This window comes from Algibacter mikhailovii (genome assembly GCF_014651495.1).
GTDB lineage: Bacteria > Bacteroidota > Bacteroidia > Flavobacteriales > Flavobacteriaceae > Algibacter_E > Algibacter_E mikhailovii.
Map to the genome: position 1 here is coordinate 519,044 of NZ_BMWZ01000002.1, position 109,102 is coordinate 628,145.

Below are 109,102 nucleotides of genomic sequence, written 5' to 3' on the forward strand. Positions count from 1 at the left end.
TGGTGTTACACAAATGGGCAAGTATATAAATCACCTGAACTACTTTTAAGAAATATGATTGATGTTTGGAGTAAAAACGGTGTTGTTTTATTAAATGTTTCGCCAATGGCGGATGGGACTATAAACAAAGAGCAACGTGATTTATTAACGAATGTTGGTGGATGGTTAGACACTTATGGTGAAGCTGTATATGGCACCCGTCCTTTTCATATTTATGGTTTTGGACATGCAAAAGCAGCGGAAGGGGCACATGGTGGACAATCGGCTAAAGTGGAATATACTGCAAGTGATATAAGGTTCACAACGTCTAAAGACAAAAAATCACTTTATATATTCCTATTGGGCAAACCAGAGGCTAGCACCGAGATTTCTTTAGGAAAAATGAATAATATAGGTTACGGTCCTGCCTCTCCTGTTAAACGCATTGTGGAGCTGAAATCTGGAAAAGAAGTAACATGGAATAAAACGGAAAGAACATATACGTTTACCATTCCTGAAGGCATTGAACTTAGTGGTTTAGCAAACGTTTTTAAAATGGAATTAGAATAGGGTTGCATATCTATACAACACGAAAATGATAAAGAAGATTATTAAATAAGCTTTGAAGCGTTCATGACAATGGACGCTTTTTTTATGATATCAAGAAAAAAGCCTCCTTTTAAAAAAACAGGTCTTGAGCCAGTCTAAATGTATTTGCATGTGCCTCAATAATTACTTTAATATCTGGCGAATAGCCACCACCCATAGAACACATAACCGGTAAACCATAATCAATGCACGTCTGAAGGACAAATCTATCTCGCTCTTTACATCCTTGTATCGTAAGACCTAGTGTTCCCAATTTATCAGAGGCCACAACATCTACGCCTGAGAGATAAAAAATAAAGTCTGGCTTTTGTTCCTCTATAAGTTTGGGTAATATGTGCTTTAAAGTTGTCAGATACGTTTTATCATCTGTTTTAGGCTCTAGGGCTATATCTAAATCACTTTCCTCTTTCTTAAAAGGGTAATTACTTCTACCGTGCATTGAAAAGGTAAAAACCGTAGAGTCATTTTTAAATATTTCAGCAGTACCATTACCTTGATGCACATCTAGATCAACTATTAGCACATTCTTCAACCCTTTTTCATTGATTAAATACCGTGCTCCAATGGCTTGGTCATTAAGTAGGCAAAAGGCCTCAGCTCTATCTGAATAGGCATGGTGTGTTCCGCCGGCAATGTTCATGGCAATTCCAAATTTTAGGGCATAATCACAAGCCTTTAAAGTGCCATCTGCAATGATAACCTCTCGCTCAACCAAAGCCTTACTCAACGGAAATCCTATTTTCCTAATGGCCCTAGCATCAAGGCTTAATCCTTTCAGGCTTTCAAAATAATGCTTTTTATGCGCTCTTAATATGTGCGTTTCATCTGGACGGTCTGGCTTGAAAAAATTGGATGGGTTGCACGTTCCTTCATAAAGCAACTGCTCTGGTAACAGCTCATATTTTATCATAGGAAACCGATGCCCCTCTGGTAATGGATGTTTATAGATAGGATGATAAGCAATTTTAAGCATACATTTTCTGGCCAATAAGCATCCTAATGGACTAAAGCTATTATTCGTAAAGGGGCTCCGCTACCTTCTTTAATCTTCATGGGTAAAGCAACTACATCAAAGCCTTTACTTGGTAATTCGCTTAGGTTCGTTAGGTTTTCAAAAGCGGGGATGTTTTTGGATAATAAAATAACATGCGATTTAAAATACTGCGACTGGCCATAATCAATACTTGGCGTATCTAACCCAACGGACTTTATATCTCTCTGGTCTACCAACCATTGTGCTGCTTCAGGTGACAAACCCGGAAAATGAAGCAATTTCACAGCCTCAGGACCACGTTGATCGGTACCCAAATACGTCTTCTTATTTGGATAATACTTAGAAAATCCCGTTTCCAATAAAACAATACTTCCGTCAGGTATTTGCATGCCGTTTGTCTTTTCCCAATGCGTAAAATCTTCAATGCTTACCAAATAATCAGGGTTGATTAATGCCTTTTCTGAAACATCAATCTTAATTGCCGATCCCATAAGATTCTCTAAAGGAATTTCATTAACATATTGTTTCCCCTTAGCAAAATGAATTGGAGCATCAATATGTGTTCCACCATGTTCTGCAGTGGTAAAATTATTAGCAGCATAATAAAAGCCCATATCCGTTTCACCATCAGCCACAACTTCCATTTCAAATTCTTTGGCGGTTACCCAATACACGGTTTCATCTGAAAACTCATGGGTTAAGTCAACTATTTTTCGATTATAAAAGGCGGTATCCTCATGAGCAATTGCTTCATTTTTCTTAGCTTCTGAATTAGTACAGGATATCAGAAGTGCCAGAAAGCCCAATAAATAGACGGTTTTAATCTTCATAAAATTTGCTTGTTTTAAGCTAAAGATAAGAATTTAAGGAATGCCTATTTATGCAACTTCAATTGAATCCGTTTTCGCGGAACATCAACCTCCAAAACTTTTACAATAATTTGCTGATGTAAACTAACGTGTTCATTGACATCTTTCACAAAACCATCAGACAAATTAGACACGTGAATAAGTCCGCTTTCTTTAATCCCAACATTAACAAAACATCCAAAATTGGTGATATTGTTAACTATTCCCGGTAGCAGTTGCCCTTCTCGTAAATCATTAATGGTTTTTATATTTTGATTGAATGTAAATACTTTGGCTTGTTCACGAACGTCTAGCCCCGGTTTTTCCAGCTCTTTGACAATATCTTCAAGGGTAAAAAGCCCTACGGTATCTGTGCAATACTGTTTTAAATCTATCCTATTGAGCAAGGCAGAATTTCCTATTAATTCTTGAACCGATTTCCCCAAATCTTTCGCCATTTTAGAGACAACTACATACCGTTCAGGATGCACAGCCGAATCATCTAAGGGGTTTTTAGCGTCCTTAATTCTTAAAAAAGCAGCACCTTGTTCAAAAGCTTTTCCACCTAAACGTGGCACTTTTTTAATATCAGTTCTAGACTGAAATACCCCATGTTCATTTCTATAATTGAAAATATTTTCAGCTAATTTTGGTCCTATTCCCGACACATAACTTAAAAGACTTTTACTCGCGGTATTGATATTCACGCCAACGGCATTCACACAATTTTCAACCACGACATCCAGTTGTTTTTGCAATTTTGATTGGTCTACATCATGTTGATACTGCCCAACCCCTATAGACTTGGCATCAATTTTCACAAGTTCTGCCAATGGATCCTGAAGTCTTCTTCCAATAGATACCGAACCACGTACGGTAACATCATAATTAGGGAATTCTTCTCTGGCTATTTTAGAGGCCGAATAAATACTTGCACCAGCTTCACTGACTACAAAAACTTGCACATCATTTTTAAAATGTACTTTTCTAATTAAGGCTTCCGTCTCGCGCGAGGCGGTTCCGTTTCCAATGGCAATTGCTTCAATCTTATAAGCATCACACAAGGAACTTATTTTTTTTATGGCACCAGTACTGTCGCTTTTCGGTGGATGCGGATAAATGGTTTCGTTATATTTTAATTGCCCTTGAGCATCTAAACAGACCACCTTACAACCTGTTCTAAACCCAGGGTCAATAGCTAAAACACGCTTTTCTCCTAATGGCGAACCTAACAAAAGTTGCCTTAAGTTTTTAGCAAAAACGTTTATGGCAGATTCATCGGCTTTATCTTTTGCTATTTGCAAAGCTTCATTACTTAGTGATGGTAATAACAAACGCTTATAGGCATCTTTAATGGCTATTTCAATCTGTTCTGAGCATTCATTATTACTTTTTAAAATTTTTCTTTCAATATTATCTAAAGCGCGATCATGATCAATTTCAATTTTCAAACGAATGAATCCTTCTTTTTCAGCTCTTAAAATGGCTAATAATCGGTGTGACGGTATTCTACTCAATGCCTCTTCCCAATCAAAATAGTCTCTAAATTTTTGAGCATGCTCTTCCGTAGCTTTAGATTTAACTACCTTAGTAGAAATCATAGCATGGCGCTCTAATTGACGGCGTATATTATGCCTAATATCTGAGCGCTCATTAACCCATTCGGCTATAATGTGTCTTGCCCCCTCTAGAGCGTCTTCAATAGACGCCACATCTCCCTTAACATATTTGTAGGCAATGATATCAATATCTTTGGCGTTTTGAGACATTATAATTTTGGCTAAGGCCTCTAATCCATTTTGCCTTGCTTTTTCTGCTTTGGTTTTTCTGCTTTTCTTGAAAGGTAGATAAACATCCTCTAGAGTTGATAAATCCTGAATTAACCCTATTTTATGTTCTAATTCTGCCGTTAAAACCGCCTGTTCTTCCAAGGCCTTTAAAACGGTCTTTTTTCGTTTTTCTAAGATTTCATATTCATCTCTAAACTTTACAATACGCTCAATTTGAACCTCATCTAAATTACCTGTTCGTTCTTTCCTATAACGAGAAATAAATGGAATGGTACAATCTTCATTAAGTAATGCAATAGTATTTTTAACAGATTGCTCAGGAAGTTGTATTTTAGAAAGTATATATTTTAGCTGTGTCATGATGAACTCTCATATTTTATAATGCTAAAATAAAGTTTATAACTGACTTAAATTTGAAAAACACATATACCATGAATCACGTAATTAAAGTATTCCTTGTAACTATTTTAACCCTAACCAGCTGCGTTAATCAAAAAGAAAAAAACACTGATAATAAAGAAGACTTTGTAGCTGTTGAAACTCTTGTTCAAAACATTTTTGATGATATTTGGGGTGCTAAAAACGAAACGCTTATTACCAAGTACCACACTGATGATTTTGTACTACTAGAACATGGTGAGGTATGGACTAATGATACTATTGCCAATTGGTGTAAACAGGCCAAATTACGTGACAAAGGCATAAAACGAATAAATAGTTTTGATTTCTTCAATGCTAAAAAAGAAGGACATCGAATTTGGATGGCCTATCATAATTATGCTACATTTAAAAAAGACAGCATTATTAGAAAATTAGAATGGCTAGAAAGTATTGTTGCTGTTAAAAAAGATACGGTTTGGAAATTAGAATTAATGCATTCTACACGCGTACCACGCAGGTCAAATTAAGCCACCTTCTTTATCAAATCAAAACAAGGACACTTTTTACAGCGTTTATTCTCTCCTTTTTTAAACTTTTTACAGCAACTAGATTTTACTTTTTCAGGAACATCAAGACCTAATTTACGTAATTTTTTGATTGCTTTTTTTTGCTTTTTTTTACCCACAGAACAATGTAATATTGAAATTTCGGGCAAATGTAAGTTATTTTTATTAAATCTAAATAAGCTTAAATGTTAAAATTATTCTGGTGTATTTGTGGCTGCGGTTGTCACCGTTAAATTCTCAATATCTCTATCAAATAAATATAAGCCCCCTTTATCATCACCAATCATATTAATTTTATCAAGAATGGTTCTCGCTACTGCTTCTTCTTCTATTTGTTCTGCAACATACCACTGTAGAAAATTATGGGTAGCATAATCCTTTTCTTGAAGACTAATATGCACCAGCTCATTGATGCTTTGAGAAACAAACACTTCATGTTCAAACAATTTTTCAAACATTTCTTTAAACGACTTGAAGGTCACATTAGGCGCCTTTAATTGCGAAATCTTGGCATGGCCGCCACGTTCATTTACAAACTTTACAAGTTTTAGCATGTGTTCTCGCTCTTCGTCACTTTGGGCATACATAAAGTTAGCAACACCCTCCAAACCTTTAACTTCTGCCCAACAGGCCATAGCTAAATATATTTGAGAAGATTCAGCTTCTATTTTTATTTGATTATTTAAAGCGTCTTGTATAGATTTTGATAACATAATTTTCTTGTTTTTTGTAAAGTTAAAAATTTCATAAGCAACTTTTGGTCAAGTTGAATAAAAAAAGGCTATTCTCTAATAGAATAACCTTTTCTTGCTATTAATCAATCTAAATACTACTGCACTGTAAGCGTATACAGTGGTGTTGGATTTAAAGGACAGAAATACACATACTCGCCTTTTGCTAATGTTGTTGCATTTGTTTTTTGAGTTTCGCCATCTTTAACAACTGTTGTAACATAAGCCGTTTTAATATGGTTCTCTGGTTTACTAGCATCTTTACCTTTTTGCACTAATACTAAACCTACTTCTTTGGCCGCATGGTTATTTGAAACTTCAAATACATAAGTACCTTCATTTACCGTTAATGCTTTTTGAACGAATTCGCCTTTAGTTTGCTCTAAAGAAATTGTTTTTACCGATGCCATAGCATCTTGTGCATTTGTGTTTAATGAAAATGCTAATGCGATTACTAAAATTGAAATTACTTTTTTCATGATTTTTTTGGTTTTTACCCCTTTTTTTTGGGGAATGATTATGTATTGATTTTAATTTTAAACCTGTAAAACTTTAACAACCTTACAGGCTTTTTTACTATACCGTTGCCACTTCTAAAGGCTGTGCTATTGGAAAATCTACTGGCACTTGTGTTGTGCTGTGTATATAATTAGAAATAGTTTTATCACCTACTAAAGCAATGGTATCAATTAAATTGCCTTTTGAGTATCCTGCATTAAAATAGTTTTCTAATACAGCTTCATCTGTTCTCCCTCTATTTTCAGTGATGTTTCTAGCCAATCTTGCTAAGGCGTCTAATTTATTATCGAAAGATGCTTCTCCAGCTCTTAACTCTAAAATTTGTTCGTCTGTAAAACCATTCATTTTTGCAATGGCTGTATGAGCAGATAAACAGTAAATACAATTGTTGACTTGACTAACAGCTAAGTTTACAACTTCTTTTTCTTTAGATGATAATGACGTTTTTGCATTTGAAAAGCCTAAATAATTTTCTAAAGCCGTATCACTATGTGCGTAAGTAGCATAGAGATTAGGTACAAACCCTAATGCTTTGTTTAAATTATCGAATATCGCTTGGTTGTTTTCGCTTACTTGGTCTCTTGTTGGTACATTAAATGTGCTCATAATTTTAATTTTTAAATGATTTGTTATTTTAAATTTTGTGGTTTGTAATTCTTGGTACAAAGGTGCAACTGTTCTAAAGGTTACACCATGTATGCTTTTCCTTTTGGCTTGTCAATTTTTCCCTTTATGGATTTAACCTATGGTATTAGTAGTTATATAAGGCCTTTCTGCATCACAGTAGAAATCTGAAATATGATTTTGCTCACAATGTGTTTGCGGAGAAATGGTGTTTAACACTTCCTTTCTTTTTCCTCTAAATATTTCAATTAAATTGAAAATAGATATGTGTTTTAAATTCATGACTTTGTTGTTTTAATTATACAGTACAAAGATGCATGAGAAGGAGGTGTAATAAAATAGAAGGAATGCCCTGTGGCTTGTCAATTTTTCCCTAAACTGTTTTTTTAAGTTGCTTTTTGAAGTCTGAAGGCGATAAGTTGGTGTGTTTTTTAAATAATCGACTTAAATGAGAGGCGTCTTCAAAGCCTACGTCATAGGCAATTTCTTTGGCCGTCTTTTCTGTGTAGATTAATAAACGTTTTGCTTCAAGTACAATGCGCTCATGAATGATATGCAACGGACTTGTATTTAATTTAGCAAACGTATTGGATAAAGTTTTAGGCGATTTAAAAAGCTTTTCCGCATAAAACGAGACGCTATGCTCTGTTTTAAAATGTGCTTCAACCAACATGTTGAATTCACGCAGTAAATCAACTTTGATGTTCTTTGAAGGTTCAACAAAGCCCGCTTTCAATTTTAATAACCGTGTGCTTATGATTATGAAACGCGCCATTAACATGCGTAACATTTCAGCTTGAATAGTGTCTTCTGTTTCCAATTCATCTAAAAAGACTTCATGAAGAATATGTAGTTTGCGATTTTCTTTTTCATTTAATTCAATGATAGGGATATGCACATTCCCAAAGAACAACAATCCAGCACAACTCACTTCTTGATCGTGGTCTTTAATACAGTAAAACTCCCTGTTAAATTGGTAAACTACCAAATCTTTACCCGATATAAACTGAAAAAACTGAACTGTAGTTAATGCCAAAACACTATTTGGAGCTATAGTATAAGGAATACTATCTACCAGAAGTTCTGCCTGAACATCTTTGGTTCTTATAAAAGTATATAATTCTGGCTGGGTAGCGGCTTTACTGTAGCGTTCTAAAAGTTCTTCATCTCCTATTTTTAAGATGGCATTGGTAGAAAACTCTGTGAATGTGTTTTGCATGCCAAGTTAGTCTTTAGGTTTTAAAAAACATTACAGAAAACTGTTCGTCTTAAAAAAACAGAAAATAGCCCTGTTTTTTTGTGCCGTTTGTCATGGCGTTATTTGGTAAAGTAACACTATTTACACATCTGTAATTCGAGTATTCTGCTTCAGAATTAATCGTTCAAAATTACTCAGATAATCGTATCAATTACTATACGATTTTGGTTTCATCTTATTTTCTTGGTGGGCAGGGCAGCTTGTGTGGACGGTTTATGAAAAACTAGAATTTTACCAATTTATATCTACCCTCTTGCAAGTTGAAATAGCTGAAATAAAGATTTTTATTATGATAAAACACATCTTCGTTAGAAGCATACTTTAGGCTATCACTATAATTCTTAATTTTTTGGAATATGTTAAGTTCTACTTTGCTCTTTACATAATTAAAATCCAAATCTAATGTTGTATTAAAATAAGTAGACTTTGTAATCGTATATGAACTATACCCAGAATACACAGGATTAATATTTTGCTGAACAATATTTATAGTGTTATTCTGAACAGAATACGAAGGTATTGAGCCCCCCATCATAGGCGCACCTCTTTTAACCTCTTTAAAACCTCCGATGGTCATATAGTAATTACCCCCTTTCTTGTATCCACTTATACCTAACTTTCCAGAAGACACTTTTCGGAGAAATTTTGAAGTTTCATCAAACTCCCTTGTTGTAACGAAAGGAACAGCCGTTTGGCCTTCTTGAACAATTTTGGAGTTTTTAATTTGTATTGGCTCTTCTTTATGAAAATAGAAAGATTTCAAAATGCTATCCTCAAAGGTCTTGGCTACCAGTTTCATTTCTTTTCTTGAGCTTGCTATTTGAAGTAATTTGTCATTTATAACATAAGAATTCATCCTCTGAAAATCATCCAATTTACCACTGGGATAACTAAACTCTTTTCTTTGAATACTAAAATCAGTCAAATCAATAATGTACATTAAGGTTGCCGCCGTTCTGTTATCAAAGGTTAAATACAACTTATCGCCTTGTTTGTATATTTTATTATCTTGAGACACTTGCTCAAGAGCATTAGGAATACTATTGTCAATTTCCAAAACATTAGACTTTTTATTAGAAAATAAGCTGGTTGACATTAAAAGGGATTTTGAATTATTAAGTCTTTGCTTTTTATGTAATTCTAGGCCATGAATTTTTATAAGTTCCAATTCATAATTATCATTTAACTCTCGTATAATTATGTCATTATCAAAACTCGTTGTTAAGACATATACTTTGTTTTCATGACTAATAGTTTTAAGATACCGTTCATCGCTAAGCTTAATATCAAATTCTTTTAGACTGGTTGTCTTTAAATTAAAATTAACCGTGTAAACACAAAAATTGCGATAGTTTTTGTCTGAATAAAATAAGCTATAGTTATTACCTAAAACCGAAGTCCCTAAAGGAATAGCATACTTGCTTTTTTTTAAATACACAAAATCAAACTGTGAAATATTATTAAAATGTTCATCAAATAAATAAGCCTGAACCTTTTTCTTTTCTTTTACAAAAATTCCTAAATAATTATTCAAGCTATTTGAGATAGAAAAAGTTTGTTTTCTAATCTGTCTTGATTCTTGGTCACATTTAAAATCAAGAACAACTTCTTGACTCATAACAAAACTAGTGAAGAACAATAAAGTTAGGGCTATGAAATATTTCATCTAGCTTCAGCCTAACTTATCTGCAGTCCATTAGCAACATCTGCTGTATCAGGATTCACAAACACCAATTTACCATCAGCACTTTCAGTCATTAAAATCATGCCTTCGCTTTCAACACCTCTTAAGGCTCTTGGTGCTAAGTTTACTAGAACAGTAACGCGTTTACCAATAATATCTTCAGCTTTAAAACTTTCAGCAATGCCAGATACAATAGTCCGCACGTCAATTCCCGTATCCACCTTTAGAACTAACAGCTTTTTGGCTTTAGGCATTTTTTCCGCTTCAAGAATGGTTCCAACACGTATATCTAACTTGGTAAAATCCTCAAAAGTAATGGTGTCTTTTTGAGGCTCTACAACCTTATTGGCTGCTTCATTAGCTTTTTTACTAGCTTCCAATTTATCTAATTGTGCTTGAATTGTAGTATCTTCAATTTTAGAAAACAACAACTCTGCTTTTCCTATTTCATGCCCAGCTGGTAACAAAACTTCTTTTTCTGAAACATCATTCCAGCTATTTTTAGTGTATGCTAGTATACCTTTAAGTTTTTCTGATGTAAATGGTAAAAATGGCTCACTTAAGGTGGCTAAAGCAGATGCTATTTGAAGTGCCACATACATAATTGTTTTTGTACGTTCTGCATCTACTTTAATGACCTTCCAAGGTTCTGCATCTGCCAGATACTTATTTCCTAAGCGCGCTAAATTCATAAGCTCTTGGCTTGCCTCCCTAAATCTATAACGTTCTATCGAACTCGCTATAACATCTGGATAGGCCTTCACGGCTGCTAAAGCATCTAAATCCTCTTGAGAAAATGCTCCTGGATTAGGCACAAGGCCTTCATAATATTTATTGGTTAGTACGACAACGCGATTAATGAAGTTTCCGAATATAGCCACCAACTCATTATTATTTCTAGCCTGAAAATCCTTCCAGGTAAAATCATTATCCTTAGTTTCTGGTGCATTTGCTGTTAAGACATAGCGTAAAACATCTTGCTGACCAGGGAAATCTTTTAGATACTCTGGTAACCAAACGGCCCAATTTTTAGACGTTGATAATTTATTTCCTTCTAAATTTAAAAACTCATTGGCTGGCACATTCTCAGGCAAAATATAAGATCCTTCAGCTTTTAACATGGATGGAAAAATAATACAGTGAAATACAATATTATCTTTTCCTATAAAATGCACCAATTTGGTGTCTTTATCTTTCCAATACGGCTCCCAATCTTTTCCTTCTCGTGCAGCCCATTCTTTGGTTGACGATATATATCCAATTGGAGCGTCAAACCACACATAAAGCACTTTGCCTTCCCCGCCTTCTGCCGGCACTGGAATACCCCAATCTAGATCTCGAGTTACGGCTCTTGGACGTAATCCGTCATCAATCCATGATTTTACCTGCCCATATACATTAGGTTTCCAATCTTTTTTATGGCCTTCTAATATCCATTCTTTCAAGAAGGCTTCATGCTTATCTAAAGGCAAAAACCAGTGTTTGGTTTGCTTTAAAGTAGGCACATTCCCCGTTAATGCAGATTTTGGATTTATCAAGTCGGTTGCATTATGACTTGTGCCACAGTTTTCACATTGGTCGCCATAACTTTCTTCGTTGCCACATTTAGGGCAAGTCCCCACAACAAATCGATCAGCTAAAAACTGATTGGCTTCAGCATCATACAATTGCTCCGTGGACTCTTCAATAAACTCGCCTTTATTATATAAGGTTGTGAAAAACTCTGAAGCGGTTTCATGATGAATAGGTGCTGTTGTTCTAGAATAATTATCATAGGTGATGCCAAAATCTACAAATGATTGTTTTATAATAGCATGGTATTTATCTACTATATCTTGAGGAGACACCCCTTCATTTTTAGCTTTTATGGTAATTGGCACACCATGCTCATCACTACCTCCTATGAATGCCACATCATTTCCGGTTAATCTCAAATAACGCACGTAAATATCTGCTGGCACATACACCCCAGCCAAATGCCCAATATGAATAGGTCCGTTAGTGTAGGGTAATGCAGTTGTGATGGTATATCTTTTTGGCTTGCTCATTTTAAAATCTAAATTATGGTCTCTTTATATCATAACGCTTTCAAAAACAAAACCTCAGAAACATATGCTTAAAAGCTATCTGAAATACTCATTTTTTAACGCGCCACAAAAGTAATCAATTCAGCAGGCATTTAGAAAAAAAATGTACATTTACAATATGTGGAAAACCCTACGAAAAACCGGATTGTTTTGCCTGTTATTATGCTTTATAATAAATAAGCATGACGCACAAAACATGACTAAAGTCCAAACTCCTAATATTTTGAAACAACCACCATATTTAAAAGCCGGCGATACTGTTGCTATAGTTGCGCCCTCAGGCATATTAAAAAGTAAGCAAGGTGAGATAAACCAAGCTAAAGCGCTATTAAAAAGCTGGGGATTACACCCTATTGTTGGCAAACATGTGTTTAGTCAAGGTAATCACTTTGCAGGAACAGATGACGAACGCTGTGAAGATTTTCAAAAAACACTCGACGACCCGAGCATTAAGGCTATTTGGTGTGCACGAGGCGGATACGGCGCAGTAAGGATTTTAGATAAATTAAATTGGACGCAATTCAAAACTAATCCAAAATGGGTCATTGGATATTCGGACATCACGGGCATTCATAATCAAATTCATAATGAAGGCGTTGAAAGCCTTCACGCCATGATGTGCGTAAATTTAACTAAAGATCTATCGCAAATTAAAACTACGATTTCTACTTTTAAAAACACTGTTTTTGGCAAGCCTCTTTCTTATACGCTTGCCGGCTCAAAGTATAATAAAGAGGGAACAGCCACAGGGCAATTGGTAGGCGGAAACTTATCTATACTTTATAGTATGCTTGGCTCAAAATCAAGTCTTAACACAGACGGAAAAATACTTTTTATTGAAGATATTGGCGAATACAAATACCATATAGACCGTATGCTTCAAAGCCTGAAACGTGCAGGATACTTTGATGCCTGCCAGGGCGTTATTGTGGGAGATATGACCAATCTTAGAAAAAACACAACCCTTTGGGGAAGTTCTATAGTACAGCTTATTTTGGATGCTTTATCAGATTACGACTTTCCGATTGCTTTCAATATGCCGGCTGGTCATGAAGAAGAAAACAAAGCTTTGATTTTAGGGCGAAAGTTAAACCTAACCGTTACCCAGGGTGAAACCAATATAGTTTTTAGCCATTAGACTAATTCATTCTTTTGGATTAATTCAAAATAGACACTACAACATCACACTTTAATAGTATTTAAGCGCTTTAATTTAGAATCCACGTTCCTTTTGAATTTGCTCATAAGCAGCCTGTACTTGTCTAAACTTTTCCTCTGCTCCTTTTTGGTGTTCTTTTCCCAAATGGATTAACTTATCTGGATGATATTTCTTTACCATTTTTCGGTAGGCCTTTTTTATTTCATCAACAGATGCATTTTTATCTACCTCCAAAACTTTATAAGCCGTTTCACTACTATTATAAAACATGGCTTTTATACTATCATAATCCCTATGATTAATTCCTAAATATCCCGAAATTCTATAAATTTCTTTGACCTCATCCTCTGTAACAACCCCGTCAGATTTGGCAATTCCGAATAAGAAATGAAGCAATTGCAAACGTGAGGCATGATCCATCATCTGACGAATCTGCAGGCATACTGGTCGTACAGAAATTTGTTGTTTGTTAATATTCTTAAAAAGCTTAAACGCATGATTAGCGCGCTCTTTACCATACATGCCTGTAAACTGTTGACGCACATAATCTAATTCCCGTTGGTCTTGCTTGCCATCGGCTTTAATAACTATAGAAGCCAAAATGAGTAAACTCACCTCAAAATCACCAGATTGGGTTTGTGGCTTTTGACGTGTGCGCCCACCCCTGTATGGTTCATCACCTTCAAAAATGGCAGTGCCATTTGACATCGAGTCAATAAGACTCCCTATTGCAACACCTATTATTGCCCCAATAGGACCTCCAAAAGACCATCCTAAAGCGCCACCAATCCATTTTGAAAGACTCATATAAGTATAAATTTTGTTTATCGTCAAATATAATATTTGTTAGTTGATTGCATCATGGTTTTGTTACACAATTGGTATCTTTGCAGTCTTAAAAATTGTTAATTATTAAAATTTAAAAATATGTATCCAGCAGAATTAGTAAAACCAATGCGTGAAGACTTAACAAAAGTTGGTTTTGAAGAATTACATACTGCCGAAGCTGTTGATGCAGCCTTAGCCAAAGCAGGTACTACTTTAGTAGTAGTAAACTCTGTTTGTGGTTGCGCAGCTGCAAATGCACGCCCAGGAGCTAGAATGAGTTTAGATAACGCTAAAAAACCTGATAATATAGTAACCGTTTTTGCCGGTGTTGACAGAGAAGCTGTAGATGCTGCTCGTGGTTATATGGTACCATTTCCTCCTAGCTCACCAAGCATGGCATTATTTAAAGACGGTGAATTAGTTCATATGCTTGAGCGTCATCATATTGAAGGACGCCCTGCAGAATTGATTGCTGAAAACTTAATTGATGCCTATAACGCAAATTGCTAAAAGCTTTTGATATTTCAATATTACGCTAAAGTCACAATTTTTATTGTGGCTTTTTTGATATATTAAATCGTTTTTTTAAGTTGTATTCAATAATGAAAAAAGCATTTTCACCAATAATCATAATCCTTTGCCTAAGTTTAATGGCAACACAATGTGATGAAGACCAAGCGTCTTTTACACAAGTAGACGAGCAAAATGAATTACTCCTATTAAAAAAAGAAATAGAAACTTTAGCCAATAGGTCTGTTTGTAATGAGTCAACAGCATGTAAATATATAGGCTTTGGCAGTAAACCATGTGGAGGACCATGGGAATATTTAGTCTATTCCACATCTACTGACACTCAATACCTAGAGGCATTAGTTGCTGATTACAATGAACAAGAGAAAACCTTCAACACCAAGTGGGGTGTTATTTCAGATTGTGCAATTCCAAATCCTCCGGCAAGTTTAAAATGTGAAAATAACATTTGCATTGCCATATATTAAAACTAAGTTTTTTACTAATTTTGGCATATGTTAAAATTTGCATCCTATATTCTAACGCCCATTTATACTATTGCGTTTTTTTTAACCTTGGTCATATTTCATCCCATTCAATGGGTTTGTTTTAATGTCTTTGGATACAAAGCCCATAAAAAAAGCGCCGATTATATGAATATCTGTTTAATGCGCTGCCTTCATATTTTAGGAACACGTTTTACTTTTGAAAACCCTTATGATATTGAAACAGGAAGGCCGTTAATAATAGTAGCTAATCATCAAAGCATGTATGATATTTCGCCTTTATCGGTGTTCTTTAGAGCTTACCATCCTAAATTTATTAGCAAAATAGAATTAGGAAAAGGCATCCCAAGTGTATCTTATAACTTACGCCATGGCGGGGCTGCTTTGATAGACCGCAAAAACCCAAGACAATCCTTACCTGCGCTTATGACGTTTGGAGAATACATTGAAAAAAATAACCGGGCAGCCGTAATATTTCCAGAAGGCACCAGAAGTAAAGATGGTACACCAAAACGGTTTCAAACCAAAGGTCTTGAAATTTTATTTAAAAAAATCCCTTCTGCTTTAGTCGTTCCGGTGACAATTAATAATTCATGGAAAATGATGCGCTATGGCAAATTCCCTTTAGGATTAGGCAATCACCTAAAATTTACTGTGCATAAACCTTTAGAATTAGCTACCTTTGTTGATACGAAAGCACTTATAAATAGTATTGAAACTACTATTACAGAAGAAATAAAACCTTAATACATATAAAGATGTCATTGAAGAATAAGAGATTTGAAGTCATGAAGTTTTTGGAAAAAGACGTTGATGCATTAATGGAAAAATATTTAATACCTATAGATAGCATCTGGCAACCAAGTGATTTTCTTCCAGATTCTGAAGGTACAACGGCAAGCTTTTTTGAGGATGTTACAGAAATAAGAGAATTGGCCAAAGAGCTTCCTTATGATTTTTGGGTTGTTCTTGTTGGTGATATGATTACAGAAGAAGCCTTACCAACTTATGAGTCATGGTTAATGGATGTAGAAGGCGTAGACCAAGTACATGGCCAAAATGGTTGGGCTAAATGGGTACGTCAATGGACTGCAGAAGAAAACAGACATGGTGATGTACTTAACAAATACCTTTACCTTTCTGGTAGAGTAAACATGAAAGAAATTGAAATTACTACGCAGCACTTAATTGCAGATGGTTTTGATATTGGAACAGACAGAGACCCGTATAAAAACTTTGTATACACCAGTTTTCAGGAGTTAGCTACCTATGTATCTCATAATCGTGTAGCAAAAATCGCCAAAGATGTTGGCAACAAACGTTTGTCTAAAATGTGTAAAATTATTGCAGGAGATGAGATGCGTCACCACCACGCTTATTCTGAGTTTGTGGAACGTATTTTTCAAGTAGATCCTAGTCAAATGATGATGGCTTTTCATTATATGATGAAACAGAAAATCACCATGCCAGCACACTTTTTAAGAGAAACAGGCAATCAAATAGGTACCGCTTTTGAAGAGTTTTCTAACACAGCACAACGTATTGGGGTTTATACCTCAACAGATTATGTTGATATTTTACAAAAATTAATTAACCGTTGGGAAATTGATAAAATCACAGGGCTTAATGATGAAGCTGAAAAGGCCAGAGATTACCTCATGAAACTTCCTGCACGAATGTATCGCTTATCTGAACGGATGAAAATTCCAGAAAACTCATTTCAGTTTAAATGGGTAGAACCGGCTATAAAATAATTTGATTCATTATACTAATAAACGATTTAGGCTATTATCTACTTCAGATAATAGCGAAGTTTCTACAGCTATAATATTTAAGTATCAGCAGGAAGGGAATATATTAACCTGTAATTATAGCGGAGAACAAATCCTTTCTGGGCATCTTATTGGTATTATTGACAGTAATGGTCATATTACCATGAGGTACCATCAAATAAATAAGAACAACGAATTAAGGACTGGCACTTGTTATTCCAAACCTGAAATTATGGCCTCAGGAAAAATACGACTTCATGAACATTGGCAATGGACTTCAGGTGACTTCTCTAAGGGCGAGTCTATTCTAGAAGAAATCTAAGCCTATGACATTTGAGAACATCATCAATAAAACAAAACTATTTGTAAAAGAAACCTTAGCTGATGCTGAAGGTGGCCACGATTGGTTTCACACCTTACGTGTTTATAATAATGCTTTACTTATTGCAAAAGATGAAACTGTAGACCCCTTAATTATAGGGTTAGGTGCGCTATTGCATGATATTGCTGACAGCAAATTTCATGATGGAGATGAAATTATAGGTCCAAAAAAAGCTAGGGAGTTTTTATTTAAACTAAATGTAGATTCTAAAGTCATTGAACATGTTGTTCAGATTATTGAAAACATATCTTTTAAAGGAGGCAATGAAACCCAAAAATTTAAATCGGCAGAACTGGATGTTATTCAAGACGCAGATAGGTTAGATGCTATTGGCGCCATAGGCATAGCACGTTGTTTTAATTATGGTGGGTTCAAAAACAGAGGGCTTTATAATCCTGATATAAAACCCAACCTTAATATGAGTAAAGAAGAATACAAAAATTCTAAGGCACCTACCATAAATCATTTCTACGAAAAATTATTGTTACTAAAAGATCGTATGAATACCTCAACCGCCAAAAAAATAGCCCTAGAACGCCATAACTATATGCTAAACTTTCTAGAACAATTTTATGCTGAGTGGCATGGGAAGCTCTAATCCTAAACTGAAATCCCTTATTCTATAGCAAAACCTGTAAAACAGCCCTTTTATACCAAAAAGACAGCAGGCTCTTTCAATTTTGCAACACCCTATATAATAAGGACTGCATTTATTGAGTCATTACTTATAATAACACATTACTGTATCATCATTTTTATTTCTTTACGATAACCAGATGCTGTTTTGCCCGTTATATCATTAAAAGTCTTATTAAAGTGCGAGAAATTGTTAAACCCGCACTCAAAACAAACATCGGTCACACTCATATCACTTTCAGTTAATAACTTCGTGGCATGTACTACGCGATATTCATTAACCACCTGTGTAAATGTTTTTCCCGTTGATTTTTTAAAATATCTACAAAAAGCAGGAACCGTCATACTTACTTTATCAGCAATTTCATCTAAAGGGATATGATGCTCAAAGTTTTCTCGAACATATTTAAAAATTGTTCCAATTTTTGCACTGTCCTGAGCTTCTGTTTCAAAGGCAAATCCATCAGCATTTAACAATATATAATCATCTGTCTTTGCCAAATGATTTAAAATTTCCAAAAACTTAAGCACACGTTTTAATCCTTTATGTTCAAGTAGTTTTTCAATTTTAAGTCCTATCTTCTTCTTAGTTTCTATTTTAAAGCGTATTCCTTTTTTAGCGCGTTCAAATAGAGCTACTATATTAGCCATCTCAGGTACACTAAGAAAATCTTGTCCCAAAAAATCTGCCTTAAACTGTATAATTGTTTCTGTGCCGTTTGCTGTAAGCCTATCCGAAAAACCATTATGCGGTAAATTAGACCCAATTAATATTAATTGGCTATTATTAAAATAAGATAAGTGATTTCCAATATGTGTCTTTCCTTGACCTTTATTTACATAAACAAGTTCAAGTTCTGGATGAAAATGCCAAAAGGCGTTATTTTTATCCACGCTTTCTCCATGCTGCTTTACAAGTAATGAACTACCAAAACTTGGAGTAAGCTTTTCTAAAGTAGGTTTCTTTTTAATCATGAGCGCACTTTTCTGGCAAATTTAAAACTTATTATGCATACATTATATATTTTTTTACCCCTATTATATGCTATTTTAACATCACGTATACTTAACAATCATTTAACAGTTAAAATAGCATACAAAGTAGCCAAAATTGATGTTTTCCATGACTTAGAAGCCCTATATCTTTGTACCGTTGAACGTTAATAACAACAAATTATGAAAAACGTATTTAAAAAGACAACAAAAGGAATTCTAATGGTAGCTCTACTAGCTACGGTTTCGGGATTCGCAGATGAAGCAAAAATTTTAGTAGATAAAGGATCTAAAAAAACGGCTTTAATCTTAAACGACGTGAAAAAAGGTAATCAGATTTCTATAAAAGACGAAAATGGAATAATTCTATATTCTGAATTAGTAGAAACTACGGGAACTTATAAAAAAGGATTTGATTTAGAAGCATTACCTGATGGCAACTACTTCTTTTTAGTTGAAAAAGACCTAGAGTATAACACTATTCCTTTTTCAGTAGAAGGTAGCAAGGTTGTTTTTAATAAAGAAAAAGAAGCTAAATTCTTTAAGCCTTTTACAAGAAAAGAAAATGATATGGTGTATATCACCAAGTTTTCTCCTAAAAATGAAACAGTAAGCATTAGTATTTATGCAGATCATAATAATGGTTTACAATTAAGACACACTGAAAAAATTGTAGATGAACAAGTTCTGGAACGTGCTTATAAATTAGAAAAAGGAAATTACAAAATCGTCATAAACTCTAATAACAAAGAGTATACAACATTCATTAATAATTAGTTTAATGTCTTATTTAGTTTAGTTTAGTTGGTAAAGTGGGCTGTGGTGGCCCACTTTCATTTTTTACAACATTCTCAAAACCATTTTATTTCAAATATTTCTTTTCTTTTAACAGAACATGCTTAATCTATTAGTAAGGATTACCAATAGATAATATCTTCCCAAAAAGCATCTGTAAAAATAAAGATTTAGTTTACTGCACAACGAACTCCCTTAACCAAAAAATCACAAGGTGATTATTCAGCATCTATTACCAGAGAAAATTAGAATCTTCTGATCAAACCAAAAATTCTCTCGCTTGAAAGCACACAAAAAAATTAGAGAAGCAAGGCGGCCAAACTTTATTCAAATAACGAAGCTATTATATATTGCATTACCATTTTATGTATTACTTTATATTTAGTTGCATACAAATTGAGCGGTCATTGACTCCCTTTTTTTTAAATACCACCCTTACAGCGATACTTTTATAATACGTAAAATATCCTAACTAATGACTTCAAAAAAATCCGGTGTTTCTACAACAATATACTCCGTTAACCACATTATATCCTATATTAACTCAAGACAAAACCAGCTCCATCTTAAGGGGTAAAATTCCATATAAATATATCAATATCAATGTTTTACTAACAAAACATCCATTATATATTTGTAGTGTTGAACGTTATAAAATACCAAATCATGAAAAACGTAATTACAAACACCAAAAAAGGATTCTTAATGGTAACAATGTTTGCTACCTTGTTAAGTTTCGCCAATGAAGCGCCGTTTTATTTTATTAAAAACAACGCTAAAAGAACCTCTATTTCTTTAAACAATGTTAAAGAAGGAAACCTATTATCTATTAAAGATATTAACGGAGTGGTACTATTTAAAGAGTCGATACAGAAATCAGGAATTTATACTAAGGGATTTGATTTAACAACCCTTCCCGATGGTCAATATTTATTTGAACTTGAAAAAGATGTTGAAATCAAAACGATTCCATTTTCTGTGAAGTCAGCAGAGGTTATCTTTAATAAAACCGCTGAAACCACGGTTTTCAAGCCTTATTTAAGAGCCGAAAAGGATATGCTATATGTTAATATGCTAGCCTTAAATCAAGAACCGCTAATTGTAGAAATTTACTTTACTGATAACAGTAATTATAAATTGATGCACACGGAAAAAATTATGGATAAACAAACAATTCATAAAGCTTTTAAATTATCCGGATTACACAAAGGAAGCTACAAGGTCATTTGTTATACACATGGCAAAAAATTTGTTAAAACTTTTAATTAAAACTAGTTCCTTAATTTAGTTTAGTTGTGAAAGGTGAGTCTTAATGGCTCACCTTTTGCATTTACTGATGTTCACAAGCTGGCCTATTAAAAGCAAGACATCAAATCAAACATGATCAATCTTGATACTCTAACCAATAAACTTATCTTTTCATATGCACAAAAATTTAGCGCGTTAATTATGTTCCAATAAAAAAATTTATATTTATGACATAGTATTATTAAAAAGTTGTTTTTTGAACATATGAATGATATCTTAAAATTAATCGTACTCCTTATCTTTTTATTTACTTTACCATTTTCTAGTCTTGCTCAGACAACCGATACCACAAACACTAGAGGCCCTTACAAATACAAACTTCCCATCCTAGGGAAGAAAGCTTATGAAAAGGGATACAACTTCCCACTTCCTCATGGTGTCCTATTAGGAACCCTATATAACAAACAGGGTATAATACTTAAGGATTTTGAAATGGCTATTGCAGATCCGGATACTCCAGATAAAGAATTATCTTATTTTGACCTTGAAGGCATCTTAGATTTTGGACCTTCTGAAGGCCGCATCAACACCCTGAATGTTAGATTTGATACCTGGATTCTACCATTTTTATCTGTCTCTGGAATATTGGGTCGTGTATGGGGTGAACAAACGATTAGTTTTAGTATTGTAGGCAGTGACCTAATAGAGAGCATCACTGACATTGAAGGTCAATATTATGGTGTTAATTTATTAGGGATTGTGCCCTTAGGACCGGTAAATATAGCTGGGGATTACTCTTGGACTTGGACAACAAATAAACGATTAGACAAACCCGTACTTGTTAAAGTTGGCGGTATTCGGGTAATTAAGCAGATCAAAACAAAGACCCCTCATAAATATTTTGCCTTTTGGGCAGGTGCCCAATCGCAGAAACTCACAAGTCAAACCTCTGGAAACATTGCTTTTGATGAAGCCCTAGGTATTACTGAAGAGGATAAAGAAAACTTAGACAATCATTGGGATATGGTCTTAAATGATGAAGTTGTTGTAAAACAATCACCTATTACAGGTAGAGATTTATACTGGAGTGATTTAACCCCATTTGAACAACAGCTTAGACAGGGTGCCTATGATTTGGTTAGAGGAGCTGTTGACAGTAATGTTTTTTATAAATTTAACAAGCAATTACAGTACGATTGGAATATGCTTTTAGGTGCAAATTTCCAATTTAATAAGCGATGGGGCCTAAAAGCAGAATATGGATTCCTTAAAGAAAAGCAATCCTTGATGATTTCTTTAGATTATAGATTTGGTATTTAGTTTAATGGTTTATTTAATGGACTTGAATTTCTCTTTTTAAATCCATAAAAAAAAAACAACTATACAAAGTGTATTTCCTTGATAGTTAAACTTTTCAATTTTAAAAAACAACATGGCTGATTACAGAATACAAACTGTTCTAAACCTTGCCTTAAACTTATATTCTAACTAGTATCAGTCAACCTGACATTCAATGCGGCTGTTGCTTTTAGAACAGCAAGTACTTATGCGTAAGAAAGTTAACTAAAATTAATTCTCAAGTTCTGATAATAATAATTTTATAAATTAGTCCGAAATAAACATGAATAAAACGACGTCCAAGAACAACACAGGTTATCTATTTTTAACCCTTAGTGCAATGGCTTTTATTGCCTTTTTAGGTATGTATAATTCAGATCAAAGTACATTAACTGGGTTATTTCTAATTATTGGTTTTGTTTCTCTTTCCATTGCGGTAAGGTGGTTTCCATTATTTAAAGGCTTTTCATATTCTCTGTTAATTTTTTCTGCTGTTTGCGTATCTATGTATTTTCCAGAATATTTTTTAGGTATTGGTAACTTTAAATTTAGTTTACTAATTGTGCCTTTACTCCAAATAATCATGTTTGGAATGGGATCTCAAATGAGTTTAAATGATTTTGTTGGCGTTATAAAAATGCCCAAAGGAGTGATTGCAGGTGTCATTTGTCAATTTACCATTATGCCCATTATCGGTATTACCGTTGCTAAACTTTTTAATTTTCCACCTGAAATTGGAGCTGGAATTGTTTTAGTAGGATCATGCCCTAGTGGAATGGCTTCAAATGTGATGGCATTTCTTGCTAAAGCCAATTTAGCATTATCCGTTACCCTAACAGCATTTGCAACACTACTTTCCCCTATTATGACACCCCTTTTAATGCAAACCTTTGCTGGAGAATTGATAGAAATTGATTTCTGGGACATGATGCTTGGAATATTTAATATGGTAATCCTACCTATTTGCGCTGGTCTTATTTTTAATCTATTTCTTAATGGGAACAAAAGTCGCAAATCAATTATTATTGAAATAGCGGCTTATGTATCGATAATATTTCTAAAAAACCTATTACAGTCAACTTCTGAAGGCATTTCCCAAACCCAGATAGTATCAACTATTATAAAGGACTTGCTAATCTTTGGCCTACTGCCAGTAATTGCTGCATATGCCTTTAAACTTACTGCGAACGGAAGAAAGGATAAGCTAGAAAAAATTCTTTCTTTTATTTCCATGCTAGCCATCGGAATTATTATAACCGTTATTACTGCTGCCGGCAGAGACAGCCTATTAGAAGTGGGACTATTACTTATAATTGCCTGTCTAATTCAGAACATGTTTGGATATTCGCTTGGGTATTTCATTGCTAAATTATTACGTCTAAAGGAAAAAGACTGCAGAACTATAGCACTAGAAGTAGGGATGCAAAACGGCGGACTGGCATCTGGACTAGCTATACAAATGGGGAAAATTGCTACTGTTGGACTTGCTCCGGCCATTTTTGGTCCAATGATGAATATTACCGGTTCCTCTCTGGCTACCTGGTGGCGCAGTAAATCAACGGAATAAATCATATAAAACCATTGACTGGAACATCCATTTCCTTCTTTAACTTAGGAATGTGACCGTGCACTCAGGCCAAAATCATGAGCATTAATATTTCCAATCCTGACTAGAATTAATAAGGTATTTAAATTAATCAACGGTAAGATTACATGGAAACCAAACCAACTGCGGTAAAACATCAGCTACCTGGAAAATCAGCTTTTCTTTTTGCTAAAAACGCTGTGGTTCCTTCCTTAAAATCATCGGTCCCAAAGCAATTTCCAAACTCCTGAATTTCCACATCAAAACCATTAACTCCATTGTCAAAACTTGAATTAACGGCTTTTATAGCAGCACTGATAGCCACTAATGAATTACCTCCTATTTTCATCGCAATTTTTTCGCAAGTAGGGAGCAGGGCTTCTTGCTCCACCACATGATTTACCAATCCATAATCACATGCTGTTTTAGCATCTATCATACCCGCTGTCATAATCATCTCCATTGCTCGCCCCTTACCTACTAATTGTGGTAAGCGTTGCGTTCCACCATAACCAGGGATAAGACCTAAAGACACTTCTGGAAGTCCTAATTTAGCATTATCACTTGCTAATCTAAAATGGCAAGCCATAGCCAATTCAAGTCCGCCTCCAAGGGCAAAACCATTTACTGCAGCAATAACGGGAGTCGAAAGGTTTGCTACAAAATCAAATAAATCTGCCTGGCCTTTTGCAGCTAGATCTATACCCTCACCAACCTCAAAATCTGCAAATTCACTAATGTCTGCACCTGCTACAAAAGCTTTTTCTCCGCTTCCTGTAATAATTATAACTTTCGTATCGTCATCGGCATTAGCGGCATCAAAGGCTTCATGCAATTCATGAATAGTTTCCTTATTTAAGGCATTTAATTTTTTAGGACGGTCAATGGTAATTATAGTAATCCCATTGTTTTGTTCTAGGTGCAGATTATTGTATGTCATGATTTACTCTTTTGGAAATGTCACTTTAAATATTGTCCCTTTATTTTTTTCTGAAACAAAGGAAATACCGCCTTTATAGGTTTCTAATATGTTTTTAACCATAGCTAAACCAAGCCCCATACCACTTGATTTTGTCGTAAACTTAGGCTCAAATACTTTGTCTTTATTCTCTTCAGACACCCCTGAGCCATTATCTGATACCGTAATAATCACATCACCTTTATCTTGACCAACATGAATCTCTATTTTTGGTGTTTGGTTATCTGGAATGGACTGAATGCCATTTTTAACCAAATTTGTAACTACCCTTATAAGTTGCGTTCTATCAAATTTAGCTATAATTTCCTCAGCATCAGCTGAAAAAATAATGTAATCTTCATTAAAAATATCTAAAGCCAATTTCACTATTTTCACCACATTAAGTGTTTCATTTTGCTGTGCAGGCATTTTTGCAAAATTTGAGAATGCTGAGGCAATAGAACTCATAGTATCTATTTGCTGAATTAAGGTCTTGGTATATTCATCAACTTTCAAATGAATATTTTCATCCTCAGGATTAAACTTACGTTGAAAATTTTGCACCGTCAATCGCATAGGGGTTAACGGGTTTTTAATCTCATGTGCCACTTGTTTTGCCATTTCTCGCCAAGCCTGCTCACGCTCACTTTTCGCCAATTGCACTGCACTTTCTTCAAGCTCATCAATCATACTATTATAGGAGTTCACTAAGGTAGAAATCTCTTCACTTGTATCATTAACCTCAATCTTTTCATTTAAACGCTCTAAACGCGTGGCATTAATTTTATCACTAATCGTTTTTAAAGATTTTGTAATATATTTTGAAAGCAAAAAAGCAATCCCAATAGCCATAAGCAACACCAACATGAACGCATAACCAATTCGGGTTAAGAATTCTTGAAGTTCTTTATCTAGAAAATCATCTTTTTCTAAATACGGTATATTTAGGATGGCTAAAGATTTAGATTTTTGATCTGTAATAAAAGTATACGAAGATTGAAACGTTTCGCCATTCTCTTTGTGCTTATCTACATATCTATGCATTGCGGTATTTGAAATAGCATTTAAAACCGCAGCATCCAAACATGTATCAGCATAATTATTTTGAAACCCAGCTTTAGAGGTAATAAGCAGATTACCTTCTAAATCATACAAATTAATTTGAAGCTTATGAATGTCGGCTATATTATAAATTTCTTCTTTGAAAATATAGGGGATGTTTTCTGTTTTAACTTCCCAAGTATTTTGCCTACCATTTAAAACCCGCATTAAATGGGTTTGAATATTCTCTTCTTTACGCTCTAAACGGCCCCTGTGATAATCTGCACTTTGTTCTTTATATTGATAAATAGCGACTGCCGAAATAAGTACAGATCCGAATATAACCAAAAGAATCATGGCAATAAATATGCGTGTACGTAAGGATAAAGTTTTTAGTTTCAATAGCTATTTTTTTGAAATTTTAATCGACACTAAATATAACAATAATCACACCAAACACATTAGTGCAAAAAGATAAAGTAAAACTTAGTCTTTACTGTCTTGCCATTTACTGCAATGCTGAAATACTTGATTGCCTTTTTAAAAAACTTCTAATTACCGAAAAGCTGGAGTCAAAAAAAACGAACACATTAGGTTTAGGCGTCCGGATGCTTATCTCTGAAATTTTTATACATCTTAAAACCTAACATGATTAATAATCCCAGTACAAAAATGCCAACGATACCCCAAATCCAATTGATGGCACTCTTTAGAATGACTAAAAATATCACGGCAAACAAAATAAAAGTAGCACCTTCATTCCATATACGCATGAAACTGGAGGTTTTCCGAACATCATCTCTTTGTAACTGTTTGTAGTATTTATGGGTTATTAAGTGGTAGATAAATAACAAGAGGATGAAACCAATTTTCACCTGCATCCAATCCATATAAATAAGGGTAGGATTCAAATAGAACAAAACCAAACCAAATAATAATGCTAAAATTGATGATGGCCATGTAATGATAAACCATAAGCGTTTTGCCATTAACTTAAGCTGTTTGCCTAGTATTTCTTTTTCTGGAGACGGCTTATCAAAAGCTTCAATTTGATACACAAACAACCTAGGAATGTAAAACAACCCGGCAAACCATGTGATAACAAAAATTAAATGAAAGGCCTTAAAATAGAAGTAGTAGTCCATAACTTAAATCGTGCTTTTCAAGCGTTTTATTTCTGGGTTCAAGTTCTTAATAATTTCTCTATTTAGAAAATATGCCGTTACTAATGTGGCTAAAATATCTGAAATTGGAAATGCCATCCACACACCAAGCTCACCATAAAAGATGGGCATGATGAAAATAAGAGGGATAAAGAAAAAGCCTTGTCTTAACAAAGTAAGCAATAGGGCCTGCTTGGCTTTTCCAATGGCTTGAAAATAGGCCGCACCTATAAGTTGAACAGCAATAATAGGCGTAACCCCAAAAACCCAGCGCATGGCAGGAGGCGTTTCTAAAATCACCTGACTATCATTAGTAAATAATTTAGTTATAGCTTCAGGAAACACCATGAGCAGGACAAAAACAACCGTCGCGAATATTGAGGCATATTTTATGGCAATAAAAATAGTGTCCTTGACCCGATTATATTTCATAGCACCATAGTTAAATCCGGCTATAGGCAAAAAGCCTTGAGTAATACCGTAAACAGGAAATAATGCGAACATGAGCATGCGCCCCACAATGGCATAGGCAGTGACCGAAGATTCGCCACCCAAATCGAATAAAATATTATTCATGAGCAAATAAGTCACACTAACAATAGCCTGCCGCGCAAGAGTCACAAAACCTAAAGAGCCTATTTCCAAAACAATGGATCTATTTAAACCAAAGTGACACCTTTTTAGTTTTAATTCAGAGTTTTTAGATAAGAAAAACCAAAAAATAAATGCAAAACATAATACATAAGCTATTGTTGTTGCCCAAGCAGCTCCGGCCATTCCCCAATCTAAGAGATTAATAAATAGGTAATCTAAAGCAAGATTACCAACAGATGGAATCATCATGGCATACATAGCAAATTTAGGCTTTCCTTCAGCCCGAATTACGGTATTACCCATCATAGAAAGCGCCAAAAAAGGCACTCCGTATAGTACAATTATATAATAAATTTTAGCAGGCTCGAGAATATTTCCTTTTCCTCCAAAAGCAGGTACAATCTCATCTACAAACCCCAAACCAAAAATCACCATGGTTATGGTTAGTACTAGTGTAAGCGTAATTTGATTCCCAAATGTTTTTAAGGCTTTTGACTTTTCGTTTGCACCTAAGGCCCTAGAAATTATTGAAGAACCTCCAACCCCAATGGCCATACCTAGGGCTGCAATAAAAAAAGAGACTGGCAACACCACATTAATAGCAGCAATAGCTGTAGAACCAATCCATTGCCCTACAAAAATAGTATCAACTAATATATTTAAAGACATCACAAGTATTCCTATGGCTGCAGGAATAGCTTGCTTTATAAGAAGTTTTGTAATAGGAAGTGTGCCTAAATCTTGTGACGATATTTTAGCCATTAAACGGTTAATGGCTTGTTAACTACTGCCCACTCTTCTGCCATGTTAGCAATAACTTGGGCAAAATCTTCACGGTCATTTAAGCATGGAATAACAGTAAATTCTTTTCCACCAACTTCATGGAAAATTTCTTCACCTTCCATAGCGATTTCTTCAAGGGTCTCTAAACAATCACTTACAAATGCTGGTGTAACAATAGCCATTTTTTTGATTCCCTGTTTTCCCATGCGCTCTATAGTACGATCTGTATAAGGCTGTAACCATGGATCAAAACCTAGTCTAGATTGAAATGAAGTAGAATACGTACCGTTTTTTAAGCCTAAGGCCTTAGCGACATTTACCGTGGTAATTTCGCATTGGTGACGATAACAAAACTCATGCTGTTCACTTCCTTTTTTAAAGCAGCATTTGCCATCCATTTTACAGTTGCCTTTGGTGATATCACTTTTACGAATATGCCTTTCAGGAACACCATGGTAACTAAAAAGGATATGCTCGTAATCTAAACCATCCAGTTTTTCTGCTATACTTTTGGAAAGCACATTTATGTAATCCTTTCTTTTATAAAAAGCTGGAGTTCGTGTTATTTTTACTTGCGGAAAGTATTCAGTAACTAATTCGTCTACTTTAACATCAATGGTTTCGGTAGTTGCCATAGCAAACTGTGGATATAACGGAATGGTTTTTATCTCAGTACAACCTTGATCAACCAATTCTTGAAGGCCTTTTTTAAGTGTCATGCTGCCGTATCGCATGGCCAAAGCCACAGGGTATTTAACTTTTTCTTGTACTTTTTCTTGAAGCTTTTCAGATAATACAATTAGGGGCGAACCGTCTTCCCACCATATTTTCTTATAGGCTTTTGCTGAAGCTTTAGGTCTTGTGTTTAAAATAATACCTTTAACTAAAAGGGTTCTGGCCCATAAAGGCACATCAATAACACGTTCATCCATTAAAAATTCGCCCAAATACTTTTTAACATCTTTTGGCTCTGGACTATCTGGTGAACCTAGATTGACAAGTAGTACTCCTTTTTTCATATCATTTTTTTAGCATTACAAAAATACGACACAAATTGCAATGATTATATGAAGTACCAAATAATTACTGTTTTGGTTTTTCAATCTGTTCCGGATGATAAAGCTTTGGACGTTCTTCGTTATAATCACACTCCTGAAAAATACCACAAGACACATTGGTACGTGCTAAAGACTTATTATTAACACCTTTATAAAAAGCTTCAATTTCTGGGCTTAAGTATTTCATAATATTAGGTTTTATATCACATTTAGTAGGGCTAAGTTAACTTTAATTACAATTCTAGTATTTTACCCCAATGACATGACATACTTTTTAGGGGTCGTGCCATACTTCTTTTTAAAAGCAGCAATAAAATGGCTTGAAGTGCTGTAACCTACTTTATGGCCCACTTCATTGACATTATCATTTCCCGCTTCTAAAAGTTTACGAGCAACTTCCATCTTATAATCAAATAAAAAACTAAAAACCGTATCTCCATAAATTTGTTTAAAGCCTTCCTTAAGTTTTTTAAGACTTAAACCTATTTCATCGGCTAGTTCTTGTAAACTTGGCGGTTCTGCCATTCGCGAAACAACTATGTCTTTTGCTTTTCTGATTTTAATGACATTCGTTTCATCTACTAAAAACGGACATTGCTCAATATTCGCATCTTCACTTCTATTAAAGTATAAACTCAACAATTCATAAGCCTTTCCTTTAAAATATAAAGGTTTTATAGACGAATTGAGGTTGTAATTTATAAGCTGATTTAATACGATAGCCATAGAAGGGGAAATCACGCCATCTTTATAATACTTTTTGTCCCTATTGTCTCCGCTCAAAAACGTAATATAATCGGCTTCATGAGAAAAAAAACTATGAAATTTTTTAATTGATATTAAAATGGAAACCATCCAAGAATGTGGGTTAATTTCTAAATTTATAGGAAGCTCACGCTGCGGATTATATAACAACAAAGAATTCTCTTCCAATATATTTAATCGGTAGCGCCCTTCATTAAAAACAAACTGACTTGACCCTTTAACGCAAAAATGAAACTGAATATAATCACTATCTATTTCTTTTGCAGCAGATTGCATTTCATTAGTTTCATTTTTATAAGCCAATACTAAAACGCCGTCTTCAACTAATGTTTCATCGAATGAACTTTCAGCGACACTTTTTTCTTTATTTAAATCTTGACTCATTCTTCTTTTATTTAGATTCGTTCTAAATTAAACAATTCAAACCTGCCTAATTCTCTACAAAAATATGACTTTTAGCATGTTTTCCCCAAAAACATCGCTAAAAAACAAAAAACGATATTAAAAGTTCTTTCAGCGTTACTTTTTTCTATGTCATCCATATATTTTTGCTTCACAATTTCAGGTATAGCATGCAGAAGTATAACATTTCACGTAGTAGTTACTTTTATGCCATTGGCTTAAGTTACAAAAAAGCCGATGCTGATATAAGAGGACGCTTTAGTTTAGATGAGGAGTCTAAGCACTTACTTCTGGAACAAGCCAAAGAAAACGACATAGAGAGTTTAGTAGTTACATCTACCTGTAACAGAACAGAAATCTATGGTTTTGCGCAGCACCCCTATCAACTAATACAATTGCTTTGTGATAACACAAACGGAACTGTTGAAGAATTTCGTGATGTTGCCTATATATACAAAAACAAAGATGCTATTGCGCACATGTTTCGTGTAGGCTCTGGTTTGGATAGTCAAATTCTAGGTGATTTTGAAATTATTAGTCAGCTAAAAACAAGCACAAAATTATCCAGAAAATATGGTTTATTAAACCATTTTACTGAGCGTTTGGTTAATGCTGTAATACAAGCCAGTAAACGCATTAAAAACGAGACTAACATTTCTTCTGGTGCCACATCAGTTTCTTTTGCCTCAGTACAATACATTTTTAATAATGTGCAAGATGTATCAAATAAGAATATTTTGTTATTCGGTACTGGAAAAATTGGCAGAAACACCTGTGAAAACTTAGTCAAGCACACCGAGAATGAGCATATTACACTTATTAATAGAACAAAAACCAAAGCTGAACAAGTTGCAGGAAAATTCAATTTAATAGTTAAAGATTATGCCAATTTACAAGAAGAAGTTAGCGCCTCTGATATATTGATTGTAGCAACAGGCGCCCAACGCCCAACGATTGACAAGCACATCATTCAAACTAAAAAACCACTTTTAATTTTAGATTTATCCATTCCTAAAAATGTCAATGAAAATGTTAAGGAACTGGACAACATCTCTTTAGTACATTTAGATCATCTCTCTAAAATTACTGATGAAACATTAGAAGCGCGTAAAGCGCATATTCCATCTGCTGAAGCTATCATAGAAGAAGTTAAAGCTGAATTTAACAGCTGGTTAGAAACCAGAAAATTTGCTCCTACTATAAAAGCGTTAAAACATAAATTGACTGATTTTGCCACTGCTGAACTGGATACACAACGCAAAAAAATGTCTGACTTTAATGAAAAGCAGGCTGAAATAATCAGTACTAAAATTATTCAAAAAATTACCAATCATTTTGCACATCATTTAAAAGATGATGACGTATCTACTGATGAAAGTCTGGAACTTATAAAAAAAGTTTTTCAGTTAGAACAATCTCAAAAATCCAATGTCTAAAACCTTAAGAATTGGCACACGCGATAGTGAATTAGCACTATGGCAAGCTAACATTGTAAAAAAATTACTAGAAGATGCTGGTCACAAGACAGAATTAGTTCCCGTAAAATCTACTGGTGACTTAGTTCTAGATAAACCTTTATACGAATTAGGCATTACCGGAATATTTACCCGAACCTTAGATATCGCCATGTTAAATCATGATATAGATATTGCTGTACACTCCCTGAAAGATGTACCAACGGTTTTACCAAAAGGTATTGTTCAAGCGGCCGTTTTAAAACGTGGCAATGTCAATGATACTTTGGTATTTAAAGATAATGAAGAATTTCTAGGAGCTAAACATGCCGTTATTGCTACAGGTAGCTTACGTCGCCGTGCCCAATGGCTAAACAGATTTCCAACGCATACCATTACAGATTTAAGAGGCAATGTAAATTCACGTTTACAAAAACTTCAAGATAATGTGTGGAACGGCGCTATTTTCGCTGCTGCAGGTATTGGGAGAATTGGTATTAGACCAGAAGAAGCCATTAATTTAGATTGGATGATTCCTGCTCCTGCACAAGGCGCTATTATGATTACCGCTTTAGAAGACGATGACTTTGCCAAAGAAGCCTGTGCTGCTTTAAACCATGAAGAAACTGAAATTTGCACTACTATTGAACGTGAATTTCTTAATAAACTAGAGGGTGGCTGTACAGCGCCTATAGGGGCCTTGGCCTATATTAAAGACGAAGAAGTTAATTTTAAGGGCGTTCTGTTAAGTGAAGACGGCTCTAAAAGAATTGATGTTACACGCGTTAAAAAACTGGGTGAACATAATGATATGGCTCAATATTGTGCCGATTTTGTTATTGAACGCGGTGGTAAGCGTCTCATGGATAAGATTAAATATTCCAATAAGAAAACCAATGTGTTTTCAACAAAGTCTTTCACAGATGACCAGCGCTTATTATTTCATGAAAAGGTAGTTCCTGAAAGTTCTGATTTCATAAAAATTAGTTTGAATCGTATTCATCCGCGTTTCTTAAGAAATGAAATTCAAAACGTTGTCATTACCAGTAAAAATGCAGTAGAAGCATTAACCGCTAATTTTTCGGCTACTGAATTACAATTTAAAAATATTTATTGTGTAGGTAGAAGAACCAAACGATTAGTTGAAAACAAGATTGGAAAAGTTGCGCATACAGAAAAAAATGCACAAAAGCTGGCAGAATACTTAGTAGAATTTATTGAAGGAACAGAAGTAACATATTTCTGTAGTGACATTAGACTGGACGCCTTGCCAACTGTACTAAGTGAAAACAATATTAAAGTCAACGAAGTTGAAGCATACCAAACTAAATATGATAGTTATAAGGTGGCTGACTCTGTTGAAAGTGCCATGTTCTATAGCCCGTCAACCGTGGAAAGTTTTGTGAAAAACAATACTATAGATGTGATTGCTTTTTGTATTGGAGAAACTACAGCGAAAGAAGCTAAAAAGCATTTTAAAGATGTTCGTATCGCAAAAGTACCCACTGTTGAGAGTGTGATTGAACTTGTGAATGAACATTATGTTTGATGATTTACTTAACGGCCTTAATGTTTATAAATGAAGGAAAGGAAGATGTTTTTAAAACATATGAAGCATCGGTTCTTCCTATTTTAAAAGATTATAACGGTAAGTTAATTTATAGAATAAGACCAAAAGAAGAAGATTATATTGAACTTGAAGGTGAAAGGCCTTTTGAAATACATTTTATATCCTTTCCATCTCATGAAGATTTTGTCAGCTTTACTAAAGATGATAAAAGAAAACGTTTTGAAAATCTAAAAATAGATTCTATAAAAACAAGCTTCATAGTTAAAGGAGAAACCTTATAACGGTATGATAAAAAACGATTTATTTTTAAGAGCACTAAAAGGAGAAACCGTAAACCGTCCGCCAGTTTGGATGATGCGTCAAGCAGGACGTTATTTGCCAGAATTCATGGAAATTAAGGCGAAATATGATTTCTTTACCCGTTGTCAAACACCTGAATTAGCCAGTGAAATTACCGTACAACCTATCCGTAGATATGGCATGGATGCCGCAATACTGTTCAGCGATATATTAGTCATTCCACAGGCCATGAATATTGAGGTACAGATGAAACCAAATTTTGGCCCATATTTACCAAACCCTGTGCGCTCACAAAAAGATGTGGATAATGTTATTGTTCCAGACGTTACTGTTGAACTAGATTACGTATATCAAGCCATCAAAGCAACCAAAGAAAAGCTTAATGATGAAATACCTTTGATTGGTTTTGCAGGTTCACCATGGACTATTCTATGCTATTGCGTGCAAGGGCAAGGCAGCAAAAACTTTGACAAAGCCAAAGAATTTTGCTTTACCAATCCAATTGCCGCACATCAGTTATTGCAAAAAATTACCGATACAACTATTGCCTACCTTAAAGAAAAAGTGAAAGCCGGCTGTAATGCTGTACAAGTCTTCGATTCATGGGGCGGCATGCTATCCCCTGTCGACTATCAAGAATTTTCATGGCAATATATTCAGCAAATCATTGATGCTTTAAAAGAAGACGCTCCAGTTATCGCCTTTGGAAAAGGGTGTTGGTTTGCGCTTGGAGAAATGGCAAAATCTGGCGCTTCTGCCCTTGGTGTAGATTGGACTTGTTCTGCTCAAAATGCACGTTATTTAACCGGAGGTAATATTACACTTCAAGGAAATTTTGACCCAACACGTCTGTTTTCGCCACCTGCGGAAATTAAGAAAATGGTACATCAAATGATTAACGATTTCGGTAAAGACAAATACATAGTAAATCTTGGTCATGGTATTTTACCAAACATTGGACTAGATCATGCCAAAGCGTTTATTGATGCTGTGAAAGAATACGGCAATTAAAACACCGCAAAAAATATTCTATTTTGAGCAACCTTAGGTTTACAACCAAACCTAAGGTTGCTTAGAGTAAATCCGTTTATCATTCCAGGGAAAATATTAAAATGCTTATTTTTAAAAATCCGTTAAGGAGCAAACCATAGGTTTCAACATCCTATATCTTCATTGAGTTGCAATCATAATGTAACGAAGTGGTCACTACTTATGATGCGCTATCGTTTTCATTTTTGAATGCTATAGCCGGTTCTTAGCATTAGGTAAATCTTATTAGCGTTATTTCGTGTCAAAAAACTATATTTACACATGCAAATTCCAGAAGGAAAGAAAATATATTTCGCATCAGATAATCACTTGGGAGCACCTACCAGAGCGGCTTCTTTCCCGCGTGAAAAAAAATTCGTTGCTTGGCTCGATGAAATAAAAGAAGATGCTGCGGCTATTTTTCTTCTAGGCGATTTATTTGATTTCTGGATGGAATTCAAAACTGTTGTTCCTAAAGGTTTTACGAGAACCTTAGGCAAGCTAGCAGAAATAAGTGATTCTGGCATCCCGATATATTATTTTGTAGGAAATCATGATTTATGGATGAATGGGTATTTTGAAGAAGAGTTAAACATTCCTGTTTACCATAAACCCGAGGAATTCACCTTTAATGACAAAACCTTTTTTATAGGTCATGGCGATGGCTTAGGCCCTGGTGACAAAGGTTATAAACGCATGAAAAAAGTGTTTACTAATCCGTTTTGTAAATGGCTATTTAGATGGTTACATCCCGATTTAGGCGTTCGTATGGCACAACACTTATCTGTTAAAAACAAACTCATATCGGGTGATGATGATGCTAAATTTTTGGGTGAAGACAATGAATGGCTTGTGCAATATTGCAAACGCAAATTAGAAAACAAACATCGCGATTATTTTGTGTTTGGCCATAGGCACTTGCCTTTGGATATTGATCTTAGTGAAAACTCAAAATATATCAATCTAGGCGATTGGATTCAATACTTTACCTACGGCGTTTTTGATGGTAAAACTATGGCATTGAAAAAATATTAGTCCTCATTTTCATAGGCATTCATATCATCTCTTAAATCCAAATCTCTTAACACAGTATTTTTAGCACCAATAGTCAAAACTGTTAGTAAGGTCATACAACCACCAAACACAACTCCAGCAACAGGCCCCATAATTTTTGCTGCTACGCCACTTTCAAAGGCTCCTAATTCATTTGAAGACCCAACAAACATGGAATTCACAGAAGACACACGTCCACGCATATCATCTGGAGTTTTTAACTGTAATATAGTTTGCCGTATAATCATGGAAACTCCATCAGCTGCGCCACTAATAAATAGCATTAAAACACTTACCCAAAACAAATTTGATAAGCCGAAACCTATAATACTAATACCAAAAATAAACACAGATATTAATAACTTCTTACCGGTCTTATGACTAATTGGAATATACGTGGTAGCAAACATGGTTACTATACTACCCAAAGAAATTGAAGCATTCATGATTCCAAAACCTTCACTGCCTACCTCAAGTACATCTTGAGCAAAAACAGATAAAATAGCAACAGTACCACCAAATAAGACGGCAATCATATCTAAAGTCAAAGCGCCCAAAATAGCTTTATTATTAAATACAAAGGTTACGCCTGCTTTTAAACTATCCGCTATTGGCTCACCAACTTTTTTGTTTAATATAGGTTTCTTTTTAATCTGAAATGTTAAAATAAAGGATAACACTACAAGAATAAACACCAAACACAATGTTTTATCAACCCCTAACCAACTGATAAAGAATCCACCAAAAAGCGCCCCTAAAACGGCTGCCGTTTTCCAAGTACTTGTGCTCCATGTTGCAGCATTGGGATATATTTTTTTAGGTACAATGAGTGCTATTAAGGAAAAAATAGTGGGTCCAAAAAAAGCGCGTAAAAAGCCTCCAAAAAAAACCAAAGCATAAATTCCATAAAGTATCTTACTTGTTGACCATCCTGCGACAATCTTAGGCCATGTAAGCAAAAACAAGCCCAAGCTAATCAACGAAAAAGCCGCTATGCATAAAGCCAACAAGTTTCTTTTTTCCCTTTTATCCACTATATGCCCCGCAAACAGTGCCATGGTGAAAGCAGGAATAATTTCCATAAGACCAATAATACCTAATGACAAAGGATCTTTAGTTAAGCTATACACTTGCCATTCTATAACAATAAACTGCATAGACCAGCCAAAAACCAGTAACAAACGCATGAATAAAAAGATATTAAATTCCTTGATGCGAAGTGCCGCATATGGATCCTGTTTCGTCATAACCTAATCTTGAATATCTCGAAGTTTTAACTGAAGGGATACATTCCCCTGCCACTCGTTTTCATCAATTGAATAAACGGCTTTAAATGGTTTTTCATGCAATATTAAATCAAGCTTATCGCCCATATTAAAGCCAATACAAACAAAATTTTGTGATGACTTAGATTGTTTCACGGTAATTCTTAAATGTGTCTTATCAGCACCAACACATTTCCCATAACCTGTGTCCTTAAGGTCATTGGACATGAAAACGGGCGTCATATTACTAGGACCATACGGCGCAAATTGCTTTAAAATCCTATAAAACTTGGGTGTAATATTGTTTAAATCTATTTGAGCATCAATATTGATTTCAGGAACCAACAGTCTCGGATCAATGGTTTTTGCAACCTCTTCTTCAAAAGCCTGTTTAAAGGCTTCAAAATTCTCTTCTTTTAAAGTTAAACCTGCTGCATATTTATGACCACCAAATTGTTCAATATATGCTTTACAAGCTTCAAGAGCATTATAAACATCAAACCCTTTAACTGATCTTGCCGAGGCTGCCAATTTATTTTCACTTTTTGTAAATACCAAGGTAGGTCTGTAGTAGGTTTCCGTTAGTCTAGAAGCCACAATACCAATAACACCTTTATGCCAATCTTCACGGTAAACAACTGTAGTACTCCGGTGCTCTTCCTTGTCATCTTTAATTTGTTGAAGCGCTTCTTCAGTAATCCGCTTATCTGCATCTCTTCGGTCTAGGTTATAATCATTAATTTCAGCAGCATATTTTTCCGCCATTTCTGAATCCTGCTCAGTTAATAGAGTCACAGCGTAACTACCATGCTTCATACGTCCCGCAGCATTAATACGCGGCGCAACGATAAACACCACATCCGTTATGGTTAACTCAGACTTATCTACTTGGTTTAAAATAGCTTCTATTCCTGGCCGGGGATTGGCATTAATAACACGTAATCCAAAATAGGCCAAGACCCTATTTTCACCATCAATAGGAACGATATCCGCTCCTACGGCTGTGGCTACTAAATCCAAATACGCAGTTAAATCATGAGCTGTTTTTCCTTCTCGAGAAGCTAAAGCTTGAATTAATTTAAAACCAACACCACAACCACATAATTCTTTGTACGGATAGTCGCAATCCTCTCGTTTAGGATCTAATACAGCTATGGCATCAGGAATTTCATCACCCGGTCTATGATGGTCACAAATCACAAAATCAACGCCTAGGGTCTTGGCATAAGCCACTTTTTCAATGGCTTTCACACCGCAATCCAAAGCAATAATAAGAGAGAAATCATTATCTGAAGCGAAGTCTATTCCTTTATAAGATACACCATAACCTTCATCATATCTATCCGGTATGTAAGTATAAACAAGAGGATGCTTTGTTTTTAAGTAGGATGACATTAACGCAACCGATGTGGTTCCATCAACATCATAATCACCATAGACTAAAATTTGCTCATTATTTGCAATGGCTTGTTCAATCCGATTTACCGCGCTATCCATATCTTTCATTAAGAACGGATCATGTAAATCATCCAAACTAGGTCTGAAAAACTTCTTAGCCTCTTCATAGTTTTCAATACCGCGTTGAACTAATAAAGCAGCCAAAACAGTATCAATCTGCAGTGCCTTTTGTAAAGCTTCAACTTTATCAGCTTGCGGTTTAGGCTTGAAGGTCCAGCGCATTAAAAACTAGCAATTAATTAAATGGAATAATTGGTGTAAAACGTTTTATTTAACGTGAAAATGAGTTTCTATTTCAAGTTCTGAAAACTGACGAAACATTTCCATTACGCCGCAATATTTTTCAATTGAAAGATCTACAGCCCTTTGAAGTTTTTTCTCATTCAGTGCACTCCCGTAAAAATGAAAATTTAACGCTACTTTATCATAAATTTTAGGATGTTCATCCGTAAGATTAGCCGTTGTTTCTATTTTAAAATCATCAACTTCTAATTTCATTTTCTTAATTAAAGCGGCCACATCTAGCCCTGAACACCCAGCTAATCCAGAGAGCATTAAGGCTTTAGGTCTATAGCCTTCGCTCTTACCTCCATTTTCTTCTCCTGCATCAATAAACAAATTATGCCCAGATGGATTTGTGCTTTCAAAACGCATATCTCCCAACCATGTAGTAGTTACCTCAACTGCCATATCTTTTAATTATTTTTCGTTAATTGTAATTTCAAAAATACTATTAAAAAAAATAACATATGCCTTTAGTAATGCCTTTATCTGCCAATCATGATTTAGAAACCAAAGAATTAGCAGAATTCTTTAATGAAACTTTGGGTTTTTGCCCTAATTCAGTACTCACTATGCAGCGCAGGCCTGCAATTAGCAAGGCTTTTATTAATTTAAATAAGGCCGTTATGGCAAATGAAGGTCGCGTAACCTCAGCCCTAAAACGGATGATTGCTTGGGTATCAAGCAATGCAACAGGCTGCCGGTATTGTCAAGCACATGCCATACGAGCTGCAGAACGTTATGGTGCCGAACAGGAGCAACTAGACAATATATGGGACTATAAAACACATCCAGCTTTCAACGATGCTGAGCGTGCTGCTTTAGATTTTAGTCTAGCTGCATCCCAAGTACCAAACGGTGTTGATGAAGCCATTAAAAAACGTTTATATGAACATTGGGATGAAGGCGAAATTGTTGAAATGCTCGGCGTTATTTCTTTGTTTGGCTATTTGAATCGATGGAACGACTCTATGGGAACCTCTATAGAAGGCGGTGCAGTGGAAAGCGGGGAACAATATTTAGGAAAACATGGTTGGGAGAAAGGGAAACATGTTTAAAATGAATGTTATTGCTAAAGGTATCATGACCACAAGCAATAAAGTTAATTAAAGTATGAAAAGAACTGGCGATAATTATATGGTTAACCGTCATTACGAGGTACGAAGCAATCTCATGAAAAGAACTACAATTTAACAGATTACTTCAGTCATGCTTTCTTCGTAATGACGTTAGTCAAAATAGAAAAGCCAGCCTTCAGATAAATCACTCCAATCTGGATTGTTAGAATTTATTAAATCTTCCTTTCGTTTCCTGTTACCTGATTTTAATTGTTTTTCTCTCGCTATAGCCCGATTTATATCTGAAAACTCTTCAAAATAGATCAATTTATCGCAATTATACTTGGCAGTAAATCCTTTATAAGTTTTAGTTTTATGTTGATATACGCGTTTTACCAAATCACTTGTCACACCAATATATATAACGGTATTGTTTTTATTGGTCATGAAGTATAGATAAGATTTGTTCATCAGTAAATATACTAATTACTTTAAAATGATAGAGTTGAGTCTATTTTTTCGTCATTGCGAACATAGTGAAGCAATCTCATGAAAGGAACGACAATTTAACAGATTACTTCAGTCGTGCCTCCTTCGTAAAGACGAAAACTATACCAACCTATTAATGATTTTTTTGAAGCTCCGGCAATGCCTCAACTTCAAACCAAAAGTCATTGCGAGGAACGACGCAATCTCATGAATGGAAATTGAATTTGGCAGATTACTTCAGTCATGCTTCCTTCGTAATGACGAATCTATGCGTCATTGCGAACATAGTGAAGCAATCTAATGATTAGAACTCCAATCTAAAAGATTACTTCAGTCGTGCCTCCTTCGTAATGACGGAAACTATACCAACTTTGCAACTCTTTTTTGTAACTCTGGTAACACCTCAACCTCAAACCAAGGGTTCTTAGTCAGCCAAAACCGATTTCTGGGGGAAGGATGCGGTAGCGGTAGGTATTTTGGCAAGTATTCTTCAAAATTATCTACGGTTTCAGTTAGTGTTTTCTTTGCTGCTTTTCCTAAATAATAGTTTTGCGCATACATACCAATCAAAATCACCAACTCCACCTTTTTAAATGCATCAAAAAGTGGTTTATGCCACTGTGGGGCACATTCTGGTCTTGGAGGTAAGTCGCCGGTTTTTCCTTTTCCTGGATAGCAAAAGCCCATAGGGATAATAGCAAACTTAGTCTCGTCATAAAAATCTACTTCTGAAACTTTGAGCCATTTTCGCAATTGCTTTCCACTGGCATCATCCCAGGGAATACCTGATGCATGAACTTTTGTTCCTGGTGCTTGACCAATGATTACAATTTTAGACTCTGGGTGTGCGGGAACTACAGGACGCGGACCTAAAAGTAAATATTCTTTACATATAGCACATTGTTCAATCTCCTGCAGTAGTTGCTTCATGACTTAATAAATTTTGTCATTGCGAGTAACGAAGCAATCTTATAAAATATAACTATAATTCAAAAGATGTCTTCAGTTATTTTGCCTTCCAAATGACATTTTATTTTTGCTTCAATGGCTCTCCCGCAAAAGCAATCCCTTCAAATCCTGTTTTCATGAAGTTTCTAATATTTTGATGTCCGTCTCCTTCTGGCTCCTTTAATACGTCATCAAAATAAAACTGCCCAAAACAAGCCAGTGTTTCTTCTTTAGTAAATCCTTGAACTTTTGCAAAGGCAAATAGCTTACAAGACCCTGAGTTTTGTCCTGCTTCATTTTCTAAATTACCATTTTTAAAAGCTGTTGGCATAAACTCATAATTTTCATCAACAACACTCATGGTTTCAGAAAAGTTAAGCTGTTCTGGTGTATTCCTTAATTTAGTTTTGAAAGCTTCTATATTCATTTTTACGTTTAAAATTCTACTTACTTTTTCCTCCAACAACAACCACTATTTCTCCTTTAGGTGGTTTATTGGTGTAATATTCTAAAACTTCTTTGGCCGTTCCGCGAATGGTTTCTTCAAATAGTTTGGTTAATTCTCTGGAAACTGAAACCGGCCGGTCTTCACCAAAATATTCACAAAAATGCCCTAATGTTTTCACTAATTTATGGGGGCTTTCATAAAAAATAATGGTGCGCGTTTCTTCTGCCAAAAGTAATAATCTCGTTTGGCGCCCTTTTTTCACAGGTAAAAAACCTTCAAACACAAACTTATCATTTGGCAGTCCAGAATTCACCAATGCCGGTACAAAGGCCGTAGCACCTGGTAGGCAATCCACTTCAATATTATTTTCAATACAAGCCCGAGACAATAAAAATCCTGGATCTGAGATAGCCGGCGTTCCCGCATCACTTATTAAGGCGACAACAGTTCCGCTTTTTAATTTCTCAATAATGTGTTCAACCGTTTTATGCTCATTATGCATATGATGGGATTGCATAGGGGTTGAAATTTCAAAATGCTTTAATAGCTTACCCGAGGTGCGCGTGTCCTCAGCCAAGATTAAATCAACGTCTTTTAATACTTCAATAGCTCTAAAGGTGATATCCTTTAAGTTACCAATGGGTGTTGGAACTATAAACAGTTTACTCATGTAATATGTATTGAATGATCTGTTTGGCTTGTATGTTTTAAGCCATGAATAAGGCATCCAAAACGATGCCCTTTTAAGTGATTAAATAAAACAGTTAATTAAACTTAGCCGCTATAATTTCCAAAAAACGAGTTTCAAACTCTTCTTTATCTTGCCAATTATTGTAGTCTGGCTTAACAACATCTTGAATAAAGCTTAAAGCATTATCAAGGGTCTCAAAAGTATTTAGTTGAGAAAGCACACGGTCATAATCTTCGCTCTTATCTTCAAATAAATGCTTTATAAACGCAATTTTATCATTAAGACCAATGTTGAGGCCGCCGCCTTTTAATTTATCATTCAATGATTTGTTTTCATTTTCAACAGTCCCGGCATCACAAGAAACAGGGTCGAAAATAGGCATGTTTTTAAATCCAGCCGTTATGTCATCTAAATCATCCGTTTTAGTCTCTTCCTTGGGAATCGCTTCTTCAAAAACGGTTTCAATATCCTGAGGGTCATCTGGCATATGCTGCAACATATCCTTTATTCTTGCCATAGCTGGAATAGTAATTTCATCACGTTCAACATCCATATTAACGTAAATCTTGTCCTCCACTTCTATATTATCGCTAATCTTGTTGTTAAACGCTGTTCCAAGCATTCCGAAAAAAGAAGAGTTATTGCCAATCTTAGGGAATTCATCTTCAAAATTTTCATGAGCAAATTTTAACACAGATATCGTCTCATAAAGCTGAGAAATTTCAGCATGCATTTTTAACACATCTTCTTTACCCTCCAACTTAAGGATTCTATGTGCTATTTTTACAAGTTCAGATTCTAACTTCTTCTTCATTGTTTTTTATTTTTAAATTATTGCGCTACAGGTTTTTGTTTTTTAATAAATTTACGCCACCTTTATACAAACGAATAATTGCTATGTTTAATGAACTCGTTTAAACTTTATTTATTGGCTTAAAATTGCCTTTTTGCATGACTTTTGGACTTTTTACTATTTTTCTAGCCTTGCTGTTTAAGTAAAAAGCCTTTAACGAATTACAAATTGCCAAATTTTTGCTTCAATCTAAAAGTTGAAATAAGCTCCATGATAAAATTACGAAATGTTTCTTGAAAATACAGTAAATCATAAAGAACAATTTGGCTGGATAGAAGTTATCTGTGGCTCCATGTTTTCTGGAAAAACAGAAGAACTCATCCGTAGACTAAAACGCGCACAATTTGCAAGGCAAAAAGTTGAGATTTTCAAACCTGCGCTAGACACCAGATATAATGAAGATATGGTTGTCTCTCATGATGCCAATGAAATAAGGTCAACACCCGTACCTGCTGCCGCTAATATTCCTATTTTGGCTGATGGCTGTGATGTTGTTGGTATAGACGAAGCTCAGTTTTTTGATGATGAAATTGTACGTATTTGTAATGACCTAGCCAATAAGGGTGTTAGGGTTATTGTAGCTGGATTAGACATGGACTTTAAAGGCAATCCATTTGGCCCCATGCCTAACTTAATGGCCACTGCTGAGTATGTCACCAAAGTACATGCCGTATGTACTAGAACTGGGAACTTGGCCCAATACAGTTACCGAAAAAATAAAAATGCCAATATTGTTTTGTTAGGCGAAGTCAATGAATATGAACCTTTGAGTAGAGCAGCCTATTATAAGGCCATGACACGAGATAAGGTAAGAAACTTGAAAGTTAATGATGCCCAAGAGGTGCATTCTAAAACCAAAGATTCTAATGCCTAAAGCACAAGAAACGGTGCTTGAGATTAACTTAAAAGCGCTACAACAGAATTTTGAACATCTTAAATCAAAATTGCTTCCTAACACCAAATTTTTAGCTGTTGTTAAAGCTTTTGCTTATGGCAGTGAGGCGTGTAAAATTGGCAATTTCTTGCAAGATTTAGGTGTTGACTATTTTGCAGTAGCATATATTAGTGAGGGAATTGCCCTCCGTAAGTCTGGTGTTTCTTTACCCATATTGGTATTGCATCCACAAAAGGTGAACTTCAAATCTCTAATAGAACACGAGTTAGAACCGAGTCTCTACAACAGAAAAATTATCAAGGAATTCATAGACTTAACCACGAAGGAAAAAATTACGGACTTCCCCATTCATATCAAATTTAATACCGGCTTAAACCGTTTAGGTTTTTCAAAAAGTGATGTCGGTTTTATTTTGGAGCAAGTAAAAAACACCAAAACGGTTAAGGTAGCCTCTGTACTTTCGCACTTGGCGGCGAGTGAAGATTTAAACGAAAAATCCTTCACTTTAAACCAGATTGAAACCTTCAAACAAATTGCCGATAGTTTAACGGCAGATTTAGACTATAACCCCATGCGTCATATTTGTAATACTTCTGGGATTTTAAACTATCCCGAAGCCCATTTTAATATGGTAAGAAGCGGCATTGGTTTATACGGTTTTGGCAATTCAGAAAAGGAAAACCAGTTCTTAACCCCCGTAAGTACCTTGAAAACCGTGATTTCACAAATTCATCATATTGAAAAAGGAGAATCGGTTGGGTATAACCGCGGATACATAAGTGAAGGAATATTAAAGACAGCAACACTACCCATTGGCCATGCCGATGGCATAGGCAGACAATATGGAAACGGAGTAGGTTTTGTAACAATTAATGGTAAACGAGCTCACATTATTGGTAATGTATGCATGGACATGATAATGGTTAATATTACCAATATTGATTGTAAGGAAGGCGATGAAGTGATTGTTTTTGGTACAAACCCTTCTGCAGAAACTTTAGCCGCAAACGCAAACACCATTTCATACGAACTGATTACCTCTATATCTCAACGTGTTAAGCGCAGCTATATAAAATAAGGGCTTTAACAATTGTTAAAGTTTTTCGCTATTTTTGGAATTCACTAACTAAAAAATATACAATTATGTTAAAGGAATTTAAAGAGTTTGCAATGAAAGGTAATCTTGTAGACATTGCCGTTGGTTTTGTTATGGGTGCCGCTTTCAAAGAAGTCGTTACCGCTTTTACCGGAGGTATTGTGTCGCCGCTAATTGGGTTGATATTCAATGCAGATTTCAAAGATTTAAAATTGGTAGTTAAAGAAGGCGTTGCAAATGCAGAAGGCGTTATTGAGGGTGAAGTATCTGTATTATGGGGAGCTTTCTTAACTAATGTAATAGACTTTATAATCGTAGCCTTTGTTATGTTCTTAATTGTTAAAGGCGTTAATAATATGAAGAAGAAAGAAGAACCAGCTCCAGAAGCTCCAAAAGGACCAACTCAAGAAGAGTTACTTGGAGAAATTAGAGATTTATTAAAGAAATAACCTTTTGTTAAATATATAACATTGTGTTATTTCTTGTTAAAAAGCCCTCGTTTTCTTAAAATGAGGGCTTTTTTTAAATTTTAAACTGGAATTAATACTTAGTTTTGTCCTCACAAAAATGAATAAAAGTTAGAAAAAATGAAAGTAGCTGTTGTTGGTGCCACTGGTATGGTGGGCGAAGTGATGTTGAAAGTTCTTGCAGAACGTAATTTTCCTGTGACTGAATTAATTCCTGTTGCATCAGAAAGATCTGTGGGTAAAACATTAACCTATAAAGGAAACGACTATAAGGTTGTTGGATTAGAAACTGCTGTTTCTATGCGTCCTGATATCGCCTTGTTTTCTGCTGGAGGTGAAACCTCTTTAGAATGGGCTCCTAAATTTGCTGAGGCTGGCACTACAGTTGTTGATAATTCTTCAGCATGGAGAATGGATCCAACAAAGAAATTAGTAGTTCCTGAAATCAATGCTAACGAACTTACTAAAGCCGATAAAATTATTGCAAACCCTAATTGTTCAACCATTCAATTGGTTATGGCATTAGCACCTCTACATAAAGCCTATAACATGAAGCGTGTGGTAGTTTCAACCTACCAATCTGTTTCTGGGACTGGTGTGAAAGCCGTACGCCAATTAGAAAATGAAATTGCGGGTGTTGAAGGTGAAATGGCTTATCCATATCCTATTGGTCGAAACGCATTACCTCACTGTGATGTTTTTCAAGACAATGGATACACAAAAGAAGAAATGAAATTGGCTAAAGAGCCACAGAAAATATTGAATGACAAGACTTTTTCTGTATCAGCTACTGCAGTAAGAATACCTACAGCAGGCGGTCATTCAGAATCTGTAAATGTAGAATTTGAAAACGATTTTGATTTATCTGATGTACGTAAACTACTAAGCCAAACTCCTGGCGTTGTTGTGCAAGATAATACAGATACCAACACATATCCTATGCCAATATACGCCCATGATAAAGATGAGGTTTTTGTTGGAAGAATAAGACGTGATGAAACACAAGCCAACACATTAAACATGTGGATTGTAGCAGATAACCTGAGAAAAGGAGCTGCTACAAATACCATTCAAATTGCAGAATATTTAATTGAAAACAATTTAGTTTAGCCTAAACATCTTAGGTTTTATTTAACAAACTCCTGCAAATTTGCGGGAGTTTTTTATTTAATTTCGTGCTAAAAATTTCTATCTTATGAAATCGTTAATAGCACCCCTTTTATGTCTGATCCTTTTATCAGCTTGTAAAAATGAAAAGAACACCCTCAAAACAAATCCAGTGAATTATCCAATAACCAAAACTGTTGATACCGTAGATACGTATTTTGGCATTGAAATTAAAGACCCATACAGATGGCTTGAAGATGACAGAAGCGAAGACACAGAGCGTTGGGTAAAAGGCCAAAACAAAGCTACCTATGCCTTTTTAGACAACATCCCCTTTCGATCAGAATTAAAAGATCGTCTGTCTGATTTATGGAATTTCGAGAAAGTAGGCGCTCCGTTTAAAGAAGGTGAATATAGCTATTTTGCCAAAAATGATGGTCTTCAGAATCAAAGTGTCTATTACAGAAAAAAAGAAAATACCGACCCAGAAGTGTTTTTAGATCCCAATACTTTTTCTGAGGATGGCACGACTTCTCTAGGGCTATTGCGTTTTTCCAAAAGCGGTAAAATTTTGGCCTATTCCATTTCGGAAGGTGGTAGCGATTGGCGTAAAATTTTAGTTATGGATGTCGAATCGAAAACTATTATTGAAGATACAATTGTTGACGCAAAATTTGGCACCATTTCGTGGTACAAAGATGACGGATTTTATTATTCCAGCTACGATAAACCACAAGGCAGCGAACTCTCTGCTAAAACTGATCAGCACAAGGTTTATTACCACAAACTAGGCACTAAACAAAAAGAAGACGAATTGATTTATGGTGGAAAACCAGAAGAGAAACACCGTTATATTACTGCAACTGTCACTGAAGATGACAGATATTTGGTCTTAACACCCAAAATATCAACCTCAAAAAACAAGCTTTACATTAAGGATTTAACCAAGAATAATGCGCCTTTTATTCCTATTTTAGACCATACTAAAAGCGACACGTCCATACTGGACAATAATGGCAGCACTTTATTTCTAGTAACTAACCTAAACGCTCCTAATAAAAAGGTTGTAACGGTTGATGCCTCAAACCCAACTCCAGAAAACTGGATTGACCTCATCCCTGAAACTGAACAAGTATTATCGGCTTCAAAAGGTAGTGGTTATATTTATGCGCATTATATGATGGATGCTATCTCGAAAGTGAAGCAATATCATTATGATGGCACACTTGTAAGACATATTGATCTTCCGGGATTAGGCACAGCAAGTGGTTTTGGCACCAAAAAAGAAGAAAAAACAGATTACTTTTATTTTACTAATTACAACACACCATATAGTATTTTTAAATTCAATCCGGATTCGGGAAAAGCAACATTATATTGGAAACCTTCCATAGCTTTTGATAGCCATGATTATGAAAGTAATCAAGTTTTCTATACCTCAAAAGATGGTACAAAAGTACCAATGATGATTACCCATAAAAAAGGACTAAAATTAGATGGAAAAAACCCTACTATTTTATATGGTTATGGCGGATTTAATATTAGCCTTACACCTTCTTTTAGTGTTACCAATGCGGTTTGGATGGAACAAGGTGGCATATTAGCTGTCCCCAATTTAAGAGGTGGTGGCGAATATGGAGAAGATTGGCATAACGCCGGCACTAAAATGAAAAAACAAAATGTGTTTGATGATTTCATTAGTGCAGCTGAATATTTGATTGATAATAGATACACCTCTTCTGATTACCTTGCTTTAAGAGGAGGGTCTAACGGTGGTTTATTGGTAGGCGCTGTTATGACGCAAAGACCTGGTTTAGCAAAAGTAGCTTTACCAGCAGTAGGTGTTCTTGATATGTTGCGTTACCACACCTTTACAGCAGGAGCAGGTTGGGCTTATGATTATGGAACAGCAGAAGACGATAAGGCTATGTTTGAATACCTTAAAGGGTATTCGCCGGTGCATAATGTTAAACCTAATGTTGAATACCCTGCCACTTTAATAACTACTGGCGATCACGATGATCGTGTTGTCCCTGCTCATAGTTTTAAATTTGCTGCCGAGTTACAAAAGAAACAACAAGGAACTAACCCAACTTTAATCCGTATTGAAACAGATGCAGGTCATGGTGCAGGTACGCCGGTGAGCAAAACCATAGAGCAATACGCAGATATTTTTGGTTTTACATTATATAATATGGGGTTCAAAGTTCTACCAAGTACAATAAATGAAAAACTAAAAGATTAGTATATTCACAAATGCATTTATCATACGCCGATTTTATTTTCGGCGTTTTTTTATACTATTTTTGCTGCGCTATGCTGAACGTAAAAAACCTTTCCTTTTCCTATAGTAAAACCCCTGTTTTAAGTCATATTTCCTTTCAAGCGCAAAAAGGCGAAAACCTAGCTATTATTGGGGAAAGCGGATCAGGAAAAAGTACTTTATTAAAAACTATTTATGGGGAGTACGACATAGATGAAGGCGAAATATTTTGGAATGACAAGGCGGTTTTAGGCCCTAAGTTTAATTTGGTGGTGGGTTATGATTTTATGAAGTACCTCACACAAGAATTTGACTTAATGCCCCCACTTTCTGTAGAGGACAATATTGGGAAATTCCTGTCTAACTTTTATCCTGAAGAAAAAAAGAAACGTACAGCAGAACTTATTAAAGTAGTAGAACTATCCGCATTTGCTAAAAACAAAGTAAAAACCCTCAGTGGTGGTCAAAAACAGCGTGTTGCCTTAGCTAGAGCCTTAGCCAAGGAACCTGAAATTTTATTATTGGATGAACCTTTTAGCCATATTGATAATTTTAAAAAACAAAGTTTAAGACGTAATGTTTTTAAATACTTAAAAGACAAAAATATTACATGCATTGTAGCTACGCATGACAAAGATGATGTTCTAGGTTTTGCAGATACCATGATTGTACTTCATGAAAATAAAATTATTGCCAAAGACACCCCCGAATCCCTTTACCATAATCCTACAACGGCTCTGATAGCCTCATTTTTTGAGCAGTATAATCTTATTGACAACAGCTTGGTCTATGCGCATCAATTACGGATAGTTTCAAAATCTACCAAGAATGCCCAGGTAGTAACCTCTTATTTTAAAGGCCGATATTTTCTAATTGAAGCACTTTACAATAACAACACAGTGTTTATAGAACATCATGAAAAATTAAAACCAGGCACCGCTATTTATTTGGATATTTCTAAATAAATTAGTTGTCAAATTTCTTCAAAAGGGCGGGTAAATAAAAAATATCTGTAATTAAGGCGATAGCGACGGTAACTGCACATAAAGCTCCAAAATCGCGCACCGATGGCGTTGCACTAGAGGCAATAATTAGAAACCCTCCAACCAAAGCAATGGTGGTAGACAGTAGAGCACTGCCAGTGTAAAGCATGGCCTTGTCCATACGCACTTCAGCAGTACCTTGTACGCGCTTACTTTTACGGTATTTATGTACCAAATGAATAGTGTCATCCATGGCAATTCCCAACATGATTGGTGTTATCATGGCCGTTGTAACGTCTAATGGGATATTAAACAAACTCATAAAAATAGCCAAAATAGCAAGAGGCAACACGTTTGGAACCAATACTAAAATAGTTGTTCTTAAACTTTTTATAAAGAACCAGAGGCATAAAAATGCTACAAAAAATGCTGCAAAAAAGGACTTAAATTGTGTTTCAAGAATAAAGTTATTTAGCTGAGCAAACACCACAGCAAAACCATTTATTTCTAAATTGAAATGGTTGGTATCAAAAGTATCTTCAAAAGCGATTTTTATATCATTTAAAACCTGTTCAAGTTCAGAGGTTCTCATTTCCATTAAGGTCAATGTAAAGCTTGCAGTGGACAAGTCATCAGAAAACAATTTAAAAAAGCTGTTTTCAGCAGCATCTACCCCTGCCAGTGTGCGCTGCAATTTCTCTTCAGAAATATTAGACTGAAATAAAACTGGCGTGCGTTTCTTTAAAAATGATTGGATAGTTACTACTGAAACAGGTGACGAAATGAGCGGATTATCTTCTAATTTTTTATGAAAAATTTCTATCTTTTTTAAGGCCTCTTTATTTAATATAGGCTTGCCATTACTGGTTGCAATATTAAGTTGCAACCTGTTACTCCCTCCAAGTTCTTGCTCTACTGCCCTTAGATCATCTTTCGCTTGTCCTTCAGCCAATAAATCGCGTGAATTCGTATCAATATCAACTTGAAAAATGGAAAAAACACCAAACACAAGAATCATAGTAAAAACAGTAATAATTGATGTTTTGTAGTTTGAAGTAAAACTATTGAGCCATTCTATAAATTTTGTCTGGGAGATGCCTTTTAGTTTCAAAATTGGTCTTGCTTTTTCAAAATCTAAATTCATAAAACTAAACCCAATAATAGTAATGATATACACCAAAATAAAACTCAATAACAACCCAATACAGGTAAAAACCCCCATATTTTTAAATGCCGGAAGTGGTGATATATACAGTGCAAAATACCCAACAAAAGTGGTCAAGGTGGTATAAAAACAAGGTGTTAAACTTCTGCGAATAGCAATGGTTATCAAATGAACTTTTGAAATGGATGCGTTCATTAACCCCTCTTTATGATAAATATTTATGATATGAACGGCATCACTAACACTATACACCATAAGTATGGTGGGGATCAGCATGGATATCATATTTAAAGCAAAACCTAACGAGGTGATTAACCCAAATAATAAACTTACAGGAATTGCCACTGCGAGCAAAGCTATATATAAATAGCGCCTGCTAGGTAATAAAAATAAAAGCAAAATGGTAATGACTAAAACCGTCAATATCCCAAAGACTAAACTCTCTTTATAAATGCCTTTACTGTAGGCCTCGTTAAGTACTGGAGGGCCAGTGAGGAAATAATTTGAATACGATTTATCAATAATGCTTCTTATTTCAATCGCAATATCCTGTCGCTTGTCCTCAATGGTTGGCGTGGGTTGCATTTGAATGTAGAAAAACTGATGCTTATAGTCTTTAGTTACTAATTGCGAAATAATGTTTGGCAACTTTGAAAATAGACTTTTTAAACCTTTTTCACTGCGCTTTGCGTTGTATAAATTATCAAAACTAATTTTGTCATTCGCATAAATAGGATATTTAGCTTTCGCTAAACTAAATGTTGTTTTTACATAAGTTAACGCTTCTAAGGCTTTATGTAATTGTTTTAGAGCCTCCACTTCTGTTTCTCCAATTGCATTTTCAACAGGGAGCATGGCAATAAAAATCTCATCTGAACCAAAGTTTTCCTGAAAATCTATATAGGCCTTATAACTAGGATCGTCTTCTAAAAACCAAATAGATAAAGAATTATCCACACTAAGTGTTTTGATCGTTTGGAAACTGGAAACACAAAGTAGAACGATTAATAATAGAATAATAACTATCCTAAATTTAATAATACGCTTAATCAGGTCTTCTAATAACTTCATGAATATTATACTGAACTTACTGAATCAATATGCTCTTTTTAGTCATTCCAATGTACTAATTCTAAGTAGAAAGCACATAAGCACCATAATTTCCATGATTGGTCAAGGAACAACCTATGCTTAAAGCGTTCTCATTCTTATAGAGTTTTGGCACGCCCAATATACTTTTCTTAATCTTAATAACATCATTTTTTACATGAAGCTTTTTAGAAATGGCTTGTATTAATTTGCTATGACCTGTGCGGCTTTGAACCCTATATGATGAATTATTAAATTCAAAATACTCACTTTCAATATTACAGCTATTATTTAGTGTAGCGATGCTGTATATAAACCTGTCATTTACAATAGAATGGGTCCGATATTTATCTTTATTAATGGTCACAACACCCTGACCAGCATCTAAAAGCCTACATGCCATTTTTTTTGGATTGAAAAAACGATGGTTATATTGTTGGACATTAATTTTATAAGCACTCTCTTTCATACTCCAAAGCTTCCAAACCATAAAAGAAGAATGCTTTGCTTTTTTAATATAACCAATCTCTTGGTCAGTAAATACCTTATTTATAAAACCTTTACGCTGCCAATGACTCTCTAATGCCGCTTGCTTTAAATCAACAATATCGTTGCCCACCATTATTTCTCATCAAGTTTGGCGGAAATAATCTCCATAGCCGCCTTTACGGTTAGCATTTTCTCCATAGCATCGTTATCAATTTCTATATCGAAGACTTCCTCTACATCTAACACAACATCTACTAAGTTTGCAGAATTAATTTTAAGATCTGAAATAAAATCGGTGTTTTCTGTTAAATTCTCTAATGCTTCCTCATTTTGAACATAAGGCTGAACAATATCTTTTAACTGTGCAATTAACGCTTCTTTTTTCATAGTAATTCTTCTATTTGCTAATTTTCTTAAAAATAACACATCCATTAACGTCTCCAAAGCCAAAACTTGCTTTTGCTACAATATTTATATCACTTAAGATCGTTTTATGAGGAATTTTAGAACCATCAATGATAGATGCAATATCTTCATGTATATCTTCTGTATTTATGGATGGGAAAATAAAACCTTCATTTAACTCTAATACTGCTGCCACACTTTCAATGGAACCTGATGCCGCCAAACAATGTCCTACCATAGATTTTAATGAATTGATATAGGGGAAATCCAACCCTGTCCTTCCTAGCGCTTTAGACCAGTTTTTAATTTCTACAGGATCTTTCATGGTCGCTGTAAGATGACCATTAATGACGTCAATATCTGCAGCTTTGATACCGGCATTTTTAATCGCATCTTTAATACAACGCTGCACCGCTTCAGAGTTAGGCGCAGTCATAGTTCCTCCATTGCGTTGCCCTCCAGAGTTTATATTGCCGCCTAAGACTTCAGCATATACATGTGCATTTCTAGCTAAAGCACTATCTAAAGTTTCCAACATCAAGGCACCCGCACCGCTACCAGGAACAAAACCTGAAGCTGACGCACTCATGGGTCTTGAGCCTTGTTTAGGCTTGTCATTGTACTTATAGGTCATGACACGCATAGCATCAAAACCGCCCCAAATATATGGACCGTGACCACTGCAACTTCCTACTAGCATCCGTTTTGCCTGACCATTTTTTAAACGCTCATACCCCATTAAAATGGCTTCAGTACCGGTTGCACAGGCCGAAGAATTAGTGGTTACTTGATTCCCTAAACCAAGTATTCCTCCCAAAATGGCGCTAACCCCACTTGCCATGGTTTGTGTAACTACTGTACTCCCTAGTCGTTTTACTTGATTATTATCCAGCTTGTAAATGGCTTCTCTGAATTTTTCAACGCCAGAGGTTCCGGTTCCAAAAATAGTTCCAGTATCATAATCTAATTCACTCTTAGCGTCCAATGAAAGTCCTGCATCTTTCCAAGCATCTATACCTGCCATACATCCGTATAAAATTCCCGAACTTTTAAACCCTCTTAATTGTAGCGGCGTTAAATATTCTAATTTTTTATCCTCAGTAATTTCCGGAATACCACCAATACAACAAGAAAAGTTCAAATCTGCCAAATTTTGATGATACCTTACCCCTGATACACCATTTTTAATCGCTTTTGAAAATGCCTGAAGTCCAACACCATTTGGAGCCACAACACCTAGACCTGTTATAACCACTCTATTTCTCATAGGCTAATCATTCCTGAAATTTGCCCACGACATACCAATTCCTCTTCAGCATTATACATCCTCACTTTACATTTTAATTTATTAAAACGAAAAACATCCTTCTCTGAAATCACAGTAACCTTATCACCTGGTAAAACAGGCAAATAGAAATCTACTTGACTTGAGGTCAAAGCTATTTTGGGATTATCATGGGTTGAAATCTCGTCCTTCATGATATACATTCCTAAACATACCAAACCTATTTGTGCCATGCATTCAATTAAGATAACCCCTGGTGTAATGGGATTATTCTTAAAATGCCCTATATAAAAATAGTGGTCGTGCTTAAAGGTATAGTGCCCTGTTATGCCCGCTAAAGAGATGGCTTCTATGGCATCAACAAACAAAAAAGGGTCTTGATATGGTAAGCGCTTTAAAATTTGATCTGATGTCATTCTTTTTATTTTAAAATACCTTGCGATTTCTCAGTAGTTAAAAGGTGCTATTAAATTAATTCAAACTTTCGCCCCCATCCACTTTTATTATTGTTCCATTGATCCAACTAGCCTCATCCTTACTCAACAAATAGACCATATTGGCAATGTCCTCAGGTTGTGTCAAACGTTTAAAAGGGTTACGTGCTAAACTATACTTCTTAATAGCATCACTGCCAGGAATCCTTCTAAGGGAGGCCGTGTCAGTCACCCCAGCTTGAATACAATTGGCTCGAATTCCAAACGGTGCAAATTCTAAAGCGATATTCCTAGTAATAGCTTCTAAAGCTGCTTTTGCTGCTGATACTGCTGCATAATTTTCCCAAGCTTTGGTATTGCCTTCACTTGTAAAACTTATAATACGGGTGTCATCCGCGCATAAATTGGCATCAAAGACGGCTTTGGTCCAATCAAACAAACTAATGGCCATGGCGTGCATGGTAAGACTAAAATCATCTGTTTTTAAGGTAGGGCTGTTAGTATTAATCATAGGCTTCAGGTTCCCTTTGGCTATGCTATGCACTAAAGTTCTTATCCGTGCATTTGTACCAAATGACTTTTTTAATTCTAAGATAATCTCTGCTCTTTTCTCAGGATTAATAGCATCCATATTAAATGACGTAAATTGAACACCTTCCTCCTTAATTTCATCAAATTGAATTTTTATTTCCTGTTCTTGAGCTCGAGAATTGCGATGAACAATACAAATATTCATGCCATGTTTGGCCAATTTTTTTGCCGAAGCCAAACCTAAGCCACTAGATCCCCCAAGGATGAGGGCCCAATAATTTTTATGTTCAAACTCTCTAACCATAAATCATTATTTTTTTTATCGTCTTGGACATTTCTAAACCGTTGTCCTCACAAATCATTATCACCATTCTAATAAGATACGCTGTGCCGAAAACCCAGGGCCGAAGCTTAGCATTAAACCGCGCTCTCCCTTTGGTATATCTTTATCCATAAAACGTTCTAAAACATACAATACAGTTGCACTACTCATATTGCCATACAATTTAAGCACTTCTTTAGTATCATCAATATTTTTGCCTAATGATCCAAATAAATCTTCTACGGTCTGAACAATTTTCTTGCCACCTGGATGAAAGATTAAATGATTTATATCTTCAATAGAAAGACCGTTACGTTCTAAAAACGGATTTATTATTTGAGGAAAATGTTCTGAAATTGTCTCAGGAACGGCTTTATCCAAAATCATTTGCAAGCCTGTATTCACCAATTTAAAGCCCATCATAGTTTCGGCATTATAAAAGTGATACATCGCTTCATCGCAAATCCTGGGTCCTAACTCATTTTCATAAGATGATAATATAACACTTGCCGCACCATCTCCAAAAATGGCAGCGCTTACAATATTTACCATGGAATAGTCATCCATCTGAAATGTTGCTGTTGGTGATTCTACGGCAATAACTGCTGCTCGTTTATTTGGATGCGCTTTCAAGAAATTCTTAGCATAAATAATTCCGGAAACACCGGCAGCACAGCCCATCTCAGTTACAGGGAGCCTAACAATATCCTGTTTCATTTTTAAGCTATTGATTAGGTAGGCATCCATAGATGGAATCATAATTCCCGTACAGCTTACCGTAATAATATAATCAATATCGGTCCCTTTTAACGACACTTTATTTAAAGCTTTTACCAAAGATTGCTCTGCCAATGGGACAACTTCCCTCATGTAAATGTCATTTTTCTCTTCAAAGGATGTTTTTGTAAACACCTCTTCAGCATCCATGATGGCATATCTTCTATCTACACCTGCATTTTCAAATAGCTTAATGACTTTCCGTCTAAATCGATCCTCTTGGCCAGCAAGCCATATATTTAAAAACGGGATAATATCCTTGGTTTCCCGCGTATATTTCGGAAGTTGCTTGGCTACTGATATTATTTTTACGCTCATTATCTCTTAATTCAAAATCCATAGAAACCGAAACGCCCAACGCCATTTTATGGTGCTTTTTACGCTTAATGTTTCCGATATTTGTAATAATTCTTTCCTTTTAAAGCCTCTCAAAACAGATACTAAACCATCTTCCTTGATCATCTTATTTTTTATGGGCCATGTGATCATCTTAAAAAGGTAATAAGCTAATCTATTGCGATGCAAATCATTAATTAAAACACCCATAGAAGCTTTTTTTACTATAACACCTAATAGCATTAAGATTTCCTCATGCTTAAAATGATGTAAGAACAATGTTGCTATGGCCACATCATAAGAAAGCTTATCAAATTCCTTCGAAAAAACGTCATATTCATAGAAAACAATCTCAGGGTAACTTCCAGAACATTTTTTCGCGTAGTCCACGGTATACTGATTGGCATCTATTCCAATAAGTTTAAAGTTATATCCCTTATTTCTACCATAATTCGCAATTAATCTTAACATATCGCCACCTCCACAACCTAAATCTATAATGGTAATTTCCTTATCTTTTGGCTGATCTTTAAGTATTTTCTTTAGCCCACTACATGTGACTTGATTACCCCCCAACCACTTATTAATTACTGCTAGGGTATCTAATGTGTTGTCTAACGTGGCACCGGTTAAAGAGAAATCGTCCATAATTTCTTCTTGATTTGTTCTATATGTTGTATCAACAAAAAAACTCATTCTACTAATAGAGGTTTACCATGTGTACGTTTAATAATTTGGGGTAATAATTTTGGAAAGCACTGCAATACGTACATCATAATTTCAGAGAAACCATACATTCTGAAAAGTGACGCAACAATACGCCCCGTTTTAAGTCTACTTTTAAACGCTAAATTCCAATGTTTTGCATACTCTCGTTCTAAGGTACGTCTATTTATGTTACCTTCCATAAAAGAAATGATAAGCCTTGAGGCCATTTGAGCACTGCTTATAGCCATACTCATACCATTACCACAAAGTGGATGTATCATACCTGCGGTATCGCCGCACATGAGCATGTGGTTTTCTATAGGGTTTTTACTGGCAAATGAAATTTGACTAATGGTTAACGGTTGATCAAATAAAGGTGTGGCGTTTTCAAAAACAGCTTTCAACGCCGTATTTTTATATATAACCTGTTCTTGAAATGCTTCAATATTCTTATATTTTTTAAATGTAGTATAATCCACAATATAACAGGCATTAATCACATCATTCTCAACTTTGGAGAGCCCGCAATACCCTCCATTAAAATTATGAAGCGCAACTAGATCATTTGGGAAATCACCTTTTAAATGTACTTTTACGGCCAAATAAGGTGATTCCTTTTTAATAAATTTGCGCTTAAGAGACACATCTAAACTTGAACGTTTACCATAGGCACCAATAACTGTTTTAGCTACAAACCGCTTATTATCTTTTGTTGAAATTGAAAATAAATCATTCTTAAACTTTACCTCAGTCACAGCGTCTTTAACAAACAGAACACCACTATCTTTCGCCTTTTCAGCTAGCGCATTATCTAACGTATAACGGCTAATACCAAACCCACCAAGTTTCATTTTTGTCTGGATAACCTTGTTTTTTGGTGTTGTTAATTCAAATTTATCAATCGATTTTGCACCTAATTTAAAGGGGTTAAAATCTAAAAAACTTAAATAAGGTAAAACTTCATTGGAAATATATTCTCCGCAGACTTTATGTTTTGGATAGCTGTTTTTTTCTACAACAATAACATTTAGTTTATACTTAGATAGATGCAGAGCACTTGTAAGACCGGCAAGCCCTCCGCCAATTATTAGTACATCAACTTTAGAATTCTCGTTTAGCAACTATGTTTTCTTAATCTAAATTATAGCAATGTCTTAAAGATACGCTGAAAATAATTTAGATTACCTTAATAATTTTAAAGTTTTGATTTCTAAATTGAATAAAATCACCGACTTGATGCGCCATTAGTAATTTTCCCATGGGAGTAGAAGCCGAAACCGCATAAAAGGGTTCATTAGCAACATGCACTTTTCCTGCACTGATACCTATAAAATAATTTAGTTCAGAGGTGTACACCACAGATCCAACACCAATCTTTACAATCGTTTTGTAAATATCAATTTTAGAAAGTATTTCCTTTATTTTTTGAACCTCAGCCATTTGATTCCCGGCCTTTTCACGTTCTAATTGCAGCATTGCTCTACCCGTTTCATGCTTATCTCCAGCACTACTTTTAGTCTCTGAAGTCAATGCCGTTTGTATGTCGTTAATCGTAACCTGAATTGTAGCTAGCCTATCTTCAACAAAATGTTCACATGACGCCATTAAGGCTTCCTTAATCTTTAAATCTTCAGTCATTTACTTTTAGTGTAGTTCAAATTACCAAAATATCCCATTTGTCTTACAATCCAAACTTTTCTTGATTCAATGTAGCTTGTGGCAGGTTTGGCTTTGTATGTTCTTGGACTTGGTAGAATAGTGGCAAGTGCTGCAGCCTCATATTTTGTTAGTGTAATCGCAGATTTATTAAACCAATATTGCGATGCACACTCAGCGCCATAAATTCCAGTTCCCATTTCTATACTATTAAGGTACACCTCCATTATTCGTTCTTTAGACCAGCACAGTTCAATGAGGCCTGTGAAATATATTTCAAAACCTTTTCTCAACCAACTGCGTTGGGGCCATAAAAACACATTTTTAGCCGTTTGCTGACTAATCGTGCTCCCCCCTTTTAATCGCTTTCCTTTTTTATTATTTTCTATGGCTTTTTTGATGGCGGTAAAATCAAATCCATTATGATTTAAAAAATTTTGATCTTCACTGCAAATAACTGCAAGTTGTAAGTGCTTTGAAATGTCATCTATTGAAACCCAATCATGTTTCAATATTTTCGGGGAATCTGATTCAAAATACCGAATAACCATTAATGGCGTAAGTGGTACAGGAACCCATTTAAAAAAAAGCACCAAACCAAATGAAATAAGCACAAACCAAAGCAGTAATTTAAGAAAAACTCTAAATAATCGTCTGAACATTTATTCTATTAAGTTTGATAATTCCTGACCTATGCTACTCCCAATAGCCACACCCATGCCCCCAAGACGAACACCGCAATACACATTATTACTTAGCGCTTTTACCATAGCCTTTTTTTGATTTCCAACGCCCATAATCCCGCTCCATCTATGTGCTATTTCAAAAGATGTTTCTGGTAAAATTACTGTTTTTAATAAGGCTTCTAATGCTTCTTGAATTTTTTTAGTTTGGTCAAAAACAGTCGTTTGTTCTCCCGTAAAATCAAGGTGTCTGCCACCGCCTAATAAAATACGATTGTCAATATTTCTAAAATAATAATAGCCCCTGTCTAAGTGAAAAGTTCCTTTTATATGCAAGTCCCTAATAGGTTCTGTAATTAAAACCTGAGCTCTTGCCGGCCTAACGGGCACATTAATTAACTGCGAAGCAAATCCATTAGTCGCAATTATTAATTTAGCCGTAGAAAACTCATTAATATTGGTAATTACTTTTACAGATTGGTTCATCTCTGCAAAGTCCTTGACATGAATGCTATTTATAATTTTAACACCATTTGAAAGGACTTTATGTAATAGGGCTTCTATCATTTTACCTGTATCGATTTGACCTTCAAACTGATTGAAAATATAGTGCGTTTTTATTTTTTTAAAATTAAAGCTATTGCTTTTTAAACTAAATACTGAATCTCCAAAAATAGGGTTCAGCAGATTATTAATCACTTCCTTTTTTGACAAACAATCCTCCAACAGGTCTGCATCCTTATCTAAAAACAGTTCATACCCACCAAGTTGCTGATAATTAATTGCCTGATCTCCCAAGGTCCGCCTCAATAGTTTAAGACCGTCTGAACGTCTTTTAACCAAATTAAAAACATCATCAAAGGAATGCTCTTTTAAATCATCCAGTAGTTCGCTCAAACTACCAAAGCACGCGAATCCAGCATTTTTAGAACTTGCGCCTTGTGGCAATACCCCCTTTTCAAGTATTACAATTTTTGCTCTTGGGAAGCGCTTTCTTAATTCTAAAGCACAACTTAACCCCACAATGCCACTGCCAACAATGCAAAAGTCAACTTGAGAAAACCAAGTCTTTATTTCCCAATAGGATAAATTCATAAGGCTAAGTTATGATTTTAAATTAAAGTTTGAAGCCACTATGGAAATTGCACAGCACAATAAAAATGGCCTATTCGGAAGAAGTTGAACAAATAAAATCATGAATTCATTGACCCTAAATTAACGCCAATACCTAAGTTATGCTGTTAATTTAGGGCATAAAAAAACTCCGAAAATTTACTTTCGGAGTTTTTATTATTTATTCTTCAACTTGTCTTTCTATGACAAAATCTTCCATGAATTTTGTGGTATAGTTACCCGCTAAATAATCGGGGTGATCCATGAGCTGTCTATGGAATGGTATCGTTGTTTTGATACCTTCAATAACAAATTCATCTAAAGCACGCTTCATTTTATTAATGGCCTCTTCTCTAGTTTGCGCTGTTGTTATCAACTTTGCAATCATTGAATCATAATTAGGCGGAATAGAATACCCAGCATATACATGCGTATCTAAACGCACACCATGACCTCCTGGTGCGTGTAATGTTGTAATCATACCAGGTGATGGTCTGAAATCATTAAACGGGTCTTCAGCATTAATTCTACATTCTATAGAATGTAACTTAGGTGTATAATTTTTACCAGAAATTGGCACACCTGCCGCTACTAAGATTTGTTCACGTATTAAATCAAAATCAATAACTTGTTCCGTAATAGGATGCTCTACTTGAATACGCGTATTCATTTCCATGAAGTAGAAGTTACGATGCTTATCAACCAAAAACTCAATAGTCCCTGCACCTTCATACTTAATATACTCTGAAGCACTTACTGCAGCCTCTCCCATTTTTTTCCGAAGTGCGGTAGTCATAAATGGCGAAGGTACCTCTTCTGTTAACTTTTGATGACGACGTTGAATAGAACAATCTCTTTCGGATAAGTGACAGGCTCTACCACTAGAATCTCCTACAATTTGAATCTCAATATGCCTTGGCTCTTCAATGAGCTTTTCCATGTACATATCATCATTTCCAAAGGCAGCTTTAGATTCTTGCCTAGCAGAATCCCAAGCATCTTTAAGATCTTCAGGCTTAAAAACCCCACGCATTCCCTTACCGCCACCTCCAGCAGAAGCTTTAAGCATAACAGGATATCCTGTTTCAACGGCAAGTTTTTCACATTCAGCAAAATCCTTGATAATACCATCACTACCTGGTACACATGGCACACCAGCCGCTTTCATGGTTTCCTTGGCATTTGCTTTATCCCCCATTCTATCAATCATTTCTGGTGAAGCGCCGATAAATTTTATCCCGTGTTCTTCACAGATTTTTGAAAACTTAGCGTTTTCAGATAGAAACCCGTATCCGGGATGAATGGCATCTGCATTAGTAATTTCTGCGGCAGAGATAATATTAGACATCTTTAAATAAGACTCTGCACTAGATGGTGGTCCTATACAAACGGCTTCATCAGCAAATTTAACATGCAGACTTTCTTCATCTGCCGTTGAGTAAACCGCCACCGTTTTTATGCCCATTTCTTTACAGGTTCTAATAACACGCAGTGCTATTTCCCCTCTATTGGCTATCAATATTTTTTTAAACATCTTTTCTTGAATTAGATTAAATAGACAATCGGATTATTCGAAAATTAGAAAACCAACTAATCATCGAGAAATCTAATAATCTAAAATTAAGATGGATCTACTAAAAATAATGGTTGATCAAACTCTACCGGAGAAGAATCATCGACTAATATTTTAACAATTTTTCCAGAAACTTCAGATTCAATTTCGTTGAAAAGTTTCATCGCTTCAATAATACATAACACATCACCTTCAGCAATAGTTTGACCTACTTCTACAAATAAAGGCTTATCTGGTGATGGTTTTCTATAGAATGTACCAATAATTGGTGACTTGATAGTGATATATTTTGAATCCTCTGCCGCTGGTGCCGCTGGTGCTGCCGCTGCTGGTGCACTCGCCTCAACAACAGGAGGTGCAGACAATATTTGTTGTGGCATTTGAGCTGCAGGAACTTGATGCACTATAGTGGTATCTGAGTCCGATCCTGTTTTAATGGTGATTTTTATATCTTCCATTTCCAATTTAACCTCGCTAGCGCCAGATTTGGCAACAAACTTAATTAGGCTTTGAATCTCTTTTATGTCCATGATTTTCCTATTTAATTAGTGGTTAGTTATTTTGAATTATAGGCCCATTTTAAATAAATGGCACCCCAATTAAATCCGCCTCCAAAAGCCGCAAAAACTATATTATCGCCTTTTTTGAGTTGTGATTCATAATCGTTAATAAGTAAAGGTAAAGTCGCTGATGTTGTATTTCCATATTTATGGATGTTCACCATCACTTTTTCATCCTCCAATTCTATGCGTTGTGCTGTAGCATCAATAATACGCTTATTTGCTTGATGTGCTGCCAGCCAATCTACACTGTCTTTTGTTAAATTATTACGTTCTAATATTTTTACAGCCGCATCAGCCATATTAAATACAGCATTTTTAAATACGGTACGTCCTTCTTGAAAAGCATACTGGCCCCCTTTTTCTAATATCTCGGCGGTTAATTTATGCGAAGAACCACCATAAGTAGCTTGCAAAAACTCACGTCCAGTACCATCGCTACGTAAATATTCATCTTGTAATCCTAAATTTTCTTCATTAGGTTCAAACAAAACGGCACCAGCACCATCTCCAAAAATAATACAAGTGGCTCTATCTTTATAATTAATAATAGAAGACATTTTATCAGCTCCTATTAAGAGTACATTTTTATAACGCCCAGATTCAATATATCCTGCTGCAACTGACATACCGAATAAAAAGCTAGAACATGCCGCATCCATATCAAATGAAAAGGCATTAGTTGCTCCAATCTCTGAGGCTGTGAATGCTGCTGTTGAAGCCGCTTTCATATCTGGGGTTGCTGTTGCCACAATGACCAATTCAATATCTTTAGGATCTATTCCCTTTTTATTAATAAGGTCCTTTGCTGCTTTAATGGCTAAATAAGAGGTTCCTTTACCATCATCTTTTAGAATGCGTCGTTCTTTTATTCCAGTTCTGCTGGTTATCCATTCATCATTAGTATCAACCATCGTCTCAAGAATTTGATTGGTTAACACATATTCGGGCACATAAGCACCTACAGCTGTTATTGCCGCTGAAATTCTACTCATAACTTATAGTTAATTCGACAAAAAATCATTAAAATTGGATAAAAAACATTCAAAAAATGGTGAAAACTACTAAATTTTGATGTAATAGAATGCAAATTAAACGTTTTTGTCCTTTAGAAAAAATATTTAAGAAAAAAAAAACGCTCATAAATGAGCGTTTTCTTATGCATGCATAACTAATTACGCAACGTTTTCTATTTCTTCAGAATTATCAATCAATACTTGACCTCTGTAGTATAATTTTCCTTCATGCCAGTGAGCTCTGTGATACAAATGTGGTTCACCTGTTGTTGGGCATGTAGCAATCTGTGGCGCAGTTGCTTTGTAATGTGTTCTTCTTTTATCTCTTCTTGTTTTCGAGATTTTTCTTTTAGGATGTGCCATTTTATGTTTTTATTTATCCGTTAATAATTTCTTTAATGTATTCCATCGAGGATCAATATCCTCATCTGTATTCTTACTTTCTTTAATCTTTGGACTTAATTCTTCAAGCTTTTTAAGTATGTCTGAGTCAAGCGTACCATCTTCAACTCCAGGATGAATGCGTTTTACGGGAACTCCTAATATGGCTAATTCATAGATATATTGCTGTATATTTATTTCATAAGTACCATGAGGTACAATTAATACGTCAATATATTCATCATTGTATTCTTCACCAAATTTCACTACTAAATCAAACTCATTATTAATTGTTTGATTATAGGGTTCATTTGTCACGTCACAATTCACGTTAACCCATCCCGTAATTTTAAAATGCAATTCTAATAGTGTTGTCTTTTTTTCAAATTCAACTGCTACCTCTAAATGTGCATCATTAAAATCCTCATACTCAAAATGTTCAAAGAACGATTGCTCTACTTTATACTCAAAATGGTGCTTTCCTATCTTTAATCCTACAAACGGAATAGTGAACTCCTTCAAAACCTTCATTATCACATCTATTTTGAGCCTGCAAATATAATAATTTTTATTTACGCAACATGACTTATAAACATTTTTTTGTTCATATCATTTTTTGTTGCTCATTTTAAATTTTACCCCTAAGAATCAAGAACTTACCGACGTCCATTTCGCGCTGCCTTTTTAAGTGGGTTTTTTGTAAGCGCTTCAAAACCAACCCTGTTTTTAAAAATCTGTATCGCACTAAAGGTAGCTTCCTTAAATGAGTTTTCATCAGCTATCCCCTTTCCAGCGATCTCATAAGCTGTACCATGGTCGGGAGAAGTTCTCACTTTACTCAAACCCGCAGTAAAATTTACGCCTTGACCAAATGATAATGTTTTAAAAGGTATTAAACCCTGGTCATGATACGATGCAATAATGGCATCAAAATTCTTATAATTATTAGACCCAAAAAAACTATCGGCAGCATAAGGACCAAATACCAACTTTCCTTGTTCTTTTATTTTATGAAGTGCTGGCCTAAGAACCTCATCATCCTCACGACCTATAACACCATTATCGCCAGTATGCGGATTAATTCCTAAAACCGCAATTTTTGGCTTTTGAATTTTAAAATCTCTTTTAAGAGAATCATATACCGTATTTACCTTTTGCTCTATTAATTGAGGTGTAATATGCTCAGCTACATCTTTAACAGGCACATGATCTGTTAACAATCCCACCCTCAAGTCATCGGTTATCATGAACATCAAACTATCCCCATCTAATTCTTTAGCTAAATAATCTGTATGTCCTGGGAAATTAAATGTATCAGACTGAATATTATGTTTATTAATGGGTGCCGTAACCAGAACATCAACCTGACTATCTTTTAAGGCTTTTGTTCCGGCTTCTAAAGATTTTATTGCAAATTCACCCATTTTAGGATCTTCCACCCCAAATTCTATCTTGGCAGGCTCATTCCAACAGTTAAAGACATTGACCTTATTATGTACAATATTATTCAAGTCCTGAATACTGTGAAAGTTTATTCCCGAATTAAAATGCGTCTTAAAAAAAGACATGGCCTTAATGGATGCAAAAATTACGGGCGTACAGAAATCTAACATCCTTGAATCTTCAAACGTTTTCAAAACAATTTCTCCACCAATACCGTTTAAATCACCTATTGATATACCTACTACTATATTTTCACCTTGCTTCATTAATAATGACAACTTTTGTTTGTAATTTTGGTTTTGCAAATTTAACCAAATAAACAGGAATTAATATGTTTACCGGAATTATTGAAGATATTGGTGTAGTCACTAACCTAGTGACAGAATTTGACAACCTGCATATATCTATAAAAAGTAAAATCACTTCTGAATTAAAAATTGACCAAAGTGTGGCGCATAATGGCGTTTGCCTAACGGTTATTGCAATTGAAAATGACATTTACACGGTAACTGCCATCAAAGAAACACTAGACAAGACCAGCCTTAGCTATTTAAAAGTTGGAAATCGGGTTAATTTAGAACGCGCCATGAAACTTGGGGATCGTTTGGATGGCCATATTGTTCAAGGGCATGTAGATCAAACAGCCACCTGTACAGCAATAAAAGAAGACAACGGAAGCTGGATATTTACTTTTAATTATGATTCTGCGCTCAACAACATTACGATTGAGAAAGGCTCTATAACCGTAAATGGCACAAGTTTAACTGTAGTGAACTCAAAAAAAGACAGTTTCAGTGTGGCCATTATTCCATTTACCTACGAGCACACTAACTTCAATACCTTTAAAATTGGCACTGTTGTAAATTTAGAATTTGATGTTTTAGGGAAATATGTATCCAAATTAATGGATTTAAATAACTAGTCCTTCCTAATTTTTTTGGGAAACTATTCTTTTAACTCCATAAAACAACGCTACAAATACACCACATAGCACACCACCATCAATAGGAAGTGGGGGCGTTGGCGGACCCGGAGGTGGCACAGGCGGAGTTTGCGAAAAACAAATAGTACTTATTAATACAAATAAGACTGAGGCAATTATTCTTTTATTTTGTATCGTCATCGGGGCACAAAAGTATAAAAAAAAGTGATTTAACAAAATATTTACAAGCTTATTCAATAAAAAACATCTGTGAAACGTTTTAAAAGTTCGTTAAAATACCGATTTTAAACCCAAAATATATAATTAGTAACTTTTCTCTTACAAATAAAAAACAAGAGCAGTTAATCCAACAAACACCCATTTTTATTTGACGAGCAAATATAGATAAATAGCTGTAAACGAAAAATAAAATCTGTGACATAGTGAAATCAATTAAACATATGTCATTATTAGAAGTTTTGACCTCAGGTTTGATAGAAAAAACTCGTTTTTACCAGTAAATAATTAACGCCGCACCAACTAAAACTCCCAAGTTATCAAAACATATAAAATCATTCCTCCCATTTTGTTTTAAAACAGATAGATAAAGTATAAATAGCCCGTAGTTTTTATTTAAACCTTTGGCAATATAACTATGCCCAAATTCAACACCAACTTTCACAAGACATATCAATGGTTTTGGTTTTACATCTATTTTTAGTACCGCATTAGAATCTAATAATTTTGGGTTATAAGAGGACAGTATTAGCTAAACAAAAAAAGCCTTACATCTCTGTAAGGCTTTACAATTTCTAGAAGTGGTCCCACATGGACTCGAACCATGGACCACCTGATTATGAGTCAGGTGCTCTAACCAACTGAGCTATAGGACCGAAATTGGAGTGCAATATTAATACTTATTTTATTTCTGACCAAGAAAAATTAACCCTTTATCTCTTGACATAATTCAATTAAAACACCATTTGATGATTTTGGATGTAAAAAGGCCACTAACTTATTATCTGCTCCTTGTTTAGGGGTTTCGTTTAACACATCAAAGCCCTCACTCTTAAGTCGCTCAATTTCAGTAACAATATCATCCACATCAAAGGCTATATGATGAATACCTGGGCCATTTCTTTCAATAAATTTTGCTATCGGACTATCCGGTTTTGTAGCTTCTAATAATTCAATTTTATTTGGCCCTACCTTGAAAAATGACGTCATAACCCCCTCTTTTTCCACGGCTTCTGTTTTATAATGTGGTTCGCCAAAAAGTTTGGAAAACAAGGCATTCGATTCTTCTAGGTTTTCTACGGCAATTCCTATATGTTCAATTTTATTCATTTTCTGTTTATCTTAAATTTTCAAAAGCCAAAACCTATCTAATTACGCATCAAAATACGAAAATAGCATTCTAAAAGTAAGATAATCTTTAAATATCCGTTATTTTTGCATTCTGAACCTTTAATAAGGATGTATAATGAGTGATATAGAGGAAAGTCAAAGACAAAAAAAGATAGGATCTGTTTTACAGAACGATTTAGTTGATGTACTTCAAAGAGCAGCCACAGAAGGTGGTATGCGCGGGGTTCTAATTTCTGTTTCTAAGGTAAAAGTGACGGTCGATTTATCGGTTGCCAAAGTGTATCTCAGTATTTTTCCAAATGATAAGGCCCAGGAACTTTTGGAAGGCATTAAATCCAATACGCCGTTAATTCGTCATGAACTTGCTCAGCGTACCAAAAATCAATTAAGACGTATGCCTCATTTAGAGTTTTTTATAGATGACTCACTGGAGTATATAGACCAAATAGAACAATCTTTAAAAGGCAAAGAAAACCCAATAAAAGATCCATCGACTTTAGATAAAAGAAAAAAATCTTAAACGCTCATTGAGTTTCTCCTTATATATAGCCAAACGATATTTACGCTCAAAGAGCACGAATAATGCTATTAACTTTATCACCTATATCGCCATAATTGGTGTTATATTGGGGTCAGCCTCATTATTTATAGTACTTTCTGGTTTTGCTGGACTCAAAGATTTTACATTACAGTTTTCAAGCGAAATTGACCCCGACTTAAAAGCCGAAGCTAGCACGGGTAAATCCTTTTTTCTGGACGCTACTGACATTGCTGCGCTTAATTCAATTGAAGATATTGTAAACTATTCACAAGTTGTTGAAGAACGTGTATTTATAGCTTCTCAAAACAAAAATACCTTAGCAGTCATCAAAGGTGTTGATGCGCAATTTCAAAGCATAGTCAGTATAGATTCTGTTATTGATTATGGCGAATGGCTAGACCAAAAATCAAATCAAATTGTGGTTGGCTGGGGCATATCAAATAGTTTGTCACTAGGTATTTTAGATTATACAAGACCTATAAATATTTATGTTCCCAAACCTGGCAAAGGTCAAATTACATCTACAAAAAATGCCTTTAATACAGTAAAAGCATTAAATGTAGGCATCTTCTTTATTAATGAAAGTTTAAATGATAAATATATTTTTGCACCCATTGAATTAGCAAAAGACTTACTTAATTATGATGCTAATCAAATTACATCTATTGAATTTAAGCTCAAAGAAGGTGCTGATGAAACTCAAATCAAAGCAGACATTCAAGCCGTTTTGGGTGATCGCGTTATAATAAAGAACAGAGCACAACTCAATGACGCCCTGTATAAAATGTTGAACACTGAGAACTTAGCCGTTTACCTCATCTTTACTCTTGTTCTCATCATAGCCTTTTTTAATGTTATTGGCTCTCTAGTGATGATGATGTTAGACAAAAAACAAAGCCTAAACACACTTTTTAATATAGGCGCCACGGTAAAAGATATTCGAAAAATATTTTTTTATCAAGGTAGCTTAATGAGTGTTTTTGGTGGACTTATTGGTTTAGCCGTAGCTTTTGTTATTACCTTACTTCAAAAAACATTCAACCTGGTTATGATAACACCGTCACTGGCCTATCCTGTGGTTATAAAAACAGAAAACTTTTTCATTGTCTTTTTAACGATATCTATTTTGGGAATTATCGCATCAAGAATTGCCTCTGCACGTATTACAAGGTCTTTAGTTCAGGATTTATAATTTAGGAAACGAGAGAAAACAAGCCTTTCACCAGCAATCAGCCATTGGCTATTAACTTATAACCTCGAGTTTCCTACCTACTTTTATGAATGCCTGTATCGCCTTATCCAAATGCGCCTTAGTATGTGCCGCAGATAGTTGCACTCTTATTCTTGCCTTGTTTTGAGGCACTACTGGATAGAAAAAACCTATAACATAAATACCTTCCAACAACAATTCATTGGCCATAACTTGTGAAAGCTTGGCATCATAAAGCATGACAGGTACAATTGCAGCGTCTGCACCAACCAAATCAAATCCTGCCGCTTCCATTTTACTTCTAAAATAAAGGGTATTGGCTTCCAATTTATCCCGCAAAGCAGTATTACTGTCTAAAAGTTCAAATACCTTCAAGGACGCCCCTACTATTGCAGGTGCTAAAGAATTTGAAAACAAATAAGGTCTCGAACGTTGGCGAAGCATATCTATAATCTCTTTCTTTCCGGTAGTATATCCGCCCATAGCACCACCAAGAGCCTTACCTAATGTTCCAGTAACGATATCAACTCTACCTAAGACTTTTTTTAACTCAATAGTTCCTCGACCTGTTTTACCTATAAAACCGGCTGCATGACATTCATCAACCATAACTAAGGCATCATACTTGTCGGCTAAGTCACATATTTTATCTAACTCAGCCACAACACCATCCATTGAAAAAACGCCATCGGTCACAATTATTTTAAAACGATGATTTTGTTCATTAGCTGCAATTAACTGAGCTTCTAAGTCAGCCATGTCATTATTAGCATATCGAAACCGTGCTGCTTTACATAGGCGCACACCATCTATAATAGAGGCATGGTTTAATGCATCTGAAATAATAGCATCTTCTTTTGATAGTAAAGGCTCAAAAACACCCCCGTTAGCATCAAAAGCTGCGGCATACAAAATGGTGTCTTCACAATGAAAAAATTCTGCAATTTTTGCTTCTAAGGCCTTATGAATATCCTGAGTACCACATATAAAACGTACCGAAGACATGCCAAAACCATGTGTATCTAAGGTGTCCTTAGCCGCTTGGATAACGGCCTTATTATTTGATAAGCCCAAGTAATTATTGGCACAAAAGTTAATCACTTCTTCACCAGTAGATACTTTTATAACAGCATCTTGAGACGTCGTAATGATGCGTTCTTCCTTATAAAGTCCATTATCTCTAATAGATTCTAATTCGTTTTCCAGGTTTTCCTTAATCTTTCCGTACATAAGATTTATATTTTTATGGCATTATAATGTGCTCTCAATTTCTTTATCATTATTGTGGTCATCCTATCCAAATCATATTCTGGTTTCCATCTCCAATCCTTTTTTGCAAATGAATCATCAATACTTTTAGGCCACGAATTCGCAATATCCTGTCTAAAATCTGGCTTATACTTTATTTCAAAATCAGGATATAATTTTTGTATTGAATGAAACACCTGTTTTGGCGTAAAACTCATCCCTGACACATTATATGATGTTCTTACTGAAATAGCTTCACTAGGCGCATTCATTAATTCTATGGTTGCCCTTATGGCATCATCCATGAATATCATGGGTAACTCAGTGGACGCCTCTAAAAAACATTCAAACGGTTCCTGCTTTACCGCTTTATGATAAATATCTACCGCATAATCTGTAGTACCACCACTTGGCATGGATTGGTATCCAATAATACCGGGATACCTTATTGAACGCACGTCCAAACCGTACTTAGTGTAGTAATAATTCACCCAGTTTTCACCGCTAGCTTTACTTATACCATAAACCGTAGATGGGGTTAGATTTGATGATTGCGGGGTAGCAACTCTTTTAACATTATCACCAAATACAGCTATTGAACTCGGGTAAAACACTTTGTTTATACCGTGAATTCTAGAAACCTCTAAAACATTAAATAAGGATTTCATGTTGACATCCCAGGTGTTTAATGGGTTTTTTTCGCCATTAGCTGATAAGATCGCTGCCAAATGATATATTTCCGTTATTTCATTTTTTAGCACACTTTCTTGAAGCGCATCAAAATCTGTTACATCAATAAACTCAAAAAGACCTTCAAAATGTTCTTGCTTTTTTAAATCTGATGCAATGACATTATTCAAACCATGTTTTCTCTGCAACATTTTTGTTAAAACACTGCCCAACTGCCCTGTTGCCCCGGTGACTAAAATATTTTTCTTTTCCATTTTAAGCTTTTGAACAGAACAAAATTATACAAAAAAGAGATTGTTGATTAAAATACACTTGAGTTTAATAAAAAAAAAGTAATTTTTACTTGATTTTTGTTTTATTTCACAATTATTATCTTTAACCTGTATTTTTAAACGACATTAAAAGTGATTTTATCTGCATGGAAAAACTAGACGATACTGACCTCAAAATCTTAAGAATTTTACAAAAAAACTCTAAGAAAACCACTAAGGAAATAGCTGAAATGCTCAATTTAACAGCATCCCCTATTTACGAGCGCATTAAGCGCCTAGAAAACAAAGGCTATATAAAAAAATATGTGGCCCTACTTGATAAAGTTCAGTTAAACAATCCCATTACAGCCATATGTATGGTCTCATTACGTTATCATAACGAAGGTTTTATAGATACATTTGAAAACCAAATTAAGGCCCTTAAGGAGGTTCAAGAATGCTATCATATGGCAGGAAAAGTGGATTTTTTTTTAAAAATAAACATGGACAGTCTAGAAAGTTATCATGAGTTTGTGAGGCTAAAACTTTCAAAAATTGAAAACATTGGTGTTCTTGAAAGCTCCTTCGTTTTAAAAGAAATGTATTCAACAACCGAGCTCTATATATAAGAAACAAGGTGTTTAGCCTAGCAAATAAAAGGCCCAAGTGACATATTATTATTAAGCGTGTTTTATCATAACATCTGTAATGGTATGACTATTATAGAAAATGATACATTAAGTAAATTCGTTTTGCCTTAATCTACTCGGCAAACTGATATCCCGCAAATTTATCCAGCACCTCATCAAAGGCTGCAAAGACATCTTCAGAATGATCTGAAGTTACCATTTTCATGCGGTATTCTTTAAAATGTGGTATACCTTTAAAATAGTTTGTATAATGGCGACGGGTTTCAAAAACACCAAGAATTTCACCTTTCCAGTCAATTGACATTTGTAAATGTCTGCGTGCTGCTTCCACACGTTCCTCCAAAGAAATAGGCGCTAAATGTTCACCAGTTTCAAAAAAGTGTTTCACCTGTTTAAAAAACCAAGGATTCCCTATAGAGGCTCTTCCAATCATTGCACCATCTAATCCGTAATCATCTCGCATTTCCATGGCACGTTCTGGACTAGTAATATCGCCGTTTCCAAAAACCGGAATATGCATTCTAGGGTTGTCTTTTACTTGGGCAATAGGTTTCCAATCGGCATCGCCTTTATACATCTGCGCACGTGTACGCCCATGAATAGCAATGGCCTTACAGCCTACATCTTGTAAACGCTCGGCAACCTCAACAATTCTAATAGAATCATGGTCCCACCCCAATCGGGTTTTTACCGTAATAGGAATATGAGTACGCTTAACCATTTCGGCAGTAAGCTTTTCCATAAGGCAAACATCTTTTAAAATACCCGCACCTGCACCTTTACTCACCACCTTCTTAACAGGACACCCAAAATTAATATCAATAATATCTGGCTTTGATTCTGCAACGATATCAATAGTTTGCAACATACTATCTAAATTGGCACCAAATATTTGAATGCCTACAGGGCGTTCTTTTTCGTAAATATCCAACTTCATGACGCTCTTAGCAGCGTTGCGTATTAGTCCTTCACTAGACACAAACTCGGTATACACTACATCTGCGCCTTGCTCTTTACATAATGCGCGAAATGGGGGATCACTCACATCTTCCATAGGTGCTAGAAGCAATGGGAAATCAGGAAGTTCTATGTTATCTATTTTTACCAAAATGAATGCTTTTTCAATTTGCAAAGATATAAATATTTGAAACGTTGTTTGCCTTAATGCATGGCGCTGTTAAATTTCAGCCTAAAAACGTCTCATTTACAAACAAAACACATGCTACAAAGGACCATAACCTTTATGATTTCAGTAATACGACTCGCTCAAAACATAAAATTAGAACCCTCTAAAATAGATAATAAATGACTTCCTTTAATTCAGGGTAACAATTCCTATGGTCTGTTTAAAACCCAAACCCCGTAAAACCCTAAAAACAATTCGCCAAAAGCTCCAAAAACAAGATTCATATTGGGCATACCATCTATAAAGAACCCCAGTAACCTTCCAAAACCCAGACCTAACATAAACACCATGTTGGTAATCAAGGCTACTTTTAAAAACTTAGCTTTAAAAAGGCCTAATAGCCAAACAACAGAGAACCCCAAATACACACCCATAATGGCCTTAAAAAAAGAGTGCTCATCCAGAGTATTTACCTGTAAATCAAATGACGAACTCGGATTAAAGCCATAGATAAAAGCTACAGGGATTACAATTAACAGTGAAATAATCAAATGAATTTTAGAGATAAAATCTTGTTTGGAATACATCATAAAGACTTTGAACCGTTAAGCTACTTTTTGATTATTTTTTTAACAGCTGTAGAATGATCATTAAATTGAATACTTACAAAATAAATCCCAGCACTTAATTGTGACATATCTATTAAAAAAGTACTGCCTTGAAATAACAATACCTTTTTCGTATCATAGATTTGAACACTTGAAATTTCAGACCCTTTAATATGCAAAAAGTTATCAATAGGGTTTGGAAAAACTTCAAATTGTTTGATGTCCTGCTCTGAAGCGATTGATAATGCCTTATCATTTGTAGAAAACGATATCAGTTTTGCATAATCAGATAGGACAGAGATTGTAAAGGCTTCAGAGGTAATAAAATAATTAGACTCATCCTTGTAGGCAATGGCTTCGGTTTGTTCAAAACTAAAGGTATCTGCAAGCGAGGTGAGCGTGTTGGTTCCTGAGAAAACATCTTGAGTTGTAAAGTTTTCGCAGGTCCATACAAAGGGTTGTAAAACATTAGGTAATGCACCATTAGAATAACCAACCAAAAAAAGTTTGGCACTTATTGGGTTATATGTGGCCCCAGTAATTAAGCCAGTACTATTTAATGCAGTGGGTAATGGGGATAAGGCATAGGTTCCAGGTGTTTTAGAAACTATATACCCTTTTGTTATTCCATTAACCCAGTTCTTATTAAAAAGAATCAAAGCATTGGAATCAAAAGACACCAAGGCTTCGGCATCCCATGCGGTAGTATTAGGAGGAGAAGGTTCAAAATCTATTTGATCTAAATAACTAAAGGCTATGGTTTTAGCCATTACAGTATCTGCCGTTAAAAAGTCCGTTTTATTAATTTTATAAATCTTCAGATCTGTTCTATTTCCGCTTATATTATTGCCAATATCTCCTATATAAATACTGGTATCATCTTGAGCCAAATCTTCCCAGTCTACATTAGTAGCATTCGCCACGGTTATAGTTCTCGTTATTAAACCGGAGGCTAGATCTACTTCATACAATTCATTTTTTCCACCAGAATCATTATGCGTTATCAGTTTATTATTAAAATATATAACACCGGATGATTCACTTACACTAGTAGGTAAAGGAAACTCTTCGGAGACTGCTACTATTTGAGCTTGAGACACCGCGAGTATGCCGAATAAGAATAAAAAAAGAATAATTGGTTTCATTAAGTATAATTTGTTCTGCGCTAATCTAATATAAAAGTAAGTATTTCAGTTCATAGCTCTTTTTTTATTTTCATCCAGATCATCCAATTAGCAATATATAAACACTACGCTATTCACCTTGAAGAACATCCTTTTTAGCATCAAATAATTAAACTATCTTTGCACAATCTTTTTTAGAAAGATTTTTTTATGAAGAATATTAGAAATTTTTGCATTATTGCACATATAGATCACGGTAAAAGTACACTGGCAGACCGTTTGTTAGATTTTACAGGTTCAGTAACCGCTAGAGAACAGCAAGCACAACTGCTTGATAGCATGGATTTGGAGCGCGAACGCGGCATAACCATCAAGTCGCATGCCATACAAATGGACTATGAACTTGACGGTGAACAATACATTCTAAACCTTATTGATACACCCGGTCACGTAGATTTCTCTTATGAGGTTTCTCGATCTATTGCAGCATGTGAAGGCGCTTTACTTATTGTAGATGCAGCTCAAAGCATTCAGGCGCAAACTATTTCTAATCTTTATTTGGCTTTAGAGAATGATTTAGAGATTATTCCTGTTTTGAATAAAGTAGATTTACCAAGTGCTAACCCTGAAGAAGTTACTGATGACATTGTAGACTTGCTAGGCTGTGACCCTGAAGAGGTGATTCATGCTAGTGGAAAAACGGGCTTTGGTGTTGATAATATTTTAAAAGCCATTATAGATCGTGTACCTGCGCCGAAAGGTGATCCGGATGCTCCGCTACAAGCCTTAATATTCGACTCTGTTTACAACACTTTTAGAGGTATTGAAACCTATTTTAGAGTCTTTAATGGCGAAATTAAAAAAGGGCAGCATATAAAATTTGTTGCTACAGATAAAGATTATTACGCAGATGAGGTTGGAACCTTAAAGCTAAACCAAGTTGCCAAAAAGAGTGTGAAAACAGGTGATGTTGGTTACTTAATTACCGGAATAAAAACCGCTAAAGAAGTTAAAGTAGGTGATACCATTACAGATTTTGCAAAACCAACCACAAATATTGTTGAAGGTTTTGAAGATGTAAAACCTATGGTTTTTGCTGGGATTTACCCCGTTGACACTGAAGACTATGAAGAACTTCGTAATTCTATGGAGAAACTTCAATTAAATGATGCATCATTAGTCTTTGCTCCAGAAAGTTCGGCGGCATTAGGCTTTGGATTCCGTTGTGGTTTCTTAGGGATGCTTCATATGGAAATTATCCAAGAACGTTTAGAACGTGAGTTTGATATGACCGTAATTACCACGGTACCTAACGTATCATACCATGCGTTTACTAATAAAAACCCTGATGAGGTTTTAATTGTCAATAACCCTTCTGATTTACCAGAACCTTCTACGGTAAACCGTGTTGAAGAACCTTATATAAAAGCGACCATTATTACAAAATCTGATTTTGTAGGCAATGTGATGTCTTTATGTATTGAAAAACGTGGTTTGATAATAAATCAAACCTATTTAACCACAGAGCGTGTTGAATTAACCTTTGAAATGCCTTTGGCAGAAATTGTTTTTGATTTTTATGACAGACTAAAAACCGTTTCAAAAGGCTATGCTTCTTTTGATTATCATCCAATTGGAATGAAAACTTCAAAATTAGTACGCCTAGACATCTTACTAAACGCCCAACCTGTTGATGCACTGTCAGCGCTAATTCATGCGGATAATGCCCAATCTATTGGACGTAAAATGTGTGAGAAATTAAGAGAATTAATACCACGTCAACAATTTGACATTCCTATTCAGGCTGCTATTGGCGCTAAAATTATTTCTCGTGAAACCATAAAAGCACTAAGAAAAGACGTTACCGCAAAATGTTATGGAGGTGATATCTCACGTAAACGTAAGCTTCTTGAAAAGCAGAAAAAAGGTAAAAAACGTATGCGTCAAGTAGGTAATGTTGAAATACCTCAGCAGGCGTTTATGGCTGTATTAAAGCTTAACGATTAAGCAATCCTGTTTTCCCGAAACAAAAAGAAGAGGACTACCTAGTAGTCCCAACTAGTAATGCTTAGTTTTTTGATGAATGATTCACGCTAAAATCAGGTTTTCACTTGTTTTTTTTAGTGATAATATGGCGTATTTCTAATTCTACTTTATTTTCTTTAAAAAAGCCTTTTGCATCAAATTGTTAATAAATATTTTGTATGTTTATAACATAGTACGCTTAACAATTTGTTCATACACCACAAGTCCTTGTTAGCGCTATGTTTATCTAATTTTGTTTTGGGTTGTTTTTTAAAATCTGCCAGTAAATTGTTATTAACAATTTAACGATTTTTAATATCTAGTTTGCTTGATTTTCAAAAGAGTACCTCTTAAATAATTGTATTGATAATTTTTCAAATGAAAAGCAAAAAAAGGGAATTGATATAAATAGGATTTCTTTTTTTTGATGGTATTTTAAGACAATAAACTATATGAAAGCACTTTTTTACACCAGAGAATTCCCGCCTTACGTTTATGGTGGCGCAGGGGTACATGTTGAATATTTAGCAGGAGAACTTGCTAAATTAATGGAAGTAGATGTCCGGTGCTTTGGTGATCAAGATGACAAATCCACCAATTTAACAGTAAAAGGCTTCCCTTTTGATAATCCTGTTTTTGATCATGCTGATGATAAACTAAAATCGGTTTTTAAAACCCTGAGTACCTGTCTGCAAATGAATGCAGATCCTATTGATGCCGATGTGGTGCATTGCCACACTTGGTATGCACATTTTGCAGGTATTGTAGCAAAATTATGCTATGGCACACCTTTGGTTATTACAACGCACTCCTTAGAACCTTTAAGACCTTGGAAACGCGAACAACTAGGCCGTGGGTATGATGCCTCATCATGGGTTGAAAAAACAGCTATTGAAATGGCCGATGCCTTAATCGCCGTTTCTGAAGAAACTAAAGAAGATGTTATAAAACATTTTGATGTTGATGAAAGTAAGATACATGTTATCTATAACGGTATTAATCTTCAGCAGTATATAACCACCTCAGAAACGTCTACATTAGATGAATATAATGTTGACAAAACAAAACCTTATGTGCTCTTTGTTGGACGTATTACACGCCAAAAAGGCATTATCCATTTAGTTAATGCTATAAAATATATCGATCCCGATACGCAAATCGTACTTTGTGCAGGAGCTCCAGACACACCAGAGATAGGTAAAGAAATGGAAGATGCTGTGAATGAAGTTAAAAAGACGCGCGATAATGTTATTTGGATTGATAAAATGGTCACCAAAGAAGAAATTATTCAGTTATACTCACATGCCGATGTTTTTTGTTGTCCTTCAATTTATGAACCTTTTGGCATCATAAACATTGAAGCTATGGCATGTAACACCGCGGTAGTGGCTAGTGCGGTTGGCGGGATAAAAGAAGTGGTTGTAGATGGAGAGACTGGTATTTTAATTCCGTTAGAACAACAAACCGAAGCCCCATTTGAACCTATTGATCCAGATAAATTCTCTAGAGATTTAGCTGAGGGTGTCAATAAAGTGATTGGTGATAAAAACTTAAGAGAAGCCATGGCAACTAAAGGCAGGAAACGGGTTGAGGAGCATTTTGATTGGATTGCCATTGCAAAACAAGTAGAAGGTCTCTATAAATCTTTGATATAAAACAATAAACGAACCAAATAAAACAACAAACAATGATTAACAATAAGGTACTAGCAATTATATTAGGTGGCGGCCAAGGGTCTAGACTATATCCATTAACTAAAGACAGATCTAAACCAGCTGTTCCTATAGCAGGAAAATATAGATTAGTAGATATTCCAATTTCTAACTGTATCAATTCTGATATTAAACGCATGTTTGTTTTAACACAGTTTAATTCGGCCTCGTTAAACCGCCATATTAAAAACACCTATCACTTTAGCTTTTTTAGTAGTGCCTTTGTTGATGTATTGGCTGCTGAACAAACACCGCATAATAAAACATGGTTTCAAGGTACAGCAGATGCCGTACGTCAAAGTATGCACCATTTCTTAAGACATGATTTTGATTATTTCTTGATATTATCAGGCGATCAATTATATCAAATGGATTATGAAAAAATGATAGCTGCACATATTAAAGCTAAGGCAAAAATCTCGATAGCCACTATTCCGGTTAATGCGAAAGATGCTACTGAATTTGGTATTCTAAAATCAGACGATTCTAACGTAGTGACCTCGTTTATTGAAAAACCAGATACTAGTTTATTACCAGAATGGACCTCAGAAGTAAGTGATGAGATGAAAGGACAAGGTAGAAATTACCTCGCTTCTATGGGTATTTATGTCTTTAACAGAGACCTTTTAACCAAGTTAATGGAGAACCCAGATACTAATGATTTTGGTAAAGAAATCATTCCTCAGGCTATAGACCAACATAAAACCTTAAGCTACCAATATGAGGGCTACTGGACTGATATTGGAAATATAGATTCCTTTTTTGAGGCAAACATTGGACTTACGGCAGATATTCCTCAATTTGATTTATATGACAGGAAAAAGCGCGTTTATACCAATGCACGCATGCTTCCAACAACAAAATTAGCAGGAACAATGCTTGAAAAAGCTGTAATTGCTGAAGGCTGTATTATAAGCGCCGCAAAAATAGAACAATCTGTTATTGGTATTCGCTCTAGAATTGGTGATGAGTCTACCGTAATTAACACCTATATGATGGGCTGTGATCGCTATGAAACTTTAGACCAAATTCAAAATAATAAAATAGAAGTCCTTATGGGTATTGGTCAACGCTGTTTTATTAAAAATGCCATCATAGACAAAAACTGCAGAATTGGTGATGATGTTAGAATTAATGGCGGAAAACATTTAGAGGATACCGAAACCGACACCTATTTTGTAAAAGACGGTATTGTGGTTATCAAAAAAGGAGCTGTTATTCCAAAAGGTTACGTGATATAACACAAGCCTTTATGTAACTTATCAACAATCAAACGTTTGCGTTTGATGGTTTGGTAACACCTCTATTTACAGTCTCAAATTAATGTTATACTTTACCTTTTTTTAATTAAAACTGATTATGCAAAATCAAAAAAGAGTTGTTATAGACTATGTTTCGCCAAGCGTTAATAATGGCGAATTCTATATTAAGCGTGTCGTTCAAGAAATTGTTAATGTAAGCGCTCATATTATGGCAGATGGTCATGATGTTCTTGGTGCCTCTGTAGTTTATAAACATGAACGTGAAAAAACTTGGAAAGAAACTAGGCTTGCCTTGAGTTCTAATGACGAATGGCACGGTTCTTTTTCAGTAGAAAAACAAGGGTATTACACCTATAAAGTACAAGCCTGGGTTGACTATGCGCTTAATTGGCGCTATGGCCTAATTAGAAAAATAAATGACGGCCAACATGTCAATTCTGAATTACTAGAAGGCGTTGAGCATATAGAAGCTATTTTAGACAAGGTGAATAATGAGGATAAGGCTTACTTAGAAAAGCTTCGTGATCTCTTTAAAAATGAAAATGATTATGGCGAGGCCATAACCGAAGCCTGCACGGATAGACTTTACCAAATATTCTATGCTAACCCTTTAAAAATCCTAGCAAATACATCTATAGATTATACGGTGTATGTAGACCGGAAAAAAGCACGATTTAGTACTTGGTATGAATTTTTTCCACGTTCGGCTTCAGAGCATGAAGGTGTTCATGGCACATTTAAAGATTGTGAACGCATACTGCCCAGAGTAAAAAACATGGGGTTTGATGTGGTTTATTTACCGCCAGTTCATCCTATTGGTGAGGTGAATAGAAAAGGTAAAAATAATACCACCGAGGCTTATGATGGTGATGTAGGTTCAACATGGGGTATTGGCTCGCAATACGGCGGCCATAAAGATATTCATCCACAATTAGGGTCCCTAGATGACTTTAAGGCTTTAATTCAAAAAGCTAAGGATCATGATATTGAAATTGCCATGGATTATGCCCTACAAGCGGCACCCGATCATCCTTGGGTTAAGGAACACCCGTCTTGGTTTAAATGGCGTCCTGATGGCACGGTACAATATGCTGAAAATCCGCCTAAAAAATACCAGGACATTTTACCTATTTACTGGGAAAGCGAAGACTACAAAAGCCTTTGGAATGAGTGCTTAGATATTTTATTATTTTGGATTGATTGTGGTATACGCATTTTTAGAGTGGACAATCCGCACACTAAACCATTTTATTTTTGGAATTGGATCATTACGCAAGTCAAGGCAAAACATCCTGATATTATCTTTTTGGCTGAGGCATTTACTGCACCAAAAGTGATGCAGCAGTTAGCTAAACAAGGCTACACACAATCCTATACGTATTTTACATGGCGCGAAAGCAAACATGAACTTATTGAATACGTTGAGGAGCTCACTAAATCTGAGCTTAAAGAATATATGCAGCCTAATTTTTGGCCAAATACACCAGACATCAACCCTTATCACTTACAAGGTGCCAATGAGTCAAAACACATCATACGTTATGCTTTAGCGGCAACACTAAGTTCTAGTATTGGTATATATGGACCTGTTTTTGAATATATGTTATCTAGCTCTTTACTTGGCAAAGAAGAGTATTTAAATTCTGAAAAGTTCCAGATTACGCATTATGACTGGGATATTAAAAATAAACTAACAACGGTTATTGCCAAAATTAATTACATAAGGCATCATAATCCGGCGCTTCAACAAACCAATAATATCAAATTCTGTCATATTGAAAATGACAATTTAATAGCATTCTACAAATGGAATGATGATAGAACAAATCAGATCTTTATTATTATTAGTTTGGATGCTCATAATTCACAGCAAGGCACAGTGCAAGTACCGCTACATGATATTGGTGTACCTCATGGGCACAACCTTGAAATGCATGATTTAATTACTGATAGTCGTTATAATTGGAATAATGAGTGGTGCTACGTAGAGTTGCATCCTACCATGCCATTCCATATCTTTAAGATTAATAAATAACATGTCAAATCAAACGCCAATATCCTCTGTAAAACCCTTCTTCAAGACTGACAAGCCTTGGGAAGTTTTACTTGATAATACAGATTTTGTTAAAATCTTTTTATCAGATGTTTTAGGCGATTATATTTTAAAGCAGCGATGGTATGGCGGTAAATCTAGTCGATTAAAATACATTGAATTGGCTGAATACTTCAAAATTCAGCAGCACGGCGAAGTTTATTTTGGTTTAATTCTAGAGATTAATTTTTTTGAAGCTTTTTACCAACATTACTTTTTACCTATTGCATTTGTTACTGATGATGACTTTGCGCAAAATGACCGCATACTACCCATTAGCATCAATGATCAAAAAGGCTTCATTATAGATGCCATAAACTTAGAATCTTTTAGAAAAGTGGTTTTTGAGCGCATTGCTACAGCGACCCCTATAGATACCACTAAGGTACAATATCATAAAAGTCACTTGTTCCAAAATGTATCCTATGAATCCTCAAGATTTATGGGCCTCGAACAAAGTAACACCTCCTTGGTATACAATGAAAAATACGTTTTAAAGTTTTTCAGAAGAATTTTTGCCAATAAAAATCCTGACTATGAAATGAGCAGGTTTTTATCGGAGAAAAAAGAATATAAGAACACCCCATCCTATTTAGGAAGCATCAATCTGGTTGATTCAGAAAATGAAAATATTACCATTGGTTTAATGCAGGAAATGATCCCCAATGAAGGTGATGCTTGGGATTATATGCTAAGAGAATTACATAAAGTATTTTCAAACTTAGAGTATAAAAACATCAACATTGATGCCTTACCAAATACGGAACTCTATCAGCGGTTATCCATTGCCGATATTCCGCCTCAAATTATAGACTGGGCAGGATTAAATCTGTTTACACAAATACAAACCTTAGCCAAACGTACTGCCGAAATGCATATTGCTTTGGGGTCTGAGTTTGAAGAAACCGCTTTTACACCAGAACATTACAATGGGGATTACACGGTTTGGTTAAAGAACAAAATGCTTTATCAATTTCAAAACCGGCTTAATATTGTTGAAAATAACATGCATAAGTTAGAAGGTTTAGCCTTAGACTTAGCGCATGAATTTCTAGACAAAAAAAATAGTATCAGAAAACGGTTTGTAGCCTTTGACTGGACCAAATTAAAAGGCGAAAGAATACGCGTACATGGTGATTTTCATTTAGGTCAAGTCCTAGTAAAAGACAATGATTTCTTCATACTAGATTTTGAAGGCGAACCAGAAAGCACCATTAGAGATCGTAAAGTAAAACAACCGCCTTTAAAAGATGTTGCTGGCTTGTTTAGGTCGTTTCATTATGCTATTTATGCTAATGTATTTAATAACAGTGAAGCGCATTATCCGGCATCACAGGAGGCGCTATTCCATGCTTCCGAAATATTATACCGCTACATTACCGGTTTATTTTTAGGTACCTATGTACAAGAAACACAAAACGCAAATTTAAATCTTGGCTACAACCAAGAGCGCATATTTATATTAAAATATTGTTTATTAGAAAAAGCAGTATATGAATTGGGTTACGAGCTCAATTCGCGTCCACAATGGGCAGTCATTCCATTAAAAGGAATTTCTAATATTATAAATCATTAATTTATGGCACAAGTAAAACCTTATAGTCTGTTTACAGAATTCGATATTAATCTTTTTAAGTCAGGAAAACATTTCAGGCTTTATGAAAAAATGGGCTCGCACTTAGTCACCGTTGATGGGATTGATGGCGTATACTTTGCAGTTTGGGCACCAACGGCAAAACAAGTTTCTGTTATTGGTGATTTTAATTATTGGATGGAAGGCGAACACCAACTCAATGTACGCTGGGATTCCAGTGGTATTTGGGAAGGTTTTATTCCACTTGTAGAAAAGGGAGCTACCTACAAATATAAAATTCAGAGCAACAATAATGATATAAAAACAGAAAAAGCCGACCCCTACGCTAGACGTTATGAGCACAACCCGAATACAGCCTCTATTGTTTGGGATGATGACTATAAGTGGAAAGACAAAAACTGGATGAAAACGCGTAAAACCCATAATGCTATAGACGCGCCTTATTCTGTTTATGAAGTGCATTTAGGTTCTTGGAAAAGACATCCTGAAGAAGATCGGTTTATGTCTTATTATGAATTGGCTGATGACCTGGTTACCTATGTTAAAGACATGAATTTTACCCATGTTGAACTTATGCCTATCATGGAGTTCCCCTATGACCCTTCTTGGGGGTATCAAATCACGGGTTATTTTGCGCCAACATCACGTTTTGGCTATCCCGAAGAATTTAAGTTTTTGGTTGATAAATTACACCAAGCTGGAATAGGTATTATTTTAGATTGGGTACCATCACATTTCCCTGAAGATCCTCATGGATTGGGATTCTTTGACGGCTCAAACCTTTATGAGCATCCAGACAAACGAAAGGGATATCACCAAGACTGGAAGAGTTTAATTTTTAATTATGAACGCAATGAAGTACGTTCTTTTCTCATAAGTAATGCGGTCTTTTGGCTTGATCAGTACCATGCTGATGGTTTACGTGTTGATGCGGTGGCCTCTATGTTATTTTTAGATTATTCTAGAGAAGACGGCCAATGGGAACCCAATATCTATGGCGGCAGAGAAAACCTTGCCGTTATTAGTTTTTTAAAGGAATTGAACGAAGAAGTGTATGCCTCATTCCCTGATGTACAAACCATTGCCGAAGAATCTACAGCCTTCCCTATGGTATCTAAACCTACCTTTGTTGGTGGTTTAGGTTTTGGCATGAAATGGATGATGGGCTGGATGCATGACACCCTTGAATATTTTGGTAAAGATCCTGTCTACAGAAAATATCACCAAAATGATATCACCTTTAGTTTGGCCTATGCCTTTACTGAGAATTTTATGCTCCCGCTATCTCATGATGAGGTGGTGTACGGTAAAAATTCCATATTAGGACGTATGCCTGGAGATGAGTGGCAACGTTTTGCAAACTTGCGTTTATTATACGGTTATATGTTTACTCACCCTGGAACTAAACTCTTGTTTATGGGTGGTGAATTTGGGCAGTATAATGAGTGGAATTTCCAAGAAAGTTTAGATTGGAACTTATTAGAATTTAAACCACACCAAGACTTATTAAATTATTACAAAGCATTAAATGGCATTTATAAAAATACTCCAGCCTTATATGAAAAAGGATTTAGTGGTGAAGGGTTTGAATGGGTAAGTTATGACGATCATGAAAACTGTGTGATATCATACATCAGAAAAGGTTATAAAGAAGAAGAACATGTTGTTGTAGTTTGTAATCTTACACCAACAGTAAGAGAGCACTATAAAATTGGGTTACCTACAAAAGGTAAACTAGCTGAGATTTTTAATAGTGACGATAAAGCCTTTGGCGGAAGTGGTGTATCTAATACAAAACAAATTACCATTAAAAAGTCACCTTGGAATGGCAAGGATTATTCAGCAGAATTAACCTTACCGCCTTTAGCAGTAACCATTTTTAAATTTAAATAAACCACTATGGATTGGAAATCCATAGTTTTAAATAAAAGAGTAAAATTCTTTTAGAAGCAGATTGTCATTCCGAATGAGGTACGAAGAGGAATCTTTTATCGTTGAGATTTCTCGTCACTCGTTCCTCCTTCTGTCGAAATGACAAGACACTCTTTAAAGTTTATAGAAACTAAAGTAACTGCAATAAAATTACAGGGTTTCAACCTTTAACTTGATAATAAATTTAGAACATCGTACAAAAACCCGCTTTTAGTATTGTGACATTAAAACAATACTAAAAGCGGGTTTTGTATGCGTAATTTTTCAGCTTAAACCTCAAGACAAACCGGTTTAATTTTCTGTTATAAAACCACTATTATTCCAAATTTAAAACACGATTCACTGATTTATATTTCAAAAAACAGCCTATTCCGTGCTACTTTATAAATCTCTTAATTAATCACCTCATTATTTGAGTATTAAACAATGTTTTAATGGTTTTTTTAGCAAAAAGAAACGACTGAGGTTTACTAAATTTACTATTTTCGTAAATTATTATATACGCATAATATTATGATATTAAACACTGAATTAGAATACAAAGGAAATCTATTTCCATCAAGAATAGTCGCCTACGAAAAGAACTTGAATAAACTCTCTTTTACATCGGCTAATGGCGTTGTTTTAGAGGTTACTGTTAGAAGAGATAGTATTCTAAGATTTAGATTTTCAACCACGGGTATTTTTGAAAATGATTTTTCTTATGCTATAACAAAATACGCGAGTAGAGGTTATAATCATCTTGAAGTTACTGAAAATGATGACCAGTATATTATTACCACAGCAAAATTAATTTGTCACATTTCAAAATTAGATTTAAGAACGTCTATTTATGATGCTAAAGACAATACATTAATTTGTGAAGATGAACTAGGATTCCACTGGGAAGAAAGTTATGAGCATGGCGGTGATGTTGTAAAAATGTCTAAAACAGCACAACCTGGTGAGAGTTATTATGGTTTAGGAGATAAGCCTGTAGATAATAACCTAAAAGGCAAGCGTTTTGAAAACTGGGTTACAGATTCTTATGCTTATGGCAGAGATACAGATCCTATTTATAAAACCATTCCGTTTTACACGGCCTTACACAATAAAAAATCTTACGGGGTATTTTTTGATAACACCTTCCGTTCCTTTTTCGATTTTTGTCATGAACGTAGAAATATAACCAGCTTTTGGGCTCATGGTGGTGAAATGAATTATTATTTCATTTACGGACCGGATATGTCTGAGGTGGTAGCAAACTATACCGATTTAACAGGAAAGCCTCATGAAATGCCTGCACTATGGACCTTAGGTTACCACCAGTGTAAATGGAGTTACTATCCAGAATCTAATGTTAAAGAAATTACGGCTAAGTTTCGTGAATTAGAAATTCCTTGTGACGCCATTTATTTGGATATTGATTACATGGAAGGGTTTAGATGTTTTACCTGGAGTGAGGAGTATTTTCCAGATCCTAAACGCATGGTGAAAGAACTTGCTGATGATGGTTTTAAAACCATTGTGATTATAGATCCGGGTATCAAAATAGATATGGATTATTCGGTTTTTAGAGAAGGACTCGATAAAGATTACTTCTGTAAACGTGCTGATGGCCCATATATGAAAGGTAAAGTATGGCCGGGTGAGTGTTACTTCCCAGACTTTACCAATCCTGAAGTGCGCGATTGGTGGTCTAACTTGTTCAAAGAACTCGTTGAAGACATTGGAGTAAAAGGCGTTTGGAATGATATGAATGAGCCTGCCGTTATGGATGTACCGGGCAAGACCTTCCCTAATGATGTACGCCATGATTATGATGGCAACCCATGTAGTCATAGAAAAGCGCATAATGTTTACGGTATGCAAATGGCTCGTGCAACGTATCAAGGGTTGAAGAAATTCTCTTATCCAAAACGTCCGTTTGTAATAACACGTGCCGCTTATTCAGGAACACAACGTTACACCTCAAGTTGGACTGGTGATAATGTTGCGACATGGGATCATTTAAATATAGCCAACTTGCAAGCGCAACGTATGTGTATGTCTGGTTTCTCATTTATAGGGTCTGATATTGGTGGATTTGCTGAACAGCCTAATGGCGAGTTATACGCCCGTTGGATTCAATTAGGTATCTTTCACCCGTTCTGTAGAACACACTCTTCAGGAGACCACGGTGATCAAGAACCTTGGGCATTTGGAACCACCATTACTGATGTTGTACGTAAGTTTATTGAAATAAGATATCAATTATTACCGTATTTATACACGGCATTCTGGAGATATGCAGAAGAGGGTATTCCTATCTTAAAATCATTGGTATTATATGATCAAGAAGACCCACAAACGCATTACCGAAATGACGAGTTTATCTTTGGTGAAAAAATACTAGCCTGTCCTATTACTGGACCAAACCAAAAAGGAAGACGTATGTACATTCCAAGAGGAAAATGGTATAACTTTTTTACCGATGAACCTGTTGAAGGTGGTACAGAGCAGTGGGTAGATGCAGACTTAGATAGTATGCCAATTTTTGTAAAAGAGGGCGCTATTATACCTAAATATCCTATTCAACAATATGTAGGTGAAAAAACTATTGATGAGTTAACACTTGACGTCTACTACAAACAAGGTAAAGAAACCTCTGAAGTTTATGAAGATGCTACCGATGGGTATGATTATATTAAAGGTAGATATAGCTTAAGAACCTTTAAGCTTAATGGTAAAAAGAAAGAGCTTGTTATCCAACAGCACAAATCGGGTAAGTTTGTAACGAGTTATAAAACCTTTAAATTAAATTTACACGGCTTACCGTTTAAGATTTCAAAAATTGAAATAGATAATGAGGAAATTGACTTTGCAGATCTTAAGCTTAATGGTAATAACACATTAACTCTTACTAAAGAGTTTACAGAACTTCATATCATGGCTTAGACATAAGCACATTATAATGTAATACGGAAGGCCTCATTTTAAAATGGGGCTTTTTTGTTGCATAATTTTGGGCGTTATATAAAACGAGTTATACAGGTACTTTTTTCAAGGCATTAGCGAATGGTCATCTCATGCTGCATTTTATTTAATTGTACGTAAATTCCTTGTTTTTGTTTGTTTTTTTGTACTTTTATTACGTTATAAAAAGCTCATGAGTCCATTACCCATAATTACACTTTCTAAGCAAATTCATAGAAACCAATCACAAATACTGATTGGGTTTAAGCATGATTGGGCGTTAATTGATGTGGTAAAGCATTTGCCAGATGCGCAATGGAGTGCCACATTAAAAAGCTGGTATATTAAAAACAACCCTGCCAATTTAAAGCAAATTTTCTCTGTTTTTAAAGGGCATGCCTATGTTAACGGCAGTGCAATTTTTGATGCTCCAGTAGCTAAGCCAAAAAAGCTCCCGAAGAAAGCGCAACGAAACCTAAGTCCGGAGCATAGAAACCTGTTAAACAATTTTTACAAATATTTATTGGGAAAACGGTATAGTAACAGCACGGTAGATACTTATTTGTTTTTTGTGGCTGATTTTATTGAATTTAACAACACCCAATTAATTGATGATTTAACCACTAGAGATGTAGAATTGTTTATTGAAACCGTTTTTATTAAACGCAATTATTCTATTAGTACGCAACGCCAGTTTATTAGTGCTATTAAACAATTTATAGTGTTTTATCCCAAAACAGCCATTAGTAATATGGCGCTAACCCGTCCAAAAAAATCTAAAATTTTACCAACGGTACTTTCTCAAGAAGAAATGATATCTATCATTCAACATACTAAAAACTTAAAGCATCGGGCTATTTTAGCACTCATTTATTCGGCTGGCTTAAGAATTAGTGAGCTCATATCTTTAGAGCTTCGCCATTTTCAAATTCAGAGAAAACAATTATTAATAAAAAGTGGTAAAGGTAGAAAAGACAGGTATGTAACCTTGGCCGACAGTTTTATGCCGTTGCTGCATAATTACATAACCACCTACAAGCCCAAAACCTATTTTGTAGAAGGTCCAGTAGGCAAACCATATTCAGCAAGTAGTGTTAGAAAGTTTTTGTCACGTTCAGTTGTAGCGGCCAAAATTAACAGAAAGATTACGCCGCATACTTTAAGACATAGTTACGCTACGCATTTATTAGAAAGCGGTGTAGGCTTAAGACATATACAAGAATTATTAGGGCATAGCAAGCCAGAAACCACTATGATATACACGCACGTCGCTAGAAAGGACTTACTTGCCATTGAGAGTCCTTTGGATCATGCGATTAAGGAATTATCAAAAACCAATAAACAAGAACAAAACTTCCTATTATCCCGAAACATTTAGATAATAATAGGAAGTTTTGTCCACATATAACCAGTTGGCATTCATTAAAAAACACTGCAATACTAAAATGAAATACTATAAATATAAATGGAATGAATCTCTTGGTGGTGAAATTGATAATTGGGGATTTTCTTTATGGNAACTTGAGAAAAGTTTTGGAATTTATGAAATTATATTCGATTCTGATTTGAACATAAAAATCGTGAATGAAATTAGCGGATTTGATAACTCAATCGACCAGAAATTAATTGAAATACTCAAAAAAACTAAATGGACAAGTTTTAACAAAGGAGTTAAAAACAAAGTTCCTGAAAATAGTAAACTGTTAATTGGAATTTATTATTATCCGAAAGAAAAGGAAAATCAGAGTTTTTTAAGTCAATACTATCTATGAAAATAACTGGTGGCAACANTGCAGAAGATGTAGAAACTGTTATTTTTTCAAGAATTAGAGAATTGAGCAATGAACATTTAAATAATTCTGGAGCTGCTAAATTGAATTTTATAACAGAAAAAAAAGAAGCTGAAAAAATAGAAAAGAAAATATAAACTGAGATAAAAAACGTTTTACAACAAGGTGTATAATTAATGGCTAGTTCGAGCTTGCTTACGAAAATCCTCGCGGATTTTCTATTCGGTTTGTATTTGCTAAATTAGTGGCTTAACCACGCCACTCATCATACACAAAACCGTTAGCCATAATTTGAAAAATGACCATATTAACAGAAAATCAAGTAACTGAACTTTGTGTTTTTATAGAAAACCGAATTGAAAAAAACGGATGTGACCACTCATTGAAAAACACTTTCGAATGGGCTGAAAAAAATGGAATTAACAAAGCTGACTTGATTGACGTTTTGGAATTGAATGGTGGATTTTGTGATTGCGAAGTAACATTTAATTTACCAGAAGATTGTGATTTAGAATTAGAGTCAGAAAACAAAGAAATGGACTTTAAAAATCCTTTCAAAATACCCTTGAATTTTCAACAGACCGAAAATAAAGTTTATACAAAAGCACTTTTTTCGAGTTCTGAATACGACTATAATAATTACACGAAAAATGGAGAACTATTAATTCCAGCACCATTTGGATTTAAACCAAAAAAGAGAGTTAGGAAAAGTATGCACTTCTTTAATGGAACTGAATCAGAAATGCCTACTGAAATTGGAATTGTAAAAGAAATAGAACCCATAAATGGAAAAGAGTTTGCGAAAAAAATTCGCGATTTAAAATTAGATTCCCTTTCGAGATTTTCGGAAAGAGATGCTGAATATTACTTTTCGAGAATTGAAAAAATTGACATTGGAAAACCAATGGGAACGCATTTTATGGAAAGAACAGGAATTGGCGGAACGAAAGTTGAATTAAAAGTGCATAAAGTAATATTTAGGAAATAAAAAACTATGGCTAACATGGTGTATAAAACATAGCTAATAAGTGCCTTACCGAAAGGTTTCTGTATATTTATGAAGTCCGCCAAATTTTTAATTTGGCTTTTAAAAAGAGAAATTTAAAAACAAAATATAAAAATTCGGCTCTGTGTTAATCCGAAAAGTTAGTGTCTTTTTGCACGCTACGTTTCATACACAAGTCCGTTGCCAAACATATGAAGCAGAACCCAATAGAAAATTGGATAAGTACAGATAAAAGGCTCAACGAGCTAATTATTGAAATAGAATTGACTGACAAAACTCTAACTGAAAAAGCGGAAATGGTATTCGACAAACTTTCTGAATTATATGAAATACCAAGAATGCCGACTGATGTATTGGAAGATGAATTTGATGATGACTTTGACGGAGTAACTGACCAAAGGTCACTTTTTGAAGAACACGCTCTGATAAAATATTTAGCGGACGAAAATGAGGACCCTCGAGGAATGGTTTTATCTGCTGCCTTTCATTTGCTAAATGACTATCGAGTTGACTTATTTCAAGTTGCGGAAAAAGAGTTTGGAAAAAATATTCCCGAAAAATGTAAAATTGGAATAAAAGGAGAAGGCCATAACGGAGAAGTTGTTTTTCCTCAAAATGAATCAATAAGTTGGTTTGATTTAGGATGTAAAATAATGAAACAAATAAATTAAAATACGTTTGGCAACACCGTGTATAATTAATGGCTAGTTCGAGCTTACTTACGAAAATCCTCGCGGATTTTCTATTCGGTTTGTATTTGCTAAATTAGTTGCTTAAACACGCCGCTAATCATACACAAAACCGTTGTAAGTAATTTAAACCCAACTCAGAATTTGATGCAATTAAAAATTAATGGCGGATTTAATAATGGATTAAAAGTCTATTCTGAAAACGATGTAATATTGTTTTCGGAGGTAAATAAAAAATGGTTTAAACCTGACTTGATTAATATTTATGACGGACAAAAATCGTTGATAATTTCAATCAAGCACATCAGTAAGATTTTCAAAACCGAATTCAAAATAATTGACCAAACATTTGACATTAAAAATATTATTCAGACTCTTAAAAAAGGAACGATTGAATTATTAAATGGCGAAATTTTTGAATTCAAAAAAAGTAGAACCTCTTTAATTACGAACCCTTATCTTAAAATATTTCATAGAGATATAGAAATTGGAATATTAAATAATAAGAAAACAGGTTTTGAATTGAACTATGAACTTTCAATTAAAGATGAATATGAAAACTATTTGAATTATGTTTTGATTTATATTCTTGCGACTGAATCTAATAAAGATTATGATTAAAAAACTACTTACAACATTGTATATAAAAAATTGCTATTTTTAGCTTAACCAATGTTAGTTGCTTTGTTTGCTAGCTTCTGATTTTCCTTCGGAAAATCCTCGCACACAAACACGCAACATTTCATATACGTAACCGTTACCCAACATTTAACAACGAACTATGAACTTTAAATTTTTAAAATTAACAGCCCTAATTATTACTCTAATTTCTATTGTAAGTTGTTCATCTGACAATGAAAGCTCTAACTCCAAAATAAGAACTGATTTTGATATTGATATTGTATCTGGCATAAATATTAGGAATTCTGATTTGGCAACACCTACGCAATTAGGCAATCCAAACATTTTCACGGATGAACGATTTATAGTTTACCCAAATCCAACTTTAGGAATGCTGGCATTAAAATCAAATTTCGATATATCTGATATATATATAATTTCTGCTCAAGCAACTAAATCATATCAGCAAACAGACTTTACTTCAATATTAACTTCGGAATCATATAATGAATCCGTAATTGCATCTAATGCCGAAATAAAAATTACTGACTTAACCGCGACCAATCTTAATATTAATTTAAATGAATTAAGCCACGGCTATTATAAAGTTTTCGTAAAAATAAATGGTAAATTATATTGGGATAATATTTACTTTCAAGATAATAATTTGGACATAGATACTTTAATTAATTATTGGAATTAAAAAACGCTGGGTAACACCGTATATAAAAAATTGCTAGTTTTACCCTAAACCAATGTTAGTTGCTTTGTTTACTAGCTTCTGATTTTCCTTCGGAAAATCCTCGCACGCAAACACGCAACTTTTCATATACAACAACGTTGGCAACAAGCTGAAAAATGAAACTCTACACATTATTTACAATCCTTCTTATTTTGTTCATTATTACTTCATGTAAAAAAAGCAAAGAGGATTATAATTCAGAAAAAGTTCACCAAGTGATTATGGAATATCATTTAAATAAAAAACAAACGACTGATTCTATAACTCTAACCATAATACCAAAAAATGATAGCATAAATTATCACATATTCTCTCATGGCATTCCTTTTGAAATTAACCCTTCTGACAATTCTAAAATTACTATTTGGGAAACTCCATCTGAATTAGTTGATAAAAAAGAATACAATCTTAATGGTAAAAAACTAATGATTAAGAAATACTATTATGATGTTGAAAATTCGTCCGATGAAGAAGGTTATTATTTTTTATTAAATAATAGAATAATTGCTTTTAGGTCTGAAGCTTGGGTTAGTTTATATGATTTCTATAAATATGATAAGACTGAAGTACATAAGCTATTGGAAAAAGACTCAACCGATTTCTTTTATAATTAATAAAGCCAGTTGCCAACACCGTGTATATTCAATTGCTAGTTTCTAGCCTACTTGGGAAAATCCTCGCGGATTTTCCTTTCAGTAATTATTTGCTAAATTAGTGCTTTAACCACGCAACAGAAACATACACAAAAACGTTAGCAAACATTACTCACTCGAAATCTGAAAATGGATAAAAACCTTATTATTTGAGAAAAATACTTCTAATATTTATTTTTAGTTTTCTGACTAACATTTTGGTTTCGCAAGAAATCCAATCTGAATATGTCTATAAGAAAGAAAAAACAAAACAGAAATCTAAAAGCGGAATTAAATGGAATTATGTAGATTCTGACAGTTTAGTACTTTACAAAGACGGAACTTTTCATCGGACTAAATTCTATCACTATCACGAAATAATATACTCGGAATTAAAAGGAGAATGGAAAATTGAAAACGACACTCTTATTCTGAATATAAAACTAGAGAAAGAAAGCAAATCGGATAAAAAATGGAGTGAAATTAATTCGACTATAATTTACCGAATAAAAAAACGGAAAATAAAACCAATAAACGGATTTGAATTCTACGCAATACGGAATTTGAAACTTGTGAAAAATTAAAAAACGATTTGCTAACACCGTATATAATTTATTGCTGGTTCTAGCCTACTTACGAAAATCCTCGCGGATTTTCTATTCGGTTTTTATTTGCTAAATTTAGTGCTTAAACCACGCAACAAACCATATACAAACACGTTAGCAAACATAGAAGACAAAAATTAAAATTTTAAAAATTTTACTAAATGAAATACTTTTTTACATTAACCATCTTTTTAATTATAAATAACTTTTATCTTTTTNACGTGTATAATTCATTGCTAGTACTCGCCTACTTACGAAAATCCTCGCGGATTTTCTATTCGGTTTGTATTTGCTAAATTAGTTGCTGAAATACGCAACGAAATCATACACAAAACCGTTGCCATTCATTTAAGAATACGCTCAAAATGAAAAAAACACTAAAAATAACTTCTACAGTCTCTATTCTGTTATTTGCAATTTTATGGATATCAAACAAACTTGATTTCTTGACAGAATATAATTCAATTGATTTCAGGAGCATTCTGATCCTTATCTATTTGTTTTCAAGTTTAAAATATTTTCAAATGGAGGTTAAAGATAAAGATGCTCAAATTAAAGAATTGAAAATAAAACTGGAGAAAATAAAATAAACTGAAAAAGGAATTTAGCTCGTTTCTGGATTGAAACGCAAAAAACATCTGAATGACCAAAGCAATATGCAACTGTTGCGGCGAACTGACTAGCAGAACGCAAAAAATAAGGATTTACGACTGAATATAATCTGTAGAATAAAAAAACGAAATGGCAACACCGTATATAAAAAATTGCTAGTTTTACCCTAAACCAATATTAGTTGCTTTGTTTGCTAGCTTCTGATTTTCCTTCGGAAAATCCTCGCACACAAACACGCAACATTTCATATACAAGACCGTTGGCAATAATTATGAAAAGTAACTCTATATTTTTAATAATATTATTAATATTCCCAATAATTAGCAATTCCCAAAATAAATTTTTGGATTTTATTGTGGACGAAAAAGGTGATACTATTTATGGAACTGTTAGAAATATTATCTCAAAGAGAAGTGCGCTTTACGAAAAAATAAATGATGGTGATAAAATTAAATTTCGAACACATAAATTAAAACATTATAAAACACTCAGATTTAATGGTGATATTTACTATTATGACGCACCCATGACACAAGACGGTATTTATGAAAAAGAAACTTTTAGAAAGATTCCTGACGATAGTATTGCAAAAACTCTCGGGAATTTTGTGAACGTAAAAAAAAGACTCCCTGATTTTATTATAACAAATTCTAATGATACTATTTTCGGACAAATCAAAAATCCAGCTCTTGGAAAATTATACCTTGACAACGAATTAAATGAAAAATTTAAGATAGATAAAGACATTATTAAATCATATAGGTATAATAATGAAATTTATGTCTTCAAGAAAAAACGCAAAGCAAAAATTTTTGATGATAAAGAAGCCTACATGAAATTGGTATTGGATGGAAATGTTAAGCTCTATGAATACCAGAATGATTTCGTTTACTATGAGAATGACCTTAATACAACTAGGCAAGTAAGGGATACGAAAATTTATTTTTATATAGAGAAAGGCAAAGAAATCATTTTGATAGGGGAGTATTTATATAAGAAAAAATTAGCGCAATTATTTTCTGAAAATAAAAACTTAGTTGCAAAAATTTTAAATAACGAATATACAATTGACAACATTTATCTGATCGTAAAATATTTTAATGAAAGTAAATAACTATTGCCAACAATGGCTATAAGTAATTGCTTGTTCTCGTCTACTTCTGAAAATCCTCGCGGATTTTCAGTTTGGTGTGTACTTGCTAAGTTAATCGCTAAAACACGCAACTACTCATAGCCGATACCGTTAGCAAACATTTAAAAACCAATCGTTACGAATGAAAACACTTTTGATCTTAATATCATTCCTATTTCTGACCAATTCAAATGTAGTACATCAAGATACTCCATTACAAATTGACAAAAAAGGAAATTTAATTGGTTTACCGAAAGAGTTTAGTCCTGCGAAATTTGACTTGAATAAAAAAAAATTACGAATAAATGACAAAGAAATTGTCTTTCCAAAATGTCTGAATTATTATTTTGAGGAACACAAAAATCCAAAAATAAACTTCTTAGCTTCTTGGTATCATTCGAAAGAGATTATGCCATATTATCTAATTATAAATATTCACGACAACGATGTGAATTATGGATATAAAATCTTAGTTGATTTAGAAACATTAGATTTAATATATCTAAACAAATTTATTAGAGAAGGAAATACAACTTACAATCCAAAAGTTGAATTGACCGAAGAATGTCTGACTGAATATAAAAGCGGAATTAAAACGCTGAATTAACGAACGAATAAAAAACGATTTGCTAACAATGTATAAAAATAATTGCGGTTTAGTGCTAAATCAAAGGTCGTTGCGTGTTTGCTACGTCTGAATTTCCTGCGGAAATTCCTCGCACGCAAACCCGCAACTATTCTTATACGAGACCGTTAGCAAACATAGAAGACAAAAATTAAAATTTTAAAAATTTTACTAAATGAAATACTTTTTTACATTAACCATCTTTTTAATTATAAATAACTTTTATCTTTTTTCACAAACAGATGTTGTTACTGGTTTAAACTTTATCCCCTTAAACATTGCATTTAATGGTAACGAACTTTATATGTCTTCTAATGCTGGTGAAATTTTAAAAATTAACATTACTGAATCTACACCTACTGTTACAAATGTAGTATCAGGTTTAAATTTTCCATATGGATTAGCCTTTAAAGGAAATGAACTTTATATCTCCGACATTGGTGAAGGTAAAATTTCTAAAATTGATATTACTGAAACCGCGCCTACCATTACAGATGTGGTAACTGGTTTAACAGTTTCCCCTAAGTTTTTAGCATTTAATGGAAATGATCTGTATTTGTCAGGTTCAGGTAAAATTTCTAAAATCGATATTACAGAAACCACACCTACCATTATAGATGTGGTAACAGGTTCAAATCATTTTAGAGGAATAACATTTAATGGTAGTGATCTTTATGTTACAGATACTAGTAATGCAGAAATCTTAAAAATTGATATTACTGCAATCACACCTTCCGTTATAGAAATAGTGACGGGTTTAACATCCCCATGGGGATTATCTCTTAATGGAAATGAACTTTATTTTGCCGATTTTCATGCAGGCAAAATTTCTAAAATTGATATTACGGCAACCCTACCTACTGTTACAGATATAGTAACAAATTTAACTACTCCCTCCCGTCTAGCATTTAATGGAAACGTGCTATATTTCTCCCAATCTAATGCAGGTAAAATTTCTAAAATTGATGTAAGCACGCTATCGACAGGAGACTTAACGTTTCCAAAATTACTTTTGTTCCCTAATCCTGCAAATCAATTTTTCCAAGTTTCTGGCCTAAGTAAAAATGAGAAATATACACTTTACAACATTTTGGGAACCGCAATCAAGAAAGGAATTATTTCCAATTATAAGCAAATTGACATAAAAAATTTAACAAATGGTTTATATTTCCTGAAATTCGATGATAATAATACAATTGAATTCATAAAAAAATAACAAAAACGTTTGCTAACACCGTATAAAAAAAATTGCTAGTTTTANCCGTGTATAATTAATGGCTAGTTCGAGCTTGCTTACGAAAATCCTCGCGGATTTTCTATTCGGTTTGTATTTACTAAATTAGTTGCTGAAACACGCCACTAATCATACACAACAACGTTGCCACACATTTAAAAATAAGAACATTGAGAAAATTTTACTTTCTGACTTTACTGTCAATTATTTTATTTAACTGCCAAAACAAATCGGAATTGAGAACTGATTTACAGCCAATTTATTCAGATTCGGAAAACGCTTTACAAGGAAACAATATATACGGAAAAGTTAAAAAAATTGAATATTACAAAACAACTTTTCAGAACACAGAAAAGGAAGACAAACCTGTACTGAACAAAATAGAGGAATACACGGATTTTGGGGAATTAAAAAAAGTAGAATACTTTGATAATTTTGGAGAACTTACACAAACTAATATTATCGATTATAACAAAAACCAAAAGTTCATAAAAAGTGTTTCAATTAGCAAATCGAACAAATCAAGTATTACTCAAACTTCGGAATATGATACTATCAAAAACACGAGTGAATTAACTGTTTACGTAAATGATACGATTGACCATAAAACGACTTTTTATTATGGAAAAAATGATTATCAAGTTAAACGAATTTCTGTTAAAGGAAAGGATACGACTGAAGTAAACAGCGAACAAACCTTCAATGATAATAATAAACTTATACTTGCGACGCAAAAAGAAAAAGGAAATGACAAATCAACAATAACTATTAGCAACAAATATGACATCAATAACAATTTAATTGAGTCGTCACATAAAACTGAATGGGTTGAAATGTTAAGTGAAACGGAATGGAAAGACGGACGAATTTCTAAACAATCTTCTTATACAATATCAGCGGATTTAAAAAAGCATTTAAATAATGTTACAGAGTTTGACATACTTTACAATACAATCAACTCAAAAGAATATGAAGATTCAAAATTACATCGTGAATTGAAATTTGACTATGAATTTGACGAAAATGGGAATTGGATTAAAAAAAATGTATCATTGAAAGAACATTTTAATAACTCAAAGGAATTTGTTCCAATTTATGTTGATACGAGAAAAATAAGTTATTGGAAATAAAAAACGTGTGGCAACAACGTGTATAATTAATTGCTTTGGTCGTTGCTTATTTGGAAAATTCCTTCGGAATTTTCTCGCGTTCGTTTTTGTTTACTAAATTAGTTGCTGAAACACGCAACTAACCATACACAAGACCGTTGCCACCAATACGAAAAAAACGATAATGAGAATAATATTTTCTATAATTTTAATAGCTTTTACATCAGGAAAAACAGTTAATCTTGACCTTGGAGCACCTGAAATTCAAGCTGTTTGTAAAGTCATATTAAACAACGGAAAAACAATAGAAGGTTTTATCACATTTGGAACTGGAGGATATGAATATAAATATAGACCTCACGGATTTTGCTTTGAACAAGATAACGGAAGGAAACAACTAATCCTCTATAACTTTAAATTCAATCTTTCTAATCTTGACGCTTATGCATCTCACCGAAATGGAACTTCAAAATTACTTTATGTAGAGAATGTAAGTAAAAGAGATTACCCTAAAAATAAAACTGAATTTGAAGAAGAAAGTAAAACATTGACCATAACTAAAACAGATGTTGAAAAATACATACTTTTAGACGAAATGGTTATTTACAAAAAAATTCCAACGGATTTATACCTTGCTTATAAAGAAAATAATGAAAGTGAAAAAGTAACAATAAAAATGAACGAAATAAAATCGATTGAACTACTTAAAAGCCCAAGTAAAAATTCACTTGAAATGATTAAAAAGGCACGAGAGAGACAAAGCAAATCCGAAGAAGAAGATGGATATTGGGTAGATTATCTTGCACCTGTTTGGTATCACGAAATTATTAATAATCAAGAAAGAATTGATTATTTATCCAAATTCTTTTAAACCGAAAAAGTACTGGTGGCAACAATGGCTATAAGTAATTGCTTGGTCTGTTCTTACTCGGAAAATCCTACGGATTTTCCTCTGGTTGGACAACTTTTGCTAAATTAGTTGCCAAACCACGCAACTACTCATAGCCGGAGACGTTGTGGTGCATTTGAAATGAAGAACATTCTTATCACATTATTCTTATTAACTTCTATCTTTTCTTGTGATAATAGAAAAGAAAGAGTTTCGATTAATTCTGGCTTTGCGGAATGGTTAAAGAAAAATAAAATTGATTCTCTAGACCTTTCAAAGATTAAGGGAAAAGAGGCTTTTGAATTATGGGCTTATTTCGACCCTATTAATAAAACGGATTCTTCTTTAGTCTGGTATCCCAATAAGGATAGTAGTTATTTCATGATTTCGAATTATGATAATATTTCAAAATTAAGACTTGAAGATTCTAACTTAATTGACATTGATTTCCATCAAAGAAATTCTGATATAAAGAAACAAGGAATCTCATTAGTAGATAGTCTAAAATCAATGGAAATGGACATCTTTTGGATTAATAATAAAACTGTCTTTCTTGCTTTTATAGAAAAAAACCACGGAACAAAAACACTAATGAAATTAAAAATTGGAGTTGATAGTCTATGGACTAATTTAAATTAAAAAACGACACCACAACATTGTATAAAAATAATGCGTAAGTTTATTCCTAAATCAAGAGTTAGTGCTTGTTTGCTTGCATCTGATTTTCCTTCGGAAAATCCTCGCACTCAAACCACGCACTATTCTTATACGTAACCGTTGTAGGTAATTACAAGTAGCTCTGAAAACCACTGAAAATTGAATAAAATAGTTTTAAATAACAATGAAAATTTTGACGGTATTATTAATAAGATAATTATTGATAATGATAAAAAAAAGACTGAAATTACCATCAAACAATGGAATAATAAAGAAACCTATTCACTATCTATTTTAGAATTTAATAATGTTATTTTTCAGAGTTTACCTGATATTAGCTCCTTTAATCTTGTTACTGAAATAACACGTAAAGAAAATATAAATCCTGTTTTAAAAGAATTAAATGAGTATTTTAATAATAATTCGAGTTTGATTTTATCTAACACGGAAGACAATATTTCAAGAGATATAAATAATTTGGATTGTGTTCAGTCATATTTATTTGAATCTGGTTATTGCAAAGATTGGTTGATTATTTGTTCGGATATGAATAAGAAAGAGTTGAATGACGTAAAATCTAAAGATTAAAAACTACCTACAACACGGTGTATAAAACATAGCTAAGAAGTGCTTAACCGAAAAGGTTTGTGTATATTTAGAAAGTCCGCCAAATTTTTAATTTGGCTTTTTAAAAGAGAAAAAATAAAATATAAAAATTCGGCTCTGTGTTAATCCAAAAAGTTAGTATCTTTTTACACGCTACGTTCCATACACAAGTCCGTTGTGCTTAATTATGACCCGTCCTGAATAAAGGCTACATAATTTTAAACATTATGTACAAAAATGACAAAGTAATCAGACGGTATTCAGAACCCTTTAAACTGAAAATTTTANACCTGCCATATAACCACAAATGAAAATTACTGCTTTAACATTAGGCTTTTTACTTTTAACTAACTTCTCTTTCTCTCAAATTAAGAAAAAGGAATTGAGTGGAATATGGAAAACGAATAGCGAATTATACACCAAAACCGACACAATTAAATTTTATCCAATTATTAAAGATTGTTACCAAACTCATTGGACTATTGAAAAAAGAAAATTCAAGACTAATGAATTAAACATTTGCACAGAACCACCTCGAATAAGCGGAATTGTCGGAAAAGAAAAAATAAAATTAAGGAATAGAGATTTCGGACAAATAATTGAATACTACCAAAACGGAGTTCTTGCTGATAAATTCAGAATTATTGAACTCAAAAAAACTGATTCACAAGGATTAAAATTAATGCGTTTTGATAAACTATCTTAACAAAAAGTATATAAATATGTTGACTCATTAGTTTTCAAAGTTCTGAACTACAATCCAGATAAAACAGAAAACAATTATGGAGTAAAAATTTCAGACTCTAATCCGAATGTGAAAATAAAAATACGAGATGGCGGAATTGGAAATCCAGAACCTCTTATAGTTGTGAATGGAAGACCTTTACAAAATAGAGAACCTTTAAAAAAATTATTATTGGTGGAAACTAATGCCATTAAATATTTGACCAAAGAAGAATCAGCAAGTATTTATGGTTCGAGAGCTATAAATGGAGTTATACTTCTGTTGACATCTGAAAAACGATTTAAGAAAATATGGAAAAAATACGGCAGGTAACACCGTATATAATTTATTGCTAGTTCTAGCCTACTTACGAAAATCCTCGCGGATTTTCTATTCGGTTTTTATTTGCTAAATTAGGTGCTTAAAACACGCAACAAACCATATACAAACACGTTACCCAACATTTCCAAAAAAACTGAATAATATCTAATCTTTAGTTCTCAAAAGAAAACCATCTTAATAAATGGTTTTCTTTACTTTTAGGCAATGTAGATTAAACTACACTTACTTTTATAGCACTTAAACCTTTATCGCCTTTTTCCACATCAAATGTTACATTATCATTCTCTTTTATTTGATCTATAAGATTTGATGTATGAACAAATATTTCTTCTTCAGAGTCTTTTACTGTAATAAAACCAAACCCTTTGGCGTTGTTGAAAAATTTTACTGTACCTTCTTTCATAATAGTTACTTTATTAATATTCATTAATTTATTTATAAATCTTTTTATCATAATTTTTTGTATTAATTAATAATTGTTGTTAACCTAAATATTTTATTAATAGATGAGACTTGTTTGATTTTTTGATTTTTAAAATTGCAGACTCTTTGATTTGTCTAACTCGTTCTCGTGTTATTCCAAATAACTGAGCTATTTCCACTAAGGTCATTGTCGATTCAAAACCAATTCCATAATGAAGTTTAATAATACCTGATTCTCTCTCTGATAGAGAATTCAGTACAGCTACTAAGTCTGTATGTAGCGAGTCTAGTAATAACACATTATCTGGTTGAGGGTACATATCTGTAATAATAATATTTTGCATATTAATATCTGTTTCAGGAGATAAAGGTGCGTCTATTGAAACACCATATGCTGAACTCTTAATGCAAATATCCACCTCTTCAACAGATACTTCAATGACTTCAGAAATTTCATATGAAGTTGGCTCACGACCATGTTTTTGTTCAAAAAAAGTTACTGCTTTTTTTATTTTGTTAATAACACCTATCTTATTTAGAGGCAACCTGACCATTCTTGAGTTTTCTGATAAAGATTGTATTATGCCTTGTCTAATCCACCATACTGCATAAGATATAAATTTAAACCCACGAGTTTCATCAAATCGCTTAGCAGCTTTTAACAAACCCAAATTACCTTCATTTATTAAATCTGGAAGTGACAAACCCTTATTTTGATATTGTTTTGCAACTGATACTACAAATCTTAAATTAGCTCTTGCGAGTTCATCTAAAGCACATTTATTACCTGCTTTGATTTGTATTGCTAACTCAACTTCTCTCTCTAATGATATTAAGCTAATTTTACTAATATCATTTAAGTATTTGTTAAGTGATTCTTCATTTCTAATTGTAATTTGCTCAGTTATTTTAAGTGATCTCATTTAAAACAAGGTTTAATTGAATCGTCCAAATAATAATGAGCTATCATTCTTTAAAAGGAACTATCTGTTATAAAAAGCATAAGTACCCACAAAACAACTAAGTAAGAAATGATGTCAGGAAAGAAATATATTTACTAAATAATATATTATGCAATCTGTGTAAAGAAACGGCTTATAATTAGGATAATATGAGTTTATCACTTTTATTTTCAGAAAATACTAAAGCATACAAATTAAATTTAAACAAGTTTTGTATATAACGCTCATAATGTTATGACTTTTGAGAATTTTAATATAGTTAACACAAATACATTATGGCACGAATGAGATATTATACTTAGCTGATTTTGGAACTGAAAAACAGGAAACCAATACCATAGTAAACGTTGGGTAACAATGTGTATAATTCATTGCTAGTTATGGCCTACTTACGAACATTCCTTCGGAACGTTCTATCTGTGATTTATTTGCTAAATTAGGTGCTTAACCACGCAACTAACCATACACAAGACCGTTGGCAATAATAAAAATTAATAAAATGAAAAAATCAATATTCATAGCAACAATAATTCTAATTGGAGTAGTAATTACAGCATTTAACATGCCTCCAAGTGATGAAAGCAAAACATGGGAGTCATCTGAAAAAGGAAAAACATTTGTAAAAGAATCGATAGTTATTGATTTCTACGCACCACCTTTTGGAGTGGGGTGGAATGAATCTTCACAGTTGCACAGATATATGGAGCGTGCTATGGAATCTGGTATAACTGGAGCATCAATTACTCTTGCTCCTACATATTTTACATGGGAACAATTCCAGAAGGAACACGCAAATTGGCAAAATACAATGCTACAAAAACCTGATAATTTTCTATTTGTACATAGTGTAGAAGATATAGAACGTGCACATAAAGAAGGAAAATACGCTGTTATTTGGAATAATCAAACAAGTACCGTAATTGATGGAGACCTTTCGAAAATAGCCATGCTAAAAGCAATGGGGTTATCTAGCATGCAATTGGTTTATAATGGAACTTATCGAGCAGGAGATGGCGTTATTTCATATTTACATGGCACTGACAGAGGTCTAACTTCTTGGGGGAAAAAAGTGATAGATGAAATGGTTAAGCATGGAATTATTGTTGACTTAAGCCATACAGGAAGAAATACATGTGCGGGTATTATTACTTACATGACGGATAACTATCCTGGAGTTCCTGTAATCTATTCTCATTCCTTACCGAATGGTTTGTATAAAGATGAACCTCACGCCACTGAAAAAGGCTGTTATCGAAATATTACAGATGAGCAAGCATTGGCAGCAGCAAAAACAGGGGGTGTTGTTTCTCCAACCTTTACAGAATGGATGATGGATGGATTATGGCCAGATGACATTACGCCTAAACAGTGTGCAAATATGATTGATTACTACATCAAACTTATCGGGGTTGATCATGTTGGAATAGCAACTGATGACATGTTTGTTCTTAGTCTTGTAAAGGCATTTGCAGAGGCAAATCCGAAAGCATACGATGATGATGGCTATATGATGGATGCTTTTGCTAAAGGGGCTGAAGGCTGCGGAGAATTAGCTAAAATATTACCTGCTGTTACAGATGAACTTTGGAAAATGGGATATACTAACGAGGATATTGCTAAAGTTTACGGAGGTAACATGATGAGAGTGTATAAAGAGGTATGGTAATAATTAAATCTAATCTAATGAAATATTCAATTATTCTTATCGCACTAATTTCCTTAAGTCTTTCCAGTTGTATGGAAAAACAAAGTTCAGATACTAAAACAGAAATAAAAACTATAGACTATTCTAAATTAACAGACTACCCAAGTCAGAAAATTGACGAGAACAATTGGTCAAATGACGAAAACATTAGAGCCTTTTCTAGACAGTTTGAGCTAAAGCCTACACGTATGCTAGCACGTGGTGAAACTACTTATGAATTGGAAAAAGGTAAAACCGAGGATATTGGTTCGATGAAATTTATTTTCCCTAGCGAAAGTCCAATGACCATGGATGAAGTATTTAAAGCTGCTAGCGTTGATGGTTATATTGTTACTAAAAATGGAAAAATAATATTTGAACAATATTTTGATGGCTTTAATGAACATAGTTTTCATTCTTGGTATTCAGGATCAAAATCATTATTAGGCCTAGCTTTTGGCTATTTGGTAGAGCAAAACATAGTTGATGTCAATAAATCTCCAGTAGAATATTTACCCGAACTGAAAGGCAGTTCATTTGAACGTGTTACCATAAGTCAAGTTTTAAATATGACTACGGCTCATAACTTTAATTATGAACCAAATAATATGGAGCCAGGCGGACAAATGTATGAGTATTTAACTAGAGCTGGGATGTTATCTCCATCTCACTTAGTGGATGGAAGCAGCAAAGATGCTCGAGGAATCAGAGCTGTTCTTCCATTAATTAATCCTCATCCAACAGTAAATCCGGGCGAAGTATTTTTATATGACAACCCTAATGTTGACATAATTGGTTGGTTAATTGAGAGATTATCTGGCATGCCTGTAGAAGTATTCATACGTGAAAATGTATGGAAAAAACTTCAAACAGAACATGATGGATTAATGGTAACTGACCCAAGTTATGTCGCTCAAGCATCTGGAGGAATTATTAGTACCTTGAGAGATCATGCAAGATTTAGCATGGCTGTAGAGAATGATGGTCGATTAGGAGAAGAACAAGTTTTCCCTGAAACTTGGGTTCAAAACACATTTAATTACAGCCAAGAAAATGCTAATTCTTTTCAAAAGCACATTGACGACTATAAAGCATTAAATAAAACTGATTATTCAGCAAAAGGAATTGTGGTTGCTTACAAAAATTACTGGTACATTATTGATAAAGAGCAAGGAGCAATGATGAGTAGAGGTTTTGCAGGTCAGTTTAGTTATGTCAACAAAGAGCAGAATGTAACTATCACTGTATTTTCGGGTCAAGGTTCAACCCAAAGTAAGGAAGCAGATAGGCTAAGATATTTTAGCCATTTATTAGCCCAAAAATTAAATTGAAAATAATATGCCTAGGAACTTTTTGAAAGTGGAGAACAATAAAAATAACTATTGCCAACAATGTATAAAAACAATAGCGGTCAAATCGCTAAAACGAGGGTAAGTAAATATAAAAAAGGTCAATATTTAACCGAAAATTAGTGCGTAATAATCCGCTACTATTCTTATACTAGACCGTTGGCATTCATTAAAAAACACTGCAATACTAAAATGAAATACTATAAATATAAATGGAATGAATCTCTTGGTGGTGAAATTGATAATTGGGGATTTTCTTTATGGTATATAGAAATTGGAGAAGACGAATATTACAGTAGACAGATTACAATATTCGATAATGGGAAAATATTGAAATACTCAGAAAGTAAATTGGATGATGAATTTGGTGGATTATGTGACCAAAAGTTTGACATATCTGAATTTGACGGAATAGAATGCTCTAAAAAAGAATTTGAAGAAAATTGGAATCAATAAATTACATAAAAGGAGATGCAACAAACCCAATAGGAAATGACAAAAAAATGATTGTTCATATCTGTAATGACATTGGTGGTTGGGGAAAAGGATTTGTTTTAGCAATATCTAAAAAATGGAAAAAGCCAGAACAGCAATATCGTGAATGGTTTAAATCACAAGAGAAATTCGAATTAGGAGAAGTTCAATTCGTCGATATAGATTCTGAGTTATCAATTGCTAATATGATTGGACAACATAAAATCAAAAGATTGAAAGGACAAATTCCTATCCGATATGAAGCCGTTGAAAAGTGTTTGTCAAAAGTAGCTGAATATTCTAAAGAAAATAATCTCTCAGTTCATATGCCGAGAATTGGTTGTGGACTTGCTGGTGGAGATTGGAATACAATGGAACAAATTATACAGAAAAAGTTAATAGACAGAAATATAAAAGTGACCGTTTATGACTTTGAGTAAAAAATAACGAAATGCCAACAGGGTATAAAAAACATAGGGCGTTTGTGCTTAACCGAAAGTTCTGTGCATATTAACAAAGTCCGCTAAATATAAAATTTGGCGTTTATAGTAGAAAAGATAAAAGCAAAATATTTATATTTAGCTAAGTAATAAACCGAAACGATAGTGCTTATCATCTGCCCTACGTTTCTTATACTTAACGTTG

Annotated in this window: 110 protein-coding genes and 1 tRNA gene (1 of these 111 only partly in view); 56 read left to right on the forward strand and 55 right to left on the reverse strand. The window is 34.4% G+C overall.

Annotation, left to right across the window (positions count from 1 at the left end; all coding sequences use genetic code 11):
* Positions 1–549, forward strand: partial view of an alpha-L-fucosidase gene (locus tag IE051_RS05635; RefSeq protein WP_189359796.1) — the 3' portion only. It extends 975 nt beyond the left edge of the window; the window shows 549 of its 1,524 coding nt (coding positions 976–1,524); its start codon lies off the left edge, out of view; it ends in the stop codon at positions 547–549.
* A gap of 109 nt (positions 550–658) precedes the next feature.
* Here the strand turns inward: IE051_RS05635 and IE051_RS05640 are convergent, their stop codons facing one another.
* From IE051_RS05640 to IE051_RS05650, 3 genes are read right to left on the reverse strand one after another with little or no spacing between them, the layout of a single operon-like run.
* Positions 659–1,561, reverse strand: coding sequence for a histone deacetylase family protein (locus IE051_RS05640; RefSeq protein ID WP_189359797.1), 903 nt, complete (start codon positions 1,559–1,561; stop codon positions 659–661).
* A gap of 23 nt (positions 1,562–1,584) precedes the next feature.
* A complete protein-coding gene (locus tag IE051_RS05645; protein ID WP_189359798.1) occupies positions 1,585–2,412 on the reverse strand; it encodes a cyclase family protein in 828 nt (275 codons plus the stop codon).
* Positions 2,413–2,456: 44 nt separating this feature from the next.
* On the reverse strand, positions 2,457–4,580 hold the full coding sequence (locus tag IE051_RS05650) for a Tex family protein (protein ID WP_189359799.1): 2,124 nt from the start codon (positions 4,578–4,580) through the stop codon (positions 2,457–2,459).
* A 71-nt stretch (positions 4,581–4,651) separates the two neighbouring features.
* On the opposite strand from IE051_RS05650, the gene IE051_RS05655 reads away from it, so the two are divergent.
* Positions 4,652–5,128, forward strand: a complete 477-nt coding sequence (locus IE051_RS05655; RefSeq protein WP_189359800.1) for a nuclear transport factor 2 family protein — start codon at positions 4,652–4,654, stop codon at positions 5,126–5,128.
* A 233-nt stretch (positions 5,129–5,361) separates the two neighbouring features.
* On the opposite strand, the gene IE051_RS05660 is transcribed toward IE051_RS05655, so the two are convergent.
* The 7 genes from IE051_RS05660 to metG form a co-directional block, all read right to left on the reverse strand.
* Positions 5,362–5,880: a ferritin gene (locus IE051_RS05660; protein ID WP_189359801.1), complete on the reverse strand. Its 519-nt coding sequence runs from the start codon at positions 5,878–5,880 to the stop codon at positions 5,362–5,364.
* A gap of 116 nt (positions 5,881–5,996) precedes the next feature.
* Positions 5,997–6,377 (reverse strand): cupredoxin domain-containing protein, encoded by a 381-nt coding sequence (locus IE051_RS05665; protein ID WP_189359802.1) that lies wholly within the window; start codon positions 6,375–6,377, stop codon positions 5,997–5,999.
* A gap of 97 nt (positions 6,378–6,474) precedes the next feature.
* Positions 6,475–7,023, reverse strand: coding sequence for a carboxymuconolactone decarboxylase family protein (locus tag IE051_RS05670; RefSeq protein ID WP_189359803.1), 549 nt, complete (start codon positions 7,021–7,023; stop codon positions 6,475–6,477).
* A 132-nt stretch (positions 7,024–7,155) separates the two neighbouring features.
* Complete coding sequence (locus IE051_RS05675) at positions 7,156–7,323, reverse strand: hypothetical protein (RefSeq protein ID WP_189359804.1); 168 nt, start codon at positions 7,321–7,323, stop codon at positions 7,156–7,158.
* Positions 7,324–7,414: 91 nt separating this feature from the next.
* The gene (locus IE051_RS05680) at positions 7,415–8,260 is read right to left on the reverse strand and encodes an AraC family transcriptional regulator (protein ID WP_189359805.1); all 846 of its coding nucleotides are present in this window, start codon (positions 8,258–8,260) and stop codon (positions 7,415–7,417) included.
* Positions 8,261–8,522: 262 nt separating this feature from the next.
* Positions 8,523–9,965: a hypothetical protein gene (locus IE051_RS05685; protein ID WP_189359806.1), complete on the reverse strand. Its 1,443-nt coding sequence runs from the start codon at positions 9,963–9,965 to the stop codon at positions 8,523–8,525.
* 11 nt (positions 9,966–9,976) lie between these two features.
* Positions 9,977–12,031, reverse strand: coding sequence for a methionine--tRNA ligase (metG, locus tag IE051_RS05690; protein ID WP_189359807.1), 2,055 nt, complete (start codon positions 12,029–12,031; stop codon positions 9,977–9,979).
* Between the two features lie 235 nt (positions 12,032–12,266).
* On the opposite strand from metG, the gene IE051_RS05695 reads away from it, so the two are divergent.
* Entirely contained in the window at positions 12,267–13,208 is a 942-nt protein-coding gene (locus IE051_RS05695; RefSeq protein WP_229796737.1) for a S66 peptidase family protein, read from the forward strand.
* Positions 13,209–13,283: 75 nt separating this feature from the next.
* Here IE051_RS05695 and IE051_RS05700 read toward each other — a convergent pair whose 3' ends face one another.
* Entirely contained in the window at positions 13,284–14,036 is a 753-nt protein-coding gene (locus IE051_RS05700) for a TerB family tellurite resistance protein (protein WP_189359808.1), read from the reverse strand.
* Between the two features lie 120 nt (positions 14,037–14,156).
* On the opposite strand from IE051_RS05700, the gene IE051_RS05705 reads away from it, so the two are divergent.
* The 6 genes from IE051_RS05705 to IE051_RS05730 all read left to right on the forward strand — a co-directional run bounded on the left by IE051_RS05705 (position 14,157) and on the right by IE051_RS05730 (position 17,825).
* On the forward strand, positions 14,157–14,567 hold the full coding sequence (locus IE051_RS05705; RefSeq protein WP_189359809.1) for a BrxA/BrxB family bacilliredoxin: 411 nt from the start codon (positions 14,157–14,159) through the stop codon (positions 14,565–14,567).
* 92 nt (positions 14,568–14,659) lie between these two features.
* Positions 14,660–15,055: a hypothetical protein gene (locus IE051_RS05710; protein ID WP_189359810.1), complete on the forward strand. Its 396-nt coding sequence runs from the start codon at positions 14,660–14,662 to the stop codon at positions 15,053–15,055.
* Positions 15,056–15,082: 27 nt separating this feature from the next.
* Positions 15,083–15,820 (forward strand): lysophospholipid acyltransferase family protein, encoded by a 738-nt coding sequence (locus IE051_RS05715; protein ID WP_189359811.1) that lies wholly within the window; start codon positions 15,083–15,085, stop codon positions 15,818–15,820.
* 11 nt (positions 15,821–15,831) lie between these two features.
* Positions 15,832–16,827, forward strand: a complete 996-nt coding sequence (locus tag IE051_RS05720; RefSeq protein WP_189359812.1) for an acyl-ACP desaturase — start codon at positions 15,832–15,834, stop codon at positions 16,825–16,827.
* Between the two features lies 1 nt (position 16,828).
* The gene (locus IE051_RS05725) at positions 16,829–17,167 is read left to right on the forward strand and encodes an avidin-fold protein (protein WP_229796738.1); all 339 of its coding nucleotides are present in this window, start codon (positions 16,829–16,831) and stop codon (positions 17,165–17,167) included.
* 4 nt (positions 17,168–17,171) lie between these two features.
* Positions 17,172–17,825 carry an HD domain-containing protein gene (locus IE051_RS05730; RefSeq protein ID WP_189359813.1) on the forward strand — a complete coding sequence of 218 codons (654 nt, stop codon included), beginning with the start codon at positions 17,172–17,174 and terminating at the stop codon, positions 17,823–17,825.
* 140 nt (positions 17,826–17,965) lie between these two features.
* On the opposite strand, the gene IE051_RS05735 is transcribed toward IE051_RS05730, so the two are convergent.
* Complete coding sequence (locus IE051_RS05735) at positions 17,966–18,838, reverse strand: AraC family transcriptional regulator (protein ID WP_189359814.1); 873 nt, start codon at positions 18,836–18,838, stop codon at positions 17,966–17,968.
* A 201-nt stretch (positions 18,839–19,039) separates the two neighbouring features.
* On the opposite strand from IE051_RS05735, the gene IE051_RS05740 reads away from it, so the two are divergent.
* The 4 genes from IE051_RS05740 to IE051_RS05755 all read left to right on the forward strand — a co-directional run bounded on the left by IE051_RS05740 (position 19,040) and on the right by IE051_RS05755 (position 23,804).
* A complete protein-coding gene (locus tag IE051_RS05740; protein WP_189359815.1) occupies positions 19,040–19,633 on the forward strand; it encodes a hypothetical protein in 594 nt (197 codons plus the stop codon).
* Between the two features lie 684 nt (positions 19,634–20,317).
* Positions 20,318–20,920 carry a hypothetical protein gene (locus IE051_RS05745; protein WP_189359816.1) on the forward strand — a complete coding sequence of 201 codons (603 nt, stop codon included), beginning with the start codon at positions 20,318–20,320 and terminating at the stop codon, positions 20,918–20,920.
* Positions 20,921–21,163: 243 nt separating this feature from the next.
* Positions 21,164–22,219, forward strand: coding sequence for a hypothetical protein (locus IE051_RS05750; RefSeq protein WP_189359817.1), 1,056 nt, complete (start codon positions 21,164–21,166; stop codon positions 22,217–22,219).
* 301 nt (positions 22,220–22,520) lie between these two features.
* Complete coding sequence (locus IE051_RS05755) at positions 22,521–23,804, forward strand: bile acid:sodium symporter family protein (protein WP_229796739.1); 1,284 nt, start codon at positions 22,521–22,523, stop codon at positions 23,802–23,804.
* Between the two features lie 175 nt (positions 23,805–23,979).
* Here IE051_RS05755 and IE051_RS05760 read toward each other — a convergent pair whose 3' ends face one another.
* The 7 genes from IE051_RS05760 to IE051_RS05790 all read right to left on the reverse strand — a co-directional run bounded on the left by IE051_RS05760 (position 23,980) and on the right by IE051_RS05790 (position 30,568).
* A complete protein-coding gene (locus tag IE051_RS05760; protein ID WP_189359818.1) occupies positions 23,980–24,762 on the reverse strand; it encodes an enoyl-CoA hydratase/isomerase family protein in 783 nt (260 codons plus the stop codon).
* A 3-nt stretch (positions 24,763–24,765) separates the two neighbouring features.
* Positions 24,766–26,223 (reverse strand): sensor histidine kinase, encoded by a 1,458-nt coding sequence (locus IE051_RS05765; protein WP_189359819.1) that lies wholly within the window; start codon positions 26,221–26,223, stop codon positions 24,766–24,768.
* A gap of 194 nt (positions 26,224–26,417) precedes the next feature.
* Entirely contained in the window at positions 26,418–26,966 is a 549-nt protein-coding gene (locus IE051_RS05770) for a CopD family protein (RefSeq protein ID WP_189359820.1), read from the reverse strand.
* A gap of 3 nt (positions 26,967–26,969) precedes the next feature.
* Positions 26,970–28,340, reverse strand: a complete 1,371-nt coding sequence (locus IE051_RS05775; RefSeq protein WP_189359821.1) for an MATE family efflux transporter — start codon at positions 28,338–28,340, stop codon at positions 26,970–26,972.
* The gene (gene hemH / locus IE051_RS05780) at positions 28,340–29,380 is read right to left on the reverse strand and encodes a ferrochelatase (RefSeq protein ID WP_189359822.1); all 1,041 of its coding nucleotides are present in this window, start codon (positions 29,378–29,380) and stop codon (positions 28,340–28,342) included. Before hemH ends, IE051_RS05775 begins: the two co-directional genes overlap by 1 nt.
* Positions 29,381–29,444: 64 nt before the next feature.
* Positions 29,445–29,606: a hypothetical protein gene (locus IE051_RS05785; protein ID WP_189359823.1), complete on the reverse strand. Its 162-nt coding sequence runs from the start codon at positions 29,604–29,606 to the stop codon at positions 29,445–29,447.
* Positions 29,607–29,668: 62 nt separating this feature from the next.
* Positions 29,669–30,568: a helix-turn-helix transcriptional regulator gene (locus IE051_RS05790; protein ID WP_189359824.1), complete on the reverse strand. Its 900-nt coding sequence runs from the start codon at positions 30,566–30,568 to the stop codon at positions 29,669–29,671.
* 188 nt (positions 30,569–30,756) lie between these two features.
* Between IE051_RS05790 and hemA the strand changes: the two genes are divergently transcribed.
* The 5 genes from hemA (at position 30,757) to IE051_RS05815 (ending at position 35,974) form a co-directional block, all read left to right on the forward strand.
* Positions 30,757–32,022 carry a glutamyl-tRNA reductase gene (gene hemA, locus IE051_RS05795; protein ID WP_189359825.1) on the forward strand — a complete coding sequence of 422 codons (1,266 nt, stop codon included), beginning with the start codon at positions 30,757–30,759 and terminating at the stop codon, positions 32,020–32,022.
* Complete coding sequence (hemC, locus tag IE051_RS05800; protein ID WP_189359826.1) at positions 32,015–33,589, forward strand: hydroxymethylbilane synthase; 1,575 nt, start codon at positions 32,015–32,017, stop codon at positions 33,587–33,589. The genes hemA and hemC overlap by 8 nt, the downstream gene beginning before the upstream one ends.
* Positions 33,589–33,891 carry a DUF1330 domain-containing protein gene (locus tag IE051_RS05805; RefSeq protein WP_189359827.1) on the forward strand — a complete coding sequence of 101 codons (303 nt, stop codon included), beginning with the start codon at positions 33,589–33,591 and terminating at the stop codon, positions 33,889–33,891. The genes hemC and IE051_RS05805 overlap by 1 nt, the downstream gene beginning before the upstream one ends.
* A gap of 4 nt (positions 33,892–33,895) precedes the next feature.
* Positions 33,896–34,921: a uroporphyrinogen decarboxylase gene (hemE, locus tag IE051_RS05810; RefSeq protein ID WP_189359828.1), complete on the forward strand. Its 1,026-nt coding sequence runs from the start codon at positions 33,896–33,898 to the stop codon at positions 34,919–34,921.
* Between the two features lie 300 nt (positions 34,922–35,221).
* Positions 35,222–35,974 carry a UDP-2,3-diacylglucosamine diphosphatase gene (locus tag IE051_RS05815; RefSeq protein WP_189359829.1) on the forward strand — a complete coding sequence of 251 codons (753 nt, stop codon included), beginning with the start codon at positions 35,222–35,224 and terminating at the stop codon, positions 35,972–35,974.
* Here IE051_RS05815 and IE051_RS05820 read toward each other — a convergent pair.
* The 3 genes from IE051_RS05820 to IE051_RS05830 are packed head-to-tail and all read right to left on the reverse strand — an operon-like array spanning position 35,971 to position 39,405.
* Entirely contained in the window at positions 35,971–37,239 is a 1,269-nt protein-coding gene (locus IE051_RS05820; RefSeq protein WP_189359830.1) for an MFS transporter, read from the reverse strand. The two genes, IE051_RS05815 and IE051_RS05820, sit on opposite strands and share 4 nt — an antisense overlap.
* A 3-nt stretch (positions 37,240–37,242) precedes the next feature.
* Positions 37,243–38,937 carry a single-stranded-DNA-specific exonuclease RecJ gene (recJ, locus tag IE051_RS05825; protein ID WP_189359831.1) on the reverse strand — a complete coding sequence of 565 codons (1,695 nt, stop codon included), beginning with the start codon at positions 38,935–38,937 and terminating at the stop codon, positions 37,243–37,245.
* Positions 38,938–38,982: 45 nt separating this feature from the next.
* A complete protein-coding gene (locus IE051_RS05830) occupies positions 38,983–39,405 on the reverse strand; it encodes an OsmC family protein (RefSeq protein WP_189359832.1) in 423 nt (140 codons plus the stop codon).
* A gap of 59 nt (positions 39,406–39,464) precedes the next feature.
* Here IE051_RS05830 and IE051_RS05835 point away from each other — a divergent pair, with 59 nt between their 5' ends.
* The gene (locus IE051_RS05835; RefSeq protein WP_189359833.1) at positions 39,465–40,055 is read left to right on the forward strand and encodes a carboxymuconolactone decarboxylase family protein; all 591 of its coding nucleotides are present in this window, start codon (positions 39,465–39,467) and stop codon (positions 40,053–40,055) included.
* 171 nt (positions 40,056–40,226) lie between these two features.
* Here the strand turns inward: IE051_RS05835 and IE051_RS05840 are convergent, their stop codons facing one another.
* From IE051_RS05840 to IE051_RS05860, 5 genes are all read right to left on the reverse strand, one after another.
* Positions 40,227–40,526 (reverse strand): GIY-YIG nuclease family protein, encoded by a 300-nt coding sequence (locus tag IE051_RS05840; protein WP_189359834.1) that lies wholly within the window; start codon positions 40,524–40,526, stop codon positions 40,227–40,229.
* A gap of 378 nt (positions 40,527–40,904) precedes the next feature.
* Positions 40,905–41,474 (reverse strand): uracil-DNA glycosylase family protein, encoded by a 570-nt coding sequence (locus IE051_RS05845; RefSeq protein ID WP_189359835.1) that lies wholly within the window; start codon positions 41,472–41,474, stop codon positions 40,905–40,907.
* A 100-nt stretch (positions 41,475–41,574) separates the two neighbouring features.
* Positions 41,575–41,919, reverse strand: a complete 345-nt coding sequence (locus tag IE051_RS05850) for a HopJ type III effector protein (protein WP_189359836.1) — start codon at positions 41,917–41,919, stop codon at positions 41,575–41,577.
* Positions 41,920–41,935: 16 nt separating this feature from the next.
* Entirely contained in the window at positions 41,936–42,610 is a 675-nt protein-coding gene (gene rsmI, locus IE051_RS05855; RefSeq protein ID WP_189359837.1) for a 16S rRNA (cytidine(1402)-2'-O)-methyltransferase, read from the reverse strand.
* Between the two features lie 94 nt (positions 42,611–42,704).
* Positions 42,705–43,445: a DUF8457 domain-containing protein gene (locus IE051_RS05860; RefSeq protein ID WP_189359838.1), complete on the reverse strand. Its 741-nt coding sequence runs from the start codon at positions 43,443–43,445 to the stop codon at positions 42,705–42,707.
* A gap of 265 nt (positions 43,446–43,710) precedes the next feature.
* On the opposite strand from IE051_RS05860, the gene IE051_RS05865 reads away from it, so the two are divergent.
* From IE051_RS05865 to IE051_RS05890, 6 genes are all read left to right on the forward strand, one after another.
* A complete protein-coding gene (locus IE051_RS05865) occupies positions 43,711–44,358 on the forward strand; it encodes a thymidine kinase (RefSeq protein WP_189359839.1) in 648 nt (215 codons plus the stop codon).
* On the forward strand, positions 44,351–45,457 hold the full coding sequence (alr, locus tag IE051_RS05870) for an alanine racemase (RefSeq protein ID WP_189359840.1): 1,107 nt from the start codon (positions 44,351–44,353) through the stop codon (positions 45,455–45,457). Before IE051_RS05865 ends, alr begins: the two co-directional genes overlap by 8 nt.
* 65 nt (positions 45,458–45,522) lie before the next feature.
* Positions 45,523–45,924: a large conductance mechanosensitive channel protein MscL gene (mscL, locus tag IE051_RS05875; protein WP_189359841.1), complete on the forward strand. Its 402-nt coding sequence runs from the start codon at positions 45,523–45,525 to the stop codon at positions 45,922–45,924.
* A 138-nt stretch (positions 45,925–46,062) separates the two neighbouring features.
* Positions 46,063–47,052 carry an aspartate-semialdehyde dehydrogenase gene (locus IE051_RS05880; RefSeq protein ID WP_189359842.1) on the forward strand — a complete coding sequence of 330 codons (990 nt, stop codon included), beginning with the start codon at positions 46,063–46,065 and terminating at the stop codon, positions 47,050–47,052.
* A gap of 85 nt (positions 47,053–47,137) precedes the next feature.
* Positions 47,138–49,294 (forward strand): prolyl oligopeptidase family serine peptidase, encoded by a 2,157-nt coding sequence (locus IE051_RS05885; protein ID WP_189359843.1) that lies wholly within the window; start codon positions 47,138–47,140, stop codon positions 49,292–49,294.
* 71 nt (positions 49,295–49,365) lie between these two features.
* A complete protein-coding gene (locus tag IE051_RS05890; protein WP_189359844.1) occupies positions 49,366–50,277 on the forward strand; it encodes an ABC transporter ATP-binding protein in 912 nt (303 codons plus the stop codon).
* A gap of 1 nt (position 50,278) precedes the next feature.
* On the opposite strand, the gene IE051_RS05895 is transcribed toward IE051_RS05890, so the two are convergent.
* The 18 genes from IE051_RS05895 to pdxA form a co-directional block, all read right to left on the reverse strand.
* Positions 50,279–52,417, reverse strand: a complete 2,139-nt coding sequence (locus IE051_RS05895) for an efflux RND transporter permease subunit (protein ID WP_229796741.1) — start codon at positions 52,415–52,417, stop codon at positions 50,279–50,281.
* A gap of 175 nt (positions 52,418–52,592) precedes the next feature.
* The gene (locus IE051_RS05900; protein WP_189359846.1) at positions 52,593–53,171 is read right to left on the reverse strand and encodes a 4'-phosphopantetheinyl transferase family protein; all 579 of its coding nucleotides are present in this window, start codon (positions 53,169–53,171) and stop codon (positions 52,593–52,595) included.
* Positions 53,171–53,425 carry an acyl carrier protein gene (locus IE051_RS05905; RefSeq protein WP_189359847.1) on the reverse strand — a complete coding sequence of 85 codons (255 nt, stop codon included), beginning with the start codon at positions 53,423–53,425 and terminating at the stop codon, positions 53,171–53,173. The genes IE051_RS05900 and IE051_RS05905 overlap by 1 nt, the downstream gene beginning before the upstream one ends.
* 10 nt (positions 53,426–53,435) lie before the next feature.
* The gene (locus IE051_RS05910; RefSeq protein WP_189359848.1) at positions 53,436–54,710 is read right to left on the reverse strand and encodes a beta-ketoacyl-[acyl-carrier-protein] synthase family protein; all 1,275 of its coding nucleotides are present in this window, start codon (positions 54,708–54,710) and stop codon (positions 53,436–53,438) included.
* Positions 54,707–55,144, reverse strand: coding sequence for a 3-hydroxyacyl-ACP dehydratase FabZ family protein (locus tag IE051_RS05915; RefSeq protein WP_189359849.1), 438 nt, complete (start codon positions 55,142–55,144; stop codon positions 54,707–54,709). The genes IE051_RS05910 and IE051_RS05915 overlap by 4 nt, the downstream gene beginning before the upstream one ends.
* A 55-nt stretch (positions 55,145–55,199) precedes the next feature.
* Complete coding sequence (locus tag IE051_RS05920; protein WP_189359850.1) at positions 55,200–55,997, reverse strand: SDR family oxidoreductase; 798 nt, start codon at positions 55,995–55,997, stop codon at positions 55,200–55,202.
* Positions 55,998–56,057: 60 nt separating this feature from the next.
* Positions 56,058–57,110: a type III polyketide synthase gene (locus IE051_RS05925; protein ID WP_189359851.1), complete on the reverse strand. Its 1,053-nt coding sequence runs from the start codon at positions 57,108–57,110 to the stop codon at positions 56,058–56,060.
* A gap of 6 nt (positions 57,111–57,116) precedes the next feature.
* Entirely contained in the window at positions 57,117–57,824 is a 708-nt protein-coding gene (locus IE051_RS05930; protein WP_189359852.1) for a methyltransferase domain-containing protein, read from the reverse strand.
* Positions 57,821–58,957: an NAD(P)/FAD-dependent oxidoreductase gene (locus tag IE051_RS05935; RefSeq protein WP_189359853.1), complete on the reverse strand. Its 1,137-nt coding sequence runs from the start codon at positions 58,955–58,957 to the stop codon at positions 57,821–57,823. Before IE051_RS05935 ends, IE051_RS05930 begins: the two co-directional genes overlap by 4 nt.
* A 55-nt stretch (positions 58,958–59,012) precedes the next feature.
* Entirely contained in the window at positions 59,013–59,474 is a 462-nt protein-coding gene (locus IE051_RS05940) for a 3-oxoacyl-ACP synthase (RefSeq protein WP_229796742.1), read from the reverse strand.
* Positions 59,471–60,154 (reverse strand): monofunctional biosynthetic peptidoglycan transglycosylase, encoded by a 684-nt coding sequence (gene mtgA / locus IE051_RS05945; protein ID WP_189359854.1) that lies wholly within the window; start codon positions 60,152–60,154, stop codon positions 59,471–59,473. The genes IE051_RS05940 and mtgA overlap by 4 nt, the downstream gene beginning before the upstream one ends.
* A complete protein-coding gene (locus tag IE051_RS05950) occupies positions 60,155–61,270 on the reverse strand; it encodes an NAD(P)/FAD-dependent oxidoreductase (protein WP_189359855.1) in 1,116 nt (371 codons plus the stop codon).
* Positions 61,271–61,469: 199 nt separating this feature from the next.
* The gene (gene accC, locus IE051_RS05955; protein WP_189359856.1) at positions 61,470–62,822 is read right to left on the reverse strand and encodes an acetyl-CoA carboxylase biotin carboxylase subunit; all 1,353 of its coding nucleotides are present in this window, start codon (positions 62,820–62,822) and stop codon (positions 61,470–61,472) included.
* An 86-nt stretch (positions 62,823–62,908) separates the two neighbouring features.
* Complete coding sequence (accB, locus tag IE051_RS05960; RefSeq protein ID WP_189359857.1) at positions 62,909–63,391, reverse strand: acetyl-CoA carboxylase biotin carboxyl carrier protein; 483 nt, start codon at positions 63,389–63,391, stop codon at positions 62,909–62,911.
* A gap of 26 nt (positions 63,392–63,417) precedes the next feature.
* A complete protein-coding gene (locus IE051_RS05965) occupies positions 63,418–64,416 on the reverse strand; it encodes a beta-ketoacyl-ACP synthase III (RefSeq protein ID WP_189359858.1) in 999 nt (332 codons plus the stop codon).
* A gap of 180 nt (positions 64,417–64,596) precedes the next feature.
* Positions 64,597–64,800: a 50S ribosomal protein L32 gene (gene rpmF / locus IE051_RS05970; RefSeq protein ID WP_189359859.1), complete on the reverse strand. Its 204-nt coding sequence runs from the start codon at positions 64,798–64,800 to the stop codon at positions 64,597–64,599.
* 9 nt (positions 64,801–64,809) lie between these two features.
* Complete coding sequence (locus IE051_RS05975) at positions 64,810–65,349, reverse strand: YceD family protein (protein ID WP_189359860.1); 540 nt, start codon at positions 65,347–65,349, stop codon at positions 64,810–64,812.
* A 125-nt stretch (positions 65,350–65,474) separates the two neighbouring features.
* The gene (pdxA, locus tag IE051_RS05980) at positions 65,475–66,527 is read right to left on the reverse strand and encodes a 4-hydroxythreonine-4-phosphate dehydrogenase PdxA (RefSeq protein WP_189359861.1); all 1,053 of its coding nucleotides are present in this window, start codon (positions 66,525–66,527) and stop codon (positions 65,475–65,477) included.
* A gap of 65 nt (positions 66,528–66,592) precedes the next feature.
* Here pdxA and IE051_RS05985 point away from each other — a divergent pair, with 65 nt between their 5' ends.
* Complete coding sequence (locus tag IE051_RS05985) at positions 66,593–67,183, forward strand: riboflavin synthase (protein ID WP_189359862.1); 591 nt, start codon at positions 66,593–66,595, stop codon at positions 67,181–67,183.
* Between the two features lie 6 nt (positions 67,184–67,189).
* Here the strand turns inward: IE051_RS05985 and IE051_RS18785 are convergent, their stop codons facing one another.
* The 3 genes from IE051_RS18785 to mce form a co-directional block, all read right to left on the reverse strand.
* Positions 67,190–67,384 carry an Fjoh_0651 family PID-CTERM protein gene (locus IE051_RS18785; RefSeq protein WP_505595215.1) on the reverse strand — a complete coding sequence of 65 codons (195 nt, stop codon included), beginning with the start codon at positions 67,382–67,384 and terminating at the stop codon, positions 67,190–67,192.
* Positions 67,385–68,002: 618 nt separating this feature from the next.
* Positions 68,003–68,076: transfer RNA gene (locus IE051_RS05990), tRNA-Ile, on the reverse strand.
* Positions 68,077–68,125: 49 nt separating this feature from the next.
* On the reverse strand, positions 68,126–68,530 hold the full coding sequence (gene mce, locus IE051_RS05995) for a methylmalonyl-CoA epimerase (protein ID WP_189359863.1): 405 nt from the start codon (positions 68,528–68,530) through the stop codon (positions 68,126–68,128).
* A gap of 136 nt (positions 68,531–68,666) precedes the next feature.
* Between mce and rbfA the strand changes: the two genes are divergently transcribed.
* Both rbfA and IE051_RS06005 read left to right on the forward strand, forming a co-directional pair.
* Positions 68,667–69,071, forward strand: coding sequence for a 30S ribosome-binding factor RbfA (rbfA, locus tag IE051_RS06000; protein WP_189359864.1), 405 nt, complete (start codon positions 68,667–68,669; stop codon positions 69,069–69,071).
* Positions 69,072–69,078: 7 nt separating this feature from the next.
* Entirely contained in the window at positions 69,079–70,284 is a 1,206-nt protein-coding gene (locus tag IE051_RS06005; protein ID WP_189359865.1) for an ABC transporter permease, read from the forward strand.
* 51 nt (positions 70,285–70,335) lie between these two features.
* Here the strand turns inward: IE051_RS06005 and kbl are convergent, their stop codons facing one another.
* The gene (kbl, locus tag IE051_RS06010) at positions 70,336–71,532 is read right to left on the reverse strand and encodes a glycine C-acetyltransferase (protein ID WP_189359866.1); all 1,197 of its coding nucleotides are present in this window, start codon (positions 71,530–71,532) and stop codon (positions 70,336–70,338) included.
* Positions 71,533–71,537: 5 nt separating this feature from the next.
* Complete coding sequence (locus IE051_RS06015; protein WP_189359867.1) at positions 71,538–72,494, reverse strand: NAD-dependent epimerase/dehydratase family protein; 957 nt, start codon at positions 72,492–72,494, stop codon at positions 71,538–71,540.
* Between the two features lie 164 nt (positions 72,495–72,658).
* Between IE051_RS06015 and IE051_RS06020 the strand changes: the two genes are divergently transcribed.
* A complete protein-coding gene (locus tag IE051_RS06020; RefSeq protein ID WP_189359868.1) occupies positions 72,659–73,120 on the forward strand; it encodes an Lrp/AsnC family transcriptional regulator in 462 nt (153 codons plus the stop codon).
* A gap of 133 nt (positions 73,121–73,253) precedes the next feature.
* Here IE051_RS06020 and dusB read toward each other — a convergent pair whose 3' ends face one another.
* From dusB to IE051_RS06035, 3 genes are all read right to left on the reverse strand, one after another.
* Positions 73,254–74,249, reverse strand: a complete 996-nt coding sequence (gene dusB / locus IE051_RS06025) for a tRNA dihydrouridine synthase DusB (RefSeq protein ID WP_189359923.1) — start codon at positions 74,247–74,249, stop codon at positions 73,254–73,256.
* Positions 74,250–74,476: 227 nt separating this feature from the next.
* Entirely contained in the window at positions 74,477–74,857 is a 381-nt protein-coding gene (locus tag IE051_RS06030) for a DUF4345 domain-containing protein (protein ID WP_189359869.1), read from the reverse strand.
* 20 nt (positions 74,858–74,877) lie between these two features.
* Positions 74,878–76,020, reverse strand: a complete 1,143-nt coding sequence (locus IE051_RS06035) for a T9SS type A sorting domain-containing protein (protein WP_189359870.1) — start codon at positions 76,018–76,020, stop codon at positions 74,878–74,880.
* 189 nt (positions 76,021–76,209) lie between these two features.
* Between IE051_RS06035 and lepA the strand changes: the two genes are divergently transcribed.
* From lepA to IE051_RS06160, 23 genes are all read left to right on the forward strand, one after another.
* Complete coding sequence (lepA, locus tag IE051_RS06040) at positions 76,210–78,006, forward strand: translation elongation factor 4 (protein ID WP_189359871.1); 1,797 nt, start codon at positions 76,210–76,212, stop codon at positions 78,004–78,006.
* A 470-nt stretch (positions 78,007–78,476) separates the two neighbouring features.
* Positions 78,477–79,679: a glycogen synthase gene (gene glgA / locus IE051_RS06045; RefSeq protein WP_189359872.1), complete on the forward strand. Its 1,203-nt coding sequence runs from the start codon at positions 78,477–78,479 to the stop codon at positions 79,677–79,679.
* A 32-nt stretch (positions 79,680–79,711) separates the two neighbouring features.
* A complete protein-coding gene (locus tag IE051_RS06050) occupies positions 79,712–80,977 on the forward strand; it encodes a glucose-1-phosphate adenylyltransferase (protein ID WP_189359873.1) in 1,266 nt (421 codons plus the stop codon).
* A 118-nt stretch (positions 80,978–81,095) separates the two neighbouring features.
* Positions 81,096–83,033 (forward strand): alpha-1,4-glucan--maltose-1-phosphate maltosyltransferase, encoded by a 1,938-nt coding sequence (locus IE051_RS06055; protein WP_189359874.1) that lies wholly within the window; start codon positions 81,096–81,098, stop codon positions 83,031–83,033.
* A 1-nt stretch (position 83,034) separates the two neighbouring features.
* Positions 83,035–84,666, forward strand: coding sequence for a trehalose synthase (locus tag IE051_RS06060; RefSeq protein WP_189359875.1), 1,632 nt, complete (start codon positions 83,035–83,037; stop codon positions 84,664–84,666).
* Positions 84,667–84,669: 3 nt separating this feature from the next.
* Positions 84,670–86,577, forward strand: coding sequence for a 1,4-alpha-glucan branching protein GlgB (gene glgB / locus IE051_RS06065; RefSeq protein ID WP_189359876.1), 1,908 nt, complete (start codon positions 84,670–84,672; stop codon positions 86,575–86,577).
* 552 nt (positions 86,578–87,129) lie between these two features.
* Positions 87,130–89,532 (forward strand): glycoside hydrolase family 31 protein, encoded by a 2,403-nt coding sequence (locus IE051_RS06070; RefSeq protein WP_189359877.1) that lies wholly within the window; start codon positions 87,130–87,132, stop codon positions 89,530–89,532.
* A 211-nt stretch (positions 89,533–89,743) separates the two neighbouring features.
* Positions 89,744–90,928: a tyrosine-type recombinase/integrase gene (locus tag IE051_RS06075; RefSeq protein WP_189359878.1), complete on the forward strand. Its 1,185-nt coding sequence runs from the start codon at positions 89,744–89,746 to the stop codon at positions 90,926–90,928.
* Positions 90,929–91,638: 710 nt separating this feature from the next.
* Positions 91,639–92,328 carry a DUF2695 domain-containing protein gene (locus IE051_RS06090; protein ID WP_189359880.1) on the forward strand — a complete coding sequence of 230 codons (690 nt, stop codon included), beginning with the start codon at positions 91,639–91,641 and terminating at the stop codon, positions 92,326–92,328.
* Between the two features lie 209 nt (positions 92,329–92,537).
* Positions 92,538–93,017: a hypothetical protein gene (locus IE051_RS06095; protein ID WP_189359881.1), complete on the forward strand. Its 480-nt coding sequence runs from the start codon at positions 92,538–92,540 to the stop codon at positions 93,015–93,017.
* 165 nt (positions 93,018–93,182) lie between these two features.
* Positions 93,183–93,656, forward strand: a complete 474-nt coding sequence (locus tag IE051_RS06100) for a hypothetical protein (RefSeq protein WP_189359882.1) — start codon at positions 93,183–93,185, stop codon at positions 93,654–93,656.
* 160 nt (positions 93,657–93,816) lie between these two features.
* A complete protein-coding gene (locus IE051_RS06105) occupies positions 93,817–94,359 on the forward strand; it encodes a hypothetical protein (protein ID WP_189359883.1) in 543 nt (180 codons plus the stop codon).
* 155 nt (positions 94,360–94,514) lie between these two features.
* Complete coding sequence (locus IE051_RS06110) at positions 94,515–95,012, forward strand: hypothetical protein (RefSeq protein WP_189359884.1); 498 nt, start codon at positions 94,515–94,517, stop codon at positions 95,010–95,012.
* 188 nt (positions 95,013–95,200) lie between these two features.
* Positions 95,201–95,614 (forward strand): hypothetical protein, encoded by a 414-nt coding sequence (locus IE051_RS06115; protein ID WP_189359885.1) that lies wholly within the window; start codon positions 95,201–95,203, stop codon positions 95,612–95,614.
* Positions 95,615–96,518: 904 nt separating this feature from the next.
* Positions 96,519–97,361, forward strand: a complete 843-nt coding sequence (locus tag IE051_RS06120) for a hypothetical protein (protein ID WP_189359886.1) — start codon at positions 96,519–96,521, stop codon at positions 97,359–97,361.
* 160 nt (positions 97,362–97,521) lie between these two features.
* The gene (locus tag IE051_RS06125; protein WP_189359887.1) at positions 97,522–97,986 is read left to right on the forward strand and encodes a hypothetical protein; all 465 of its coding nucleotides are present in this window, start codon (positions 97,522–97,524) and stop codon (positions 97,984–97,986) included.
* A gap of 193 nt (positions 97,987–98,179) precedes the next feature.
* The gene (locus tag IE051_RS06130) at positions 98,180–99,220 is read left to right on the forward strand and encodes a T9SS type A sorting domain-containing protein (protein ID WP_189359888.1); all 1,041 of its coding nucleotides are present in this window, start codon (positions 98,180–98,182) and stop codon (positions 99,218–99,220) included.
* 254 nt (positions 99,221–99,474) lie between these two features.
* A complete protein-coding gene (locus tag IE051_RS06135) occupies positions 99,475–100,368 on the forward strand; it encodes a hypothetical protein (protein ID WP_189359889.1) in 894 nt (297 codons plus the stop codon).
* A 163-nt stretch (positions 100,369–100,531) separates the two neighbouring features.
* The gene (locus IE051_RS06140; RefSeq protein ID WP_189359890.1) at positions 100,532–101,218 is read left to right on the forward strand and encodes a hypothetical protein; all 687 of its coding nucleotides are present in this window, start codon (positions 100,532–100,534) and stop codon (positions 101,216–101,218) included.
* 159 nt (positions 101,219–101,377) lie between these two features.
* Positions 101,378–101,875: a hypothetical protein gene (locus tag IE051_RS06145; RefSeq protein WP_189359891.1), complete on the forward strand. Its 498-nt coding sequence runs from the start codon at positions 101,378–101,380 to the stop codon at positions 101,873–101,875.
* 177 nt (positions 101,876–102,052) lie between these two features.
* Complete coding sequence (locus IE051_RS06150) at positions 102,053–102,481, forward strand: hypothetical protein (protein WP_189359892.1); 429 nt, start codon at positions 102,053–102,055, stop codon at positions 102,479–102,481.
* A gap of 325 nt (positions 102,482–102,806) precedes the next feature.
* On the forward strand, positions 102,807–103,205 hold the full coding sequence (locus IE051_RS06155) for a hypothetical protein (RefSeq protein WP_189359893.1): 399 nt from the start codon (positions 102,807–102,809) through the stop codon (positions 103,203–103,205).
* Positions 103,206–103,313: 108 nt separating this feature from the next.
* Positions 103,314–103,556: a SusC/RagA family TonB-linked outer membrane protein gene (locus IE051_RS06160; protein ID WP_189359894.1), complete on the forward strand. Its 243-nt coding sequence runs from the start codon at positions 103,314–103,316 to the stop codon at positions 103,554–103,556.
* A gap of 220 nt (positions 103,557–103,776) precedes the next feature.
* On the opposite strand, the gene IE051_RS06165 is transcribed toward IE051_RS06160, so the two are convergent.
* Both IE051_RS06165 and IE051_RS06170 read right to left on the reverse strand, forming a co-directional pair.
* Complete coding sequence (locus IE051_RS06165; RefSeq protein ID WP_308427699.1) at positions 103,777–104,019, reverse strand: cold-shock protein; 243 nt, start codon at positions 104,017–104,019, stop codon at positions 103,777–103,779.
* A gap of 28 nt (positions 104,020–104,047) precedes the next feature.
* Entirely contained in the window at positions 104,048–104,911 is an 864-nt protein-coding gene (locus IE051_RS06170; protein WP_189359895.1) for a sigma-70 family RNA polymerase sigma factor, read from the reverse strand.
* A 538-nt stretch (positions 104,912–105,449) separates the two neighbouring features.
* On the opposite strand from IE051_RS06170, the gene IE051_RS06175 reads away from it, so the two are divergent.
* From IE051_RS06175 to IE051_RS06190, 4 genes are all read left to right on the forward strand, one after another.
* Positions 105,450–106,616, forward strand: coding sequence for a dipeptidase (locus IE051_RS06175; protein WP_189359896.1), 1,167 nt, complete (start codon positions 105,450–105,452; stop codon positions 106,614–106,616).
* Between the two features lie 17 nt (positions 106,617–106,633).
* Entirely contained in the window at positions 106,634–107,965 is a 1,332-nt protein-coding gene (locus tag IE051_RS06180; protein WP_189359897.1) for a serine hydrolase domain-containing protein, read from the forward strand.
* A 210-nt stretch (positions 107,966–108,175) separates the two neighbouring features.
* Positions 108,176–108,439, forward strand: coding sequence for a hypothetical protein (locus IE051_RS06185; protein ID WP_189359898.1), 264 nt, complete (start codon positions 108,176–108,178; stop codon positions 108,437–108,439).
* A complete protein-coding gene (locus IE051_RS06190) occupies positions 108,427–108,897 on the forward strand; it encodes a macro domain-containing protein (RefSeq protein WP_373294336.1) in 471 nt (156 codons plus the stop codon). The genes IE051_RS06185 and IE051_RS06190 overlap by 13 nt, the downstream gene beginning before the upstream one ends.
* The last annotated feature ends 205 nt before the right edge of the window (positions 108,898–109,102 follow it).

What these genes read in the sequence shown, in the direction of transcription:
- IE051_RS05680 (WP_189359805.1), bottom strand. Translation starts at nt 8,260, where the DNA reads ATGCAAAACACATTCACAGAGTTTTCTACCAATGCCATCTTAAAAATA.
- alr (WP_189359840.1), top strand. Translation starts at nt 44,351, where the DNA reads ATGCCTAAAGCACAAGAAACGGTGCTTGAGATTAACTTAAAAGCGCTA.
- hemC (WP_189359826.1), top strand. Translation starts at nt 32,015, where the DNA reads ATGTCTAAAACCTTAAGAATTGGCACACGCGATAGTGAATTAGCACTA.
- IE051_RS06180 (WP_189359897.1), top strand. Translation starts at nt 106,634, where the DNA reads ATGAAATATTCAATTATTCTTATCGCACTAATTTCCTTAAGTCTTTCC.
- IE051_RS06155 (WP_189359893.1), top strand. Translation starts at nt 102,807, where the DNA reads ATGAAAATTACTGCTTTAACATTAGGCTTTTTACTTTTAACTAACTTC.
- IE051_RS05815 (WP_189359829.1), top strand. Translation starts at nt 35,222, where the DNA reads ATGCAAATTCCAGAAGGAAAGAAAATATATTTCGCATCAGATAATCAC.
- IE051_RS05850 (WP_189359836.1), bottom strand. Translation starts at nt 41,919, where the DNA reads ATGAATATAGAAGCTTTCAAAACTAAATTAAGGAATACACCAGAACAG.
- IE051_RS06055 (WP_189359874.1), top strand. Translation starts at nt 81,096, where the DNA reads ATGCAAAATCAAAAAAGAGTTGTTATAGACTATGTTTCGCCAAGCGTT.
- IE051_RS06015 (WP_189359867.1), bottom strand. Translation starts at nt 72,494, where the DNA reads ATGGAAAAGAAAAATATTTTAGTCACCGGGGCAACAGGGCAGTTGGGC.
- rpmF (WP_189359859.1), bottom strand. Translation starts at nt 64,800, where the DNA reads ATGGCACATCCTAAAAGAAAAATCTCGAAAACAAGAAGAGATAAAAGA.
- IE051_RS05710 (WP_189359810.1), top strand. Translation starts at nt 14,660, where the DNA reads ATGAAAAAAGCATTTTCACCAATAATCATAATCCTTTGCCTAAGTTTA.
- IE051_RS05880 (WP_189359842.1), top strand. Translation starts at nt 46,063, where the DNA reads ATGAAAGTAGCTGTTGTTGGTGCCACTGGTATGGTGGGCGAAGTGATG.
- accB (WP_189359857.1), bottom strand. Translation starts at nt 63,391, where the DNA reads ATGGACATAAAAGAGATTCAAAGCCTAATTAAGTTTGTTGCCAAATCT.
- hemA (WP_189359825.1), top strand. Translation starts at nt 30,757, where the DNA reads ATGCAGAAGTATAACATTTCACGTAGTAGTTACTTTTATGCCATTGGC.
- mscL (WP_189359841.1), top strand. Translation starts at nt 45,523, where the DNA reads ATGTTAAAGGAATTTAAAGAGTTTGCAATGAAAGGTAATCTTGTAGAC.
- IE051_RS05910 (WP_189359848.1), bottom strand. Translation starts at nt 54,710, where the DNA reads ATGAGAAATAGAGTGGTTATAACAGGTCTAGGTGTTGTGGCTCCAAAT.
- IE051_RS05745 (WP_189359816.1), top strand. Translation starts at nt 20,318, where the DNA reads ATGAAAAACGTAATTACAAACACCAAAAAAGGATTCTTAATGGTAACA.
- IE051_RS05905 (WP_189359847.1), bottom strand. Translation starts at nt 53,425, where the DNA reads ATGAAAAAAGAAGCGTTAATTGCACAGTTAAAAGATATTGTTCAGCCT.
- IE051_RS05730 (WP_189359813.1), top strand. Translation starts at nt 17,172, where the DNA reads ATGACATTTGAGAACATCATCAATAAAACAAAACTATTTGTAAAAGAA.
- IE051_RS05930 (WP_189359852.1), bottom strand. Translation starts at nt 57,824, where the DNA reads ATGAGTTTTTTTGTTGATACAACATATAGAACAAATCAAGAAGAAATT.
- IE051_RS05775 (WP_189359821.1), bottom strand. Translation starts at nt 28,340, where the DNA reads ATGGCTAAAATATCGTCACAAGATTTAGGCACACTTCCTATTACAAAA.
- mtgA (WP_189359854.1), bottom strand. Translation starts at nt 60,154, where the DNA reads ATGTTCAGACGATTATTTAGAGTTTTTCTTAAATTACTGCTTTGGTTT.
- hemH (WP_189359822.1), bottom strand. Translation starts at nt 29,380, where the DNA reads ATGAAAAAAGGAGTACTACTTGTCAATCTAGGTTCACCAGATAGTCCA.
- IE051_RS05735 (WP_189359814.1), bottom strand. Translation starts at nt 18,838, where the DNA reads ATGATTAAAAAGAAACCTACTTTAGAAAAGCTTACTCCAAGTTTTGGT.
- IE051_RS06125 (WP_189359887.1), top strand. Translation starts at nt 97,522, where the DNA reads ATGAAAACACTTTTGATCTTAATATCATTCCTATTTCTGACCAATTCA.
- IE051_RS05940 (WP_229796742.1), bottom strand. Translation starts at nt 59,474, where the DNA reads ATGACTGAAGATTTAAAGATTAAGGAAGCCTTAATGGCGTCATGTGAA.
- IE051_RS05840 (WP_189359834.1), bottom strand. Translation starts at nt 40,526, where the DNA reads ATGAACAAATCTTATCTATACTTCATGACCAATAAAAACAATACCGTT.
- IE051_RS05640 (WP_189359797.1), bottom strand. Translation starts at nt 1,561, where the DNA reads ATGCTTAAAATTGCTTATCATCCTATCTATAAACATCCATTACCAGAG.
- IE051_RS05805 (WP_189359827.1), top strand. Translation starts at nt 33,589, where the DNA reads ATGATTTACTTAACGGCCTTAATGTTTATAAATGAAGGAAAGGAAGAT.
- IE051_RS05695 (WP_229796737.1), top strand. Translation starts at nt 12,267, where the DNA reads ATGACTAAAGTCCAAACTCCTAATATTTTGAAACAACCACCATATTTA.
- IE051_RS06100 (WP_189359882.1), top strand. Translation starts at nt 93,183, where the DNA reads ATGCAATTAAAAATTAATGGCGGATTTAATAATGGATTAAAAGTCTAT.
- IE051_RS06070 (WP_189359877.1), top strand. Translation starts at nt 87,130, where the DNA reads ATGATATTAAACACTGAATTAGAATACAAAGGAAATCTATTTCCATCA.
- IE051_RS06030 (WP_189359869.1), bottom strand. Translation starts at nt 74,857, where the DNA reads ATGATGTATTCCAAACAAGATTTTATCTCTAAAATTCATTTGATTATT.
- IE051_RS05790 (WP_189359824.1), bottom strand. Translation starts at nt 30,568, where the DNA reads ATGAGTCAAGATTTAAATAAAGAAAAAAGTGTCGCTGAAAGTTCATTC.
- IE051_RS05715 (WP_189359811.1), top strand. Translation starts at nt 15,083, where the DNA reads ATGTTAAAATTTGCATCCTATATTCTAACGCCCATTTATACTATTGCG.
- IE051_RS05985 (WP_189359862.1), top strand. Translation starts at nt 66,593, where the DNA reads ATGTTTACCGGAATTATTGAAGATATTGGTGTAGTCACTAACCTAGTG.
- IE051_RS05750 (WP_189359817.1), top strand. Translation starts at nt 21,164, where the DNA reads ATGAATGATATCTTAAAATTAATCGTACTCCTTATCTTTTTATTTACT.
- IE051_RS05655 (WP_189359800.1), top strand. Translation starts at nt 4,652, where the DNA reads ATGAATCACGTAATTAAAGTATTCCTTGTAACTATTTTAACCCTAACC.
- IE051_RS06145 (WP_189359891.1), top strand. Translation starts at nt 101,378, where the DNA reads ATGAAGAACATTCTTATCACATTATTCTTATTAACTTCTATCTTTTCT.
- kbl (WP_189359866.1), bottom strand. Translation starts at nt 71,532, where the DNA reads ATGTACGGAAAGATTAAGGAAAACCTGGAAAACGAATTAGAATCTATT.
- recJ (WP_189359831.1), bottom strand. Translation starts at nt 38,937, where the DNA reads ATGCGCTGGACCTTCAAGCCTAAACCGCAAGCTGATAAAGTTGAAGCT.
- IE051_RS06050 (WP_189359873.1), top strand. Translation starts at nt 79,712, where the DNA reads ATGATTAACAATAAGGTACTAGCAATTATATTAGGTGGCGGCCAAGGG.
- IE051_RS05865 (WP_189359839.1), top strand. Translation starts at nt 43,711, where the DNA reads ATGTTTCTTGAAAATACAGTAAATCATAAAGAACAATTTGGCTGGATA.
- IE051_RS05835 (WP_189359833.1), top strand. Translation starts at nt 39,465, where the DNA reads ATGCCTTTAGTAATGCCTTTATCTGCCAATCATGATTTAGAAACCAAA.
- IE051_RS05645 (WP_189359798.1), bottom strand. Translation starts at nt 2,412, where the DNA reads ATGAAGATTAAAACCGTCTATTTATTGGGCTTTCTGGCACTTCTGATA.
- IE051_RS05785 (WP_189359823.1), bottom strand. Translation starts at nt 29,606, where the DNA reads ATGAAATACTTAAGCCCAGAAATTGAAGCTTTTTATAAAGGTGTTAAT.
- glgB (WP_189359876.1), top strand. Translation starts at nt 84,670, where the DNA reads ATGGCACAAGTAAAACCTTATAGTCTGTTTACAGAATTCGATATTAAT.
- IE051_RS06095 (WP_189359881.1), top strand. Translation starts at nt 92,538, where the DNA reads ATGAAGCAGAACCCAATAGAAAATTGGATAAGTACAGATAAAAGGCTC.
- glgA (WP_189359872.1), top strand. Translation starts at nt 78,477, where the DNA reads ATGAAAGCACTTTTTTACACCAGAGAATTCCCGCCTTACGTTTATGGT.
- accC (WP_189359856.1), bottom strand. Translation starts at nt 62,822, where the DNA reads ATGTTTAAAAAAATATTGATAGCCAATAGAGGGGAAATAGCACTGCGT.
- IE051_RS06110 (WP_189359884.1), top strand. Translation starts at nt 94,515, where the DNA reads ATGAAACTCTACACATTATTTACAATCCTTCTTATTTTGTTCATTATT.
- IE051_RS05770 (WP_189359820.1), bottom strand. Translation starts at nt 26,966, where the DNA reads ATGGACTACTACTTCTATTTTAAGGCCTTTCATTTAATTTTTGTTATC.
- IE051_RS05760 (WP_189359818.1), bottom strand. Translation starts at nt 24,762, where the DNA reads ATGACATACAATAATCTGCACCTAGAACAAAACAATGGGATTACTATA.
- IE051_RS06185 (WP_189359898.1), top strand. Translation starts at nt 108,176, where the DNA reads ATGAAATACTATAAATATAAATGGAATGAATCTCTTGGTGGTGAAATT.
- IE051_RS06165 (WP_308427699.1), bottom strand. Translation starts at nt 104,019, where the DNA reads ATGATAAAAAGATTTATAAATAAATTAATGAATATTAATAAAGTAACT.
- IE051_RS05675 (WP_189359804.1), bottom strand. Translation starts at nt 7,323, where the DNA reads ATGAATTTAAAACACATATCTATTTTCAATTTAATTGAAATATTTAGA.
- IE051_RS05650 (WP_189359799.1), bottom strand. Translation starts at nt 4,580, where the DNA reads ATGACACAGCTAAAATATATACTTTCTAAAATACAACTTCCTGAGCAA.
- IE051_RS06020 (WP_189359868.1), top strand. Translation starts at nt 72,659, where the DNA reads ATGGAAAAACTAGACGATACTGACCTCAAAATCTTAAGAATTTTACAA.
- IE051_RS05720 (WP_189359812.1), top strand. Translation starts at nt 15,832, where the DNA reads ATGTCATTGAAGAATAAGAGATTTGAAGTCATGAAGTTTTTGGAAAAA.
- lepA (WP_189359871.1), top strand. Translation starts at nt 76,210, where the DNA reads ATGAAGAATATTAGAAATTTTTGCATTATTGCACATATAGATCACGGT.
- IE051_RS06175 (WP_189359896.1), top strand. Translation starts at nt 105,450, where the DNA reads ATGAAAAAATCAATATTCATAGCAACAATAATTCTAATTGGAGTAGTA.
- IE051_RS06170 (WP_189359895.1), bottom strand. Translation starts at nt 104,911, where the DNA reads ATGAGATCACTTAAAATAACTGAGCAAATTACAATTAGAAATGAAGAA.
- rsmI (WP_189359837.1), bottom strand. Translation starts at nt 42,610, where the DNA reads ATGAGTAAACTGTTTATAGTTCCAACACCCATTGGTAACTTAAAGGAT.
- mce (WP_189359863.1), bottom strand. Translation starts at nt 68,530, where the DNA reads ATGAATAAAATTGAACATATAGGAATTGCCGTAGAAAACCTAGAAGAA.
- IE051_RS06090 (WP_189359880.1), top strand. Translation starts at nt 91,639, where the DNA reads ATGACCATATTAACAGAAAATCAAGTAACTGAACTTTGTGTTTTTATA.
- IE051_RS05975 (WP_189359860.1), bottom strand. Translation starts at nt 65,349, where the DNA reads ATGAAGGTTTTGAAGGAGTTCACTATTCCGTTTGTAGGATTAAAGATA.
- IE051_RS05755 (WP_229796739.1), top strand. Translation starts at nt 22,521, where the DNA reads ATGAATAAAACGACGTCCAAGAACAACACAGGTTATCTATTTTTAACC.
- IE051_RS06035 (WP_189359870.1), bottom strand. Translation starts at nt 76,020, where the DNA reads ATGAAACCAATTATTCTTTTTTTATTCTTATTCGGCATACTCGCGGTG.
- IE051_RS18785 (WP_505595215.1), bottom strand. Translation starts at nt 67,384, where the DNA reads ATGACGATACAAAATAAAAGAATAATTGCCTCAGTCTTATTTGTATTA.
- IE051_RS05860 (WP_189359838.1), bottom strand. Translation starts at nt 43,445, where the DNA reads ATGAAGAAGAAGTTAGAATCTGAACTTGTAAAAATAGCACATAGAATC.
- IE051_RS05950 (WP_189359855.1), bottom strand. Translation starts at nt 61,270, where the DNA reads ATGAATTTATCCTATTGGGAAATAAAGACTTGGTTTTCTCAAGTTGAC.
- IE051_RS05700 (WP_189359808.1), bottom strand. Translation starts at nt 14,036, where the DNA reads ATGAGTCTTTCAAAATGGATTGGTGGCGCTTTAGGATGGTCTTTTGGA.
- IE051_RS05685 (WP_189359806.1), bottom strand. Translation starts at nt 9,965, where the DNA reads ATGAAATATTTCATAGCCCTAACTTTATTGTTCTTCACTAGTTTTGTT.
- IE051_RS06075 (WP_189359878.1), top strand. Translation starts at nt 89,744, where the DNA reads ATGAGTCCATTACCCATAATTACACTTTCTAAGCAAATTCATAGAAAC.
- IE051_RS05820 (WP_189359830.1), bottom strand. Translation starts at nt 37,239, where the DNA reads ATGACGAAACAGGATCCATATGCGGCACTTCGCATCAAGGAATTTAAT.
- IE051_RS05885 (WP_189359843.1), top strand. Translation starts at nt 47,138, where the DNA reads ATGAAATCGTTAATAGCACCCCTTTTATGTCTGATCCTTTTATCAGCT.
- IE051_RS05920 (WP_189359850.1), bottom strand. Translation starts at nt 55,997, where the DNA reads ATGGTTAGAGAGTTTGAACATAAAAATTATTGGGCCCTCATCCTTGGG.
- IE051_RS05890 (WP_189359844.1), top strand. Translation starts at nt 49,366, where the DNA reads ATGCTGAACGTAAAAAACCTTTCCTTTTCCTATAGTAAAACCCCTGTT.
- rbfA (WP_189359864.1), top strand. Translation starts at nt 68,667, where the DNA reads ATGAGTGATATAGAGGAAAGTCAAAGACAAAAAAAGATAGGATCTGTT.
- IE051_RS05740 (WP_189359815.1), top strand. Translation starts at nt 19,040, where the DNA reads ATGAAAAACGTATTTAAAAAGACAACAAAAGGAATTCTAATGGTAGCT.
- IE051_RS06140 (WP_189359890.1), top strand. Translation starts at nt 100,532, where the DNA reads ATGAGAATAATATTTTCTATAATTTTAATAGCTTTTACATCAGGAAAA.
- IE051_RS05830 (WP_189359832.1), bottom strand. Translation starts at nt 39,405, where the DNA reads ATGGCAGTTGAGGTAACTACTACATGGTTGGGAGATATGCGTTTTGAA.
- IE051_RS05915 (WP_189359849.1), bottom strand. Translation starts at nt 55,144, where the DNA reads ATGACATCAGATCAAATTTTAAAGCGCTTACCATATCAAGACCCTTTT.
- IE051_RS05845 (WP_189359835.1), bottom strand. Translation starts at nt 41,474, where the DNA reads ATGAAGCAACTACTGCAGGAGATTGAACAATGTGCTATATGTAAAGAA.
- IE051_RS05705 (WP_189359809.1), top strand. Translation starts at nt 14,157, where the DNA reads ATGTATCCAGCAGAATTAGTAAAACCAATGCGTGAAGACTTAACAAAA.
- IE051_RS05665 (WP_189359802.1), bottom strand. Translation starts at nt 6,377, where the DNA reads ATGAAAAAAGTAATTTCAATTTTAGTAATCGCATTAGCATTTTCATTA.
- IE051_RS06105 (WP_189359883.1), top strand. Translation starts at nt 93,817, where the DNA reads ATGAACTTTAAATTTTTAAAATTAACAGCCCTAATTATTACTCTAATT.
- metG (WP_189359807.1), bottom strand. Translation starts at nt 12,031, where the DNA reads ATGAGCAAGCCAAAAAGATATACCATCACAACTGCATTACCCTACACT.
- IE051_RS05670 (WP_189359803.1), bottom strand. Translation starts at nt 7,023, where the DNA reads ATGAGCACATTTAATGTACCAACAAGAGACCAAGTAAGCGAAAACAAC.
- pdxA (WP_189359861.1), bottom strand. Translation starts at nt 66,527, where the DNA reads ATGAAGCAAGGTGAAAATATAGTAGTAGGTATATCAATAGGTGATTTA.
- IE051_RS05900 (WP_189359846.1), bottom strand. Translation starts at nt 53,171, where the DNA reads ATGGTGGGCAACGATATTGTTGATTTAAAGCAAGCGGCATTAGAGAGT.
- IE051_RS05965 (WP_189359858.1), bottom strand. Translation starts at nt 64,416, where the DNA reads ATGAGTAGAATTTCAGCGGCAATAACAGCTGTAGGTGCTTATGTGCCC.
- IE051_RS06120 (WP_189359886.1), top strand. Translation starts at nt 96,519, where the DNA reads ATGAAAAGTAACTCTATATTTTTAATAATATTATTAATATTCCCAATA.
- IE051_RS06130 (WP_189359888.1), top strand. Translation starts at nt 98,180, where the DNA reads ATGAAATACTTTTTTACATTAACCATCTTTTTAATTATAAATAACTTT.
- IE051_RS06060 (WP_189359875.1), top strand. Translation starts at nt 83,035, where the DNA reads ATGTCAAATCAAACGCCAATATCCTCTGTAAAACCCTTCTTCAAGACT.
- IE051_RS05925 (WP_189359851.1), bottom strand. Translation starts at nt 57,110, where the DNA reads ATGAGCGTAAAAATAATATCAGTAGCCAAGCAACTTCCGAAATATACG.
- hemE (WP_189359828.1), top strand. Translation starts at nt 33,896, where the DNA reads ATGATAAAAAACGATTTATTTTTAAGAGCACTAAAAGGAGAAACCGTA.
- IE051_RS05660 (WP_189359801.1), bottom strand. Translation starts at nt 5,880, where the DNA reads ATGTTATCAAAATCTATACAAGACGCTTTAAATAATCAAATAAAAATA.